Origin of the sequence: Mycobacterium timonense (genome assembly GCF_025821985.1) — a bacterium.
Taxonomy (GTDB): Bacteria; Actinomycetota; Actinomycetes; order Mycobacteriales; family Mycobacteriaceae; genus Mycobacterium; species Mycobacterium avium.
Map to the genome: position 1 here is coordinate 56,660 of NZ_JACKSY010000051.1, position 111,501 is coordinate 168,160.

The window sequence follows — 111,501 nt, forward strand, 5'->3', positions numbered from 1 at the left end:
CGATGATTCCCGCGCTGCAATTCCAGCACTGGCACTGGGCGGCGCTGGCCCTGACCGCGCCGGTGGTCGGGTGGTGCGGGCGCCCCTTCCACGCGGCCGCGTGGGCCAACCTCAAACACGGCGTCGCCACCATGGACACCCTGATCTCGATCGGCACGCTGGCGGCCTTCCTGTGGTCGCTGTACGCCCTGGTTCTCGGGGCGGCCGACCGGCCCGGCATGCGGCACGACTTCGAGCTGACCGTCGGGCACGGCGCCCACGTCTCCCACGTCGCGGCCCCGTGCCACGTCTACTTCGAGGTGGCGGCCGGGGTGACGCTGTTCGTGCTGGCCGGCCGGTACTTCGAGCGGCGGTCCAAGCGGACGGCCGGCGCCGCGCTGCGGGCGCTGCTGGCGCTGGGCGCCAAGGACGTCGCGGTGCTGCGGGCGGGCGCCGAAACCCGCATCCCGATCGAGCGGCTGGCCGTCGGCGACGAGTTCGTGGTGCGTCCCGGCGAACGGATCGCCACCGACGGGATCGTCGTCGCGGGCTCCTCGGCGGTGGACGCGGCCATGCTGACCGGTGAGTCCGTCCCGGTCGAGGTCGGCGTGGGCGACGGCGTGACCGGCGGCACCGTCAACGCCGGCGGCCGGCTGGTGGTGCGCGCCACCGGGATCGGCGACGACACCCAACTGGCCCGGATGGCCCAACTGGTCGAACGGGCCCAGTCCGGCAAGGCCGACGCGCAGCGGCTCGCCGACCGCGTCTCGGGGGTGTTCGTCCCCGTCGTGCTGCTGCTCGCGGTGGCCACCCTGGCCGGCTGGCTGGCGGCGGGCGGCACCCTGGCCACCGCCCTGACCGCGGCCGTCGCGGTGCTCATCATCGCCTGCCCGTGCGCGCTGGGACTGGCCACCCCGACCGCCCTGCTGGTCGGCACCGGCCGGGCCGCCCAGCTCGGAGTCCTGATCAAGGGGCCCGAAGTGCTCGAGACCACCCGCGCCGTCGACACCGTCGTGCTCGACAAGACCGGGACCGTCACCACCGGCGCCATGACCGTGCTCGACGTGGTCGCCGCCGACGGCACCGACCGCGCCACGCTGTTGCGCTACGCCGGGGCGCTGGAGGCCGCCTCCGAACACCCCCTCGCGCACGCCATCGCCCGGGACGCCAAGGCGGAACTCGGCCCGCTGCCCACCCCCACCGGCTTCCGCGCGGTCGGCGGCGGCGGCGTGCACGGCAGGGTCGACGGCCACGCCGTCGCGGTCGGGCGGCCGAGGTGGCTGGCCGAGCGCGGCCTGCGCCCGGACGCCGCCCTGGCGGCGGCCGCCGCGCGCGCCGAGCACGACGGCAAAACCGTGGTCGCCGTCGGCTGGGACGGCCGGACGCGCGGCATCCTGGCGCTGGCCGACACCGTCAAACCCTCCAGCGCCGCGGCGGTGCGGCAGTTCACCCGGCTGGGCCTGACGCCGATCCTGCTGACCGGCGACAACCACACCGTCGCCCGCCGCATCGCCGGCGAGCTCGGGATCGGCGAGGTCATCTCCGGCGCGCTGCCCGCCGACAAGGTCGAGGCCGTCAAGCGCCTGCAATCCGCGGGCCGGGTGGTGGCCATGGTCGGCGACGGCGTCAACGACGCCGCCGCGCTGGCCGCCGCCGACCTGGGCCTGGCCATGGGCACCGGCACCGACGTCGCGATCGAGGCCGCCGACGTCACCGTGGTCCGCGGCGACCTGCGCGCGGCCGTCGACGCGATCCGGCTCTCCCGGCGCACGCTGGCCACCATCAAGACCAACCTGGTGTGGGCCTTCGGCTACAACCTGGCCGCGATTCCCCTGGCGGCGCTCGGCATGCTCAACCCGATGCTGGCCGGCGCCGCCATGGCGCTGTCCAGCGTGCTCGTCGTCGGCAACAGCCTGCGGCTGCGCTCGTTCGCCAGCATCATCCCCGGCGCGTGAGCCGCGCAGCATCGGCCGGCCGGCGGCGCCGGTATGGGATAGTTGGTCGGGCCGCCGCTTTCGGTCATCCCGGCCGACCGGTCGACCGCCACCTCCCCCTCGCGCAGCGCTCGATCTAGCAAAAGGTCACGACCGTTGGAGCAGTTCTTCGGACAACTGTCGCTGCTGCACGGCTGGCTGCCGCCGACCGTGCAGGGCCTGGCGCTGCTGATGCTGGTCGCCGCGATCCACTGGCGGGCCCGCGGCTGGCTCAAGCGGGTGCTGCCGGCGGCGCTGGTCGCCGCGGTCGCGGTGACCGTGCTGGCGCGCTGGTACATCACCTCGCTCGGGGTGGCCGGGGATCCGGCGCCGACGGCGCTGTGGCTGTGGATCGCGCTGAGCGGTCTGGCCGCGGCCGTGTTCCTGGTGGGCTGGCGGGGCGTGCGCTGGTGGCGACGCGGGCTGGCGGTGCTGTCGATACCGCTGTGCGTGCTGTGCGCGGGCCTGGCGCTGAACGGCTGGGTGGGCTACTTCCCCACCGTGCTCGCGGCGTGGAACCAGCTGACCCAGGCGCCGCTGCCCGACCAGATCGACCGGCTGCGGGTCACCGAGATGCAGATCGCCGGCACCAGGCCGAGCAAGGGCGTGGTGGTGCCGGTGGACATCGACGGCAACGGCCCGTCGGGCTCCCACTTCGCGCACCGCCGCGAACTGGTCTATCTGCCCCCGGCGTGGTTCAACAGCAACCCCCCACCCCGATTGCCGGCGGTCATGATGATCAGCTCGGCCTTCAACACCCCGGCCGACTGGCTGGGCCCGGGTGGCGCCTTCACCGCCATCGACAACTTCGCCGCCGCCCACCACGGGTTCGCCCCGGTGCTGGTGTTCGTCGATCCCACCGGCTCGTTCGACAACGACACCGAGTGCGTCAACGGCAGCCGCGGCAACGCCGCCGACCACCTGACCAAGGACATCCAGCCGTTCATGGTGTCGAACTTCGGCGTCAGCGCCGACCGGGCCAACTGGGGCGTCGCCGGATGGTCGATGGGCGGCACCTGCGCCGTCGACCTGGCCGTCATGCACCCGGAGATGTTCCGCGCCTTCGTCGACATCGCGGGCGACCGCGGCCCCAACGTCGGCCCCAAGGACCAATCCGTGGCGCGGCTCTTCGGCGGCGATCAGGCCGCGTGGGCGGCCTTCGACCCGGTCACGGTGATGACCAGGCACGGTCGCTACGCCGACTTGTCCGGTTGGTTCGAGGTGCCCGGGGCCGACGTGGCGCGCACCGCGCAGCAGGGCAACGCCGATCCAGCACCCGCCCTGGTGGCGTCCAGCAGCGACCCGGCCGCCAACCCCGAGGGCCAGGACGCCGCCGCGCACTCGCTGTGCGCGGTCGGCGCCGCCAACGGCATCGCCTGTGCGGTGGTCACCCAGCCGGGCAAGCACGACTGGCCGTTCGCCGCCCAGGCGTTTGCCACCGCGCTGCCGTGGCTGGCCTGGACGATCGGCACGCCCGACACCGAACCGGTGCAGCTGCCGCAGCGGGCCGCCGCGCCGCCGCGGTGATTCGTGCAGCTGGGCCATCTCGGGGGAGATAGGCAACAAATTCCCCATAATTCACAGCTGACCCACCCGTAACGGAGCCGCCGGATCGGCGGCCCGAATGGTACGGTTCGCTGCTGTGGCCTCGATGTTTCGCCCCGGCAACGGTCCCGGCAGGGACGCGCTCGTCGGCCGGTGCGCCCCGGGGCCGAACCCGCCGTGGCCTTGCCGCCGGATGATCGCCGCCCCACCTGTCCAGCCATGAACCGCCGCCAGTTCCTCGGATCGCTCGCCGCCTCGGTCGTGGCCGGCGTCGGCGCCGCGCGGCTCATCGTCGATCCGCAACCGCGCACCTTCGCCCAGACGCCGGCGGCCGCCATACCGACGTCCGGCCCGACCGCCCCGCAGGCCCTGCTGCCGCCTCCCCCGCTGAGCGCCCGCATCCCGCTGCCCGGCGGCGGCGCGCTGATGAAGATCCCGGGCGAGGGCGACCTGCTGGCGCTGACCGTCGACGATGGCGTCAACAGCGAGGTGGTGCGCGCCTATACGCAGTTCGCCAAGGACACCGGCGTGCGGCTGACCTATTTCGTCAACGGGGTCTACGACTCGTGGACCGAGAACCTGCAGTTGCTGCGCCCGCTGGTCGACAGCGGCCAGATCCAGCTCGGCAACCACACCTGGTCGCACCCGGACCTGACGACGCTGACCAAAGAGCAAGTGGCCGAACAACTCTCGCGTAACGATGCGTTCCTGAAGAAGACGTACGGCATCGGCGCCAAGCCGTACTGGCGGCCGCCGTACGCCAAGCGCAACGCCGCCGTGGACGCCGTGGCCGCCGACCTGGGCTACCAGGTGCCGACGTTGTGGTCGGGCTCGCTGTCGGATTCGACGCTGATCACCGAGGACTACATCCTGCAGATGGCCGATCAGTACTTCACGCCGCAGGCCATCGTGATCGGGCACCTCAATCACCTGCCGGTCACCCACGTCTACCCGCAGCTGGTCGACATCATCCGGGAACGCAACCTGCGCACCGTCACCCTCAACGACGTCTTCCTCAAGACGCCGTAACGCGCACTACCCGCCGGGCTCCCGCTCGGCGGCCAGCAGCATCGTCAGCGTCTCGCGCAACTCGGTCAGCCGTCGCTCGCCGAGCACCTTGCGCCACCGCTTCTCCATGGCGATCGCGTTGGCGCGCATCACCTGCAGTGCCTGCCGACCCCGCGGCGTCAACTCGATCATCCGGGCGCGCGCGTCGGCCGGGTCGGGCGTGCGGGTGACATAGCCGTGCCGCTCCAGGGCCGCGACCGCCTGGGCCACCGCCTGCCGGCTCACCCGCAGCCGGTCGGCCAGATCGGAGGCGTGCAATCCGCCCGCGGCCAGCGGCACCAGGGCGAGCGACTGGGCGGGGCGGATCCCGTCGAGGGCGGCCTCGGCGAACGCGGCGCGCAGCCGCGGTGCGCCGGCGGCGGCGACCAGGTTCACCAGCGCCGGCACGGTCGGCTCCCCCCCGCCGCGCGCTCCCTCTCGCATGCCGATCAGTCTGCCACCCCGGGACGGATTGACAAGTTACTTGTCAAAATGCCCGCCGGCTGCCACCATGGCCCTATGCGATTCGGATGCGCCCGGGCGGTCAGCCTCGGCCTGCTGCCGGTTCTGGTCGTCGTGCTCGCCGGCTGCCTCGGCGGCGGGCATGCGTTAGGAACGCCTGACTCCCAATCGATTCCGGTCGGGCCATCCACCCACACCCTGCAGTGGGGCGGCACGTCCCGCACCTATCACCTGTACCGGCCGCAGGGGCTGAGCGAGGCGGCCCCGCTGGTGGTGATGCTGCACGGCGGCTTCGGCAACGGCGAGCAGGCCGAGCGCGCCTACCACTGGGACGCCGAGGCCGACGCCGGGCATTTCCTGGTCGCCTACCCCGACGGCCTGGGCCGCGCCTGGAACGCCGGAACCTGTTGCGGCGAGCCGGCACACGCCGGCACCGACGACGTCGGATTCGTCAACGCCGTGGTCGGCGCCATCGCGGCGCAGATCCCGGTGGATCGTGCCCGCGTCTACGTCACCGGCATGTCGAACGGCGCCATGATGGCGCTGCGGCTGGGCTGCCAGAGCGATACCTTCGCCGCGATCGCCCCGGTGGCCGGCACGCTGCTCACCGATTGCTCCGCGGCCCGGCCGGCCTCGGTGCTGCAGATCCACGGCACCGCCGACGACCGGGTGCCCTATGCCGGCGGACCCGGAAAGGCGTTCGCGCTCAACGGCTCCCCGCGGGTCGACGGGCCGTCGGTGGAATCGGTCAACGCCACCTGGCGCGCCATCGACGCCTGCGGGCCGCCCAGCTCGACCACCGCCGGCGATGTCACCACCCAGACCGCCGGCTGCGCGGACGGCCGCACGGTGGAGTTGATCTCGGTGGCCGGGGCCGGCCACCAATGGCCCGGCGGGGCGCCCAGCCCCCTGGCGGAAAAGGTGGCCGGAATTCCGGCGCCGTCGACGGCGCTGGACGCCACCGACACGATCTGGCAATTCTTCGCCCGTAATCACCGTTAGCGAGCGGCCAATCTCTAAAAAATTAGAGATTGGTCTTCCGCTGGTCGTGCGCGATTGTTACCGTTCCGTAATGCGCCGCGTCGCGGGAGTTTTCGCAGCACTGGTGTTGATGGCGGGCACCCTGACCGGACCCGCGATCGCGCGGGCCGACGGCGACGAGCCGCAATACGCCGACTTCTACACCCCGCCCGATCCGCTGCCGCCCGGGCGGCCGGGCGACCTGATCCGCACCGAGCCGTCGCGGCTGGTGCTGGAGCCCTCCGGCCAGCTCGGCGCCATCATGGCCACCGGGACCCGGATCATGTACCGCAGCACCGATACCCGCGGCAACCCGATCGCGGTCACCGGCACCTACTTCGAGCCCTACAACGATTGGCCGTACGGCGGGCCCAGGCCGTTGATCAGCTACGCGCCCGGCACCCAGGGCCAGGGCAATCAGTGCGCCCCGTCGCGAATGTTCAACCAGGGCATCCACTATTCGGGCGGCTGGGACATCATGTTCAACTACGAGGAGCTGTTCGTGGCCACCATGGTGGCCCGCGGCTTCGCCATCGTGATGACCGACTACCAGGGCCTGGGCACGCCGCCGATGCACACGTACGTGGGCCGGGTGGCCGAGGGGCAGGCCGTGCTCGATGCGGCCCGGGCCGCGATGCGACTGCCCGGCACCTCGCTGGATCCGCATGGGCCGGTGGCATTTTGGGGTTATTCACAAGGCGGCGGCGCCACCGCGTCGGCGGCCGAGCTGGCCGCGCAATACGCGCCCGACCTGCACATCGTGGGCACCTACGCCGGGGCGCCGCCGGCCGACCTCAAGGAGCTGTTGCCCTACGCGGACGGCAGCGCGCTGGTCGGCGTGGTCGGGTACGCGCTGAACAGCGTGATGGCCGCCTACCCGGAATTCGCCGACGCCATCCGTTCCAAGATGACGCCGCGCGGGCTGGCGATGCTGGAATCGGTGTCCCGCCAGTGCGTCGGACAAACCCTGCTGGACTTCATGTTTCGCCACATTCAGCCCTACTTCACCGAGGACATCAATCAACTTGTCAACGAGGAGCCTTTCAACAGCCTGTTCGAGGCGCAGCGGATCGGGCGCTACAAACCCAACGCGCCGGTGCTGATCAACAGCAACCGCTACGACCCGCTGGTGCCGTGGACGGCCGCCAACCAGCTGGGCCGCGACTGGTGCGCCCAGGGCGCCGACGTGGAGTTCCGCACCAACGAGGAGCCGCCCTTCCTCAACAAGCTCGTCATCAACCACGCGCTGCCGATGCTGGTCGACGGCGAGCCGGCCATGCAGTGGATCGCCGCCCGCTTCCGCGGAGAACCCACCGCGCCCAACTGCGGCCAGTTTTAGACTGGGGTGCATCGCTGCCCGCAGAAAGCACAACGCCGCGCAGCGGCGCCGCCAACTCGCCGACGCCGCAATCGAATTGCTGGGCGGCAACGGGCTGCACGGTGTCAGCCACCCGAAGGTCGACGACCGCGCCGGCGTCCCGGCCGGCACCACGTCGTTCTACTTCCGCACCCGCAAGGCGCTGGTGCACGCCATGGCCGGCCGGCTGGCCGAGCTCGACGTCGCCGACTTCTCGATGATGGCCGAGCTCGCCGAGGATCACGCCACCGAGTTCGCCGGCACCGCCGGGTTGGCCCGCATCGTCATGTACGTGAACAGCGAGCCGTGGCTGACCCGTGCCAAGGCGCGCTACGAACTCGCGCTGCTGGCCGGCCGGGACCCGGAACTGGCCGCCGCGCTCAGCGAGTCGGCGGACCGGCTCTACGCACTGGCCCGCAACGTCGTCACCCAGTGGCATCCGGCCGGCAGCGCGCCGGACCCGGCGCTGGTCGACGACCAGGCGACCGCCACCCTGGCGTTCATCAACGGGATCATGCTGACCTTCGTCGCCGGCCAGCCGGCCGTCGACGATGCCGGGCAACTCGACCGGCTCATCCAGGGCGTCATCGCCGGCGTCGCCCACGTCCGCGGTGCGTAAACGAAACCGCGTGTCCGACACGGCATTCGGCTCGCGCGCCGGTCAGCGTGCGTCGAACATCCCGTCGACCAGCCGCTGCAGCACCTGCCGGGTCTCCCGGCGGGCGCGGTCCGGATCGTCGGCGGTGGCGATCACCATGGCCGCCTCGTCGAGCGCGCCGATCAGCACGTGCGCCAGCGGACGCACCGGTTGCTCGGCCAACTCGCCGGCCCGGATCGCCTCGGTGAGCAGCTGCTCGGTCATGCCCAGGCTGTAGCGCTGCGCGACATCGCGGAATTCGGCCCAGCCCAGCACGCTCGGTGCGTCCAGCAGGATAAGTTGCCGCACTTCGGGATCGGCGGACACCTCCAGCCAGGCGTCGACCGCGGCGCGGATGGCGTCCGTGGGCGTGCTCGCCCCGGATTCGGCCACCACCACCGCCATCCGCGCCATCACATCCTGCTCGACGGCCTCGACCACCGCGCGGAAAAGCGCTGCCTTGTCGGCGAATTGGTGGTACATCGCGCCCCGGGTGACCCCGGCGGCCGCGGCGATCTCGGGGGTGCCGACCTCGGTGTAGCCGCGCAGCCCCCACAGCTTACGGGCAGCGGCGATCAGCGCGTCACGGGTCGCCGCGGAGCGCTCTTCCTGGGTCCGTCTCTTGCTTTCCATACAGTCTGTTGGTAACTTACGAACAGGCAGCCTGTTTGTAAGTGTACATTCCTCTGAGCTAGGAGTTCTCCATGTCGACGATCGACATTAGTGCCGGAACCATCCATTACGAAGCAACCGGACCCGCGGACGGCAGGCCCGTGGTGTTCGTGCACGGCTACCTGATGGGCGGCCAACTCTGGCGTCAGGTCAGCGACCGGCTGGCCGGCCGCGGGCTGCGCTGCATCGCCCCGACCTGGCCGATGGGCGCGCACCCGGAGCCGTTGCGCCCCGGCGCCGACCGGACCATCACCGGGGTGGCCGCCATGGTCGCCGAGCTGCTCTCCGCGCTGGACCTCGAGGACGTCGTGCTGGTCGGCAACGACACCGGCGGGGTGGTCAGCCAGCTGGTGGCCGTGCACCACCGCGAGCGGCTGGGCGCGCTGGTGCTCACGAGTTGCGATGCGTTCGAACACTTTCCACCCCCGGTCCTGCGGCCGGTGATCCTGGCCGCCAAGTCCAAGGCGACGTTCCGCGCGGTGGCCCAGGCCATGCGCGCACCCGCGGTGCGCAAGCGCGCGTTCGACGGCCTGGCGCACAGCAATATCGACGCGCTCACCGAGCTCTGGGTGCGCCCGGCGCTCTCGCTCCCCGCGGTCGCCGAGGACCTGCGCCGGTTCACCCTGTCGCTGCGCACCGAGGTGACCACGGCGGCGGCGTCGCGGCTGTACGACTTCGACAAGCCCACGCTGATCGCATGGTCGGCCGACGACGTGTTCTTCGCGCAGGAGGACGGGGCGCGGCTGGCCGCGACGATCCCGAACGCCCGCCACGAGGTCATCGCGGGGGCGCGGACCTTCTCGATGGTCGATCAGCCCGACCGGCTCGCCGATCTGTTGTCGACGGTTGCGGTGCGCACCTGAGGCATTGCGGTTCGCGACCGTAACCCCACGGCGAAATCTCGTCGGGATTTTCGCCGTGGGGTTACGCTCGCGGGCGTGACAGACGAGCTGCGGGGCCGGCGGATCCTGGTGACCGGCGCAGCCACCGGTATCGGCGCGGCCGCCGTCAGCGTCCTCACCGACGCGGGCGCCGACGTCGTCGCGACCTATCACACGACGCCACCGCCGCCGGATCTGACGGCGCACTGGTTGCAGTGCGACGCGCGCGACGCCGACGCCGTCTCGGCCCTGGTCCACCGGGCCGCCGAGCACCTGGGTGGGCTCGACGTGCTGGTGCACGCCGCGGGGCTGTGGCAGCCGGGGATACCCGGCTGCATCGGCGCCGATGACATCTCGTTTCTGTTGGACACCAACGTCAAGGCGACCATCCTGACCAATCAGGCCGCCCACGCCGCCATGAAGGCCCAAGACCCCCAGGGCGGCCGGATCATCAACTTCGGCTCCTCGGAAGCCGTTATGGGCAGCCCGATTTCGGCCGTCTACGCCGCGACCAAGGGCGCGGTGCAGGCCTGGACCCGCTCGGCGGCCAAGGCCTGGGCCGCCGACCACGTCACCGTCAACGCCCTTGCCCCGGCGGTGCAGACGCCGGGCGCCGACCGGCTCCGCGCGTTCCTCGGCCCGGACGCCGCCGCACTGATCGACCAGCAGATGCAGATGATGATCCCGCTGGGAGGCGCGCTGGACGAGCCCGCCCGCGACCTCGGGCCGATGCTGGTGTTCCTGGCCGGGGCGGGGTCGGGCTTCATCACCGGACAACTGCTGGCCGTCGACGGCGGCCTGATGATGGTGGGCGGATAGCGCGCCCGCCCGCCGCCGCTCGGCCGCTACTATAAGACGGACCGTCTCGTCTCGCAGGGCAGGCATAGTGAAGGTGGGGCCGACCGATGGCTGAGGACACGATCCAGGCGCTGCTGCGCAAGCGGTGGTCCGACCCCGGTGTCGCGGTGAAATACGGTGACACGCAGTGGAGTTGGGCCCAGTATCTGCGGGACGCCGCGGCCCGGGCCGCGGCCCTGCTGGACGCCGCCGACCCGGGACGGCCGATGCACGTCGGCACCCTGCTGGGCAACACCCCCGAGATGCTGAGCCAGATGGCGGCGGCCGGCCTCGGCGGCTACGTGCTGTGCGGGCTGAACACCACCCGGCGCGGCGAGGCGCTGGCCGCCGACGTTCGCCGGGCCGACTGCCAGTTCGTGGTGACCGACGCCGAGCACCGGCCGCTGCTGGACGGACTGGACCTTGCCGGCACGCAGATCCTGGACACCTCGACGCCGGACTGGGCGGGGTTCGTCGACGCCGCCGGGGAGCTGACCCCGCATCGGGAGGTCGCCGCGATGGACCCGTTCATGATGATCTTCACCTCGGGCACCAGCGGAAACCCCAAGGCGGTGCAGGTATCCCATTTGATGGCGGTGTTCGCGGGGAGCAATCTGGTGCAGCGCTTCGGGCTCACCGAACACGACACCTGCTACGTGTCGATGCCGCTGTTTCACTCCAACGCGGTGGTCGCGGGATGGGCGCCCGCGGTGTGCTCGGGGGCCGCGATCGTGCCGGCGAAATTCTCGGCGCGCAACTTCCTCGACGACATCCGCCGCTACGGCGCCACCTACATGAACTACGTCGGCAAACCGCTGGCCTACGTGCTGGCCACCCCGGAGCGCGCCGACGATGCCGACAACCCGCTGCGGGTGGCGTTCGGAAACGAGGCCAACGACAAGGACATCGAGGAGTTCGGCCGCCGGTTCGGTGTGCAGGTCGAGGACGGCTTCGGGTCGACCGAGAACGCCGTCATCGTGATCCGCGAACCCGGCACGCCGAGGGGCTCGATCGGCCGGGGCATCGACGGGGTGGCGATCTACAACAGCGATACCGTCACCGAATGCCCTGTCGCCCGGTTCGACGCCGACGGCGCGCTGATCAACGCCGACGAAGCGGTGGGCGAGTTGGTGAACACCGCCGGTTCCGGTTTCTTCACCGGCTACTACAACGACCCCGACGCCAACGCCGAGCGCATGCGGCACGGCATGTACTGGTCCGGCGACCTGGCCTACCGCGACGCCGACGGCTGGATCTACCTGGCCGGCCGCACCGCGGACTGGATGCGGGTGGACGGCGAGAACCTCGCGGCCGCTCCCATCGAACGAATCCTGTTGCGGCACACCGCGATCAACCGTGTCGCGGTGTACGCCGTGCCGGACGGGCATGTCGGCGATCAGGTGATGGCCGCCGTCGTCCTCAACGACGGGGAAACCCTGACCCCGGCCGCGTTCGAGGTGTTCCTGGACGCACAGCCCGACCTGTCCCCCAAGGCCCGGCCGCGCTATGTCCGCATCGCCGCCGACCTGCCCAGCACCGCCACCCACAAAGTGCTGAAACGCCAACTGATCTCGCAGGGCACCGCGGTAGCCGCCGGCGAGGTGCTCTGGGAGCGCGAGCCGCGCGGCACCGCCTACACGGTGGTGGCTAGCCCGGACTGCGGGGTGCCCGGCGACGGATCTGCCCCTTCGACCGTCGCACCCGTTTGACCGGGTCGCGGCTGGTGCCGCCGGCGATCTCGTCGCGCAGCTGGGAGATGTTGGAGATCTCGGCGTACAGCCCGCGGATCGCGTAGTCCAGCACGGCGAAGGAGAACCGCTGCTCCGGGTCCTCGGTGATGCCGAGTTCCTGCGACCGCCGCCGCGACCACAGCGCCTCGTCGAGCCGGGCCCGGGTGGCGTCCAGATGCCGTTCCAGGGTGTCGACGATGCGTTCGGGATCCTCGCCGCGGGCCAGCCAGGTCTTGAGGATGACGGGGTGTTTGATCACCACCTGGTCCTGCCCCGGGAAATGCTGCACCCAGCGGCGCAGCGCGTCGCGCCCGGCGTCGGTGGTCTCGTACAAGGTGATGGCCCGCTTGCCGGATTGCGCGCCGGTCTGGGCGACCATGCCGCGGGCCAGCAGCCGGGTCAGTTCGCGGCGCACGTGGCTGACCGACGGCGACCAGTAGAAGTGGCCGACCGACAGTTCGGCGCGCGTCTTGATCTCGCCGGCGGTGAGTCGCTCGTCGTTGGCCGCCAGCACGCCGAGCACCAGGTAGGCGGTGACCGGCAGCCCGTTGCTGGTTCGGGGGCTCACGAACCGTCCGTCTCGGCGGTGAAGTACGGCAGCGTCACGTCGGCCGCGACGGTGTGGAACTGCACCCGCACCCGCAGCCCGACGCGCAGGTCGCCCGGCGGCACGCCGACGACGTTGGTGAGCATTTGGTAGCCCTCGTCCAGGGTGATGATGGCCGGCGCGTAGGGCGGGGTGAACTCCGCGGTCACCGGCCGATGAACCACGGTCCAGCTGTAGATCTCGCCGCGGCCGCCGCTCTGCTGCCAGCCGATGTCGTCCGAAAGGCACTGGCGGCAATGCTCGGTCGGCGGGAAGTTGGCCAGATCGCAAGCGCGGCACCGCTGATAGCGCAGCTGCCGTGACCGGCAGCCCTCCCAGAACGGCACGCTCAGCGGGCTGCTGGCGTGCGGCACCGGCCCGGTCTGGGGCCGCAACGGCTCGGCGGTCACCGCGGCTCGTCCCCCAGGATCAGCACGGTGGTGAACAGTGCACCGGCTCCCCCGTTGCTGCACAAGGCGATATGGGCGTCGGGGACCTGCAGCTCGCCGGCCTGGCCGCGCAGCTGTTGCACGGCCCGGATCGCCCGCTGCATCATCTGCGGATTGGAGCCCGCGTGGCTGAACGACATGGTTCCTCCGTCGGTGGTGACCGGGTGGCTGCCGTCGAGGGCGATGTGCCCGTCGGCGACGAACGGCCCGCCTTCGCCGTCCCCGCAGAACCCGAATGCCTCGAGCTGGCGGATGATTTCGAAGGAGAACGGGTCGTAGAGTTCGAGCACGTCGACGTCGTCGCGGCGCAGCCCGGCGTGGGCGAAGGCGCAGTCGGCGGCCCGCCGGCCCACCACGCCGTTCACGTCGCCGCCGCGCCGGCCCGCCAGGTCGTAGGCCGGCGGGTGCTGGTAGGACGGGCCGTGGAAGTCCGCGCCGCTGCCCAGCACGTAGATGGGTTGGCTTGCGGTGTCGACCTTTTCGAGGTTGGCCAGCACCAGCGCGCAGCCGCCCTCGGAGGTGGTCGCGCAGTCCAGCAGGTGGAACGGGTCGGCGATGGGCCGCGACGCGGTGATGTCGGCCGGCGTGAACGGGCCCCGTCGGTAGTAGACGGCCTCGGGGTTGCGTGACCCGTTGTTGCGGATGGTGGCCGCCACCGTCGAGAGTTGTTCGCGGGTGGTGCCGTAGACGTGCATGTGCCGGCGCGCGATGAGCGCGAACTCGGCGGTGGTGAACATGCCCCAGGGGGCGACGAATTCGTTCTCCGGCCGGGTCCACGGCGCGGTGGCCTCGTGGTCGCGGTATTCACCGGCCTGGGCCGCGACCAGCACCACCACCTCGGCCATGCCGTGTTCGATGGCGGTGGCCGCCTCGGTGATCATGCCGACCCCGAACCCGAGCCCCTGCCACGCCGGGCCCAGTCGCAGGTCGTAGATCAGCGCGGTGGACAGCGGGCCGGCGCTGATCCCGTCGACGTCGTCGAGGCACAGCCCAGCGTCGTCGAGGGCGCCCCGAATGGCCTTGAGCGCCAGGCTGCGTGAGGTTTCCCCGTCCAGGCGCCGGCCTTGCCGGGTGTTGTGCACGCCGACGATCGCCGCGGTGCGCTTCGCCGGTCTAGTTTTCATCCGCCACCACTCCGAGATAGGTGCCAACGACGTCGAATCGTGTTCCGTCGCGGTCGATTTCGCCGATCAGTGTGCAGCGGGAATCCGCTCGGGGCGCGCCCTTGGCCAGGACGTCGATCCGCACGTCCACCGGTCGGGCCGTCTGCGGGTCGGTGATCTCGACGACCATCGCCACCGCCCGCTCATCGGGGTCCCACTCGACGCCGGTGATGCGGTGCCGGGCGGTCAGCTCGATCACCACCGAGTCCCGGCGCACCAGGAAGCGCACCGCTGCGCACAACTCGCCGGCGCGGGGCGGCACGCACAGGCTGACCGCCATGTCACAGGCCCGCCGGCCGGTCGCTGATGGTTCCCGACGCCCGCAGCTCGGCCAGGTCGGCGCCGCTGTGCCCCAGCAGCTCGGTGAGCACCTCGGCGGTGTGCTCGCCGTAGCGCGGCGGCACCCGGCGCAGCCAGCGCCGCGGTTTGCCGAGGAACGCGAAAGGCATTCCGGTACACAGGAAGGAGCCGGCGACGGGATGATCGACGGTCTCCCAGAAGCCGCGGGCGTGCAGCTGCGGGTCGGCCAGCAGCGCCGCGGCCGGTGTGACGGGCGCGGCGGCCACCCCGGCGGCGCGCAGCGCGTCCACCGCGTCGGCCACCGTACGGCCCGCGGCCCAGTCCGAGATGAGCTTGTCGACGTCGTCGGCGTGCTCGTCCCAGCCGGTGTCGCCCGGCTCCGCGCGGCCCAGCAGCCGGGCCAGCGACGCGCGGGCGGTGTCGTCCAGCGCCGCCAGCGCCACCCACGCGTCGTCACCGCGGCACCGGTACACGCCCTGCGGGCTGGCGCCCGGTCCTCGGTTTCCATTGCGGCGCAGCGCGATTCCGTTGCGCGAGTATTCGACCAGCATCTCGGCCGCCACGTTCAGCGCCGCCTCCACCATGGTCGCTTCCACCTGCATGCCGGTGCCCTCGCGGTCGCGGACGGTCAGCGCGGCCACTGCCGCGAAAGCGGCGTGCAGGCCGGCGATCGGGTCGCAGGCGCCGCGCGGGATCACCGGCGGGCCGTCGGGGTGTCCGGTCATCCAGGCCATGCCCGTCGCCTGCTCCATGGTCTGGGCGAATCCGACCCGATCGCGCCACGGGCCGTCCAGGCCGAAGGCGGGCATCCGGATCATGACGGCGCGCGGGTTGGCCGTGCGCACCGCGTCCCATTCCAGGCCGAAGTTCGCCATCACCCGGGGCGAGAAGTTCTCGACGACGAGATCGCTTGCGGCAATGAGCCCTAGCGCGATGCTGCGTCCCGCCTCGGTGCCCAGGTCGACGCTGATGCCCCGCTTGTTGTTGTTGCTGCACAGGAAGACCGGGCCCCACTCCCACCACTGGTCCCAGTCGGGCGGGCGGCCCGCGGAGAACCGCATGCCGTCCGGCCGGCGCACTCCCTCGATCTTGATCACGTCGGCGCCCAGGGCGCCCAGCAGTTGGGTGGCGACCGGGCCGGCCCAGAACGCGGTGAGGTCGGTGACCCGGATGCCGGACAGCGGAAGGGTGCCGGCGTCCTCGCCGCGGGCCGGCTCGGGCCGGGGCGGCCAGTGCACCCGCCCGTTGTCGGCGCCCAACGCCGGCGGCTCCGACGGCGGCCGGGTGGTGATGGCATCGCTGCGGTAGGGCACCCGCGGCGCCGGCACGCCGGCCGGTGATTCGACGAACACGCCGCGTTGCACGAAGTGGTCCAGCTTGGCCAGTGTCTCGGGAGTGGCGATGGGCGCCACCGGGATTCGGAACGCCACCGCCAGGTCGACGATCTCCTGGGTGGTGCGGGTGCGGGTCCACCCGGTGACCATGTCCAGGAATTCGTCGCGGCGCGCGACACGGCCGGCGAAGGATGCCAGCTCGGCGTCGTCGACGAGGTCGGCGCGGTCGATCATCACCAGAAAATCCTGGAACTGCTGGGCGGTGATGGTGCAGAAGCCGACCATGCCGTCGGCGGTGGGGACGATCGAGGGCAGCTCCAAACTGCGTTCGTGCAGCAGCGAATCGGCCCCCAGCACGCTCGCCGACATGGCGGACAGACCGCCCATGGCGATCACCATGGCCTCGTAAGTCGAGACGTCGATCACCTCGCCGCGGCCGGTGCGGGCCGCATGCCGGGCGGTCGCCGCCGCGGCCGCCGCGGCGAACGTGCCCGCCAGCCATTCGCCCAGCCGGCCGCCGGCCTGCACCGGCTCGTCGCCCGGCCAGCCCCGCCCGGCGATCGACCCGCACAGCGCCTGCAGAATGAACTCGTTGGCCACCACCTGCTGGTCGACGTAGGGGCCGGTGGTGCCGAACGGGGTGATCGCCACCACCACCGCCGAAGGCCCGGTGCGCCCGGTGATTTCGTCCAGCGTCCAGCCGTCGGTGAGGTCGGTGAGCACCAGGTCGGCGCCGGCCAGCAGCGCCGCGACCTCGGCCCGGCCGCGGCCGACCACCGACCTCTTGCCGGCAGCCAGATAGCCGAACAGCGCCCCGGGCGGCCCGCCCGCCGACCAGCGGCGCATCGAATCCCCTTGGGGGGACTCCACTTTCACCACGTCGGCGCCGGCGTCGGCGAACATCTTGCCGCAGTAGGAGACCGCCAGGCCGTTGCTGAACTCCAGCACGCGCCAGTGCGCGAACGGCGCCGGGCCCACCCTCAGTTGCCCAATGTGGTGACGCGGCCGGCGATCCCGGCCGCCTCGACCGTCACCGGCGCCTGGGCTGACGCCTGGGCCTGCAGGGCGAATTGCGTCATCCTCGTCCACGCGTCGCGGTCGCGCTGGCTGGCCCGGTGCCCGACGTGGGTGACCACGTCGACGTCGGTCGCCTGGGCGCGCAGGTGACCGGCCCGGGCCTGCTCCTTCGGGATGTGCCGAAACGGGTCGAATGAGTAGGCGGCCATGGCGTTTTCGTGGGTGAGCTTGTTGATCACCGCGTCGTCGAGGTGGCCCATGGTGTCGATGACGTCCTCCGGCGCGAACGGCCAGTTGCTGTCGGAGTGCGGGAAGTCGGACTCCCAGCACAGCATGTCCTCGTTGAACCAATCCATGTTGCGCACACCGACTTTGTCGCTGATGAAGCAGGTGTAGAAGTGTCGTTTGAACACGTCGGTGGGGCCGCTGTAGCCGGGCGGGAAGGTGGCCAGCGTCCAGCCCGAATGGCGGTTGTAGACGTGCTCGGCCCGCCACAGGAAGTACGGTATCCAGCCGACGTCGCCCTCGGTGAGGGAGAATTTCAGCTCCGGGAAGTCCGCCCAGAACTGCGCCCAGATCAGCTCGGTGAAGGTGAACATGCTCATCATCGACGAGGCGGTCATCTGCACGCTGGGCGGGGCGTCGGTCGACACCTGCGGGGACCGCGACGCCGAGCCCACGTGGGTGCACAGCACCGTCTTGTTCTCGCAGACCGCCTCGAACAACGGGTACCAATACCGGGTGTGAATGCTGGGCATCTGCAACGCTTCCGGGTTCTCCGAGAACGTCACCGCGTGACATCCCTTGGCGGCCAACCGGTTGACCTCCTTGGCGGCCTCGGCCACGTCGAACAGCGGCAGGATGCCGCACGGGATGAACCGGCCCGGGTACGCGGCACACCACTCGTCGATGTGCCAGTCGTTGTAGGCCTTGATCATCACCAGGTTGACCTCGCGGTCCGGGCCCTGGTTGAGCACCTGGCCGGAGAACCCGGTGAAGTTGGGGAAGTTCAGGCCCGCCAGCTGGCCGCCGGCGTTCATGTCGCGGACCCGCTCGTCGACGTTGAAGCAGCCCGGCCGCATCTCGTCGTAGCGGCTGGCGTCGATGTTGTACATCTCGCGCGGCTTGCCCGCCACGGCGTTCAGGCCCATGTTGCGTCCGCGGATGTCGCCGTAGTACCACTGCTGGATGCCGTCGGGCTCGACGACCACCCGCGGCGCGCGGTCCTTGTACTTGGCGGGGACGTGGGCGTCGAACATGTCGGCCGGCTCGGCGATGTGGTCGTCCACGCTGATCAGGATCAGATCGTCCTTGTTCATGCCGTGCTCCTCGGTCACCGACTAGTGACTAGTAGACAATGGCACCGCTCGCAGTGTCAACGGCGGCCGTCGCGTCACGCCTCCCAACTCGCCGCCGTATCGCCCGGCAGGGCCGGCGATTTCCGCCGGAACGGCGGCGCGCCCGCGGGTCGGCCGGGAGCGCACAGGCCCGTCGTCTTTGGGACTATTAGTCCCTATGCTGGCGGGGCGGTCGCGGCAGGCCGCGCCGCGCGGGCGCGCGGGCATGCCACCATGAGGCATGACCGGGCCGCAAGGTAACGGAAATTCGAGCAGCAACAAGGCGGCACGTCCGACCACCGCCGACGTGGCCCGGCTGGCCGGCGTGTCGACCGCCACCGTCAGTTACGTGCTGAACAACGCGCGGGGCCGCCGCATCTCGCCCGACACCCGCGACGCGGTGTACCGGGCCGCCAAACTGCTCGGCTACCGGCCCAACCTCGCCGCCCGCAACCTCGCGCGTGGCAAGAGCGGCGTGGTGCTCTACGTGGTCCCGCACGTGGCCGTGGGCGAGATGCCGATGCAGGCCGGCAGTCGCATGACCACCGCCCTGGCCCGCGAGGGTCTGCTGCAGGTGCAGGTTTTCGAGACCGACGACGACCAGCACGTGGTCGACGCCATCGCCAACCTGGACCCCGTCGCGGTCACCAGCCTGTTCCCCCTGAGCGCCGCGGCCCGCCGGGCGGTCACCGAAGCCGGCATCCCGCACATCGAGATCGGCACCCTGCCCGCGCTCAACGACCCGCACCTGTCGGTCGGCGAGATGCGGATTGCGCACCTCGTCGAGCGAGGGCATCGACGAATCGCGTTCGCCTACACCGGGATTGCCCGCTGGCGGCCGCTGGGCGACTACTGGTTCGAAGGCGTATCGCGGGCGGCGCGGTTGCGCGGCCTGCCGCCGGTGCGCGCCGACGAGGTCACCCTGGACACCGCCGCGTCGGTGGTCAGCGCCTGGGTGCGCGACGGGGTGACCGCCGTGTGCGCCCAAAGCGACGAGATCGCCTGCCTCGTCCTATACGGCATCCATCAGGCGGGGCTGCGCTGCCCGGGCGACCTGGCGGTGATGGGCGTCGACGCCAGCCCGATGGGCATGGTCAGCACGCCGCCGTTGACCACCGTGCAATTCGATCCCTGCGCGGTGGCCGACGCGGCGCTGGCGGCGGTCTTCGAGCGGCTGGGGCATGCCGCCCCGCCCTCGCCCGAGCTGACCGACATCGCGCGTCTGGTGGTGCGATCGTCGACCTGAAGCTCAGTCCGCGGGCTGGTAGCGCAGCAGCGTGACGTCGTGCTCTGGGTAGTCGCAAAACACCGGCTGCACCCGCATCCCGACCCGCAGCTGGGCCGGGTCAACGTTCACCATTTCGGTGGAAAACCTTGGGCCCTCGTCCCATTCGACGATGGCCAGCAGCTGCGGCACCGCGTCGGCGAAGTGCGGGCTGACCGGCCGGTGGGCCACCGTGTAGGAGTACAGCGTCCCCATCCCGGAGATCTCCCGCCATTCCAGGTCGTCGGCCAGGGTGCGGGGCGCGCGCACCCGCGGGTAGAACACGTAGGACTGCAGCGACGGCGAGTACTGGATGACGATGCGATGCTGCGCGAGCGCATCCCAAAACGGCGCGGTGGTGGGCGTTTTGACGGGCATCGGCCGCTCGAAGGTGGTCATTGCGATCAGTCTCCCTCGAGGATGAGTGTGGTCTGCTCGGACAGGATCCCCCCGTTGCCGGACACGAAGGCCCGGTTGCAGTCGGGGACCTGCGCCGCGCCGGCGCGGCCCATGATCTGGCGGGTGGCGTCGCAGACGTGGTGCATGCCCCCGGCCAAACCCGCTTGGCCGAAACCCAATTGGCCGCCGGCGGTGTTGAGTGGAAAGTCGCCGCGGAAGGTGAGGTCATGGTCGGCGACGAACTCCATGCCCCTGCCCTTCTCGCAGAAGCCGGCGTCTTCCAGCGACAGCAGCACCGTGATGGTGTAGCAGTCGTAGATCGACACCATGTCCATTTGGGCACGGCTCAGGCCGGTCATGGCGAACGCGGTGTCGGCGGCCGCGGCGATCGGGGTGCGCAGCAGGTCCTCGGCGTAGGTCGGGGTCTTGAACGGCACGTGTTCGCCGAATCCCTTGACCCACACCGGGCGATGACGCGCCCGCTTGGCCAGGTCCGCGTTGGCGACCACGACGGCGGCCCCGCCGACACAGGGCATGACGATCTCGAGCATGTGCAGCGGGTCGGCGATGACCGGGCTGGCCAGCACGTCCTCGACGGTCAGCGGCGTGTCCCGCCAGATCGCCCCGTCGGTGTGGTTGGCGTTGACCCGCTGGTCGACGACGATCTTGGCCATCGCCCGCTCGTCGTAGCCGTAGACCGCGGCGTAGCGCTGGGCCACCTGGCCGTACGGGCCGTTCTGGCCGAGGTTGCCGTACGGGATCTCGAATTCGGCTTGTGGAGAACCGTATTGGTTGCTCGACGAGCCGAAGAACATCGCGTCGACCATTGGCCGGGGCTTCTTCTTCGACGACGGCGTGATGTAGCGGGCGGGCAGTGCGCACAGCACGGCGTCGCAGATGCCGAGCTCGATCGCGGCGGCCGCGCGCCACACCATGGCCGCGGCGCTGGCCCCGCCCAGGTCGACGTGCTCGGCGAATCGTGCGCCCACGCCCAGGTATTCGGCGATGGTGGAGGGCACGAAGATCTCGGACTCGGCCAGGTGCGAGGCGACGATCCCGTTGACCACCTCGCCGGGCAGCCCGGCGTCCTGCAGTGCCGCCGCGCCCAGCTCGGCCCACTGCTCCAGCACGAACGGCGCCGGTGAGGCCTTGCTGAGCCGCTCCGGCGGCAGCTCGACATATCCGACGATCGCGGCTTCCCCGCGTAATCCCATGTGCACAACCTACTTTCGGGGTAGTCCGAGGATCATCTGCGCGATGATGTTGAGCTGGATCTCGCGGGTGCCCCCGCCGATCAGTTCGGCGGGCAGATGCAGATACGGCTCGACGACGGCGGGGTCGGAGTCGGCAGCCATCGCCAGTCGCCCGGTCAGCTGCAGCGTGGCCTCGAATGTCCGTCGCAGCAGCACATTCATCGCCACCTTGGCAATGCTGGACGCCGGCCCGGACGCCTGGCCGTCGAGCAGCCGGATGGTCTCGCGCACTCCCAGCGCCTTGATCGCGTTGGTGTAGGCGTCCAGCCTGCCGAGCTCGCGCAGCGCGTCGTCGCGGTCCGGCCCCGGTTGGGCCGCCAGCCGGCGCAGTGCGGCCGCGCGGTCGAACTTGACGTAACCGCTGATGGCCGAGCGTTCTTCGGCCATGGTGGCGATTGCGAGGTTCCAGCCCCCGGTCGGTTCGCCCAGCAGCATGTCGTCGGGCACGAAGACGTCGGTGAGGAACACCTCGTTGAAATGCGCGTCACCGGTGGCGGTTTTGATCGGCTGGACCTCGATCCCGGCGGAGCGCATGTCGACGACGAAATAGCCGATGCCGCGGTGCTTGCCGGCCTGCGGGTCGGTGCGGGCCAGCAGGGCGCCGTAGTCGGCCCGGTGGGCGGCCGACGTCCAGATCTTGTGGCCGTTGATGGTCCAGCCGCCGTCGACCTTGGTGGCCCGGGTGGACAGCGCGGCTAGGTCCGAGCCGGCGCCGGGTTCGCTGAACAGCTGGCACCACGCGACCTCGCCGCGCAGCGTCGGCGGTATCAGCTTCTCCTGCAGGTCTTTCGGCGCGGCGCGGATCACCGAGGGCAGGATCCATTCGGCGATGCCCAGCGACGGCCGAACCAGTGCGGGCCGCTTGGCGAACTCGTCGTCGATGATGAGCTGGCGCAGCGGGCCGGCGTCCAGACCCCAGGGCTTGGGCCAGTGCGGCGCGATCAGGCCGGCATCGGAGATCAGCGTGCGCTGCGGCCCCGTCTCGAATTCCGGGTAGTCGCCCTGGCGGCCGGGCTGGTCGTTGCGCAATTCCAATGCGGCATCGAGGGTTTCGGCTACCTTGGCGCGAAACTCCGATTCCGCGTCGCCCAGGTTGACCGCCATGTCGCGCTGCCGGGTGCAGGTCAGCTCGCCGAGCCGGCGGGCCCAGCGGTTGGCCGGCCCGATCGAGGCGGCCAGGCTGATGGCGCGCCGCCAGTACAGGTGCAGGTCGTGTTCCCAGGTGAAGCCGATGGCGCCGAACATCGTCAACGCGTCGAGCACCAGGTCCGGGGCGGGCGAGATCGCCATCACCGCCGCGCCGGCGGCGGCCATGCGGTGCTGGTCGAGCGATTCGTCGCCGGCGCGGACCGCGTCCCAGGCCGCCGCGGTGGCCAGCTCGCTGCTGACCAACAGCATCGCCGCGTTGTGCTGCAGGGCCTGGAAGGTTCCGATCACCTTGCCGAACTGCTCGCGGATCCGCAGGTGGGCGGTGACGGCCTGCACGCACCACTGGATCACCCCGGCGGTCGTGGCGGCGACCAGCCCGAGGACCACGCAGCGGGCGCGCTCGGGGTCGATGCCGGTGAGCACCTCGGAGTCCAGGACGCGGTGGTTGTCCAGCCGCAGCACCCCGGCGTCGGCGACGAGGTCGGTCCCGGAAATGGGTTCGACTGTGGCCGTGGGCTTTTCGGTGTCCACCGCCGCCCACACCAGCTCGCCGTCCCGGGTCCGCGCGCCGACCAGGACGATGCGCGCCGCGCACACCCCCGCGGTGACCTCCGAGGCGCCGCTGAGCAGCCAGTGCCCGTCGCCGGCCCCGGCATGCAGGTCACCGTCGCCGGGCAGCACGACGGCCGCGGGGACGCCGGCGGCGAGGTCGCGCAGCACCGACCGCGCGGCCGGTGCCGGGTCGGCCAGCAGCGCGACCGCGCCGGCGGCCACCGTCGGCAGCAGCGGACCGGGCAACAGCGACTTGCCGGCCGACTCCAGCACGCAGGCGGCGTCCATCAGCCGGCCGCCCTGACCGCCCAGCTCCTCGGGCAGGTGCACGGCGTGAAAACCATTGGCGACCAAGCTGTCCCACCATCGCGGCAGCCGGCCCGCGGCGAGCTCGGCGAAGCTGTCCCGGGTGGCGGCGATGGGAGCGTTGCGGGCGGCGAACTGCCCGACGGCGTCGCCGAGCTCCTGCTGCTCCGGACTCAACCCCAGGGTCATGAGGACGGCCGCACTGTCACTGGCGATGGCCGCACCGACCGATTCCTCTCGACTCCGCTGGCGGCGACCCGCCGCACCTTTCGCAAGACGGACCGTCTCGTCTTGTGGCAGACTACCGGGGCGGGTCAGGATATGTAAAGCGCGCCCGATCCCCGGCGAGCGGGCGCCGACTGCGGATCCGCAGAAGCGAGGACCACCAGATGCCAACCGATCCCAACGGGCCCGCCGCGCCGCGGAGACGCAGCGAGAAGTCGCGCACCGCGATCGTCACCGCGACCCGGGAACTGCTGCTGGAGCGGGGGTTCGACGGGCTGACCATCGAGGCGGTCGCCGCCCGCGCCGGGGTGGGCAAGCAGACCATCTACCGCTGGTGGCCCACCCGTCCCGCCCTGGTCGCCGACGTGATGCTGGAAGACGCCGACAGGCTGCTCGCGTCCGTCGAACACAGCGGCGATCTGGCCGCCGACCTGGTCGGCTGGGTGGGCAAGCTGGTCACCAGCCTCACGACGCCGCGCGGTTCGGCCATGCTGCGCACCCTGACCGTGGCGTGCATGGAGCACGAGGACACCGCGGTCAAACTGCGCGCCGGGTTCAGCGCGCCGCTGCACGACAGCGTGCGGGCTCGATTGCTGGCCGAGGGCGTGGACGCGGCCACCGCCGAATCGGCCGCGGACGCCATCGTCGGTGGTGTGGTGTATCCGATTCTGTCCGGCGCGCAACGCTATTCGCGCCGCCGGGCGGAACACACCACCCGGCTCATCGTGGCCGCCCTGACCGCAGGCTGACGCCCGGACGGCCTTGGCGGCGCTGCGGATTCGCCGATCCGACGTGCGCCGCAACCGAATGGTCCTAGCATGAGGCGGTGGTCCACACCCCCGGTTCGCCCGATCAGGCCGCTCCCAAGGCGCGCGACGCGTGGCAGTTCTTCCAGCGCATGCTCGCCGACGTCACCGCGATCGTGACCGAGGACGCCGAGACCGAACGGGAACTGGCCGAGGGGCTGCGCGTGGTGGCGCGGGTGTCGTCACTGTGTGCGCAGATGACGGTCGAGGCCGACCCGGAGCGGCCGTCGTTCTTCGATATGTGTTCCGACAACCGGATGGTCGGCGGCCCCAACCCGGACGGCAACTACTACCTGGCGATGATCCGCGGGGACCGCCGCTACCGGATCACCGGCACCCGGGGAACCAGCGCGTACCTGGGTTTTCAGATCCTGGCCGGCACCGGGCTCACCCCGCGGCGGATGGCCGGTTATCTCAGCGACGCCGACTTGGCCTCGGAGGCAGGGGAATTCGCGCTGCTGCTGTCGGCCGACGAGCCGTCGGATCCGGCCGGCGCCCAGTGGGTGAAGATCCCGCCGGATGCGTCGTCGGTGGTGGTCCGGGAATACATCGGCGATCGGGCCGCCGAGCAGTTGGCCGCCCTGCGCATCGAGGCGCTGGACCCCGGCCCGCTGACGCCGCTCACCGACGAGCAGCTCGCCGACCAGTTCACCGCGATGGCATGGTCGTTGATGAAGCTCGCGACGCTGCACCGCACCATCAAACCCGAACTGCTGCAATCCCCCAACATGTTGCTGACCGCCCAGGCCGCCGACCTGGGCGAGGCCGACACCACCCCGGACAACCTGTACATGATGGGCACCTTCCGGCTCGACCCCGGCCAGGCCCTGGTGCTCGACATCGCGCCGCCCGACACCCGGTATTGGAACGTCACGCTGGAAAGCATCTGGCACGAATGCCTGGAGCCGCGCCGCAAGCACAGCTCGGTGACGAACCGCGGCGTGCGGCCGGACGCGGACGGACGGGTGCGCATCGCGATCTCCGCGCGGGACTTCGGGTTTGGCCATTGGCTGGACACCGGCGGCCGGCATCGCGGCTTCGTCGTGCTGCGCTGGCTGGACAACCCGAGCCCGCCCGAGGTCGCGGTGTCGGTGCGCGAAGCGCGGGAGCGACCGTGAGCCTGCAGGACCGGTTCGCCCCGGAACGGCTGATCGCCGCCGCCTGTGAGGAGGCCGGCAGCGACGACTTCGGCGCCGAGGGCTGGCGGCCCGGGCTGCACCGCCTCACCGACGGGCTGATCAACGACGCGCGGCTGTCCGACATCGGCGTCGAGATCGCTCACCTGGACATCATGCGGGCGCTGAAGAACCGGCTCAACGTAATCGCTTGGCGCAAAGCACATCCCGAGGTGGCCGAGCAGAAGATCAGCGCCCCGATCTTCATCGTCGGCCAGCCGCGCACCGGGACGACGATCCTCTACGACCTGCTCGCCCAGGATCCCGCGCTGCGCGCGCCGCTCACCTGGGAGGTCGACGAGCCCTGTCCGGTGCCGCGGCCCGAGACCTATCACGACGATCCGCGCATCGCCCGGACACAGGCCGGCATCGACCTGTCCGAGCAGATCATGCCCGGGTTCCTGGCCTTTCACCCGATGGGCGCGCTGGTCGGGCAGGAGTGTGTGCGCATCACCGCGGCCGAGTTCGTCAGCATGATCTTCTCGGTGCAGTACCGGCTGCCGAACTACTACCGCTGGCTGCTGTACGAGGCGGACCACGCGGGCGCCTACCGCTTCCACCGAATCTTCTTGCAGCACTTGCAGTCCGGCGTGCCCGGGCAGTGGTTGCTGAAATCCCCGGCGCACCTGTGGCAGCTGGATGCGCTGCTGACCGAGTACCCGGACGCGCTGATCGTGCAGACCCACCGCGATCCGCTCAACGTCATCTCCTCCATCGCGGCGCTGACCCATCACCTGCGCGGGATGTGTAGCGACGAGTCCAGCATCACCGAGTGTGCGGCGCAGTCCTACGAGGAGATCGTCGTGGGCCTGGACCGCGAGATGGCCCTGCGCGACCGGGGCGCCGTGCCGCCCGGCCGCGTGATCGACGTGCAGTACGCCGATTTCATGAAGGACCCGTGGACCACGATCAAAGACATCTATGAGCGGCTGGACCGCGAGCTGCGGCCCGATGCCGAGCAGAGAATGCGCGAGTTCCTCGCGTCGCATCCCTCCGACGGTGGGCGCAGCCGCTACACCTGGTCGGACACCGGGCTGGACGCCGGTGCGGTGCGTGAGCGGGTGCGCGCCTATCAGGACCGCTACGGGGTACCCACCGAGGCGTTGCGCTGAAGCGACGGGAGCTGCGGTGGACGACGATTGCCTGAAACTCACCACCTACCTGGCCGAGCGGAGGCGGGCCGGGAACCGCTTCGTCTCCGACGTCCTGCTGGACCTGTACGCCCGCCACCGGGTGGAGTGCGCGGTGCTGCTCCGCGGCATCGGCGGGTTCGGCACCGGCCACCGGCTGCGCAGCGACGAGTCCCTCACTCTGTCGGAGGATCCCCCGGTAGCCATCGTCGCGACCGACACCAGGGCCAAGATCGAGGCGCTGCTCGATGAGGTGCTGGCCGTCAAACAACGCGGCCTGGTCACCCTGGAGCGGGCCCGGCTGCTGCACGCCGACGTCGCCGCGGCGCGGCCGCCCGAGGGTGACGCCGTCAAGTTGACCGTCTACCTCGGCCGCAAGCAGCGCGTCAACGGGGCGCCGGCCTACATCGGGGTCTGCGATCTGCTGCACCGACGCGGCCTGGCCGGCGCCACGGTGCTGCTGGGCGTCGACGGTGTCGCGCACGGAGAACGCCGCCGCGCCAGCTTCTTCGGCCGCAACGTCGACGTGCCGATGATGATCGTGGTGGTCGGATCCGGCGCGCACATCGGGCGGGTGCTGCCCGAGATCGCCGCGCTGCTGCGCCGGCCGCTGTTCACGCTGGAACGGGTCCGGGTATGCAAGCGCGACGGCCGATTGCTGGAGCCGCCGCACGCCCTGCCCGGCGTCGACGAGCGCGGGCTGCCGCTGTTCCAGCAGCTGACCGTGTACACCTCCGAATCCGCGCGGCACGGCGGCGTGCCGATTCACCGCGCGATCGTGGCGCGGCTGCGTCAGGCGACGGCGGCCGACGGCGCCACCGTGCTGCGCGGCGTCTGGGGTTTTCACGGCGACCACCCGCCGCACGGGGACGGGTTGTTCGCGCTGACCCGACGGGTGCCCGTGGTCACCATCGTCGTCGACACGCCGGCCCACATCGCCGAATCCTTCGCCGTCATCGACGAATTGACCGGCGCCGAGGGCCTGGTCACCAGCGAGATGGTGCCCGCGCTGGTGTCCGACGACGGCGGGCCCGGCGCCGGGCGGATGGCCCGGCACCGCTACTAACTCAGCCGGCGACCGAGGCGTCGTAAATCGACTGGATCGCCTTGTCCAGCGTCGCGTTGAACTGCTCGTCGGACTGGTCGACCGTGAGGCCCTCGGTGAGCGCCCGGCTGAAGCTGGCGATCAGGCCGGCGTTCTTGGCCAGCAGCTCATTGGCCTCCTCGCGGGAGTAGCCACCCGAGAGCGCCACCACCCGCATCACCTTGGGGTGTTCGATCAGCGGGCGGTAGAAGTTGGCCTCGGTGGGCAGGCTCAGCTTGAGCATCACCCGCTGCCCGTCGGGCACCGAGTCGAGTTGCTTGGTGATCTCGTCGCGCAGGATGCCCTCGGCCTTGGCCTTGTCGGCGATCGAGATGGTGACCTCGGGTTCGATGATCGGCACCAGCCCGTGGGAGAGCACCTGGTGGGCGAGCTCGAACTGCTGGGCGACCACCGCGGCGATGCCCGCCGGGTTGGCGCCGCCGATCACCGACCGTTCCTTGGTGCCGAACACGCCCTTGCTCACGGCCCGCTGCAGCAGCTCGTCGAGCCCGGGGATCGGCTTCATCAGCTGCACGTCATCGGACGCTTCGGCCAGACCCTTGTCGATCTTGAGGATGGGCACCACGCCCTTGGTCTCCCACAGGTAGGTGGTCGACGGCTTGCCCTCGATGTCGCGGTCCATGGTCTGCTCGAACAGGATCGCCGCCAGCACCCGGTCGCCGGTGAACGCCGGCGAGGTGATGATCCGCGACCGCATCTGGTGGATGAGGTCGAACATCTCCTTCTCGGAGGAGTACGCGCTGTCTTCGATGCCGTACAGGCGCAGCGCCTTGGGCGTCGAGCCGCCGCTCTGGTCGAGCGCGGCGATGAACCCTTTGCCCGATGTCATCCGCTCCGCTTGCTGTTGGTTCGACATTGAACTCTCCCACTTCCTCATGGCCCTCACGGGCACACCGCACATGGTCCGCGCCGGCGCGGCGCACCCGGCCTCCGACTTTTGAGATGCCCGCGCGCGCTCGAGCTTGGATCGTGCCGATCATATTCGCCGCATCCCGGACGAGCGTGCGGGAGGGTACCGCCGCCGCGGGTCCGGTAAACGTCGGCGCCGGCGGCCGGCGGACCCAGCATCGGGCGACGGCGCCCGCAAACCGTCCGGCATTTTGGGCGTGCTACACCGCGTGTCCTACCATTGACTAAACGCGTGTTAGCTGGATCTGCACTCGCAGCGCAGATCGACGGGGTGCGTCTCCCCCGCAGGCGAGCGAGTTCCCGTGGGGTTGAATCAACAGCCCCCGGATATGGCAGTGGCTGTTTTCGATAGCTAGCGGTGTCCCCCGCAGGGACCGAATGTGAGTGATGGACCATGGGCGAACAACCCGGCGATCTCGCCGACCCCACCCCCTTCGAGGTGGGCAAACACCAGGTAGATCAGGCGGTCGTGCTCACCGTCTCCGGCGAGGTGGACATGCTCAGCTCGCCGATGCTGGCCGAGGCCATTCAGACCGCCCTGGCCGCCAAACCGGCCGCGCTGATCGTCGACCTGTCCAAGGTCGGGTTTCTGGCGTCGGCCGGGATGACCGTGCTGGTGACCACGCAGGCCGAGCTGCAGCCACCGACAAAGTTCGCGGTGGTGGCCGACGGCTCGGCCACCAGCCGGCCGATCAAACTGATGGGAATCGACAGCGTGCTGTCGCTCTACCCGAGCCTGAACGACGCGCTGAGCGCCCTGTCCGGTGCGTGAGCCGCGCCGGGGCTGATCGATGACCGGTCCCGGTTCGCGCGGACGCGAATGCCTGATCACTGGGCGCGGGCCAGCACCTGCTGGATGCGTTCCTGCCGCGGCAGCACCGGGCCGTCGTCGAGGGGTTCGTCGATGCCCAGCTCGGCCAGTCCGGCCTTGGTCAGCAGCCCGGTGCCGTAGGCGGCCAGCACCAGCTTCTGGTCGTCGCTGTGGCCGTCCTCGACGAGCATCGCCCCGATGAGGCAGATGACCGCCATCTTGTAGGCGTTGAAGGCCCGATACCAGGGCCGGTTGACCGGCTCGATGCCGCTGGCCGACTGGTAGTGCGCCAGCAGGGCGTCGATGGGCAGCGCCGCGGGATGGCTGTTGATCCCGACCGGCTGCATCCACAGCATCTCCAGCCAGCCGATATCGGTGAGCGGGTCGCCGACGGTGGTCATCTCCCAATCGAAGACCGCGCTGACCTCGCCGCCGGTGAAGGCGAAGTTGCCCGGTTTGGCGTCGCCGTGCACCAGCGTGATGCGCGGGCACGGCGCAGGCTTACCGGCAAGCAGCGCCCGGTGCAGCCGCTCCAGGGCGGGCAGCGGCCCGCGTTTGACCCGGTTCATCTCGGCGGCCCAGTGGCCGAGTTCGCGATCCAGGTGGCCGGCGCCGTCGTCGAGGGTGGCCAGTCCGGTCCGGGTGAGGTCGACGGTGTGGATCGCGGCCAGTTGTTCGGCCAGGCTCTCGCACATCCTGGCCACGGTGTCATCGGACGCATCGGCGGGCGGCTGCATCTCGTAGACCTCGCCGGCGACCCGTTCCATCACGAAGAACGGCCGGCCGAGCACGTCGCCGGTGGGTTCCAGCCACAGCGCCCGCGGCGCCCGGACGTCGGTGTCGGCCAGGGCGCGCAGGATGCCGAACTGTCGCGCCAGGTCGTAGGGCTCCAGCAGCGCCGGCGGGCTGGGCCGCAGCCGCAACACCACGTCGCGCCGCTCGTCGCGGCCGCGCCGGGCCGCGATGACGCTCATCGTCATCATCTCGGCCGAGTGCCCGAAGCTGACCCGGTCGATGCCCTCGACCCGCACGTCGTCGGCGTCCGGGAGCAGGCCGCGCAGCCAGCCGGTCAGCCGTCGTTCCCGCTCGGCGCCCAGCGTCACCGGTCGGCCCCGTCGCCGTCGGCCGGCAGACGGTCCACCGGCGTCTTGTCCTGGGTGAACGCGGACATGTCCATGGCCCTCCAATTGGGGTAGCGACGATAGCCCTGCCCGCCGAGCAGCAATTCGAAGATGCCCCAACCGGTGTGGCCGTCGCGTTCGAAACGCATCAGCTGGTCGAGCGCCATCGATTTGTCCTCGGTCTCGGTCAGCTGCTCGGGATCGCCGCTGTCCCAAGCGAAATGGATGAAGTAGGCGCCGCCGCCCAGGTCTTCGTAGTGGCAGTGCGCCATCGGCAGCCCGTAGTAGGCGTTGACCTGCGGATGGGGCGCCTCGGCGACCACCCGGTGCGCCCGGCCGTCTTCGTCGGTGAACACGAGCACCGCGCGCACGGGCCGCTTGCGCTCGCCGTCGAATTCCACCTCGTGCTCGATCTTGACAAACCGTTTGGACAGCGTCCCGTCGGCATAGGTGATGCCGCCGTCGACGTAAAGGACTGTGCCGTCGCAGGATTCGATGACCCACGCTTCGATGGCGTGGTCGCCGAACCCGGCGTCCAGCCACAACCAGAAGTCGATCCGGTCGGAGACCCGCACCCCGAAGGTGCGGTCCCGGCCGCCGTGGAAGCCGTCGACGCTGACGCGTTGGCCGTCGATGCGCACCCAGCCGCTCCAGCGCCCCGGTTCTTTCATGTGGTACATGTCGGCCAGCAGCCGGCCGTCCGGGCCGGACACCTTCATCGGCAACAGCTCCCACATCGGGGCGGTGGGTTCGTAGTAGAGCTCCCATTCGATGCCGGAGTTGTTGGGCCCGACGTCGAGTCGCCACTTCTTCAGCGGCTCGACGCAGGTCCAGCGCATCGGCCCGGCGCGCAGCTCACCCCTGTCGTCGCCGGTGACCGGCCGCCCGGACAGCAGGTCCCAGTGCCGGCCGTCGGCGAGGCTGACCTTGACGTAGCCCAGCCCGCTGGCGGTGTTGGGGTTGTTGCCGTAGCCGCTGGCCAACAGCATGGTGCCGTCCGGTGCCGCGGCAAAGAAATAACAGCGATCCGACCAGGTCGGGTCGGCGTCGTGCACCTGGTCGAAGGTGGTCGGAAGCTGGTGGGTGAACGACTCGTCGGCGGCGGAATACCCCATCAATCGGCCTTTCTGGCTAGCAATACGGTTGCGCGGCAAGGTATTTCGTCAACAGGTCCGGCCCTGTCCACGCTGCTGCGGATCCGATAGTCAAGCCGCACAACGCATCCCGTAACATCGCCGCCATGGAACCGAGCCGGCGGTGGGGCGACGACCGCGCGATCCTCGACGACGAGGAGGCCCGCAGACGGATCCTGGAGGCCGCCGGCCGCTGCATCGTGCGGCGCGGCAACACCCAGTTCCGGATGGGCGAGGTCGCCGACGAGGCGGGCGTGTCACGGTCGACGGTCTACCGCTACTTCCCCGGACGCGACGACGTGCTGCTGGGCCTGATGCTGCGCCGAGTGGACCACGCCCTCGCGGAGTCGGTGCGCTCGCTGCCCGCCCCCGAGGACCCCGTTCGCTCGGTGCCGCGGATGGTGCTGGCGCGGGTGGAATCGGTGGACGGCAACCCGCTGAACGAAGCGTTGTTCGCCGCCGAGAGCACGGCGATGGCCAGCGCGCTGCAGAAGGGCTCCGAACCACTGGTCGAGCTGCTGCTGCGGCATTACGGCCCGCTGCTGGAGCGCTGGAAGGCGGCGGGGCTGCTCTACCCGGACGTCGATTTCCGGTCCGTCGTGCAGTGGTTGCACACCGCGACGCTGTTCCTGCTGGCGCCCTCCTGGCGATATCGGCCGCACGCCGACAAGCGCCGGTTCGTCGAGCAGTTCGTGGTGCGGGCCTTGGTGCCACAGATCAGACAATAATCGTATATTGTCTGATGTCCAGACGTTCGAGTGGTTTTCCTCCCGGACGCCGGTGTTCAGCACGCAGCACCGCAACCGGTCGGCGAACCAGGATGGTTGGACATGAAAAACCCTGTGGGACAAGCTTTCTCATTCCTGGGCCTGGCGGCTCACCTGGGTCGCGGCGCGGGCCGGGTGTCCGTCGACGCGGTGCTGGGCGGCCGGTTCGGCCTGCCGCGCACGGTCGACGAGATCGACCCGGCGGTGCTGTCCCGGGTGATGGGCACCACGGTGCGGACGGTGCGGGTGCTCAGCCGCGACGCCGGGACGTCCTCGCGGGCCCGGCTGGTGCTGACCGGCAAGGACGTCCCCGACTCGGTGTTCGTCAAGGTCGCGGCCCAGACCGCCGCCACCCGCCTGATGGGTGAGCTCGGCCGGCTCGGCTGCACCGAGGTGCGGTTCTACCGCCAGCTGGCGCCGCAGGTGGTCGGCGTCCCCTACTGCTACGGCGCCGCGTTCGACGCCTGGACGGGCCGCTACCTGCTGGTGCTGGAGGATCTGCCGGCCGAGGCGTGCGAGTTCCCGGACACCTTGCACCCGCTGTCCGCCGACCAGGCCGGCCTCGTCGTCGAGCTGCTGGCCGACCTGCACGCCACCTTCTGGAACCGGTTGCCCCGCGACGGCCGCGGCCCGCTGGGCTGGCTCTACACGCCGTCCGGCGACGTCACCTCCCTTCTGACCGGGTCGCTGATGCACAGCTCGATCAAGCGGCTGGCCGAGCGCACCAGCATCCCGGTGCGCGACGGCGTCTTCATCGCCGACAACTACCGCGCCGTCGCCGCCCTCATCGACACCGCCCCGCACACCGTGATGCACGGCGACGCCCATCCGGGCAACATGTACTTCCACGGCGGCAAGGCCGGGCTGCTGGACTGGCAGGCGGTGCGGCGCGGGCATCCGTCCCGGGAGCTGGCCTACACGCTGATCACCAGCCTGACGCCGGAGGATCGCCGGGCCACCCAGCGCGACCTGCTCGACGACTACCGCCGCGCGCTGGCCGCGGCCGGCGGCCCGCAGCTGGACCGCGACGAGCTGTGGCTGCGGTTTCGCCAGGCGGCGCTGTACGCCTACGCCGCCCCGCTGATCACCGCCGGCATGGGCGGCATGCAGGTCGAGGACATCGCCATGGAAGGGCTGCGGCGAGGCGTCGCCGCGCTCGAGGACCTGGAAACCGTCGCCGCCCTGAAGAGTTCGCTCTAGCTCTGGCGGCCCCGCCCGGCGGCACCGAAATTCCGCCGAAGCTCTTGCCTTCGCCGCGCCACGAGTTACGCTACCTACCGTAGCGAAATATGGCGCGTGCGGCGCCCAGCCCTCCGAGACAGCCCGCGGCGGCGAAGAGGAGTCTCATGTTCGACCTGAAAATCACCGGCGGAACCGTCGTCGACGGGACGGGCGCGCAACGCTATCGCGCCGACGTCGGCATCAGGGACGGCAAGATCGTCGACGTCGTCCGCGCCGACGGCTCCGAGGCCGGCGGCCTGGCGACCGCCGAGGCCGCCGAAACCATCGATGCCACAGGGAAAATCGTGGCTCCCGGCTTCGTCGACATCCACACCCACTACGACGGCCAGGTGAGCTGGGACAGCCTGCTCGAGCCGTCCAGCGGTCACGGCGTCACCACCGTGGTCACCGGCAACTGCGGGGTCGGCTTCGCCCCGGTGCGGCCGGGCACCGAGCAGTGGCTGATCGAGCTGATGGAGGGTGTCGAGGACATTCCCGGCACCGCGTTGACCGAGGGCATCACCTGGGGGTGGGAGACCTACCCCGAATACCTCGACGCGATCGGCAAGCAGAAGTTCGCCATCGACGTCGGCAGCCAGGTCGCGCACGGCGCCATCCGCGCCTACGCGATGGGCGAGCGCGGCGCCCGCAACGAGCCGGCCACCCCCGACGACATCGAGGCGATGGGCCGGCTGGTCCGCGAGGCGATCGAGGCCGGCGCGCTCGGCTTCTCCACGTCGCGCACGATGGGCCACCGCGCGATGGACGGCGAGCCCGTGCCCGGCACGTTCGCCGCCGAGGAGGAGCTGTTCGGTCTGGGCCGCGCCATGGCGGCCGGCGGTCAGGCGGTGTTCGAGCTGGCCCCGCAGGGGGCCGCGGGCGAGGACATCATCGGGCCCAAGAAGGAGCTGGACTGGATGCGCCGGCTCAGCGGCGAGATCGACCGGCCGGTGTCGTTCGCGCTGATCCAGGTGGACGCCGACCCGAACCTGTGGCGCGAGATGCTGGACCTGTCCGCCGATGCGCACGCGGCCGGCGCCCGCCTGTACCCGCAGATCGCGGCGCGCCCGTTCGGCATGATGATCGGGTTCCAGGGCCATCACGGTTTCAGCCACCGGCCCACCTACCGCCGGCTGGCCGCCGAGTGCAGCCGCGAGGAGCTCGCGCAACGCCTCGCCGACCCCGCGGTCAAGGCCGCGATCCTCGGCGAGGACGACCTGCCCGTCGACCCGACCCTGCTGTTCGACGGGATGTTCGCGCTGGTGCAGCACTCGCTGCACCGCCTCTACGCGCTGGGCGACCCGCCCGACTACGAGCCCACCCCGGACCGCACCGTCGCGGCCATCGCCGAGGCGCGCGGCGAGGACCCGCTGGCGACCCTGTACGACCTGATGCTCGATGCCGACGCGACCAACATGCTGATGCTGCCGCTGTTCAACTACGCCGACGGCAACTGCGACGCCATCCGCGAGATGCTGCTGCATCCCGCCGGGGTGCTGGGGCTCTCCGACGGCGGGGCGCACTGCGGCATGATCTGCGACGCCTCCTACCCGACGTTCCTGCTCACCCACTGGGCGCGCGACCGCAGCCGCGGCGACAAGCTGGCGTTGGAGTACGTGATCCGCAAGCAGTCCCGCGACACCGCCCACCTGTTCGGGCTCACCGACCGCGGCACGATCGAGCCCGGCAAGAAGGCCGACATCAACGTGATCGACATGGACGCGCTGCGCCTGCACCCCGCGGCGATGGCCTTCGACCTGCCGGCCGGCGGCAACCGGATCCTGCAGGGCGCCAGCGGTTATGCGGCGACCATCGTCAGCGGGACCGTGACCCGCCGCAACGACGTCGACACCGGGGCCCGGCCCGGCCGCCTGGTCCGCGGGGCGCGCTGAGGGGCGCCGCGGCGATGGCTGCGGCGGCCGGCAATCCGGCGCGCACCCGCGACGAGGATGCCATCGGCACCCCGCCGCCGGGCCCGACCCTGGTGCCCGCCGAACGCTACTACTCCCCCGCCTTCGCCGCGCTCGAGGTGGAGCGGATGTGGCCGCGGGTGTGGCAACTGGCCTGCATGGTCGATCACGTCGCGACCCCCGGCGACTACTTCGAATACCGTTGCGGGCCATACGGTGTGCTGATCGTCCGGGACGACGACGGCGCGCTGCGGGCGTTCCAGAACGTGTGCCGGCACCGCGGCAACTCGTTGTGCAGCGGCTCGGGTTCGGGCCTGCGGGAGCTCAAATGCGGCTATCACGGCTGGACCTGGGACCTGGCCGGCGCGCTCAAACGGGTGCCCGACCGCAAGGGCTTCGGCTCGCTGCGGCTGTCCGACTATCCGCTGATCCCGGCCCGGGTCGACACCTGGGCGGGCCTGGTCTTCGTCAACCTGGACCCCGACGCGATGCCGCTGCCCGAATACCTCGAGGCGATACCCGAGGACATCGCCTGGTGTCGGCTCGACGAATTCCGTTGCTACGCCACCCTCACCGTCGAGGTCGACGCCAACTGGAAGACCATCGCCGACGGCTACAGCGAGACCTACCACATCCAGACGTTGCATCCCGAGCTGTTGCGCTGCGTGGACGATATCCATGCGCCGCAACAGATTTGGCGGCATACCGGAAAGTCCGATCAGCCCTACGGCGTGCCGAGCCCACGTTTCGAGGGCGCGCTCAGCGACGAAGAGGTCTGGGACGCTTACGTTTCCACCCAGGGCGCGCTGATGGGTGCAGCCGAGGGCACGCCGTTTCCCGCCGCCGACCGCCGACCCGGGCAGACGGTGGCCGACCTGATCGCGGACCGCACCCGGGCCTTCGCCGCGACCCGCGGCGTCGATTTGGGCTGGGCCGACACTGATCGGATCACCCGGCTGCACCAGTACAACGTCTTTCCCAACATGACGTTTCTGACCAACGCCGACCACCTCACCGTCATGTGCTCGCGGCCCGCGCCCGACCCGGCCGCCGCGCCCGACAAGGGCGAGCTGGTGATGTTCCTGACCACCCGGATGCCGCCGGGCGCGCCGCGCACCAAGCCGACCGATGTCCGGATGAGCGCCGGGGAAGCCGAGCCCGGGCTGGTGCTTACCCAGGACATCGCGGTGCTCGCCGGCCTGCAGCGCGGCATGCACCAGCCCGGCTTCACGCATCTGGTGCTGTCCAGCGAGGAGCGGCGGGTGATCAACATGCACCGCAACCTGGAACGCTACCTGGACCTACCCGCCGCACAGCGGATGAGCGGCGGTGCCGGGACGTGACCGCCGGCCGCAGAATCCGTGTACACAACGCCAAAGCGGGCCCCGGCGATTTAGAATCCCGCTTGTGATGACCCCGTCTTACCCCTGGGGGGACGATCGAGGGCAACTTGCGCAGCAACTACGGCTGCGGTATCACACGCTCCGCCGGCGGCGCGCGCGGCGACTGTGCCACAGTTTCGAACGGGTGGGTGTTCGGACGGCGCCGGAGCGGCTGCGGGAAATGCTGGCGGGCGCGCCGCTGGCCGCTCATGAAGTGATCAACGTGAATTTCGCGTTGATCGCGATCCAGCTGAACCGGGAGGCCCGGGTCGCCCGGTACCGGCGGCTCAGGCAGCGCGGAGCCCGCTCGCTGATGTTCGCCGGGCTGATCATGGTGGTGATCAACTTCCTGATGTGCATGGCCTACCTGCTGCTCAATCTCGCGGAGCCGGCGGCGCCCCTGTAGGCCCCCGGTGGCTCGTCAGCGCGGGGCGACGATGCCGTTGTCGTAGGCGTAGACGATCGCGGCGGCCCGGTCGCGCAGATCGAGTTTGCCGAAGATCCGGCCGATGTGGCTTTTCACGGTGACCCCGGAGATGCACAGCTCGTCGGCGATCTCGCTGTTGGACAAGCCTTTTCCGATCAACGTCAACACGTCCCGCTCGCGGGTGGTCAGTTCGGCGATCGCGGCGCCGTGGGAGCCGGGCGCGGCCTTGCGGTAGGTGGTGAGCACCCGCGAGGTCACCGCGGGGTCGAGGTAGCCCTCGCCCCGGGCGACCGCCCGCACCGCGCGGATCAGTTCCTCGGCGGAGGAGTCTTTGAGCACGAAGCCCGCCGCGCCGGCGCGCAGCGCACCGGACAACAGCTCGTCCTCGTTGAAGGTGGTCAGCGCGAGCACCGGCGGTCTGCCGCCCAGCCGACGGGTCGCCTCGATGCCGTCGACGCGGCGCATCCGCAGGTCCATCACGACGACGTCGGGCCGGTGCGCGGCGACCGCGGCGGGCACCTCGTCGCCGTCGGCGCACTCGGCGACGATGACGAATCCGTCCTTGCGGCGCAGGATCCGGCGCAGCCCGGAACGCACCAGGTCCTGGTCGTCGACGAGCAGCACGGTGATCTCGGGGGCCGGGTCGGTCACGCCTTACCACACCACCACGGTCGCCAGGAGCCGTCGCTTTCCTGCAGAGGGATCTCGGCGCACACCGACCACCCGTCCCGGGTGGGGCCGACGTCGATGGCACCGCCTAGCAGCTCGACGCGCTGGCGCATGCCGCGCACGCCGCGCCCCTCCGGCGACCGCGCGGCCACCACCGCCGCCGGCAGTATGTTGGTGACCGCCAGCCGCGCCGACGCCGGGGAAATATCAAGCACCACACCGGCTTTCGACTCGGGCGCATGCTTGGCGATGTTGGCCAGCGACTCCTGCGTGATGCGGTACAGCGCCAGCCCCACCGCCGGCGAGACGTGATCGGTGGGTCCCTCGACGCACAGCGTGACGGCCAGGCCGGCGCGGCGGAAGCCGTCGACCAGGGACGCGACGTCGTCGAGGCCGGGTTCGGGGGTGGTCGGCGCGGCTTTGGTGGGCCAGTTGTCCAGCAGCCCGACGGTGCGGCGGATGTCGGCCATCGCCTGGCGGCCCAGCCGTTCGGCCTGCTCGAGCGCCTCCACCGCGTCGTCGACGTCGCGATCCTGCTGCAACGCCCGCCGCGCCCCCGTCACGTGCAACAGCGTGATGCTCAGCGAATGCGCGATGACGTCGTGCACCTCGCGGGCGATGCGCCGCCGCTCGTCGGCGGCGGCGTGCTCGGCCAGCATCTGCTGCGCCTCGATCTGTTCGGCCACCAGCAACCGTTGGGTGCGCATCAAGTAGCCCAGCAGCCAGGCCACCACGATGAACCCCAGGTACAACACGATCGCGTCGAGGCGGTGCAGCGCGGCCGCGGTGAGCAACAGCGCGGCCGCCGACGCGGCGGCCAGCAGGCCGCCCACCACCGAGGCCAGCGTCGCGACGACGAGGACCATCAGGACCAACAGGGCCGGCGCGAAATCGGCGCGAATGGGCGTGGACGTGCCGAACAGCGTCAGCGCGGTCGACGCCGTCCAGGTCGCCCACAACGGCCCCGGGGTCATTTTCATGTTGAAGACGAAGAACGCCACCGTGGGCGACAGCGCGATGGCGAACGCGGTCAGCGACACGGGCAGGTCGGCGGCGGGCCGCTGCAGCGTCCCGATGGTGCCGCCGAGCAGCAGGGCCGCATCGACGGCGATCAGCGACGCCCACGTAAGACCGACGGGAATCAGCTCGCCGCGGCGGCGAAGCTGTTCGCGCAGGTGACATATTGCGGCGCGCAACATCGTCCAATCCTAGAAGAGCCCCGCCGGCCGCCACATCATCCCGCGGTCGGCACCCGGCTCCGCCCGTGGTAGGAGGCAAAGACTGAACTTCGGCACGACGCGCGAGGGCTTGCACTTTCCTAGCGTCGAGTCATGACATGGGCACTGCTGCACGACCGGATGGCCTTCATGGCCGAAGTGATCAAGACCGCCGAGACCGACCCGTCCGCGGCGCTCGCGTTGATCGACAACTCCCCCAGGGTGCCCGAGCTGTTCGGCGACGCAGAGGGATTGATGTTGTCGCTCGGCCAGCGCTGGATCACCACGCTGGTGGCCAAGCTCGACCAGGCGGCCCACGAGGGCACGTCGGCCGAACAGGTGCGGGCCGATCTCGAGGCCGCCTCGCCCGGGCTGCACGCGCTGGTGACCATCGGCGCGCGTCGCTCACTGCGGATGCGGTCGATGGCGCGCGGTGAGCACGTCGCCGTCAGCCTGTTCGGCGGGCCCTCGGGCGATCGGCAGACCGTTGCCTGACCGGCCGGGCATCCTCGGGCGGCTGACCGGCCGGTACGCGCTGCTGGTGGTGGGGCTGTGGGTGCTGGCCGCGGCCGTCGCCAATGTGGCTGTGCCGCAACTGGAACGGGTGGTCGACAGCCACGCCCGGTCCTTCATGCCGCCCGGCGCCCCGAGCGCGGTGGCCGCCGCCCGGGCCGCCCAGTTGTTCGACCAGACGCCGAGCAACAACTTCGTTTACGTTGTGCTGGAACGCAATCAGCGGCTGGGCGCCGGCGATCGGCAGTTCTACGACGCGTTTACGGCGGCGCTGGGCTCCGACCACCGGCACGTGTACGCGGTGACCGACCTGTGGTCACAGCCCGCCACCGCGGCCGGCGCCCAGAGCACCGACGGCCAGGCCGTCAGCGTGATGGTCCGGCTGGCCGGCATGCTCGGCACTGCCCAGGCCCGCGATTCGGTGAACGCGGTGCGCGCCACCGCCCAGAAGCTCGGCCCGCCGGCCGGCCTGCAGGTCCATGTCACCGGCCCCGGCGCCACCATCGTCGACGAATTCTCCGCGATCGACCGGCAGATGCTGGGGATCACCGCCGCCACCATCGGCCTGATCCTGCTGTTGCTGCTGGTGGTGTACCGGTCGCCGGTCGCCGCGGCGATCCCGCTGATCTCGGTGGGGCTCGCCCTCGCGCTGGCCCGCGCCGTCGTCGCCGCCCTCGGGCAGGGCAATGTGGTTGAGGTGTCGCTGTTTTCGGTTGCGCTGATGGCCGCCATGACACTGGGCGCCGGCACCGATTACGCGATCTTCCTGGTGGGCCGCTACCACGAAGCGCGGCGCGGCGGCGTCGCGCCGGCCCAGGCGCTGACCGTGGCCTACCGTTCCATCGCGCCCGTGGTGATCGGGTCGGCGCTGACCGTGTCGGTGGCATTGGCCTGCCTGGTTTTCGCCCACGTGGGATCGTTCCGCAGCGCCGGATTACCTTGTGCCATCGGCATTCTGGCCACCATGGTGGCGGCGCTGACGTTGACTCCCGCGCTGATGAGCCTGGCGGTGCGGCGCGGATACCTGGAACCGCGGCCGTCGCGCACCGCGCGGCGCTGGCGCCGGGTGGGCACCACCGTGGCGCGCTGGCCCGGTCCGATCCTGGTCGCCGCGTTGGGGTTGACCCTGCTGGTCGCCCTGCCGCTGGCCGGCATGCGGATCGGCTTCAACGAACCCGCCGCCACGCCGTCGTCCACCGACTCCAACCGCGGATACGCAAGCGCCGGCCGGCATTTCCCGGAGAACGCGTTGCTGCCCGACGTCATCGCCATTCGGGCCGACCACGACCTGCGCAACCCGGCGGGCTTGATCGCCATCGAACGGATCACGCGGCACATCATGGCCGTCCCCGGCGTGCGTGCCGTGCAATCCGCCAGCCGCCCGGACGGCAAGGTGCCCGAACAGGCGACGTTGAGCTATCAGGCCGGGGTGCTGGGCCGCCAGTTCGGCGACACCGTGGATTCGCTGACCCAGCGCCTGGCGCGGGTCTCCGAGCTGGACGGCGCGCTGGCGCAGACCCAGCACGCGGTGGATGGCCTCGGCAACGGATTGCGCGGCGGCAGCGCGGGTTTGGCCGACATGTCGGGCGCGGCCGACGATATGCGGGCCGGGATGGACGGCCTGCAGCGCAACGTCACCACGGTGTCGGGCTACCTCGACCCGCTGCGCGACTTCGTCGGGCGGACCCCCGACTGCGCCGCCAACCCGATCTGCTCGACGGTGGACCGGGTGCTGGCGCCGGTCGACAGCCTGGTGCAGACGTCGGCGCAACTCGGCTCCGGAGCCGCGAAACTGACCACCGGCTCCAACACCGCCGCCACCGCGATGGCCGGGCTGCCGCAGAACGTTGACGCGATGAAAAGCGCCCTGACGCAGGCGCGTTCGGCGACGCGCGATCTGCTGGGACTATCCGACACGCTGGGGCCGCAGATGCGCCAGCTGACCGACTACCTCAACGAGATCAGCACCCAGTTCCAGGGCAGTGCCGCCGCGGATTTCTACCTGCCGCAGCGCGCGCTCACCGATCCGCGCTACACCGCCGTGCTGAACCACCTGATCTCGCAAAACGGCTGCGCCGCTTACCTGTTGGTGTACGGCGACGGCGCGGAGTGGGGCGCCGACGGTGCCGAGCGGGCCGAGCAGGTGCGCGCGGCCATCAAGGAGGCCACCAAGGAAGGCACCCTGACCCCCGTGGAGGTCGACCTCGCCGGGGTCGGCCCGGTCACCGCCGACCTGCAGCGCTTCGTGGCCGACGACACCCGGCTGCTGGTGGGCGCCGCGCTGGTGCTGATCTTCCTGATCGTCACCGCGATGCTGCGCAGCCCCGTGGCGGGCCTGGTGGTGGTCGGGACCGTCGTCACGTCATACGCCTCGGCGATCGGTGCCAGCGTGCTGGTCTGGCAGCACCTGCTGCATCAGGAGCTGCACTGGGCGGTCGCCCCGATCGCGTTCATCGCGTTGATCGCCGTCGGCGCGGACTACAACCTGCTGCTGGCGTTGCGCATCAAACAGGAAGCGGCGGCGGGACTTCGGACCGGGATCATCCGCGCCTTCGGCGGCACCGGCGGGGTGGTCACCGTCGCCGGCATCATCTTCGGGCTGACCATGCTGGCGCTGCTGACCAGCAGCGTGCTCAGCATCGCCCAGATCGGCACCACCATCGCCGTCGGTCTGCTGCTGGACACTCTGGTGGTGCGGGCGTTCATCGTCCCGTCCATCGTGGCGCTGTTGGGCCGCTGGTTCTGGTGGCCCAGTCCCCTGCCCCGCCGCGGCGTCGCACGCGTCGTGAAAACGGTTGAGCCGCAACCGGTCAGCGTCGCTACTGCGGTGTGATGACCGTGGACGGCAGCCCGACCAGCACGCCCTCGACGTCGCCGTCGGCGCTGAGCAGCAGGCCACGTCCCGGCGGCAGCGCCTGGGCGCGGACGTTGCGGTTGATCCGGTTCTGCGGGTCGTTATCCATATACAGCTGAGCGACTTTCGCGGAGTTCTGGAACCTGATCCACGGATCCATCTGCAGGGTGGCCCAGTTCGCGCTGTTGCGGGTGGTGAACACGTGCAGGCCGATCTGGCGGGCCCGCTCCATCAGCTTCCACAACGCCGCGCCCACCGGCGGCTTGGGCGGGTAGCTCTGATCGGGCCGCAGGTCGCCGATGTCGTCGATGAGCACGAAATGCCGTGGGCCTTCCCACGGTTTGAGGGCGCGCAGCTCCTCCTGGCTCAGGCCCTTGGGCGGCAGCCGGGGCAGCAGGATCTGTTGGGCCAGTGCGGTGATCACCTCGTCGATCTCGTCCTGGTCGTAGGCGTAGGCGCGCACATAGCCCGGGCCGTGCAGATCGCGCAGCCCGTGCGGAGCGGTCTTGGGGTCGATCAGCGTCAGCTGCGCTTCCTCCGGGCTGAACCGGCTCATGATCGCTTCCCCGATTGCCACCAGCGACAAGGTCTTTCCGCAGCCTTGCCGCCCCAGGATCATCAGCCCGGGGCTTTCCCGGAGGTTGATGGGCACCGGGCCCAGCTCGTGCCGCTCGCCGATGGCGAACGCGATCGACAGGTCGTCCCCGCTCGGGTGTGCAGCCTGGTACTCCAGGATCGTCTTGAGTTCCACCCGCTGCGGCAGCCGCTGCAGGGTGGCGTGCTTGGTGACGCCCGCGACGTCGGCGATGCGGGCACCCACGTCGACGATGCTGACCATCTGGCCGGTCGCTGGGTCGGTCAGCGCCGGCACCCCCACCCGCAGCTCGTGCAGGCTGTCGGTCAGCCCGAACCCGGGCCGGTTCAGCGTGCGCCGGGCCGCGTCGCGTGACTCCAGCGACGAGTGCCCCATCTGGCTTTCGCTCGGATCGGCCAGCCGCAATTGGATTCGCGCCGTGGCGTTTTGCAGCAGGCTCTGCCGCTGCCCGTGGATCCAGCCGCCCGCGCTGCACATCACGTGCACCCCGTACTCGGGGCCGCGGCTACTCAACGAGATGATGCGGTCACCCAGCACGGTGTCCTTGGAGTACAGGTCGTCGTAGTCGTCGACCACCACGAACACATCCCCGAACGGGTCGTTGGCGTCGGTGCCGCCCAGCCCGTCACTGCCCGGACCGAAGCGGCGCTCCCGGAACCCGTCGAGGTCGATCTTGAGTTGCCGGAACGAATTCTCGCGGGCGTCGATCAGCGCGTCCATGCTGCTCAAGATCCGCTCGATGCCCTCCGCGTCCTTCGGGGACACGATGTCGGTGACGTGCGGCAGCGAGGCGGCCTGGGCCAGCGTCGCCCCGCCGATGCAGAAGAACGTCACCCGCGCCGGGCTGTACATCGTTGCGGCCGAGCACATCAGCGTCATCAGCGTGGTGGTCTTGCCGCGCTGCTTGGCGCCGACCACGATCACGTTGCTGCGCAGCGCGTCGACGGCGTGGACCACCTGCTTGGACTCCTCGGGGATGTCCATGACACCCACCGGGAACATCAGGCCCGGGTTCTGCCCGTAGTCGACGTGCCAGGGCTTGCCCCGGTACCCGGCGACCAGGACGTCGATCGGTTCGGGATCCTCCAGCGGCTCCAGCCAGGGCCGCCGCGGCGAGCGGTGCGGCACGTTCTGCAGCGACTCGCGCAGCACGTCCACGATCTTCTTGCGCTTGAAACCGTCTTCGTAGTAAAGGAATTCGTCCGGCTCGGCGTCGACGGCGGCGGCCTGCTCCAGCGCGGTCGCATCGGCGGCGTCCAGCGGCTGGTACTGCCAGTTGTACAGCCGCGGCTTGGTCAACGTCATGTCGACGGTGGCGGCGACCTCCTTGGTCTTGGGAACCACGAACGGCGCGGACAGGTAGAAGCAGCGGAACGGCTCCAGGTCGCGCGGCCCCACCTTCAGCAGACCGAAGCCGTTCTCCTTCGACGGCAGGTGGTAGGCGGCGTCCGAGCCGATCACCTCGCGGCTGTCGTCCCCGGATTCGGCGCGCAGCGCGATGCGGAATGCGATGTTGGACTTGACCTTTTGCAGCGAGGACAGGTCCAGGCGCTGGCCTCCCAGCATGAAGAAGACGTTGGCGCCGCGGCCCTCCTGACCGATGTGGATGATGAGGTTGATCCACTTCTCGTGGTTGGCGAACAGTTCCAGGTACTCGTCGACGATCACCAGCAGGACCGGCACCGGGGGCAGATCGCGCCCGGCGAGCCGGATCTCCTCGTAGTCGTTGGCGTCACGTGCGCCCACCGAGGTGAACAGCTCGTACCGCTGTTTGATCTCGCCGTCGATGACCCGGCGCATCCGCTCGGCCAGGTGCCGTTCGTCCTTGCCCAGGTTGGACAGCGCGGCCACGACGTGCGGGATGCCCAGGATGTCCTGGGCCGCCGACTCGAACTTCATGTCGACGAAGATGACGTTGAACGTCTCCGGCGAGTGCGTCAGCGCGATGCCGTAGACCAGGGACAGGAAGAACTCCGACTTGCCCGAGCCGCTGGTGCCGATCACCACCGAGTGGAAACCGAAGCCGCCGAAGTCTTTTGCCCGGATGATGATGTTCTGCAGCTCGCCGTTGGGTTTCGCCCCCACCGGGACCTCGCACCAGCGTTCGTCGCCGCGGCCCCGCCGCTCGGCCCACAACCGGTCCACGTCCAACTCCCGGGGGTCGCTGATGCCCAGCGCCCGCAGCAGTTCGGTGGCGCCGCTGACCGAGTCGTCGATCTCGCTGCGGCTGGTCGGCGACCACCGCGCCATCGCCCGCGCGTACCGGTAGGCGCGGTGGATGGACAGCTGGTCGGCGTGGGCGAAGAACTTGTTGCGCACCCGCAGCAGCGGGGCCGGGCGGCCGTCCTCGCCGTCGGCGTCCGAGCCGTTGCGGCGCAACGCGATTTCGCCGTTGGTCGAGCCGTTGGGTGTGCTGTGCCGCTCGCTGAGCTCGAACACCTGGTCCTTGGCGAAGCCGACTCCGGTGCCCACCCGGGATGCGATGCGCAGCAGCGTGATTCCGGCCTTGCCGACCTGGCCGACCACGCTCTCCCAGGCATCGGGGCTGCCGGTGTTGTCGTCGACGATCACCAGGTGCGGGCCGAGATCGACGGTGTCGGTGGCGGTTTCCAGCGCCGAGCCCATGGCGGTGGGGCTGGCCGCCGCCAGCGGTGTCCAGGGACCGCGTTTGCCTTTCATGTGCAGCTCGGCGCCCAGGGTGGCCTCGAGTTCCTCCGGGGTGGCGAAGACCAGCCGCCGCCACCCGCAGGCGTCGAACAGCTCGTCGTGCAGGTTGTGCGGCAGCCACACGATCCACGACCACACCTCGGGATTGCGGGTCACCACCAGCAGCTTGACGTCGCGCGGGTTGTGGAACACCGCCAGCGAGCACAGCACCGAACGCATCAGCGACCGCAGCCGGTCCAGGTCCTCGCCGACGAAGCTGAATCCGGGTGCCGAGCGCAGGTTCACCACCTTGGCGATGTCGCGAATCTTGCGCTGCTCCAAGATGAAATCGCGCAGGGCCTGCCCGGTGACCGGCTCGAGCTCCTCGTCGGAGGCGATGTCGGGCCAGGTCACCGACAGCACCGAGTCCGGCGCATGCTGGACGCCGGTGCCCAGGCGCACCTCCAGGAAGTCGTCGTCGCCCCGGCCGCGTTCCCACATGCGCGGGCCGCCGATGATGGCGCCCAACCCGCGCGGGTCGGAGTGCACCGAGTTCTGCCATTCGCGTTGCGCGCACACGGCGCTTTGGATTTCGTCGCGGTTGCTGTCCAGGTCCCGGAGATAGCGGCGGCGGCCCTTTTCCATTTCGCCCCAGGTGATCTTGCGGGCCCGCCCGAAGCGACCGGAGAACGCGAGCATGCTGAAGGCGCCGATGCCCATCAACGGGAAGAAACCGGTGGACAGGCTGCGCACGCCGGAGACGTACAGCATGACGATGGTGCCGATCAGCGCGACGATCAGGGCCGGAACCCCGATCATCACCCAGATGTTGCGCGGTTCGCGTTCCGGCAGGGCGATGGGGGCGGCGGGTGCCACCCGAACCGGTTTCGGCGGCTCGATCTTGACGCGGTTGATGGGGAACGCTTTCTTGGACATTCTCTAGCCTCCCGGCTTCGCCGATGTGGTCACCACAGCCACCTTGCCCAACGCGGGCACCGTGTCGCGCGCCAAAAGCGCTGCCTCCCTTGACAGCGCGGGGCCGGCGGCGAAGGTTCGCAGCAGCGGCCAGGGCGCTTGCACCGCCGAGCCCGGATCGAGCCCGAGGGCGCGCAATGTCGATTCGTCGTTGGCGATCCCGAACCGGACGCCGTTGTCGGACACCCAGAACAGCGATTCCCGGGAATCGGAGGTGACCACGCCGCTGGTCGACGTCACGAAGTTCGCCGCGCCCGGCAGCACCAGCACCTGGTTGGCGACCACCGAGGCCGGGTCGCGGTCGTCGCGCACCAGATGCACGATCCGGTTGTCCAGGTACGACGGCGTCGGCAGCCCGCGGCCGTTGTACACGACGACCCGCGCCTGCGGATCCGTCGAGCCCTTCTCCCACCCGACGCAGGTGGTCGGATTGGCCGCGGTGTCAATGAAATTCAGCCGCTTGGTCGGGTAGTAGTCCACCGCCAGCGAGGTCACCTCGGGAATGTTGACCAGCACGTCGGGGGTGACCACCCGCGGCGCCGTCGATCCGTAGGAGTTGGCGCTGCGCAACAGGTCGGCGACGAAGCTGGTCACCTTTTGCACCCCGTCGGGCAGCAACACGTAGAACTGGGTGCCGCCGCTGGCGGTCTGGGCTTGCAGCACCGCACCGACCTGCGAACCCGACACCCACGTCGACGGGGTGCCCGCCAGCGGCACCGGGGGCACACCCAGCGGCTCGGTCGCGGGCAGCGCGTCGAAGAGCGCCCGCGAAATCTCCACCGGCAGCGTCACTCCCGGGTCCAGGCCCAGGCTCAGCGTGACCGCGCGGTTGACCGGGTCGATCTGCGAGCGCTTGCCTCCCCAGATCACGTAGGTGTTGCCCTCGAACGTCACCAGCAATCCGGCGTCGTCGCGCAGCGGTGCCGCGCGGTCGAATCCCTCGAGCGGACCGGCGATCGAGGTCACCACCGGCTTTTCCGGGCTGCGCGGGCGGCCCGCCGTGTCGCACACCGCCCAGGCTGAAATGGCGCCGCGGTGCACCGGCATCGCCGCCGGCGCCCCGGGGATGCCGACCAGCGGGCCCGTCGGATATTTTGCTATCTCAGCGGGTTTCACCCAGGTCGGCTGGTTCGCCGTCCCGGTGGCCAGCCGCGCGGAGGTCAGGTTCAGCGCCGGGTAGAGCCGCCCGTCGATCTTCGCGTAGAGCGCCCCGGAGTCACGGTCCCCGATGATCGTCGAATCACCCACGATGCCAGTGGGTTTCAGCACGTTCAGCAACATCATCCACCCGGAGGCGATGGCCACCAGCACCATGGACAGCACCAGCGCGGCGGTCTGCTTGCGGTCGTCGTGCTTCATGCGCACCGAGAAGCGGGTGGTCGCCGCCCGCAGCCGCCGGTTGTAGAACAGGTGCCCGGAGTTCTGGTCGCGGTTAGACAAACTCAGCGGCATCGTCAGTACCCCTTGGGTGATCGGCGAGGATCGGCCTGCTGAATCCGATCGGCGAGATTCGACGCGTCGGCGGCAACCCCGTAACGGCCCATCGCATAGTTGATGAACGCGCACGCCTGCGCGACCAGGTTGTGGATGTCGCGCGAGGTGCCGCGCTGGTGATAGGCGGCGAAGGTGGGTTCGATGAATTGCCAGGCGCCCTTGCTGGGGGTGCCCCGCGCGGCGTTGGCATCCCAGTCGTTGACCGCGCCGGCGTTGTAGTTCGATTCGCGACGGGCCACCAGGTCCATGCCGCGCTCCCAGCGGGCCCGCGCCGCCGGGTCGTGAATGCCCTTGATATCCAAGGCTTTACGGATGGCGGCCAGCACCGCGGGGCGTCCGCCGGGCTGGTTGGCGGACCCGGCGGCCGGACGGCGGTGGCGGTAGTGCAGGCGTCGCAGCCGCAGCGCGAGCAGCCGCGCGCGCCGCCGCGAGCGGCTGATGTGCCGATGCTGGGTGCGCAGCCGCGCCGCCATGCGGGCCATGGCCTCGCGCCGGCCCAGCGGGGTATCGGCGGCCGGTGCCGCGTCGGCCAGCGCGGCGTCCAGCACCGCGCCCGTCGCCGCCCGGCCGTGCGCGTGATCGGCCCGCGCCGCCGTCAGGCCGGTCCGCAGCGCCCGGTCGGCGTCGTCCGACTGCGCCAGCCGTTGCGTCAAGGCACCCGACCGGGCGACAACGGCGGCCGGAAGCGTGGACGGTGACGTGGTGCGGGGCCGGGCCGTCGGGGCACCGAGGGGGTCGCGGGTAGGGGCGCCGGCGAACAGTTCGTGGCCGCGCGACAACGCGGCGACCGCTTGCATTCTCAGGGGATCGGTCACCGGCTTCCCCACCCCGATCCACCTGCGCGCCGTGGCGGCGCCGCATCCTTACCGGACACTCGAGCTAGTACTCCCACACCCTCCTGGCCGCGAACGCCGCAGACCTACCAATAGCATGCACGTATCGACAGTTCTGCTGTCAATAACGGGCAATCCGGGCTGACCCGCGCATGGGGATCGTTGGGATCGGCCGGCCGCGATTACGTAGCGACCCTACTGCGGTGGGACCCACCCGACCACTCACCTCTGGTTTCGGGGTGGACTATTCCTTGGGCTCGTCGTCGGACGGCATGATCACGATCCGGCGGTTGGGCCGGTTGGTGACCACGGTCGGCTTGGCCTCGCCGGGCTTGCTGCCCGGAGCGCTGGGCGGGATCGTCAAGCGGCCCTTGACCGGCTGGCCGTTGGGCACGCCCGGGGCGGTGACCCGCTTCTCGACCGGCTTGTCCTTGTTGCCGCCTTCGCCGCCGGCGCCCATCGCGCCCGGCGGCATCATCGGCATGCCCGTCATGCCGGTTTGTCCGGGCATGGCGGGCATCCCGCCGGTCGGCGGCATCATCGCGGCTTTGGCGCCGGCCGGGGTGGTCGGCGGGGATGACGTCGGCACCGGCGGCGGGCCCAGCGAGCTGGTCGGAACCGTGCCGCCCCCGCCCAAGCCGGCGCCGCCGCCACCCGCGCCCGCACCGCCGCCCAGGCCGGATCCGGCGCCGCCGACGCTGTCGACCAGATGCGCGTTGTCGGCCAGCGACGCCGCGCCGTGGGCGCCCTGAACCGCGCTCATCAGCGGCTGCAGGGCGCTTTGGCCGGCCTGCATCGCCTGCTGGGGAAGCTGGGTGAGCGGTCCCATGACGCCGCCCATCGCCCCGCCGAGGGCGCCGGTGACGCTGGACAGCATCTGCTGCAGCATCTGCATCTCTTGCGAGCCGTTGGCCTCGTTGGCCGGGAACTTCGCGGCGGCGTCGGCGGCACGGGCCTTGCGGTCCGCGTCGGCGGCGGCGGCGTCGGCGGCGTCCTTGGGGACGTTGGCGTTGCCGGCCCCGCCGACCATGCCCTGCCCGGCGTCGGCGGGTGACGTACCGCCCGGCGGCACCGGAAACGGCCGCGGAATCGACGCCGGTGGTCCCCCGACTATCGCCGTAGTAGTCGGCAGATCATTTTTGATAATTCCCCCGGGACCACCCACGACCTCACCTCCACCCCGCTCGTTCGACGCTTATCCAAGCGCTGGCGATCATTCGTATCGCCATTTTGTCACAGCGCGCCGATAAAGGTATTCACCCGAGGAATGCGGGCTACGAGCCGGCGCGGTGGTTGATTGCCTGGAACCAGGCCAGGTGATAGTGCGCGAGGTACTCGTGGCCGTCGATCAACGCCTGGATGGCCGCCAAAAGCATCCAGTCCCCGACAGCCGCCGGGTCGTGATGGGGATATGCCGTTAATACCGCGTGCTGAATTTCGGCGGTGCATTCGCGCAGCATCCGGATTTCACTTTCCAGCACACCCGTCTTCCGCACCGCCGGTGCCGCGACCGCCTGGGCGATGCGCGGCAGGCCGTCGCGACGGCGGACGGCGTCCACCAGCGTGGGGCCCAGCTCGTCTATCTGCGGTGCGGCCGAGCGGGCCGGCCGATCGCCGCTGAGCGTCGGCTCGTCCGAACCCGGTTCGGCCACATAGGTATTGGCGTGATGGGCGGCCGCGACCGTGACCGCGCCGAGCAGGTCCACCACGTTGGCGTCGTGGCGGCGGGCGGCCGGCTCGAGCAGGGTGACGTGGGCGGGCAGCCGGACGTGCGGTGGAATCCACCCGCTCGCTAGGTCGGTGACCAGCAGCGTGGTGATGCCGTCGTCGCGCAGCCCCGCCGCCCAGGACAGGCGGGGTTCCTGCCGGGCTACCGCGTCGACGAGTCGCTGCAGCCGCTGCTGTTCGGCCGCCCGACTGGATGCGGCGCCGGCGGTCGCGCCCGCGGCCGCCGATACCGCCGATGCGTTCGCCAGCGTCGAGGAGCCCGCGCCGGCCTGGCCGGCCGCGGCCGACGCGGCGCTGCGCTCCACCGGGGAGACCAGCGTGCCGCCCGCCGATGGCGACGATGCCGGCGAGGGGGCCACCGGCGCGCCGGAGACCGGGCCGGTGGGCGCGGACGGCACCGATGGCGCCGCCAAGACCGGTGGGCGTAGATCGGAACCGTAGGCGGGCAACGACCCGGAGGGGACCGACGGCCCGCCGGTCGCCGCGGACGACCACGAGCCACCCGTCATGACCGCCGGTGCGACCGGAGCGGCGCCGCCTGCGGCCGACGGGGCCGGCGCGGCGGCCGGCGGCGCGTCGACGGGAGGCGTTGCCGCGATGAAGGCGCCGGCGCTGGGGACGGTCGGCGCTACCGGCGGTGTGCCCGCCGGGGTTTGCGGCGCCCCCGTCTCCATCGCTTGCAGCGCGTTCGCCGAAAAGGCTTGTCCGCCAGGCCCTGTCGCCTGGCCGGTCGCCAACCCAGAGGCGAACGATTGCGCCAGGTTGGGCTGCCCGCCCGGGCCGAGGCCCAGCCCCGACGGCGCCATCGCCGCAGGCGCGCCGTGTACGCCAGGGACGCCCGACGGGACAGTTCCCGAGGCGGCGGAGAACGACGGGGCAGGGGCAACGCCCGTAGCACCACCTCCTGGTACCTGGCCGCCAGGAACGGTGGCATTCCCGAATGCGGCTGGTGCCGCATTCGGGCTTCCGCCCGACGCTCCCTGCCCACCGTGAATTCCACTCTCTCCAAATCCTGATGGCTGCGCTGTCGGACCGATGTGACTGGGCGCTGACTTCGCATGAATACCACTGTCTCCCAGCTTTCCTGGACTTGTCAGCGCCATTCCGAGGTCGTCCTTACCTATCGCCGGGGGCGCCGCAGCATCATCAGTGTTAAAGCCGTTTGCTCGCGCCCAACTCCGAGCATCGCCACCGACACCGTCAGCATCAAGAATCTTCTGCGTGGCCGCCATCATCTTGTCGACCGCGTCGCGGCTAGCGTTCGCGGCATCGGCATTACAGCGCAACTGGACTGCTTGTATTTCAGCTAACTTCTCCGGAGGCAGCTTTTTCGACGCCAGAATCTGGTTGATCTCGTTGTTGCCTGTATTGGCTATCTCTGACAACCTGCTTCGCAAATAATCGGTGGCGTCCGCAGCGGAATTGAATGCCGATGCCTTAGCCTGATATTTCTCAGCGAGGTCTAGGTGAAATTTTTCACCCTGTTGGAACCGATCTATAAGATCGTCTGCCGTATGGCCTTGGTTGTGGGCAGCGAACAACGTCCACTGAGTCCGCAGGGTCTGCGAATAAGCCTGCTGCTCGACGCATGCTTCACTCCAATGTTGAGCGCCAGCCCGTAAGGCCGTCGACGGCGCCGGCCACCAGGGTCCGATTAGGGCCGCTGTCCAAGTTCCCGCCGGAAGGTCAACTCCCACCGCATACCTTTTTCGTTGCGACTTTTGTTGCGATGTTGTTGGCGTGCGGGTTGGCTTCTGCGCTCCGGCCTTCGGCGACAACTACCGACGCCGTTGCGAGAGCCGCAACTGCCATCAACAAACGCGAACGTGTCCATGCTCCCAACGGGTATTGGGAGGGCGTGATCCTTGCCGGACGATGGACGGCTGGGCGCCGATAAAGGCCTGGAGGCATTTCAGCCACGATGTGCCCTCCCTCAATCAGAACGTCCTGTCTAGTGCGTGACACGCCGGCTACTCCCGCTGCTCTAATAGTGGAGCAGGCCACGGGAAGACAGCAATTCACCGCTGACGAACCACTCTGGGGTCACAGCAAGCTCTGAACGGGACGGACCAGATCCGGCACTCATAACTTGGCAGGTGCACTCAAGCGCGCACCCCTACCGAAAGAAGCCTGCCAGGTCGCAGCGGTCCATCACATTCGAGGAACGTCTTACGCTCGGTGCGAGGATAGTGATTCGCCCAAACCCCTTCATCGCTGTCTAGCGGGCGGCGAAGTACGCGTGGCCGCAGCCTCAACCGCCGCAGACCCTTTTCATCTCAGAATCCTTGGCATTCACGTCGTTAGCCGCTGAGCGCCAAACGGGATCGTCGCGTGTCTGCACCAAGCTGGCAGTTGCTTGGGCGTGGCTATACGCCGCGGCCAATGCAAGTGCAGCAGCTCGATCGGCGGCTGATAGCTCGGGGCTAGTTCGCACTGCCTGTTCCAGTATGACCGCAGCATTTACAGTCGAGATTCCTGCAAAAGCAGGATTATCACCGTTGGTGTCAATCTGAACTGCGCGCGATGCAAGCTTGTAGCTGTCGCACAACTTCTGATGCGCAGCCGCCGTCTGCTCTGCCGTGTACGAGGGCGTCGTTGAGGTGGTCGAGGAAACCGTTGACGAACCACCGGTAGGCCGTGTCAGCGCGACCACCAGAGCCGCACCGCCCAGCAGAACAGCCACCGCGGCCAAGGCGACCGCCGGCCATGTCCTCGAACGAGACGGCTGAGGAGGAAAAGCTGGCGCCCACTGCGTCGGATTCGGCGGCCCCGTCATTGGCCCCTGCCCAGGGGCCGGCGGCAAATCCCCCACCATGCTTCCTCCTAAGTGTCTGCAATCGCCCTTCGAGACCGTATCCCGAATACTCGGCTCCAATAGTTGAACAGCTAACGGCGTAACGAGCAATCACCGCGACTCCGGGTGGTTGCGGTCCAGCAGCCGTGAAAGCGTCGCTGCCCCCGATTCTCGGCGAGAACGCAGTCCGTGGTTGACGGTGCATGGGTCCCCTGCGATCCCGATGGCACGACGAACAGACAAGCGTCGTAAGGCTTTTAGTGCCTCAGGGGCACAATGGTCGAGCCGATCCGATAAAGGATCGGCCTCCACCCCAACTTTCAAGCGTTCGATGGTGACGGGCTGGAACTGGGTCGCAGCGCGCGCATTTCGGTCGCGTTCTGCTGATCTATGTTGGTGAAACTGTTGGCCGCGTGGTGCGCCTTGGTGCCAACACCGGTCAGCGTCTCGCTGTGCGCCTGCAGGTTGTTGACGTGTTGTTCGTGCGCGACCGCGACGGCGCTATGGAATGCGTCGGCGGCGGCGAAGTCACCGAACATCCCGGACGCTACGGTCCCGCCCGCCAGTTGATCGGCCCCGTTCCGGGCGTGCCCGCCCGCGCGATGGGACTGGTTGCCTCCGGAGTGCAAAAGGTCGGTATCGACGAACATCAGCACTCCTTCCCTGCGTCGAACCTTTGCATTAAGCCTTGTGATCAGGCTAAACGCGGCGCACCGGGCGGTCAATTCACCCCAATGCCGGCCGGTCACCAGACACCCACACCCCGCCCAACGGCCAACGGCCGCTAGAACCCGTGCCCATTGGTGACCGAGCGTGCCGGCCGCTCCCATTCCGGATCGACCACCACCGGCATACGGATCTCCACCCGCGGCAGCGACAGCGTCCCCAACGGAGTGTGCACCCGGCCGAGAATGGACACCCGCGCCGCGTCTCGGTCGCGAGCCAGCATGCCCTCCGCCGCCAACTGGTCGCCGCGGCCGGTGACGATCTCGGTCATGTTGTGCAGCGCCTCGCTGCCCACGTCATAGTAGTGCGAGTGGTCGGTGAACCACGGCATGACGCTGTGCGAACCGGCAACTTCGGCGCGGAACCGCACGGCCTCGAAACCGGCATGCGCCGGGTCGGTGCCCAGCCCGGCCAGCGGACCCAGCGGACCGCCCAGCGTCTCGTTGAGCCCATTGGGCAGACCGCGACCCGACTCGCCGATCCAGCTGATCGCATCGGTTGACGCCGCACCCACATACAGCCTGCCGCCGTCGAGGTGAAAGTCCGCGGCGCCGTGCGCCAGATCCGTGCCCGGGCAACCGGTTAGCACCGCGTCGTTGGCGCGCATACCGCTGTTGGCGAACGCGTCGGCCACGGTCGTCGACCCGTAGGAATGGCCGATGACCGTCACATGAGCCCGGCTTCCCGCGTCGTGTGTGGCGGCCAGCCCATTGACGTCGCCTGCCAACAGCACACCGGCCTGCCGCGCCCTCCAGGGCGTGCCGACCTGTTCCAATTTCGCCGGGTCGGTCACGGCCTGCTCCCAGTGCGAATCGTCGAATTCCGGTGCGTCATAACCCATCCAGGCCAGCGCCGCGGTGGCGTGGTGGGGGTCGGCCCGCTGCGCTTGCGTGTAGAGGTTGATGGCGTCGTCGGCTCCGTCGGACATCCACCCGCCGCGCACGCTGCTGTTGGTGCCCGGCACGACGACTGCGGTGTTGCGGGACTTGTCCGGGTTGCCGATGGCGATGCCCGCCCTGCCCTTGCCCGCGAACGCCAGCGGGTCGTAGGCCCACAGCATCAGCGCCAACCCGGGGTCGCACGCTTTGTTGAGGCAGTCGTTGGTCTTCACCGCGTTCTGGTACCGGACGATGTCGGTGGCGCAGAGCCCGTAGGACGCCGGGTTGCTGAACATGTCGATATCCCTGTTGTGGAGCGCGTTGTCGCGCAGTGCCTCAACCGATACACCTCGCACTCGGGCGACGGCTTCGACCTTGCTCAGGTCGTCAGTCATCGTCGCCCGATTGACCGAGTCACGCGCCTCGGCGGGAATACCGTTGAGATTGCCCAACTCCTGCGGATGCTGATCGATCAACAAACGCTGTTGAGCGGCACTCAGCGAATCCCACCACCACTTGACCTGCTCAGGGCTGGTGTCGGCGGGCGGGATCGACAACTCGTCGACGCCCCTGACGTCCGCCGGGTCGACACCGTCGGCCTGCAGGCGTGCCAGCGCGCTGTGCAGGAGCCGGGAATAGCTCTCCCGAATCTGTCCGAGCACCAACGTGATTGCCTTGGTCTCGGTGACGGCGCTGTAGCGCAGCTCCTCGGCCGCGCAGTGATCGGCCTCCTCGAGGGCCTGGCCGATCTCGTCGTCGATGGCCGCGAGGTCATATTCCAGCGCTTCGATGTACCACGTGGACGTGCGTTGGGATTCGGCCAGCACCGCGGCGATGGTCTCCAAATCGGTTGCAATCCGCGGCAATTGCCGGCCCTCCACGGCTAACGCCCGGGTGACGCGCTGCACCTCGGCGGAGTCGTTGATCGGCAGCGCGCCGTTTCGGTGATTCCACGACGCCTCGAACCGACCTCGGGCCGCCGCAAACGCGACGTCGGCCTCCGCGGTGCTCATCCCCGCGTCATGGAACGCCCGGGCCAGGGAGGCGATCTGCGCCGGACGGCCAGCCTGCAGGCCCGAGTCGATCGACCACGGATCACCGCGGGCCTCGGTGACCAGAAACGGAATGCTCAAGTGGCGCAGCTGCATCGGCCGTATCCCCGGCGCGACGCCGCGTCAGATCACCACGCCGTACTCACAATGCGTTGGCGCCGTCGGCGAGACCGTCACCGTCGGTGTCAGTCAGCCGGACGTTCCATTTGCCATCACCGTCGGTGTCGACGTATCCGGTCACACCGGTCTCGTCGGTGCGCAGAACCCGGTCGGCCAGCCCGTTGCCGTCGGTATCGACGAGCCGGGCATCAAGGCGGCCGTGGCCGTCGAAGTCGACCATGGGCCCGCCGGTGTGCTCGATGCCGTCGAGGCCGAACCAACGCAGCTGGCCGTTGCGGTCCACGGCCACCGCCCACGTTCCCGAACCGTCGTCGGTGAAATAGGCCTCGGGCGTGCCGTCGTTGTCGAGATCCAGCACGGCGTGATCGACGAGGCCGTCCCCGTCCAGATCCGCCAGTGCATCGTCGCGCAGCCCGTCGTGGTCGAAATCCAGCCCGATCGATTCGAAACGGCCGTCGCCGTCAAGGTCGAGGTCGGGTTGACCGTGCCAGATCGCGGCCGCGCCGCCGTCGCCTGCCAAGCAATAGTCCACAAATTGTCGGACGCGCGGCCGCGGCTACCCGTTCCCGCGAGATCGCCACCAGGACAGCAGTTCTGCGGTCGCCTCGTCGGGATCCAACGGTCCCCGCTCCAGCCGCAGCTCCTTCAGGAACCGCCACGCCTCCCCGACCTGAGGGCCGGCCGGGATGCCCAGGATCTCCATGATCTGGTTGCCGTCCAAATCGGGGCGCACCCGCGCCAAGTCTTCTCGGGCGGCCAGCTCGGCGATGCGCGCCTCGAGCCTGTCATAGCTTGCCTGCAGCCGGGCGGCCCGGCGCTTGTTGCGGGTGGTGCAGTCGGCGCGCACGAGTTTGTGCAGCCGCGGCAGCAGCGGCCCGGCATCGGTGACGTAGCGGCGCACCGCCGAATCGGTCCACTTGCCGTCGCCGTAGCCGTGGAACCGCAGATGCAGGTACACCAGCTGCGAGACGTCGTCGACCATCTGCTTCGAATACTTCAAGGCGCGCAACCGTTTTCGGACCATCTTGGCGCCGACCACCTCGTGGTGGTGAAAACTCACGCCGCCGTTGGGCTCGTGGCGTCGGGTGGCGGGCTTGCCGATGTCGTGCAGCAGCGCGGCCCAGCGCAGCACCAGATCCGGGCCGTCGTCTTCGAGGGCGATCGCCTGACGCAACACGGTCAGCGAGTGCTGGTAGACGTCCTTGTGCTGGTGGTGTTCGTCGATGGCCATCTGCATGCCGCCGATCTCGGGCAGCACCACCTCACCCATTCCGCTGTGCACCAGCAGATCGATCCCGGCCACCGGATCGTCGCCGAGCACCAGCTTGTCCAGCTCGGCGGCCACCCGTTCCGCGCTGATCCGGGCCAGCTGCGGGGCCATCCGCTCGATCGCTTCGCGCACCCGGGGCGCGACGGTGAAGCCGAGTTGCGACACGAACCGGGCCGCGCGCAGCATCCGCAACGGATCGTCGCCGAACGACTCCTCCGGTGTGGCCGGGGTGTCCAGCACCCGCTGGCGCAGCGCCGCCAATCCGCCCAGGGGGTCCAGGAATTCGCCCGGCCCGTCGGGCGTGATCCGCACCGCCATGGCGTTGGCCGTGAAATCGCGGCGCCACAGGTCGTCCTCGAGGCGATTACCGAAGCGCACCTGGGGATTTCGGGACACCTGGTCATAGGTGTCGGCGCGAAAGGTGGTGATCTCCAGGCGGCGGTCGCCCTTGCCGACCCCGACGGTGCCGAACTCGATTCCGGTGTCCCACAGGTTGTCGGCCCACCGCCGCAGGATTTGCTGCACCTGCTCGGGGCGCGCGTCGGTGGTGAAGTCCAGGTCGGGGCTCAACCGGCCCAGCAGGGCATCGCGCACCGAACCGCCGACGAGGTAGAGCTGGTGGCCCGCGGCGTCGAACGCAGGACCCAGCTCGCGCAGCATCGGCGCATGCTTGTTGAGCGCGACCGCGGCGGCGGTCAGCAGCTCGGCATCCTGGGCGGCGTCAGGCACGTTCGACCAGCCTAGTCGGACCTGCACCAAAAGCCGGTGTGAGGAGCCTCGCACGGGATCAAAGGTGAATTGACCCGGCGCGGAGTCTCAGTAGCCTTACGCGCAGCGAGAAGGGTGAACGGCGGGACGTTGCGGTGCATCTCCGATACATAAGCAAGGCCGCACTGATTATGTTCGCGGGCGGAGACCCGTGGAAGATCAACGCCACACTGCAGAGCGGCCGGCCGGCCCAGATCTCAAACCTTGCAAAAGCGTTTCATGACGCCGGACGATCCACGGGAGAAGCCGAAGCCGCGTTCAACCTGGCGCGGGGTCGCTTCGAGCAGGCTTGGACACACGAGAACGGCGAGAATCCGATCAACGGCTCGGCCGAGGTTCAACGGACCACGACCTCACTCGGGGTACAAGCAGCTCAATTACCGGAAATCGGAGCCGATCTGGAGAAGGTCGCGGCCGCACTGGCCGAGGCCCAACGGTCGGGAAGGGGCGAGATTTCTTCGCTCGAAGGCGCGCTGCAAGATCTCGACGATCAAGTCGGTGAGGCGGTCGAGCTGGAGAAGAACCCTCAGTTGACGGCTTCGGAGAGGCAGTTGCTCAATCACTACATCGACGGACTCGAGAAGCATGCGATCGATGACACCAAGGCATCAGTAGCCAATCTGACGCGAATCCGCGATCAATATTCTCAGCAGCTGCACACTTCTATGGCCAACCTGCGTAAGCAGGACGGGTACGACCCGCCAATCCAGGCATTCGACGGCGACGTTCCGGAATCGCCCTCGCAGGACCAACGTCGTCACAACCAGATCGAGGCCTTCAAACAGGTCTTTGGCCGTGAACCATCTTCGGCCGCAGACTGGGAGACCGCTGCCGCGCTGGATTCGCAGACCTATGACTCCAAGTTCAACGGCGCCAAATCGGAGATCCGGGTGGTCAGGATCCGCCCGGTACCCGGGCAGGGAGTGGTCCGTGTCTCGCAGTGGATCGAACAACGCGATGTAAGAAGCTTTCCGCCTTGGAAGCGAGATCTTGGGAACAACCGCGGGGCCAATCCCAATTTCGACCCAGAGGATACCAAGGTAACCACATACATCGACTACGAAAATGGCATCGTTGTCTTGAGGCAGAATCCTTCCGTCGAAGAGAATTCGACAGGCGGGCCAGGCCCCGTGAAGGTCGGCATTCCGAAAGGCAGCGTGACGCAGCTTCCCGATGGATCGGTCCGGATTAAGTACGACGCCGGTAATCCTTTCGCGCCAGGCATCTCCGCCGATCCCAAGGGACCCCTTATGGACCACACGGTGACGGTCAACGGTGACCTGGTCTTCACCCCGGCGCCGGAAGGTGTGCAGGTGAATGGCACGCGCAGCAATTACCCCTCCTTGGAGGTGTATCAAGATCGGCCAGGCGGCACGACGCACACGGTGCTTACCGACCCGGCGCGATCCGGCAGCTCAGACGGACCCCTGTTGAATTTGCCCCGGCACCACGACGTAGGTCCGCTCGGCGGTAAGGCATTCGCGCCGTTCGACACCGGCCGATGGAATCCAAAGTACGATGTGCCGACTCCCCTACCTGCCACCGACTTTGGACCAGTCACCGACATCCCTTCTGTGCCCCCTCTGCCCACAGGCAGTGCAGTTCCCGCTTGATCACGAAGTCAGGACGACTAGTTATGCGCTCTTCGGCTCGCGAGCCATTCTTTGATGCTGAGGCGTGGCGTATAGCGACCGTATCTGCACCATTTGTCGTGCAAGGTGTCTTGGCGTTGCTGATGCTCACCTTATGGCTGTTGGGTGAGGGGCCGTTCAAAACGCATAGTGCGTACGCGGGCGAACGCGCCTGGATGGTGACTGCGTCGCTGATCGCCTCGGCGGTGTCTTTGTCGATCAGCGTCCCACTGGCGTGGACGCCGTCCTCACGACGTCGCGGTATCTCGCTCAGCCTCGCCGGCTGTTCCGCCCTTGTACTCGTCGGCGGCGTCCTTTACGCCTACCTGACCATGCGATGAAAGGGGTATGCCGGTGGATGGAGCGCCTTCTGCCCAATTGAATGGCCGTTACGGGCCGCTCAGTTTTCTAGTCACCCTTGCGCATATCCTCGTGATTGACTTTGCAACTTGGCTTTTCATGCCCTGGCTGATCTTGGTTCTTCTAGCGGTACCTGTATTGCTTGCGTATGCGGTAATTGGTGCCTTCGTTGCGCGAGGCCGCGGCAAGACCGGCCAGATCGGCCGCGGGATGCTTTGGGGTAGCGTCTCGGCGCCGTTGTCGGTATTAATCTTCGTTCCAGTCTGGCTCATTGCCCAAGCGATCGGCCCGATCTGACGAGACGCCTTCCGCCGGGTCCTCCCACGCCCACCCAGCGGCGAGTATGTCCAGGAGAACATGCCGTGCCAGCTACTATCGCTTGGGTGTCGGACGGCGAACAAGGCAAACCACGTCGGCGCCGGGGGCGGCGCCGCGGTCGTGGTGCTGCAACGTCGTCGGAGAAACAGACCAACGGTCAACTGACCGGCGACTCGACCGCCACCAAGCCCCGCCGATCCCGTGCCGCTCGCCGCGCCCCGGATCGGCTGCGCACCGTGCACGAAACCTCCGCCGGCGGCCTGGTCATCGACGGCCTGGACGGACCCCGAGAATCGCAGGTCGCCGCCCTGATCGGGCGCATCGACCGGCGCGGCCGGATGCTGTGGTCGCTGCCCAAAGGACACATCGAGCTCGGTGAGACCGCCGAACAGACCGCGATCAGAGAGGTAGCCGAAGAGACCGGCATCCGGGGCAGCGTGCTGGCCGCGCTGGGCCGCATCGACTACTGGTTCGTCACCGACGGCCGGCGCGTGCACAAGACCGTGCACCACTATCTAATGCGCTTCTCCGGCGGGGAACTCTCCGACGAGGACCTCGAGGTCGCCGAGGTCGCCTGGGTGCCGATGCGCGAGCTGCCGTCCCGGCTGGCCTACGCCGACGAACGCCGGCTGGCCCGGGTCGCCGACGAGCTGATCGACAAGCTGCAAAGCGACGGCCCGGCCGCGCTTCCGCCGCTGCCGCCCAGCTCCCCGCGCCGCCGCCCGCAGACGCATTCCCGGACAAGGCATTCGGAGACGCGGCATTCGGACAAACCGGCCACCGGCCGGAAGAACGGCCACGGACCGGGGCCGTGACGGCGCCGCGTTTGTGTTGGGCCGGCGGGTTGCGCATTGCCGCCGTGCTCGGCGTCCTGGCCGGGCTAGCGGTGCTCACCGGGCCGGTGACACCGCGCGCGGTCGCCGGCGAGCCGGGTGTGACGCCGTTCGTCCGGGTGCGCATCGACCAGGTCACCCCCGACGTCGTCACCACCACCAGCCCGCCCGTCGTCACGGTCAGCGGCATGGTGACCAACATCGGCGACCGGCCCGTCCGCGACGTCATGGTCCGCCTCGAGCACGCCGGCCCGGTCACCGCGTCGGCGGGTTTGCGCACCAGTCTGGACGGCGACACCGACCAGTACCAGGCCGCCGCCGACTTTCTCACCGTCGCACCCGAACTGCAGCGCGGGCAGGAGGTCGGCTTCACCCTGTCCGCGCCGCTGCGCGCGCTGACCAAGCAGTCGCTGGGCGTCGAGAAGCCCGGCATCTATCCCGTCCTGGTCAACGTCAACGGCACGCCCGACTACGGCGCGCCCGCGCGGCTGGACAACGCGCGCTTCCTGCTGCCCGTGGTGGGGGTGCCGCCGGACCGCGCCGACGACCTCGGCTCGGCCGTCGCACCCGACACCTCCAAACCGGTGGGGATCACCATGCTGTGGCCACTGGCCGACCGGCCCCGGCTGGCGCCCGGCGTGCCGGGCGGCACCATCCCCGTCCGCCTGGTCGACGACGACCTGGCCACCTCGCTGGCCAGCGGTGGCCGGCTCGACATCCTGCTGGCCGCGGCCGAGGTCGCCACCAGCCACGACGTCGACCCCGACGGCGCCGTCGGCCGCGCGCTGTGCCTGGCGGTCGACCCGGATCTGCTGGTCACCGTCAACGCCATGACCGCGGGCTACGTCGTCTCCGACTCCCCCGACGGGCCGGCCCAACTGCCCGGCACCCCCACCCACCCGGGCACCGGGCAGGCCACCGCGACCGAATGGCTCAACCGGCTGCGGGCGCTGGCGCACCGCACCTGCGTGGCCCCGCTGCCCTACGCGCAGGCCGACCTCGATGCCCTGCAGCGCGTCAATGACCCGGGCCTCAGCAACACCGCCCTCACCAGCGTCAACAGCATCGTCGACAAGATCCTGGACGTCCCCTCCACCCGCGGCGCCACGCTGATGCCCGACGGGCGGCTGACCGGCCGGGCGGTCAAACTGCTCGGCGCCAACCAGACCACCGTCGCGGTCACCGCCGCCGACCTGTCGGCCGGCGACGCCCAGGGCTCCTCGGAGACCAGCGTCGACACCGCGCCGCGGCGGGTGTCCCCGCAGGTCGTGGCGGCGCCGTTCGACCCGGCCGTCGGGGCCGCGCTGGCCGGCGCCGGCGTCAACCCCGAAGTGCCGACCTACCTCGACTCGTCGCTGACCGTTCGGCTGGCTCACGATTCGGTGACCGCCCGCCGCCAGGACGCGCTGGGCTCCATGTTCTGGCACGCGCTGCGCCACGACGACACCCCCCGCACCCAGCTCCTGGTCCCCCCGGCGACCTGGAATCTGCAGGCCGACGATGCGCAGGTGATCTTGACCGCGCTGACCACCAGCATCCGCTCCGGTCTGGCGGTGCCGCGCCCGCTGCCGGCGGTGATCGGCGAAGCCACCCAGGCCGCACAAACCGGCGGCCCACCGGCGAACCAGGTCAGCGCGGACGGCTCGACCCGCGGGCAGTTCAACGACGACGTCACCGGCGCGATCACCGGTCAGGTCGGCCGGCTGTGGGGGCTGACGTCGGCGCTGATGACCGACGACCGCACCGGGCTGACCGGCGTGCAGTACACCGCGCCGCTGCGCGAGGACATGCTGCGCGCGCTGAGCCAATCCGAACCGCCGGACAGCCGCAACGGGCTGGCCCAGCAGCGACTGGCGGTGGTCGGCAAGACGATCAACGACCTGTTCGGCGCCGTGACGATCGTCAACCCGGGCGGCTCCTACACCCTGGCCACCGAGCACAGTCCGCTGCCGCTGGCGCTGCACAACGGCCTGGCCGTGCCGATCCGGGTGCGGGTGCACGTGGACGCCCCGCCCGGCATGAACGTCACCGACGTCGGGGTGATCGAGCTGCCGCCGGGGTACCTGCCGCTGCGGATCCCTATCGAGGTTAACTTCACCCAGCGGGTCGCGGTCGACGTGACCTTGCGGACCGCCGACGGGATGCGGCTGGGCGAGCCGGTGCGGTTGTCGGTGCACTCCAACGCCTACGGCAAGGTGCTGTTCGCCATCACCCTGTCCGCCGCGGCGGTGCTGGTGCTGCTGGCGGGCCGGCGGCTGTGGCACCGCTTCCGCGGCCAGCCCGATCGCGCCGACCTGGACCGCCCCGATCCCCCCGATGCCCGGCACGCCGCCCAGCCCGACCTCGCCGACCCGCGCGTCGAACAAGAGCACCGCGTATGAACCCCGCCTACCGGCAGGCCGCACCGCACCACCGCCGCCTGCCCGAGCCGCCGCGGCGTCCCCGCATGTCGGGCTCCCCGCCGACCGGGCCGCTGCCGCCCGTCCCCGCCGGAATCGACCGGCGCCGCCCGGAGCTGTCGGACTCGGCGCTGGTGTCGCGGTCGTGGGCGATGGCGTTCGCGACGTTGGTCAGCCGTCTCACCGGCTTCGCCCGGGTGGTGCTGCTGGCCGCGATCCTGGGCGCGGCGCTGTCCAGCGCGTTCTCAGTGGCCAATCAGCTGCCCAACCTGGTGGCGGCCCTGGTGCTGGAGGCGACGTTCACCGCGATCTTCGTGCCGGTGCTGGCCCGCGCCGAGCAGAGCGACCCCGACGCCGGCGCCGCGTTCGTGCGGCGCCTGGTCACGCTGACGACCGCGCTGCTGATCGTCGCGACGGCGCTGTCGGTGGCGGCCGCCCCGCTGCTGGTACGGCTGATGCTGGGCCGCACCCCGCAGGTCAACGAGCCGCTCACCGTCGCCTTCGCCTACCTGCTGCTGCCCCAGGTGCTGGCCTACGGGCTCACTTCGGTGTTCATGGCAATCCTGAACACCCGCAACGTGTTTGGGCCGACGGCGTGGGCGCCGGTGGTCAACAACGTCGTCGCCCTCGCCACCCTGGCGGTGTACGCGCTGGTGCCCGGCGAGCTGTCGGTGGATCCGGTGCGGATGGGCAACGCCAAGCTGCTGGTGCTGGCGGTCGGCACCACGCTGGGCGTGTTCGCCCAGACCGGGGTGCTGCTGGTGGCGCTGCGCCGCCAGCACGTGGACCTGCGTCCACTGTGGGGAATCGACCAGCGGCTCAAGCGATTCGGCACCATGGCCGCCGCCATGGTGCTCTACGTGCTGATCAGCCAGCTCGGCCTGGTGGTCGGAAACCAGATCGCCAGCACCGCAGCCGCTTCCGGCCCGGCGATCTACAACTACACCTGGCTGGTGCTGATGCTGCCGTTCGGCATGATCGGCGTGACGGTGCTGACCGTGGTGATGCCGCGGCTAAGCCGCAACGCCGCCGCCGACGACACCCGGGCCGTGCTGGCCGACCTGTCGCTGGCCACCCGGCTGACCCTGATCACGCTGATCCCGATCGTGGCGTTCATGACCGTCGGCGGCCCCGCGATGGGCAGCGCGCTGTTCGCCTACGGCCACTTCGGCGACGTCGACGCCGGCTACCTGGGCGCCGCGATCGCCCTGTCCGCGTTCACCCTGATCCCCTACGGCCTGGTGCTGCTGCAGCTGCGGGTGTTCTACGCCCGCGAACAGCCCTGGACCCCGATCGTGATCATCCTGGTCATCACGGCGGTCAAGATCCTCGGTTCGGTGCTGGCGCCGCACCTCACCGGCGACCCCAAGCTGGTGGCCGGCTTCCTCGGTCTGGCCAACGGCGTCGGCTTCCTGGCCGGCGCGGTCATCGGCTACGTCCTGCTGCGCCGCACGCTGCTGCCGGGCGGCGGCCACCTGATCGGGGTCGGCGAGGTGCGCACCATCCTGGTCACGCTGACCGCCGCCATGCTGGCCGGACTGGTCGCGCACGTGGCCGACCGGCTGCTGGGGCTGGGTGCGCTGACGGCGCACGGCGGCGGCGCCGGCTCGCTGCTGCGCCTGCTGGTGCTGGCGCTCATCATGGTGCCGATCACGGCCGCGGTGATGCTGCGCGCGCAGGTTCCCGAAGCCCGGGCCGCCCTGGACGCCGTCCGCTTCCGCATCACGGGCCGGGGACCGCGGCCCCGCAAACCCGCTGCGCCGGATCGATCGTCTCACCGGCGCCCGGTCACGTACCCTGAGCAGAGGAATTCGTCCCCGCCTGGGGTAAATGCGGTCCAGGAGCCGATCCGGCGCAGGCCTCCGGAGCGGGCAAACCGAGCCCGGCTAGTGAAAGGACCGGAGGTGACCGACCGCCCGATGGAGAGCGCCGCATCCAGCGCCGGGCCCGGCACAGGGTCGGGTGCTCCGCGGCCGGTCGCCGACGACTTCCAGCCCGACATTCCCGCCGACCAGCCCGACCGCCCCCGCAAGGCCGACCCGCGGCCCGCCGACCAGAAAAACGGCGACGTCGGGACCCGCCGCGGCCCGTTCGACGTGCCCCGCGAGCGCACCGCCGACTCGTCGACCGACGACGTCCACCTGGTCCCCGGCGCCCGCATCGCCGGCGGCCGGTACCGGTTGCTGGTGTTCCACGGCGGCGCCCCGCCGCTGCAGTTCTGGCAGGCCCTCGACACCGCCCTGGACCGGCAGGTGGCGCTGACCTTCGTCGATCCCGACCGCGCCCTGCCCGACGAGGTGCTGCAGGAGATCCTGTCCCGCACGCTGCGGCTCAGCCGCATCGACAAGCCCGGCATCGCCCGGGTGCTCGACGTGGTGCACACCGGCTCCGGCGGCCTGGTGGTCTCCGAGTGGATCCGCGGCGGATCGCTGCAGGAGGTCGCCGACACCGCGCCGTCACCGGTGGGCGCGGTGCGGGCCATGCAGTCGCTGGCCGCCGCCGCCGACGCGGCGCACCGCGCCGGTGTCGCCCTGTCGATCGATCACCCGAGCCGGGTGCGGGTCAGCATCGAAGGCGACGTGGTGCTGGCCTACCCGGCGACCATGCCCGACGCCAACCCGCAGGACGACATCCGCGGCATCGGGGCCGCGCTGTATGCGCTGCTGGTCAATCGGTGGCCGCTGGCCGAGAGCGGGGTGCGCAGCGGGCTCGCACCGGCCGAACGCGACTCCTCGGGCAACCCGCTCGAACCGATGGCCATCGACCGCGACATCCCCTTCCAGATCTCCGCGGTCGCCGTCCGGGCGGTCCAGGATGACGGCGGAATCCGCAGTGCCTCAACGCTTTTGAACCTGCTTCAGCAGGCCACCGCGGTCGCCGACCGCACCGAGGTGCTCGGGCCGATCGACGATTCGCCCTCGCCGTCGACGGCGCTCATCTCGCCCGGGAACGATCCTGCGACCTTCGCGCGGCGGCGGCGCAACGTGCTCATCGGGGTGGGCGCCGGCCTGGCCGTCCTCGTCGCGGCGCTGCTGGTGCTGGCGTCGATCGTGAGCAAGATCTTCGGCAACGTCGGCGGCGGCCTCAACAAGGACGAGCTGGGCCTCAATGGGCCCTCGTCGTCCACGTCGGCGCCGCAGACCACCACGTCCGCGGCCGCCGGCAGCGTCGTCAAACCCACCCGGGCCAGCGTCTTCTCCCCCGACGGCGACGCCGACAACCCCGGCACCGCCGGCCAGGCGATCGACGGCGATCCCTCCACCGCCTGGGCGACCGAGGTCTACACCGACGCCGTGCCGTTCCCCAGTTTCAAACAGGGCGAGGGCCTGATCCTGCAGCTGCCCAGCCCGACCGTGGTCGGCCAGGTCAGCATCGACACCCCCAGCACCGGGACCAAGGTGGAGATCCGGGCCGCGTCGTCCCCGACACCGGCCGGCCTCAACGACACGACCGTGCTGGCCCCGGCCTTCACCCTCAAGCCGGGCCACAACGTCATCCCGGTGCGGGCCGGTTCGCCGACGTCGAATCTGCTGGTGTGGATCTCGACGCTGGGCACCACCAACGGCAAGAGCCAGGCCGGATTTTCCGAGATCACGGTCCAGGCCGCGTCCTGAATCCCGGCGCGTCGCAAGCACTCACATGAGCGCCGGCGAGTGAAGTGCCGCGGGATACCCGATTGGTTACTGTCCGGCCGTGGGCTTCGGAAGAAACGGCAACGGTGACCGCAGCGACGCCGAGCTGCTGGCAGCCCACGTGGCCGGCGACCGGTACGCCTTCGGCGAGCTGTTCGTCCGGCATCAGCGCCACCTGCACCGGCTGGCCCGGCTCACGACGCGCAGCCCCGAGGACGCCGAAGACGCGCTGCAGGACGCCATGCTCTCGGCACACCGCGGCGCGGGCGCGTTCCGGCATGACGCGGCCGTCGGCAGCTGGCTGCACCGCATCGTGGTGAACGCCTGCCTGGACCGGCTGCGCCGCACCAAGGCCCACCCGACGGTCCCGCTGGAAGACATCTATCCCGTCGCCGATCGCACGGCCCAGGTGGAGACGACGCTGGCGGTGCAGCGCGCCCTGATGCGGCTGCCGGTCGAACAACGCGCGGCGATCGTCGCCGTCGACATGCAGGGCTATTCGGTGGCCGACACCGCGCGGCTGCTCGGCGTTGCCGAGGGCACCGTCAAGAGCCGGTGCGCCCGCGCCCGGGTGCGGCTCGCCGAACTGCTGGGCTATCTCGATGCCGGGGCCCACGCCGCTGCCGAGGGCGCCGCCGGCCAGGCCTGACGGCGGCCCCGCACCGGCCGTCCGTGGCGATCACTGCGGCCATGACGGACACTGGGTCCGATGGCTACAGCGGGCAACGACGCGGCGGATCACCGCAACGCGGAATCCGACCCTCCGCTGACCGCCGAGCTGCTCGCCGACCTGCAGGCCGGCGTGCTCGACGACGCGGCCGCCGCCCGGGTCCGCCGACGAGTCCGCGCCGACCCGCACGCCGCCGACGTGCTCGACGCGTTGAACCGGGTTCGCCGCGAGGTCGCCGCCCTCGGCGCCGATCCGGCCTCGCCACCCGACCCTCCCCCGCAGGTCACCGCCCGCGTCGCCGCGGCGCTGCGCTCCGCCGAACCCGTCGGGGCCACCCCGCGGGCCGCTCATTCGGCCCGCCCGCCGCTGCGCACGGCCCGCGCCATTGCCGCGGTCGCCGGGTTGGGCGCGGCGCTGGCCGCGATCGGCGTCGGCACCGTGGCGTTGCTGCGCACGCCCGCACCCGCCCCCAGCACCCCTACCGACATCGAGCACATCACGGTGTCGACGCCGCCGATGCAGATCCCGCTCTCGCGCGCCGAGATCCTCGGCCTGCTCGACCGCAGCCCCGACTTCGGGCCGCTCAGCGACCCGGCCCGGCGCGCGTCGTGCCTGACCGGCCTGGGCTACCCGGCGTCCACGCCGGTGCTGGGGGCGCGTCCGGTCGCCATCAACGCCCGCCCCGGCGTGGTCCTGGTGATCCCCGGCGACAGCCCGCACGTCCTGACCGTCTACGCGGTCTCGGCGAACTGCAGCGCCGCCGACACCGGGCTGTTGGCCAACACCGAAGTGCCCCGCCCCTAATGTGGTGCAAGGGGTGCCGGCCGTGTTGTTCGCGACAGCGGGGAACAGCCATCCCTACCCTGGCGTTTATACCGATCCAGAGACCATCGCTCGAAAGGTTTTCATGACCGCCGACACTGTCCACGACGTGATCATCATTGGCTCGGGTCCCGCGGGCTACACCGCCGCGTTGTACACCGCGCGGGCGCAGCTGGCGCCGGTGGTGTTCGAGGGGACCTCGTTCGGTGGGGCGTTGATGACCACCACCGAGGTGGAGAACTACCCCGGTTTCCGCGACGGGATCACGGGCCCGGAGTTGATGGATCAGATGCGTGAGCAGGCGCTGCGGTTCGGCGCCGATCTGCGGATGGAAGACGTCGAGTCGGTGTCGCTGGCCGGTCCGGTCAAGTCGGTGACGACGGCCGAGGGTGAGACGGTGCGGGCGCGGGCGGTGATCCTGGCCATGGGCGCCGCCGCGCGGTATCTCGGTGTGCCCGGCGAGCAGGACCTGCTGGGCCGCGGTGTCAGTTCGTGTGCGACGTGCGACGGGTTCTTCTTCAAGGACCAGGACATCGCCGTCATCGGGGGCGGGGATTCGGCGATGGAGGAGGCCACGTTCTTGACGCGGTTCGCCCGCAGCGTCACGCTGCTGCACCGCCGCGAGGAGTTCCGGGCGTCCCGGATCATGCTGGAGCGGGCCCGCGCCAACGACAAGATCACCATCGTGACCAACAAGGCGGTCGAGGCGGTGGAGGGCTCGGAGACGGTGACGGGTTTGCGGTTGCGCGACACGGTCACCGGCGAGACGTCGACGTTGGCGGTCACCGGGGTGTTCGTGGCGATCGGTCACGACCCGCGTTCGGAGCTGGTGCGCGACGTGCTGGACACCGACCCCGACGGCTATGTGTTGGTGCAGGGCCGCACCACGGCCACCTCGATTCCGGGGGTGTTCGCCGCCGGGGACCTGGTGGACCGCACCTACCGTCAGGCCGTCACCGCCGCCGGCAGCGGTTGCGCGGCGGCCATCGACGCCGAACGCTGGCTCGCCGAACATGCCGAGTCCAGTGCGGCGGCGCAAGGCGATGCCACCGAATTCCCGGGCAGTACCGACACATTGATTGGAGCACCGCAATGACCGACGCCGAAAAGGCCATCGCCACAATAGAAGTCTCCGACGCATCGTTTTCCACCGATGTGTTGGCCAGCAATAAGCCTGTGCTGGTTGACTTTTGGGCGACATGGTGTGGTCCCTGCAAGATGGTTGCGCCGGTGCTCGAGGAAATCGCCAGCGAGCGCGGCGATCACCTCACCGTCGCCAAGCTCGACGTCGACGCCAACCCGGAAACCGCCCAAAACTTCCAGGTGGTCTCCATTCCCACCCTGATCCTGTTCAAGGACGGCCAGCCCGTGAAGCGGATCGTCGGCGCCAAGGGCAAGGCGGCGCTGCTGCGTGAGCTTTCCGACGCGGTTCCCAACCTCGGCTGATCTTCTTTTCATTTCGTCGCACCACGCCCCGCGGATGGCCTGGGGTTTTCCCGAATTCACGAAGCGTCTGCGACAATACGGTTAGCTGTTGCCGCTATGCGAGCCAGTCAGTTTGTCCCGGAGGGCCCTTGGTATGTCGAGTCCGCGCCGCGAATACGGCGACGCGCTGCGCTGTGGTGACCGCAGCGCTGCTGTGACCGAGATCCGGGCCACGCTCGCCTCGTTGGGGCTGCTGGCCAGCGCCGATGAGGATCTCAGCACCGGCCGGCACGTGGCCCTGGAACTCTTCGACGCCGAGCTCGACCAGGCCGTCCGCGCCTTTCAACAGCATCGCGGCCTGCTGGTGGACGGCATCGTCGGGGAAGCGACCTACCGGGCGCTCAAGGAGGCGTCCTACCGGCTCGGCGCCCGCACGCTGTATCACCAATTCGGCGCGCCGCTTTACGGCGACGACGTCGCGACGCTGCAGGCCCGGCTGCAGGATCTCGGTTTCTACACCGGCCTGGTCGACGGCTACTTCGGGTTGCAGACCCACAACGCTTTGATGTCGTATCAGCGTGAGTACGGGCTGTCCGCCGACGGCATCTGCGGCCCGGAAACGTTGCGCTCGTTGTACTTTCTGAGTTCGCGGGTCACCGGCGGATCGCCGCACGCGCTGCGCGAGGAGGAGCTGGTCCGCCGATCGGGCCCCAAACTGTCCGGCAAGCGAATCATCATCGACCCGGGCCGCGGCGGCGCCGACCACGGCATGATCATGCAGGGCCCGTCCGGCCCGATCAGCGAAGCAGATGTGTTGTGGGACTTGGCAAGCCGGCTCGAGGGCCGGATGACCGCGATCGGCATGGAGACCTTCCTGTCGCGGCCGGTCAACCGCAGCCCGCTGGATGCCGAACGCGCGGCCACCGCCAACAATGTCGGCGCCGACCTGATGATCAGCCTGCGCTGCGAAGCTCAAAAAAGCCCCGCCGCCAACGGGGTGGCATCCTTTCACTTCGGCAACTCGCACGGCTCGGTATCCACCATCGGGCGCAACCTCGCCGACTTCATCCAACGAGAAGTGGTGGCCCGCACCGGTTTACGGGACTGCCGAACGCACGGCCGGACGTGGGATCTGCTGCGGCTGACCCGCATGCCCACGGTTCAGGTCGACGTCGGCTACGTCACCAACCCGCACGACCGCGCGATGCTGGTGTCCACCCAGACCCGCGATGCGATCGCCGAGGGAATTCTCGCCGCGGTCAAGCGGCTCTACCTGTTGGGCAAAAATGACCGTCCCACAGGCACATTCACTTTCGCCGAGTTACTGGCCCACGAATTGTCGGTGGAGCGCACCAGCCAGATGGGCGGTTCCTGAACCGCACCGGCCGCTAGTCGGGCGGGGCGGTTTTCATGCGTTCGCCGGCGTGGACGCGGCCCCGACCGGCTGCTCGAGGCGGGCGCTCTCCAGCAGACGCTCCAGCGCCGCCTCGACTTCGGCCTTCCACCCGAGACCCTTGTCGAGCTCGAGCCGTAACCGCGGGAAGTACGTATGTGGCGCTACCACAACGAATCCCGCGTCTTTGAGGAACTCCGCGTCCATCACGCAGTGGTCCACCGAGCAATCACCGACGGCCTCCAACACCGGACGCAGATCGGGACCCACCAGGCGCGGATCCTGTAGCTCCGACGCGGCCGGGGTGCGGCCGAACGCCTCGAGGGCGCGCACCCCGCGACGGACCAGTTCGTCGATCACCCGGGCGAGCAAGGCGTGCGGCAGGTCGTCGGCGGCCGGCCCGGGTTCGATTCCCATGGACGTCAACAGCACCGCGTCCGCGGACACCGGTCCGGTCGGAAAACGTTGGGCCCGCGGCACCGCTCGCGGCGGGGCATAGAACACATAGCCCAGACACGGCGGCTCGGCCTGGCTTCGCTCGTCGGGGATCGCCGTCGCCACCTGACCGCAGCACCCCCACTCCAGCATCACCATCGACAGCCACGCTTCCTTTTCGAACTCGGCGTCGGCGAGGTGGTCGTGGTTACCGAGGACGGCGGGATCGACCTCCCAGAAGACGCACCGGCGGGCGTGTTTGGGAAGCTGCTCGAAGGCCTCGAGCCGCAGCGGCGTGATTCGGGCGGACACTAGCCTCCTGGCTCCTGTGCGGTACTGCAGCGATCTGCACCGGCAACCCCTCCAGGATAGGAGAGGTGGCGATGATCGGGCTAGCTTTGGCCCGGCCGCCCGGCCCGGCGCCGGCGGACCGCCGCCCGGGACGGATCAGCCCCTGTCGGATTTCGAAATTTGTTGGTGCACATGCGATTTCGCCGAGCCACCCGGCACCGGCCGGGCGGATTCGGGCCCGCACCGGTCGCGGCGTCACAGTGACGTAATTACACCGGGTCCTAGGTCACGGCTTCGGCGGGGCCATCACGTCGATGATTCGCTGTAGATCGTCCACGGACCCGAACTCGACCACGATCTTGCCCTTGCGTTTGCCCAGACTGACCGTGACCCGCGTGTCGAAGGCCGTGGAGAGCCGGTCAGCAACGTCTTGCAGGCCGGGCATCTGGATCGGCTTGCGCCGCGGCGGCGTCGGCGTCGTCGTGCCGGCCCGGTTGGCCAGGGTGACCGCCTCCTCGGTGGCGCGCACCGACAGACCCTCGGCGACGATCCGGGTGGCGAGCTCCTCCTGCGCCTCGGGGCCGGCTTCCAGCGACAGCAGCGCCCGGGCGTGACCGGCGGACAGCACCCCGGCGGCCACCCGCCGCTGCACCGCGATCGGCAGCTTGAGCAACCGGATCATGTTGGTGATCAGCGGCCGGGACCGGCCGATGCGGGCGGCGAGTTCGTCGTGGGTGACGCCGAATTCGTCGAGCAGCTGTTGGTAGGCGGCCGCCTCTTCCAAGGGGTTCAACTGCACCCGGTGGATGTTCTCCAACAACGCGTCGCGCAGCAGGTTGTCGTCACCCGTCTCGCGCACGATGGCGGGAATGGTGGCCAGCCCGGCCTCCTGGGCCGCACGCCAGCGCCGCTCCCCCATCACGATCTGGTAGCGGGCGCCGCTCGCCGACTCCTTGATCGCCCGCACCACGATCGGCTGCAAAAGGCCGAACTCGCGGATGGAGTGCACCAGTTCGGCGAGCGCCTCCTCGTCGAAGACCTGCCGCGGCTGTCGGGGGTTGCGTTCGATGTCGGCCGGCGAGATCTCGCGGTAGACCGCACCCACGGGCGACGCCTCCTGCGGCGCCGGTCCCCCGATCAAGACGTCCGCGGCGGCGTCGCCCATCCGCGGACCCAGCGTCGCCGGGCCGGCGTCGCCCTCGGCGGGGCCGGTGGGAATCAGCGAAGCCAGGCCCCGGCCGAGGCCGCCCTTCTTACGTAACGGCTGCGTCATGGTCGTCCCTTCACGGATGCCTTCACGGGTGGTGGTCAATCACGCTCGGCGAGTTCGCGGCTCGCATCGAGATAGCTCATCGCCCCGCGCGACCCGGGGTCGTAGTCGATGATGGTCATGCTGTAGCCGGGCGCCTCGGACACCTTGACGCTGCGCGGGATCACCGTCCGCAGCACCTTGCTGCCGAAGTAGCGGCGCACCTCTTCGGCCACCTGGTCCGCGAGCTTGGTGCGGCCGTCGTACATGGTCAGCACCACGGTGCTCACTTCGAGCTGCGGGTTGAGGTGCGCCTTCACCATCTCGATGTTGCGCATCAGCTGCGACACGCCCTCGAGGGCGTAGTACTCGCACTGGATCGGGATCATCACCTCCGGGGCGGCGACGAGCGCGTTGATGGTCAGCAGCCCCAGCGACGGTGGGCAGTCGATGAAGACGCAGTCGAAATCGAGGTTGTCCAGATCGGCCAGCGCGGTCCGCAGCCGGTTCTCCCGCGCCACCATGCTCACCAACTCGATCTCGGCGCCGGCCAGGTCGATGGTCGCCGGGATGCAGAACAGTCGCTCGTTGTGCGGGCTCTGCCGCAACGCGTCGTGCACCGACACCTCGCCGAGCAGGACCTCGTAGGACGACGGCGTACCCGACTGCCGGTCCGTGATCCCGAGCGCGGTGCTGGCGTTGCCCTGCGGGTCGAGGTCGATGACGAGGGTTTTGAGTCCCTGCAGGGCGAGCGCGGCGGCGAGGTTGACGGCGGTCGTCGTCTTGCCCACGCCGCCCTTCTGGTTCGCGACGGTGAAGACGCGGCGATGCTTGGGCCGGCGCAGCGGCGGATAGGTGGTGTGGAGGATCCGCATCGCGCGCTCGGCCGCCGCGCCGATCGGGGTGTCGAATTCGTCCGCTGTTTCACGTGAAACATTGGCCGGCGGCGGGGCGGGCGCGGCGGCGGATGACGGCGAAGCCGTGGCTGCGGTCGGGGTGTGCGTCGCGCTCGGTGCGCCCGGCGCGGGCGTCGCCGCGCCCTCCCGCGCCTCCGAAGAAGCCACCGGCCAATCTCCTGAAGAAGTCATCGGGTTCCGGCCTTCCCGGTCCGTGCCGACTTGGGGTGCGGCGGCTTTGCGCGTCGCGCTGAAACTACGGTTGCGGGGGGACGCAAATAGTTCGCGCCACATGTCACCACCCTGACATCAGCGGCGCCCGATGCTGTCATCACACGCCGGTATCGGTCAACTTCCTCCGCCGCCCGCTCCCCCTTGATGGCGAGCATCCGGCCGTCGTGGCGTAGCAACGGCATACTCCACTTCGTCAGCTTGTCCAACGCTGCAACCGCTCGCGACACCGCCGCGTCCCTGTCCCCGAACCGGTTCCGCACGGGCCGCTCTTCCGCGCGCCCGCGGACCACCTCGACGGCTAACCCTAGTTCGTCCACCACCTCGGTGAGAAACTCGCTGCGCCGCAAGAGCGGCTCCAGCAATACCACCTCGAGATCGGGTCGCGCGATGGCCAACGGGATGCCGGGCAGCCCCGCCCCGCTGCCGATGTCGATGATCCGATCACCGCGGCCCAGGAGTCCGGCGACCGCCGCGCTGTTGAGGATGTGGCGGTCCCAGATGCGGTCGACTTCCCGCGGGCCGAGCAGGCCACGCTCGACACCCGCGGTGCCGAGGACTTCCGCGTACCGCTGCGCGGTCGCGAGGCGGGGGCCGAACAGCGCCGCGGCGGACTCGGGTGCGGCACCGAGCGCCGCGACGGGTGGCACCTCCGGACCGCCCGCAGCCGGCTCGACCGGACCGACATGTTTCACGTGAAACATCCCCTAGTTGGCGCGTGCACCTTCAACGTTCGGACGGCCGCCACACGGCAGCGAACTACACTGCTGTAACTTCGGGCCGTCAGTCGTGCAGGACGACCACGCGTCGCGACGGCTCGACGCCCTCGCTTTCGCTGTGCACCCCGGGCACCGCCGCGACCGCGTCGTGCACGATCTTGCGCTCGAACGGGGTCATCGGCGCGAGCTCTTCGCGTTGCCCCGATTCGAGCACCCGCCGCGCCACCTTGTCGCCCAGCGCCGCAAGTTCCTCCCGGCGCCGCCGGCGCCAGCTCGCGATGTCGAGCATCAGCCGGCTCCGCACTCCGGTCTTCTGGTGCACGGCGAGCCGGGTGAGCTCCTGCAGCGCATCGAGAACCTCGCCGCCGCGGCCCACCAACTTGTTCAGGTCGTCGCTGCCGTCGATGCTCACCACAGCCCGGCTGCCCTCGACGTCCAAGTCGATGTCGCCGTCGAAGTCCAACAGGTCCAGCAGCTCCTCGAGGTAGTCGCCGGCGATCTCGCCCTCGGCGACCAACCGCTCCTCCAGGTCGTCGGCCTCGTCGCCGTCGGCCGGTTCCGGCTCGGCGGGCGCTGCGGTGTCGAGCTCGCGTTCGGTGGTGTCGGCGTCTGCCATGTCTTTATCTCCCTCATCCATGGGCCGCAGCCCAGTTAGGGTCGCCCTGCCGGGGCGGCCCCGATAGCTTGTCCGCCCCGATCAGCGTTTGCGCTTCTTCGGTCGCGCCCCGGGACGCGGGGTGCGGCTCGGCGCGTCGATGCCCCCGCCGGCTTGGCCCTCGGTGGCGCCGGCGTCCGACTGTGCCGCGTCTGCATCCACACCGTTGCCCGCGCCCGCCTTCAGGTTCCGCTTCGGCTTGGCGCCCGGCGCCGGGGCATTGGCCGCGCGGCGCTGAATCGCTTCCTGCTTCTTGGCTTCGTCTTCCTTTTCGATCATGCCGAACACGTAGTGCTGCTGGCCGAACGTCCAGATGTTGTTGGCGAACCAGTACAGGATGATGGCCAGCGGCAGGAACGGCCCACCGACCACCACGCCGAGCGGAAACACGTACAGCGCAAGCTTGTTCATCATCGCCGTCTGCGGGTTGGCGGCGGCCTCCGGGCTTTGGCGTGCCACCGACGCCCGGCTGTTGAAGTACGTTGCGACGCCAGCCAGGATCATCACCGGCAGGCCGACCGCGATCACCGCCGGGCGGCTGAAATACGTGAACGCGTCCAGCCCGGTGCGCTGGGTCATGAACGCGCCGATCGGTGCGCCGAACAAATTGGCGTCCAGGAAGTGCCCCACATCGGTCGGGGTGAAGACGTAGTTTCCGGTCAGCCGGTTCTGCACCACCGACAGGTGCGGTTGCCCGAACCCGCCGGTGGTTCGGTTGAACGACCGCAGCACGTGATACAGACCGAGGAACACCGGGATCTGGGCCAGCATCGGCAGGCAGCCCAGGATCGGATTGAACCCGTGCTCGCGCTGCAGCTTCTGCATCTCCAACGCCATGCGCTGCCGGTCCTTGCCGTACTTCTTCTGCAGCGCCTTGATCTGCGGTTGCAGCTCCTGCATCTGCCGGGTGGTGCGGATCTGCCGCACGAACGGCTTGTACAGCAGCGCCCGCAGGGTGAACACCAAGAACATCACCGACAGCGCCCAGGCGAAGAAGTTCGACGGCCCGAGCATGGCGGCGAACAACTTGTACCAGACCCACATGATCCACGACACCGGGTAGTAGACGAAGTCGAGGCTGAAGAAATCAAACAAGAGATCCACTCTCCCCTCGCGTCGCTCGGACCGCCCAAGCGTCGCTGGCATCTTGGCAATTCACCCGGCATCCGGGGCGCTCGGGGATCGGGTCCCAGCCGCCCTGGTGCCATGGTCCGCACTTGGTAAGTCTGGCCGCGGCCAGCCAGCTCCCCCGGATCAGGCCGTACTCGTCCAGCGCGTCCACCGCATACTGGCTGCAGGTCGGAACGAAGCGACAGGTCGCCGGACGTAGCGGCGACACCATATGCCGGTAGAGCTGAATCAGGAAAATCAGTCCGCGGGCGACGGTTCGGCCGGCGCCGCGAATGGCCGCGCCCGACCGCGCCGGTCCGGTCACGGCCCGGTTCCCGCCGGCATGCGCCGCAGGCACCGCTGCAGTTCCTGCGCCAGGCGCGCCGACGACGCGGTCCGGCTTCCGGGCAGCGCGCGAATCACCAGCCGGTCGGATGGTTCGAGTTCGCCGAGCAGGGCCCGGGCCACGTGACGCAGCCGGCGGGCCACGCGGTGTCGTTGCACCGCCGTCCCGACGGCCTTCCCGACGACCAGCCCGACCCGTGGGCCCGCGGATTCGTCGTCGGGTTCGGAGTCGCGCCGGAGGTGGACGACGATGTCGGGCTGCGCCATGCGGGTTCCGTGCTTCACCGTCGCGTCAAACTCGGTTGACCGCGTCATGCGGTTGCGTGCGGGAAGCACCGCGAAAGACCTGACGTGCGATCAGGCAGAGAGCGCGCGGCGACCCTTGCGGCGCCGACCGGACACGATCGCGCGCCCGGCGCGCGTGCGCATCCGCAACCGGAAGCCATGCACGCGGGCTCGGCGCCGGTTATTCGGCTGGAAGGTCCGCTTGCCCTTGGCCACGACGTTCTCCTCGTTGTTTGCCGTCCGGCCGCTCAGACGGTTCGCTTCGGGCTCGTCTGCGGTTCGACCGGAGGGTGGTCTTGCTGCTCCTGGCCGGCGCGGTCCCCAAGTGGTGCTGGGTCGCAGCCGTATCGCCGACTTTCGGGCGACTGTTTGAGGGTACTGACGAGCCTTCGCCTGGTCAAACCTGGCCTGCCGCAACGCAGCCGCGCCCGGCCGGTACCGAGATTTTGCATTCCGCTCCCGCCGGCCACTCGGGTCAACTAACCTACCGAGCCGAAGCAAGCCCCAGTCACCCTAAACGACCGGATTGGAGTACAGCGGAACGGTTGGCAGCCGCACGGAAAACTGTTAGCTTCTGCCAAGTCGTTTAGACTACGAACAGCGCTCGACAACGAAGCGAGGATGGTAGATCAACTAGCTGCCTAGACAACCTTTTTCGGGTTTTCTTCCAGCGCGGAGATCGCGGGCCGTCGCCGGTAGGTTGTGGCTCGCATACGATCATCCTGTCCACACCTGTGTATAACTATGTGGACAGTTGTTTTGTCGCCAAGCGTGAGTTGTACTTCGACCCGGGACGTTCGAGAACCAGGGAGATGCGTCGTTGGCCGATGACCCCGGTTCAAGCTTCACCACGGTGTGGAATGCGGTCGTTTCGGAGCTCAACGGCGAGCCCGTCGCCGACGGCGGAGCCGCCAACCGCACGACTCTGGTCACTCCCCTCACCCCTCAGCAAAGAGCGTGGCTCAATCTGGTCCGCCCGCTGACCATCGTCGAGGGGTTTGCTCTGCTGTCAGTGCCGAGCAGTTTCGTGCAGAACGAGATCGAACGGCACCTGCGCGCCCCGATCACCGACGCGCTCAGCCGCCGCCTGGGTCAGCAGATCCAGCTGGGGGTCCGCATCGCTCCCCCACCCGACGACGTCGAGGACGCGCTCATCCCGCCGGCCGAGCCGTTCCCCGACACCGACGCCGCCCTGTCCGCCGACGACGGCGCCGACGGCGAGCCGGTGGAGAACGGGGAGCCGGTCACCGACACCCAGCCCGGCTGGCCCAACTACTTCACCGAGCGGCCGCACGCCATCGATCCCGCCGTCGCCGCCGGAACGAGCCTCAACCGCCGCTACACCTTCGACACGTTCGTGATCGGGGCGTCCAACCGGTTCGCGCACGCCGCCGCCCTGGCCATCGCCGAAGCACCGGCCCGCGCCTACAACCCGTTGTTCATCTGGGGCGAGTCCGGTCTGGGCAAGACGCACCTGCTGCACGCCGCCGGCAATTACGCGCAGCGGCTCTTCCCCGGCATGCGGGTCAAGTACGTCTCCACCGAGGAATTCACCAACGACTTCATCAACTCGCTGCGCGACGACCGCAAGGTCGCCTTCAAGCGCAGCTATCGCGACGTCGACGTGCTGCTGGTCGATGACATCCAGTTCATCGAGGGCAAGGAAGGCATCCAGGAGGAGTTCTTCCACACCTTCAACACGCTGCACAACGCCAACAAGCAGATCGTCATCTCCTCCGACCGGCCGCCCAAACAGCTGGCCACCCTGGAAGACCGGCTGCGAACCCGGTTCGAGTGGGGCCTGATCACCGACGTGCAGCCCCCCGAACTCGAAACCCGCATCGCGATCCTGCGCAAGAAGGCACAGATGGAGCGCCTGGCGGTGCCCGACGACGTGCTGGAACTCATCGCCAGCAGCATCGAGCGCAACATCCGCGAACTCGAGGGCGCCCTGATCCGGGTCACCGCGTTCGCCTCGCTGAACAAGACTCCGATCGACAAGTCGCTGGCCGAGATCGTGCTGCGCGATTTGATCGCCGACGCCAGCACCATGCAGATCAGCGCGGCCACCATCATGGCCGCCACCGCCGAATACTTCGACACCACCGTCGAGGAACTGCGCGGGCCGGGCAAGACCCGGGCGCTGGCCCAGTCCCGTCAAATCGCGATGTACCTGTGCCGCGAGCTCACGGATCTGTCGCTGCCCAAGATCGGGCAGGCCTTCGGCCGCGACCACACCACGGTGATGTACGCCCAGCGCAAGATCCTGTCCGAGATGGCCGAGCGACGCGAGGTGTTCGATCACGTCAAGGAGCTCACCACTCGCATTCGTCAGCGCTCCAAGCGCTGAATCACGCCGCGGCCCCGGCCTTTCCGGCCCCCAGCCCGCAATTTTTCAATCCCGGCCCGGAATTTTTTCCGAGAAACTTCTCACCCGTTTGTCACACCGGTCACACCCAGGGCATGTGCGCAGAGCTGTGCACAACACCGGGAGGCAGCGGTGTAGTACCACCGCGTGCGTGCACAGCCCGCGTTCGTCCCCATCGGCTCAACATGTCACCCACAGCCGCCCCCACCGTGATCCACACCCCGGCGCACCGCGCTAGCTGCGGCGGGAGACCGCTGTCCCCAAAATGCACAGGCCTTATTACTGTTACTGAAATCTCTTCATCGGTTCTTCTTTGAAATACAGCCCTGGGGACGTTCGGTGCACACCCTGCGTCGCGGCCGTCGTCAGCCCGGTTTGTCGGCCTTTGCGATTAGCTTTCAAGATGGCCCCAGAGGATCTACGGTTGTTCTTCGACTGCCGTTGCGGTCGTCGTCGACGCCTCGCGTGTCGCCGGCGCCATGACGGGCCCCGTGCTAGCGGGGGGAGGCTAGCCAATGGATCCGACAACGCTGAGTAGGTGAAGGGACGCTATGGACGCGGCGACGACAACGGCTGGCCTCAGCGACTTGAAGTTTCGTTTAGTGCGGGAGTCTTTCGCCGACGCGGTGTCGTGGGTGGCCAAGAGCCTGCCGTCGCGACCCGCGGTGCCGGTGCTCTCCGGGGTGCTGCTGTCCGGCACCGATGAGGGGCTCACCATCTCCGGATTCGACTACGAGGTTTCCGCCGAAGCACAGGTGGCGGCCGAAATCGCTTCTCCGGGAAGTGTTTTGGTATCCGGGCGGTTGTTGTCTGACATCGTTCGGGCGCTGCCCAACAAGCCGATCGACTTCTACGTCGACGGCAATCGGGTGGCGTTGAACTGCGGAAGCGCCCGGTTCTCGCTGCCGACGATGGCCGTCGAGGATTACCCGACGCTGCCCACGCTGCCCGAGGAGACCGGGACGCTGCCGGCCGATCTGTTCGCCGAGGCGATCGGGCAGGTCGCGATCGCGGCCGGCCGCGACGACACCTTGCCCATGTTGACCGGAATCCGGGTTGAGATTTCCGGGGACACGGTGGTTTTGGCCGCCACCGACCGGTTCCGGTTGGCGGTTCGCGAGCTGACCTGGTCGGCGGCCTCCCCCGACATCGAAGCGGCGGTCCTGGTGCCGGCCAAGACGCTGGCCGAGGCGGCGCGGACCGGCATCGACGGCTCCGACGTGCGGCTGTCGCTGGGGGCGGGCGCAGGTGTCGGCAAGGACGGCCTGCTGGGCATCAGCGGCAACGGCAAGCGCAGCACCACCCGCCTGCTGGACGCGGAATTCCCGAAGTTCCGCCAGCTGTTGCCGGCCGAGCACACGGCGGTGGCCACCATCAACGTCGCCGAGCTGACCGAGGCCATCAAGCTGGTGGCGCTGGTGGCCGACCGGGGCGCGCAGGTGCGGATGGAATTCACCGAGGGGTCGCTGCGGCTGTCCGCCGGCGCCGACGATGTCGGCCGGGCCGAGGAGGATCTGGCCGTGGATTTCGCCGGCGAACCGCTGACGATCGCGTTCAACCCCACGTATCTGACCGACGGACTGGGATCGGTGCGCTCCGAACGGGTGTCGTTCGGCTTCACCACCCCGGGCAAGCCCGCACTGCTGCGCCCAGCGTCCGACGACGACAGCCCGCCGAGCGGCAGCGGGCCGTTCAGCGCGCTGCCCACCGATTACGTCTACCTGCTGATGCCCGTGCGGTTGCCAGGCTAGGTGTACGTCCGGCATTTAGGACTGCGCGACTTCCGGTCCTGGGCACACGCCGACCTCGAACTGCAGCCGGGTCGGACGGTCTTCATCGGGTCCAACGGCTTCGGGAAGACGAATCTGCTTGAGGCGCTGTGGTATTCGAGCACGCTGGGGTCACACCGGGTGGGCACGGACGCGCCGTTGATCCGCGCCGGCGCCGACCGGGCGGTGGTGTCGACCATCGTGGTCAACGACGGCCGGGAATGCGCGGTCGATCTGGAGATCGCCGCCGGCCGGGCGAACAAGGCGCGGCTGAACCGGTCACCCGTGCGCAGCACCCGCGAGGTGCTCGGCGTGCTGCGCGCGGTGCTGTTCGCCCCCGAGGACCTGGCCCTGGTGCGCGGGGATCCCTCCGAGCGGCGCCGTTACCTCGACGACCTGGCGACGCTGCGGCGCCCGGCGATCGCCGCGGTGCGCGCCGACTACGACAAGGTGTTGCGGCAGCGCACCGCGTTGCTCAAATCGCTGTCCGGTGCCCGCCACCGGGGCGACCGCGGCGCGCTGGACACCCTCGACGTGTGGGACAGCCGACTGGCCGAATACGGGGCCCAATTGATGGCTGCCCGAATCGATTTGGTGAACCAGCTGGCGCCGGAGGTGGAGAAGGCCTATCAGCTGCTGGCCCCGGGATCGCGGGCGGCATCGATCGGCTACCGGTCCAGCCTGGGCGCGGCGGCCTCGGCCGAGGTGAACGCCGGCGACCGCGACTATCTGGAGGCCGCGCTGCTGTCCGGGTTAGCGGCCCGCCGGGACGCCGAAATGGAACGGGGCATGTGCCTGGTCGGCCCGCACCGCGACGACCTGGAGCTGTGGCTCGGTGAGCGGGTGGCGAAAGGCTTTGCCAGCCATGGGGAATCGTGGTCGCTGGCGCTGTCCCTTCGGCTCGCCGCCTACGAGTTGTTGCGGGCCGACGAAAGCGATCCGGTGTTGCTGCTCGACGACGTGTTCGCCGAGCTCGACGCCGCCCGGCGCCGGGCACTGGCCGCGGTGGCCGAATCCGCCGAGCAGGTGTTGGTCACCGCGGCGGTGCTCGAAGACATCCCGACGGGCTGGCAGGCTCGGCGGCTCTTCGTCGAGTTGCGCGACACCGACGCGGGCGGGGTATCGGAGCTGCGCCCATGAGCGACGACCAGTCCCCCTCCCCCTCGGGAGAACCGACCGCGATGGACCTGGTGCGGCGGACCCTCGAGGAGGCCCGGGCCGCGGCCCGGGCACAGGGAAAAGACGCCGGCCGCGGGCGCGCCGCAGCACCCACGCCGCGCCGGGTGGCGGGCCAGCGGCGCAGCTGGTCGGGACCGGGACCCGACGCTCGCGACCCGCAACCGCTGGGCCGGCTGGCGCGGGACCTGGCCAGGAAGCGGGGATGGTCCGCCCAGGTCGCCGAGGGCACCGTGTTGGGGAACTGGACGGCGGTGGTCGGTCACCAGATCGCCGACCACGCGGTCCCCACCAGTCTGCGCGACGGTGTGCTGAGCGTGTCCGCCGAGTCGACGGCCTGGGCCACCCAGTTGCGGATGATGCAGGCGCAACTGTTGGCCAAGATTGCCGCCGCGGTCGGCAACGGCGTAGTGACCTCGCTGAAGATCACCGGTCCGGCTGCGCCGTCCTGGCGCAAAGGCCCGCGGCACATCGCCGGGCGCGGGCCGCGCGACACCTATGGTTAGGCCCGGTCGTTAGCCCGGCCCCATCCCCACCGGGGCCTTCCTCAACAGGGCGCTGAAAGCCGCCAGGACGACGCGTATCCCCTTGACGCACGTCGGGACGCGGCACAAACGAAGAAAATAAGCGCACGGCGCGGTTAGCTGGGTAGAAACGCGCCCAGAAAATCGGTGCGGACCGGTCGTCACGGTAGACTGGCAGGATGCGATTGTTGCGGTGATCAGGAACCGCCCGCATGAAACCCCAAGGAGAGCTTCCCGACCGTGGCTGCCCAGAAGAAGAAGGCGCAAGACGAATACGGTGCTTCAGCGATCACCGTCCTGGAAGGGCTGGAGGCGGTCCGCAAACGCCCCGGCATGTACATCGGCTCCACCGGCGAGCGAGGTCTGCACCACCTCATCTGGGAGGTGGTCGACAACTCGGTCGACGAAGCGATGGCCGGCTACGCCGACCGGGTCGACGTACGGATCCTGGACGACGGCAGCGTCGAGGTCGCCGACAATGGCCGCGGCATCCCCGTCGCGATGCACGCGACCGGCGCCCCCACCGTCGACGTGGTGATGACGCAGCTGCACGCCGGCGGCAAGTTCGGCGGCGAGAACAGCGGCTACAACGTCAGCGGCGGTCTGCACGGCGTCGGCGTCTCGGTGGTCAACGCGCTGTCCACTCGGCTCGAGGTCAACATCGCCCGCGACGGCTACGAGTGGTCGCAGTACTACGACCACGCCGTGCCCGGCACCCTCAAGCAGGGCGAGGCCACCAAGCGCACCGGCACCACCATCCGGTTCTGGGCCGACCCCGACATCTTCGAGACCACCGAGTACGACTTCGAAACGGTGGCCCGGCGGCTGCAGGAAATGGCGTTCCTCAACAAGGGCCTGACCATCAACCTCACCGACGAGCGGGTGACCAACGAAGAGGTCGTCGACGAGGTGGTCAGCGACACCGCCGACGCACCCAAGTCGGCGCAGGAGAAGGCGGCGGAATCGGCTGCGCCGCATAAGGTCAAGCACCGCACCTTCCACTACCCCGGCGGCCTGGTCGACTTCGTCAAACACATCAATCGCACCAAAAACCCCATCCACCAGAGCATCATCGATTTCGGTGGGAAGGGCCCCGGCCACGAGGTCGAGATCGCGATGCAGTGGAACGGCGGCTACTCCGAATCGGTGCACACCTTCGCCAACACCATCAACACGCACGAGGGCGGCACCCACGAGGAGGGCTTCCGCAGCGCGCTGACCTCCGTGGTCAACAAGTACGCCAAGGACAAGAAGCTGCTCAAGGACAAGGACCCCAACCTGACCGGTGACGACATCCGCGAGGGTTTGGCCGCGGTGATCTCGGTCAAGGTGAGCGAACCGCAGTTCGAGGGCCAGACCAAGACCAAACTGGGCAACACCGAGGTGAAGTCGTTCGTGCAGAAGGTGTGCAACGAACAGCTCACCCACTGGTTCGAAGCCAACCCCGCAGACGCCAAAGTCATTGTCAACAAGGCGGTTTCATCAGCGCAGGCGCGCATCGCCGCGCGCAAGGCGCGAGAGTTGGTGCGCCGCAAGAGCGCAACCGACCTGGGCGGGCTGCCCGGCAAGCTCGCCGACTGCCGGTCGACCGACCCGCGCAAGTCGGAATTGTATGTGGTCGAGGGTGACTCGGCCGGCGGCTCGGCGAAAAGCGGCCGGGACTCGATGTTCCAGGCCATCCTTCCGCTGCGCGGCAAGATCATCAACGTCGAAAAGGCCCGCATCGACCGGGTGCTGAAGAACACCGAGGTGCAGGCGATCATCACCGCGCTGGGCACCGGGATTCACGACGAGTTCGACATCACCAAGCTGCGCTACCACAAGATCGTGTTGATGGCCGACGCCGACGTGGACGGCCAGCACATCTCGACGCTGTTGTTGACGCTGCTGTTCCGGTTCATGCGGCCGCTGATCGAACACGGGCACGTGTTCTTGGCCCAGCCACCGCTGTACAAGCTGAAATGGCAGCGCAGCGATCCCGAGTTCGCCTACTCCGACCGCGAGCGGGACGGGCTGCTCGAGGCCGGCCTGAAGGCCGGCAAGAAGATCAACAAGGACGACGGCATCCAGCGCTACAAGGGGCTGGGCGAGATGGACGCCAAGGAATTGTGGGAAACCACAATGGATCCCACCGTGCGGGTGCTGCGCCAGGTCACGCTGGACGACGCCGCGGCCGCCGACGAGCTGTTCTCCATCCTGATGGGCGAGGACGTCGACGCGCGCCGCAGCTTCATCACCCGCAATGCCAAAGACGTTCGCTTCCTAGACGTTTAAACGAGGAATAGATGACTGACACCACGCTGCCACCCGGCGGTGACGCCGCCGACCGCGTCGAACCGGTCGACATCCAGCAGGAGATGCAGCGCAGCTACATCGATTACGCGATGAGCGTGATCGTCGGCCGCGCGCTGCCCGAGGTGCGCGACGGCCTCAAGCCGGTGCACCGCCGGGTGCTCTACGCCATGTACGACTCGGGTTTCCGCCCGGACCGCAGCCACGCCAAATCGGCGCGGTCGGTCGCCGAAACGATGGGCAACTACCACCCGCACGGCGACGCCTCGATCTACGACACCCTGGTGCGGATGGCCCAGCCGTGGTCGCTGCGCTATCCGTTGGTCGACGGGCAGGGCAATTTTGGTTCGCCGGGCAACGACCCGCCGGCCGCGATGCGGTACACCGAGGCGCGGCTGACCCCGCTGGCCATGGAGATGCTGCGCGAAATCGACGAGGAGACAGTCGATTTCATTCCCAACTACGACGGCCGGGTGCAAGAGCCGACGGTGCTGCCCAGCCGGTTCCCCAACCTGCTGGCCAACGGGTCGGGGGGCATCGCGGTCGGCATGGCCACCAACATCCCGCCGCACAACCTCGGCGAGCTCGCCGAGGCGGTGTTCTGGGCGCTGGACAATTACGAGGCCGACGAAGAGGCCACCCTGGCCGCCGTGATGGAACGGGTGAAAGGACCCGACTTCCCGACTTCGGGCCTGATCGTCGGCACGCAGGGCATCGCCGACGCCTACAAGACCGGCCGCGGCTCCATCCGGATGCGCGGAGTCGTTGAGGTGGAAGAGGATTCGCGCGGTCGCACCTCGCTGGTCATCACCGAGTTGCCGTATCAGGTCAACCACGACAACTTCATCACCTCGATCGCCGAGCAGGTGCGCGACGGCAAGCTGGCCGGCATCTCCAACATCGAGGACCAGTCCAGCGACCGGGTCGGGCTGCGCATCGTCATCGAGCTCAAGCGCGACGCCGTCGCCAAGGTGGTGCTGAACAACCTCTACAAGCACACCCAGCTGCAGACCAGCTTCGGCGCCAACATGCTGGCCATCGTCGATGGGGTGCCGCGCACCCTGCGGCTCGACCAGCTGATCCGCCACTACGTCGACCACCAACTCGACGTCATCGTCCGGCGCACCACCTACCGGTTGCGCAAGGCCAACGAGCGGGCCCACATCCTGCGCGGTCTGGTCAAGGCGCTCGATGCGCTCGACGAGGTCATCGCCCTGATCCGGGCGTCGGAAACCGTCGACATCGCGCGGCAGGGCTTGATCGAGCTGCTCGACATCGACGAGATCCAGGCCCAGGCGATCCTGGACATGCAGCTGCGCCGGCTGGCCGCCCTGGAGCGGCAGCGCATCATCGACGACCTGGCCAAGATCGAGGCCGAGATCGCCGACCTGGAGGACATCCTGGCCAAGCCGGAACGGCAACGCGGCATTGTGCGCGACGAGCTCGCCGAGATCGTCGAAAAGCACGGCGACGCGCGGCGCACCCGGATCGTGGCCGCCGACGGCGACGTCAGCGACGAGGATCTGATCGCCCGCGAGGACGTCGTCGTCACCATCACCGAGACCGGCTACGCCAAGCGCACCAAGACCGACCTGTACCGCAGCCAGAAGCGGGGCGGCAAGGGCGTGCAGGGCGCCGGCCTCAAACAGGACGACATCGTGCGGCACTTCTTCGTGTGCTCGACGCACGACTGGATCCTGTTCTTCACCACCCAGGGCCGGGTCTACCGCGCCAAGGCCTACGAACTGCCCGAGGCGTCTCGCACCGCCCGCGGTCAGCACGTGGCCAACCTGCTGGCGTTCCAGCCCGAGGAGCGGATCGCCCAGGTGATCCAGATCCGCAGCTATGAGGACGCCCCCTACCTGGTGCTGGCCACCCGCAACGGCCTGGTGAAGAAGACCAAGCTGACCGACTTCGACTCGAACCGTTCGGGCGGCATCGTGGCGATCAACCTGCGCGACAACGACGAACTCGTGGGCGCGGTGTTGTGCTCGGCCGAGGACGATCTGCTGCTGGTGTCGGCCAACGGCCAGTCCATCCGGTTCTCGGCGACCGACGAGGCGCTGCGCCCGATGGGCCGCGCCACCTCCGGTGTGCAGGGCATGCGCTTCAACGCCGACGACTACCTGCTGTCGCTCAACGTGGTCCGCGAGGGCACCTACCTGCTGGTGGCGACGTCCGGCGGGTACGCCAAGCGCACCGCGATCGAGGAGTATCCGGTGCAGGGCCGCGGCGGCAAGGGCGTGCTGACCGTGATGTATGACCGCCGCCGTGGCAGGCTGGTGGGTGCGCTGATTGTGGACGAGGACAGCGAGCTGTACGCGATCACCTCCGGCGGCGGTGTCATCCGCACCGCGGCGGGCCAGGTCCGTAAGGCGGGACGGCAGACCAAGGGCGTCCGGCTGATGAATCTGGGTGAGGGCGACACGCTGCTGGCCATCGCCCGCAACGCCGAGGAAGCCGCGGACGAGGCCGTCGAGGAGAGCGACGGTGCCGCGGGGTCGGACGGCTAGCCGGTACCGGGCCACCGGGTCCGGGCAATAGACTCAGCCGGACCACACATAACGCGACTGCCACTGCCCTGGGCGGCCGGCTAGGAGACTTAAGGAGTCGGGGTGAGTTCACCGAACGAGCCGGGCGCACCCAAGAAGGGGGAGACCCCCAACGGGGACGGTTCGGCAGAGCGGGCCGGGGTGCGGCGGGCGACGCCGCCGGCGCCGGGTGGCCGCGCCCCCGAGGCAGGCGACGGACCGCCGTGGCAGCGCGGCAGCACCCGGCCCCAGCAGCCCCCGCCGCGCCAGAACGAGCCGCCCACCGAGAAGCGGCCCGGCGGCGGGGCCGAGGCCCGGCTGAACCGCTTCATCTCGGGCACCGCGGCACCGGGCACGGCGTCGCACGCCAAGGAGCCGGAGCGCGGTGAGGGACCCCCCGCCGAGGCCTACGCCAGCGAACTGCCCGACCTGTCGGGGCCGGTGCCGCGCGGCCCGCACCGCAAGCCGGCCGCCGAGCGCGGTGCCGAGACGACCGGCGGGCAAGGCGGTGGTCGTCCAGTGAGCGGCGAGAGCCGCGAGGGCCGGGACAACCGGGACCGGGTGCAGGTGTCGCGGCGCACCCGCGGGCCAGTTCGCGCCAGCATGCAGATCCGCCGGATCGACCCGTGGAGCACCCTGAAGGTGTCGCTGCTGCTCTCGGTGGCGCTGTTCTTCGTCTGGATGATCGCCGTCGCGTTCCTCTACCTGGTGCTCGGTGGCATGGGCGTGTGGTCGAAGTTGAACAGCAACGTCGGGGACCTGCTGAACAACACCAGCGGCAGCAGCGGCGAATTGGTGTCCAGCGGCACCATTTTCGGCGGCGCCGTGCTGATCGGCCTGGTCAACATCGTGCTGTTGACCGCGATGGCGACCATCGCGGCGTTCATCTACAACCTGGCCACCGATCTGATCGGCGGCATCGAGGTCACCCTGGCCGATCGCGACTAGCGTGGATGCTGTGCTTTTGGGAGTCGGGCGGCCGGTGCGGTAATCTCGTCGCTCGGCCGTACGCCAGTACGGGCCTATAGCTCAGGCGGTTAGAGCGCTTCGCTGATAACGAAGAGGTCGGAGGTTCGAGTCCTCCTAGGCCCACCACCATGTGCCCGTCACGACGCTGCGTACGACTCGCGCTGCCACTGGGATTGTTCGCCGTGTTGGCGGCGGTGGCGTGGTCACGGCGCGGGGTGGAGGTCTGGCACGTGGCCGTGCAGGATTCCGGTCAGCCCCTGGGCCACAATGAGGGGTCACGGTAGCGGGGCCTTAGCTCAGTTGGTAGAGCACCGCCTTTGCAAGGCGGGTGTCAGGGGTTCGATTCCCCTAGGCTCCACAAATCGAATCCCTCTCCCCGCCCGGGCGGTACGACGCGCCGAGGAAGCGGTGCACCAGGGCGCGCTCGGCGGCCGGGTCCTTGAGCGGCCAGCCCCATAACGCCAGGAAGACGCGGATCAGCCACTGCGCCGCCAGCGGGTCGTCGTGGCCGGGCCCGAGCATCTCGGCGGCCAGGGCCGTCACCGTGGGCGAGTTGATCACCCAGTCGCTGACCGGGGCCGCGTGGATCGACCGCATCAGCTGAGCCAGCGGATCGGAGCGCAGCCGTTCCAGCGCCATGATCGTGGCGGTCACCACCCGCTCGGGGCCGCGCAGGTCTTTGATGGCCTCCCGCGTGGTGTCGACGATGCGGGCCGCCTGGATACCGACGACGGCGTCGCGGATGGTCGCCTTGCCGCCGGCGTGCCGGTAGATGGTCGCCGGTGAACAGTGCACCCGGGCCGCCAGCGCCTCGATCGTGAACCCGTCGTAGCCGCGGCGCGCGATGAGGTCGGCGGCCGCGGCGTAGATCCGCTCGGCGGCCGCGCTGCGCCGATCCCGGCCCACCAGCCAGTCGTCCCGCGCCATCCACCCATGCTCCACCACGCTGCACGACCCGCAAAGTGCTTTCGCACGGTGAGAATTTTGTGACGCAATCTCTCATCGGAACCGCCTGCTCGCGGCGGGTCACCCGCATCCAATGGCGCCGTCCCCGGCCGTAGCCGCTCCTCAACTTCGCCGCGGCCCGTTGACGCCGCGAGACGGCGCGTCGAGCCTGAAACCCATGGCGGTGTTGGACAGCGCGACCCGGTTCTTCGGCAGCGACGCGATACAGGATCCCTACCCGCTGTATGAGCGCATGCACGCCGAGGCGCCGGTGCACCGGATCGGCGACTCCGTCTTCTATGCCGTCTGCGGGTGGGACGCGGTGCACGAGGCCATCGAGCGGGTGGAGGACTTCTCCTCCAACCTCACCGCGACGATGGTCTTCCACGAGGACGGCACCGTCACCCCGTTCGACATGGGCGCACCGGGCGCCCCGATGCACGCGCTGGCCACCGCCGACGACCCGGTGCACGCGGTGCACCGCAAGATCCTGCTGCCGCACCTGTCGGCCAAGCGAATCCGGATCATCGAGGAGTTCGCCACCCGGACCGCCGACCGGCTGTGGGACGAGAACCTGTCCGACGGCCGGATCGAGTGGATGAGCGCCATCGCCAACCGGTTGCCCATGATGGTGGTCTGCCGGCTGCTGGGTCTGCCCGATGACGATGTCGACAAACTCATCCGGCTCGGCTACGCCACCACCACACTGCTGGATGGGATCGTCGCCCCCGAACAGCTCGAGCAGGCCGGCATGGCCGCCATCGAACTGTCCGGCTACGTGCTGGAGCATTTCGAAAAGGCAAGCGAGAAGCCGGAATCCAGCCTGATGGCCGATCTTGCGGCGCGCTGCGCCGCCGGCGAACTCGAGCAGCTGCCGGCGCTGGGAATCATGCTCACGCTGTTCAGCGCGGCCGGCGAATCGACCGCGTCGCTGCTGGGCAGCGCGGCCTGGATCCTGGCCGACCGGCCGGCGATCCAACGGCAGCTTCGCGAAAACCCGGAGTTGCTAAGCACTTTCATCGAAGAGACGCTGCGCTTCGAGGCGCCGTTTCGGGGTCACTACCGCCACGTGTGGCGCGACACCACGCTGGGCGGGATCGAGCTGCCCGAGGGCGCACACCTGCTGCTGATGTGGGGAGCGGCCAACCGCGACCCGACGCATTTCAAGGATCCCAACGAGTTTCGGCTCGACCGCGCGGCCGCCAAGAGCCACCTGAGCTTCGGCAAGGGCGTCCACTTCTGCGTCGGCGCCGCGCTGGCCCGGCTGGAAGCCCACATCGTGTTGCGCCGGCTGCTCGAGCGCACCAGCTGGATCGACGCGACCGACGTCGGGGATTGGCTGCCCAGCATCCTGGTCCGGCGCCGGGAACGGCTGGGGTTGGCCGTGCGGTGAGCTACGGCCGCGGTTGCACGTCGACGCTCGGCGGCCGCGACTGCGGCTCCTGCGGCTTCTCGCGCACCGAGCGCCGCACGATGCTGAACGCGGCGGCGCCCCCGGCGAGAACGGCGACGGCGACTCCGGCGATGATCCACGGGCGCTTGCCCCGTCGCTGCGCGCGCCGCGCGTCCTGCAGCGCCTGGGGCAGGCCGGTGACCACCTCCTGAGCGGCGGCCAGTTCCTGGGCGAGGGTCTCCTGGGCCGCGGCGAGGTCTCGGGCCAGGCGCCCCTCCCGATACCGGCGCCGCAGCTGCTCGGCCGTCGACCGCGCGGACTGCCCGCTCAGACCGGCGACTCCCCGGGTGAGGTCCAGCGGTCCCAGCGTCGAGTAGGTCAGGCCGCGGGCCAGTCGCTCTCGCGGGGTCAGCCGGTCTTCCGCCTTAGCGCGCATCGGTCGCCTTTCTGTCGAGCCCGCAGTTCACCGAACAGACTGCCAGCATAGGGACATCGGCGGAGCCGCGTGCGGGCACGCCGTGGCGTAGTGGCAGACTCTGATGCCGTGACTAACAGCCCCTTTCAGACTGCTACCGCCACGCTGCACACCAACCGCGGTGACATCAAGGTCGCCCTGTTCGGAAACCACGCGCCCAAGACCGTGGCCAACTTCGTCGGCCTGGCCCAGGGCACCAAGGAGTACTCGACCCAGAACGCGTCGGGCGGCTCCTCGGGCCCGTTCTACGACGGCGCGGTGTTCCACCGGGTGATCCGGGGCTTCATGATCCAGGGCGGCGACCCGACCGGCACCGGCCGCGGCGGTCCGGGGTACAAGTTCGCCGACGAGTTCCACCCCGAGCTGCAGTTCGACCGGCCCTACCTGCTGGCGATGGCCAACGCGGGGCCGGGCACCAACGGCTCGCAGTTCTTCATCACCGTGGACAAGACCCCGCACCTGAACCGGCGGCACACCATCTTCGGCGAGGTTGTCGACCCGGAGTCGCAGAAGGTCGTCGACGCGATCTCGACGACCAGCACCGACGGCAACGACCGTCCGTCCGAGCCGGTGGTGATCGAGTCGATCACCATCTCGTAGCACGCGGCCTCTCAGCGCTGTCGCGGGCCCGCGTAACCGGCGGCGGTGAGCGCGTCGAGCACCTGGAGCGGGTCCGCCCCGAGATCCCAGCGGGACAGCACCACCGGGTCTCCGTCGGCGCTTTCCACCTCGAGCAACCGCACCGTGCGCCCGTAGCGGCGGAACTCGATGATCCGGATGATCTTGATGTCGGGGCGTGGTAATACCTGCGTCCGATACCAGCCGCGGACGGCCAGCCCGTCGGGTGTGATTGCCAGCTTCGGGCGCGCGCGCCACGACATCCCCGCAAACACGAGCAGACCCGCCGCGGCAACGCCGGCCAGAACGCGCCCCGGCGGGTCTGTGACCACGGTCACAGCCGCGATAGCCATCAGGACGCCCGCAACTCCACAACCAGCGATTCCCGCCGGATGCGGCTCCCACCGTGTTTGCTGCATGCGCTGCTTAGCCCCTCCCACCACGGCCGATGCAGTTATCCACAATCTCTATCAACAGTGGGGATAAATCACACGCGTGTGATTGGGTGGTCGGGAAGTTGCTGGCGCGGGTGCGAATCATCCCGAAAATGAATTCATTTCGTACGCGGGCCGGCTCAGTGCCAGCGCATCGTGAGCAACAAACCGGTGATCATGAAAGCGAACGCGATTGCGTAGTTCCACGGCCCCAATTGCGCCATCCAATTGAGGGCGGTCGGCGCCTGGCTGCCGACCGCGGCCAGTTGGAAGACCATCAGCCACACCAATCCGATCAGCATCAGCCCGATGAACAGCGCGACGAACCACACACTGGACGGTCCCACCTTGACCTTCACCGGCGTGCGGCTGACCGCGCTGACGGTGAAGTCGTTCTTTTTGCGGACCTTGGACTTGGGCATGATTACCTCGCGGATTACCTCAACAACACGGTGAGCGGGACGGAGTGCGACGATGGACATCGCAGCCGCACCCAGAGCTTGGCTACGAGACTAACGCACCGGCCGCGGTGGCCAGGAAAACGGAGAGTCGATGGTCCAGACGCGCCAGTCGCCATGGCGCTTCGGCGTCCCGCTGGTGTGCCTGCTGGCCGGACTGCTGCTCGCGGCCACGCACGGCGTGTCCGGCGGCGCCGAGATACGCCGCAGCGACGCACCCCGGCTGGTGGACCTGGTGCGCGAGACGCAGGCGTCGGTGAACCGGCTCAGTGCCCAGCGTGAACAGCTCGCCGCCAAGATCGACGCCGCGCACGGCCGCTCGTCGGATGCCGCGCTGGCCGCGATGCTGCGCCGCTCCGCGCAGCTCGCCGGCGAGGCCGGGATGAGCCCGGTGCACGGGCCGGGCCTGGTGGTCACCCTGCAGGATGCGCAGCGCGACGCCAACGGCCGCTTCCCCCGCGACGCGTCGCCCGACGACCTGGTGGTGCACCAGCAGGACATCCAGGCCGTGCTCAACGCGCTGTGGAGCGCCGGCGCCGAGGCGATCCAGATGCAGGACCAGCGGATCATCGCCACGTCGGTGCCCCGCTGCGTCGGCAACACGCTGCTGCTCAACGGGCGCACCTACAGCCCGCCCTACACGATCACCGCGATCGGCAACGCCGCCGCCATGCAGGCCGCCCTGGCCGCGGCTCCCCTGGTGACGCTGTACAAGCAGTACGCGGTCCGGTTCGGCCTGGGCTATCAGGAAGAGGTCCGCTCCGATGTGCAGGTGGTCGGCCACTTCGAGCCCGACCGGCTGCATTTCGCCCAGCCCAACGGCCCGATCGGCTACTGACGCCGACTGACCTGCGGAGCGAGCGTCCGCGGGCGGTAACCTGGCACGATGCGGATCCTGGTTGTCGACAACTACGACAGCTTCGTGTTCAACCTGGTGCAGTACCTCGGGCAACTGGGTGTGGACGCCGACGTCTGGCGCAACGACGACAGCCGGCTCGCCGACCACAACGCCGTGGCCCGCCGGTTCGACGGGGTGCTGCTCAGTCCCGGGCCGGGCACCCCCGAGCGCGCGGGCGCTTCCATCGCGGTGGTGCGCGCCTGCGCCGCCGAGCACACCCCGCTGCTGGGGGTCTGCCTGGGTCACCAGGCCATCGGCGTGGCATTCGGCGCCACCGTGGACCGCGCTCCGGAACTGCTGCACGGCAAGACCAGCAGCGTGCACCACACGAATGCCGGTGTGCTGCAAGGGCTTCCGAACCCCTTCACGGCCACCCGGTACCACTCGCTGACCATCCTGCCCGAGTCGCTGCCGCCGGTGCTCGAGGTCACCGCCCACACCGACAGCGGTGTGATCATGGGCGTGCGCCACACGCAGTTACCGATCCACGGCGTCCAGTTCCACCCGGAGTCGATCCTGACCGAGGGTGGTCATCGCATGCTGGCGAACTGGCTCACCGAATGCGGCTGGGTGCGCGACGACACCCTGGTGCGCCGGCTGGAAAACGACGTCCACGCCGCGGTGCGACCGTATCTCCCGGCCGATCCGGCCGCTACTGACCGAACTTCAGCGTGATGATCCCGTCCCGGTTGACCCCGGCCCCGGCCGGCGGGTTCTGATACACCACCCGGTGGGACTGGGCGCCGCCGGCGTCGACGTCGGGACCCTTGTCCAGGATCCCCGTCCAGCCCAGCGCCCGTAGCCGCGGTTCGGCGTCGGTCCAAAACATCCCGGACAGGTCGGGCATGATGAACTGATTGCCCTTGGACACCTGCAGTTCGATCACCGAGTCCACCGGAACCGTTTGTCCCTTGGGCGGATTGGTGCCGATCACCTCGCCGGCCGGGCGGGGGCTGTCCACCTGTACCTGGGTGATCTTGGTGAAGCCGTAGACGGTCAGGTTCTTCTGCGCGATGTCGACGGTTTGCCCGGCGATGTCGGGCACCTGCTTGGTCTCCGGCCCCGAGCCGACGATGAGGGTGATGACGTTGGTGATCGCCGACGTCTGGTTGGCCGGCGGGTTGGTCCCGATCACCTTGCCCAACAACTCGGGTGTGGACGGCGAGTTCGCCTGCTTGAACTTGCTGAACCCGGCGGCCTTGAGCTTGGTGACCGCGTCGGAGTAGCTCAGCGACGAGACGTCGGGCACCTCGCGCTGCTCGGGCCCGGTGGAGACGTTGATGGTGATCTCGTCGCCCGCACTGACTGACGCGTTGGCGCCGGGGTCGGTGCCGATGACGTGGTCGGGCGGGATGGCCGAGTCCGGCTTCTGCAGGGTGCGGGTCTTGAAGCCGCGGTTCTGCAGCGCCGCAATGGCATCGGCGGACACCTGCCCGCGCACGTCGGGCACCTGGACGTCGCGGGCGCCGCCGCCGAAGGTGTTGAACGCGATGACGACGATGATGGTCAGGACCGCCAGCGCGGCCACCGCCACGATCCAACGGCCCACCGAACCCACCGTGCGGTCCTCGCCGCTGTCCGCGAGCACCTGGCGAGGCAGCGGATCGGTGCGTGACGGACCCGCGGCCCCGGCACCGGACGACAACAGCGAGCTGCGCTCGGCGTCGGTGAGAACCTTTGGCGCTTCCGGCTTTTCGCCGTTGTGCACCCGGACCAGATCGGCGCGCATTTCGGCCGCGGTCTGATAGCGGTTGTCCGGGTTTTTGGCCAGCGCCTTGAGCACGACGGCGTCGAGGTCGGCGGAGATGCCTTCGTGCCGCTGCGACGGCGGCACCGGGTCTTCGCGGACATGCTGGTAGGCCACCGCCACCGGCGAGTCGCCGGTGAAAGGCGGCTCGCCAGTGAGGATTTCGTACAGCACGCAGCCCAGCGAGTAGACGTCCGAGCGCGCGTCGACGGCGTCGCCGCGGGCCTGCTCGGGCGAGAGGTACTGCGCGGTTCCGATCACCGCCGCGGTCTGGGTGACGCTGTTGCCGCTGTCGGCGATCGCGCGGGCGATGCCGAAGTCCATCACCTTGACGGCATTGGTGGTGCTGATCATGATGTTCGCCGGCTTGACGTCGCGGTGGATGATGCCGTTCTGGTGGCTGAAGTTCAGCGCCTGGCAGGCGTCGGCGATGATCTCGATGGCCCGCCGCGGCGGCAACGGCCCGTCGGTGTGCACGATGTCGCGCAGCGTCACGCCGTCGACGTACTCCATGACGATGTAGGGCAGCGGCCCGGAGGGCGTCTCCGCCTCGCCGGTGTCGTAGACGGCGACGATGGACGGGTGGTTGAGCGCGGCGGCGTTTTGCGCCTCGCGCCGGAAGCGCAGGTAAAAGCTGGGATCGCGGGCCAGGTCCGCGCGCAGCACCTTGACCGCGACGTCGCGGTGCAGCCGGACGTCACGGGCCAGGTGAACCTCGGACATGCCGCCGAAGCCGAGGATCTCGCCGAGTTCGTAGCGGTCGGACAGGTGTTGCGGGGTGGTCATTGCGATGTCCAGTGTCGGGCGGGTCCGTCGCGGAATCCAGACGCCCCAATTGTGCCGTCATCCGGCCAGTCCAGCCGCAGGCCCGGGTGGGCCCCGGAGCCGCTCGGCGTCTTGGTCGGCGGCGGCGCCGAGGCGGGTGGGGTTCCGGTGTCGGTGACCGTAGGGGGCTGTTGCTGCTGGTCGGCGCGGGAGTTGATGACGATGAGCACCGCGATGATGATCGCCAGCGCGCCCAGCACCCCGGCGGCCCACAGCAGCGCGCGCTGGCCGGACGAGAAGGTGCGCCGGGCCGGGGGCGGGCGGTGGCCGCCGGTGGCCGGCCGGGTCCGCCGCGGCGCGGCGGTGCGCCCGGAGGACACGGCTGCTGCCCGGGTGGTGGGGCTGGACGGAATGGCCGCCGGTGACGCCCGCCCGGGCGGCGGGGACTGGCTCGGCCGCGGCGGCCGGCGACCGGCGCGCACCGCGGCGACGGCGTCGGCGAACGGCCCCCCGCTGCGGTAGCGCATCGCCGGGTTCTTCACCAGGGTGATCTCGATGAGCTCGCGCACGTTGGGCGGCAGCTCCGCGGGCAGCGGCGGCGGAGGCTCCTTGATGTGTTTCATCGCCACCGTCAGCGCCCCATCCCCGCTGAACGGCCGCTTGCCCGAAACCACCTCGTAGCCGACAACTCCCAGTGAGTACACGTCGCTGGCGGGGGTGGCGTCGTGACCCAGCGCCTGCTCGGGCGCGATGTATTGGGCGGTGCCCATCACCATTCCGGTCTGGGTCACCGGCGCGGCGTCGACGGCCTTGGCGATACCGAAGTCGGTGATCTTCACCTGCCCCGTCGGGGTGATCAGGATGTTGCCCGGTTTGACGTCGCGGTGCACCAGGCCGGCGGCGTGCGCGACCTGCAGGGCGCGGCCGGTCTGCTCGAGCATGTCCAGCGCGTGCCGCAGCGACAGCCGGCCGGTCCGCTTGAGCACCGAGTTCAGCGGCTCACCGTTGACCAGTTCCATCACCAGATAGGCGGTGCGGCCCTCGCCGTCCAGCTGGCTCTCGCCGTAGTCGTGCACGGCCGCGATGCCCGGGTGGTTGAGCATCGCCGTGGTGCGCGCCTCGGCGCGGAACCGCTCGATGAACTCGGGGTCCTGGGAGAACTCCTGTTTGAGCACCTTGACCGCGACGCGCCGGCCCAGCCGGTTGTCGACCGCCTCCCAGACCTGACCCATGCCGCCGGTGGCGATCAGGCGCTGCAGGCGGTACCTGCCAGACAGCGTCACACCAACTCGCGGGCTCATGGTCCTCCCTGTAGCGCGGCCTCGATCACAGCCCGTCCGATCGGCGCGGCGAGTGCACCCCCCGTCGCGGACAGGCGGTCGGCGCCATTCTCCACCAACACCGCCACGGCGACCTTGGGGGTCTGTGCGGGCGCGAAAGCGATGTACCACGCATGCGGCGGTGTGTGCCGCGGATCGCTGCCATGCTCTGCGGTACCCGTCTTGGATGCGATCTGCACGCCGGGAATGGCCCCTTTCTGCTGTGCGACCTTCTCGGCGCCGACCATCAGCTCTGTTAGCTTAGCGGCGACCTGCGGCGACACCGCGCGCCGCTGCTCATAAGGGGTGGTGGTGCTGATCGTGGTCAGGTCGGGGCCCTTGAGGCTGTCGACCAGATAGGGCTGCATGGTCACCCCGCCGTTGGCGATGGTCGCTGCGATCTCGGCGTTCTGCAACGGGGTCAGCGCGACATCCTTCTGACCGATGCTCGACATGCCCAGCGCCGCGGCGTCCGGGATGATGCCGATGGTCGATTCGGCCACCTGCAGCGGGATGACGCTGGGCGTGCTGTCCAGGCCGAACGAGCGCGCCATGCTGCGCAACGCGTCCGCGCCGGTGAGGATGCCGAGCTGGACGAACGCGGTGTTGCAGGACAGGGCGAAGGCCTGCTGCAACGACACGGTCGGGTCGTTGCCGCACGCCTGCCCACCGTAGTTCTCCAGCGTCGCGGTGCTGTTGGGCAGCGGTATCGACGGCGCGGCGGTCAGCTGCTCGGTGTCGCTGGCGCCGGCCTGCAGCGCGGCCGCCGTGGTGATCACCTTGAACGTCGAGCCGGGCGGGTAGGTCTCGGAGATGGCCCGGTTGGTCATCGGGTTGTCGGGATCGTCGCGCAGCCGCTGCCACGCCTGCGCCTGCACCTCGGGGTCGTGCGAGGACAGCAGGTTGGGGTCGTAGGACGGCGACGACACCATGGCCAGGATCTTGCCGGTGGACGGCTCGAGGGCGACCACCGCGCCCTTGCACGGCGGGCCGCCGCAGCCCTGCTGCATGCCGTCCCACGCCGCCTGCTGGACCCGCGGCCTGATGGTGGTGTCGACGTTGGCGCCGCGCGGGTCGCGGCCGGTGAAGAAGTCGGCCAGCCGGCGCCCGAACAGCCGCTCGTCGGAGCCGTTCAGCAGCGGGTCCTCGGCGCGTTCCAACCCGGTGCTCGAGTAGCGCAGCGAGTAGAACCCGGTCACCGGCGCGTACTGGGCGGGGTTGGGGTAGACCCGCAGGAAGCGGAACCGGTTGTCGGTGGCGACCGAGTAGGCCAGCAGCTGGCCGCCGGCCACGATCTGGCCGCGCTGGCGGGAGTACTCGTCGAGCAGCACCCGCTGGTTGCGCGGGTCGGCGCGCAGCGAGTCGGCCGCGAAGACCTGCGTCATCGTGGCGTTGAGCAGCAGCAGCACGATCAACGCCATCACGGTCACCGAGATCCGGCGCAGGGAGGCGTTCATACTTTCTCGATCACCTCGGTGCTGGCCGCCGCGATCGACGGCTCGGTGCGGGCGCGGGTGCGCAACGGACGGCGGGCGCTGTGCGAGATCCGCGCCAGGATGGCCAGCAGCACGTAGTTCGCCAGCAACGACGAACCCCCGTACGACATCCACGGGGTGGTCAGCCCGGTCAGCGGGATGAGCTGCGTGACCCCGCCGACGACGATGAACAGCTGGATGGCCAGCGTGGACGCCAGGCCGGCGGCCAGCAGCTTGCCGAAGCTGTCCCGGGTGGCGATCGCGGTGCGCAGACCACGCACGATGACGATGGTGTAGAGCATCAAGATGGCCGCCAGCCCCACCAGCCCCAGCTCTTCACCGAAGGCGGCGATGATGAAGTCGGTCGACGCGGCGGGCACGGTGTCGGGCTGACCGTTGCCCAGCCCGGTGCCGAAGATCCCGCCGGTGGCAAAGCTGAACAGCGACTGCACGATCTGGTAGCCGCTGCCGTCGGGGTCGGAGAACGGGTCCCACCACATCTGCACCCGCACCCGGACGTGCGCGAAAATGTAATACGCGACAACGCTTCCCGCGACGAACAACACCAGGCCGATGGCCACCCAGCTGAACCGCTGAGTCGCCAGATACACCACCACCAGAAACGAGGTGTAGAGCAAAAGCGAAGTGCCAAGGTCTTTTTCGAAGGCCATCACCCCGACCGAGATCACCCAGGCCGCCAGCAGCGGGGCGAGATCGCGCGGACGCGGCAGCGTCAAACCCATGAAATGCTTGCCGACGCTGGTGAACAGGCCCCGCTTGGCGATCAGCACCGCGGAGAAGAAGATCAGCAGCAAGATCTTGGAGAACTCGGCGGGCTGAATCGAGAACCCCGGGAAGCGAATCCAGATCTTGGCGCCGTTCTGTTCGGACAGCGAGGCCGGCAACAGAGCGGGAATCACCAGGAATACCAGGCCGACCAGTCCACAGATGTAGCCGTAGCGCGCGAGCTGTCGATGGTCTTTGAGGAAGGTGACCACCAGTGCGAAGGTCACCACACCGATCAGGGTCCACAGCATCTGCTGAGTGGCGCTCGGGTGGTGACGGCCGCTGAGCTGATTGGTCACCAGATCCAGCCGGTGAATCATGACCAGCCCAAGTCCGTTGAGCAATGCCACAATTGGCAACAGCAGGGGGTCGGTGTAGGGCGCAAATCGCCGGATGGCCATGTGCGCGGATCCGAAGACGACCAGGAACACCAGTCCGTAGCTGACCGCGTTCCAGCGCAGATCGTGTTGTTGGTTGGCTTCAACGATCAGCAGCGCGGCCACGGTGATGGTGGCGGCGAACCCCAGCAGCAACAACTCGGCGTTGCGCCGGGTGGGCAGCGGGGGCGTGACCGCGACCGGCGGCTGAAGTTGTGTGGTCATGCCACCGTCCGGCAGTCGATGCCCGGTTGAAGAGGGGGCCCGGGAAGCGCGGTCAACGTCTGCGACGTGGTGGTCGGGCCTGCCGGCGAAGAGCTCGCCGGGCCGGGGGCGGCGTTTGTGCTGGGAGTGGGGCTGGCGCTGGTGGTCGGTGGTGCGGGCGACGCGGGGCCGCCGGTTTCGGGTACAGGGCTGCGGGTGGCCTGCGCCCCGGGCGGTGAGGTGGCGCGCGGCGGCGGACAGAGCGGCAGCAGGTATTCGGCCAGCAGTTGACGCAGCTGCGATTCGGCCTGGTCAAGGCTGCCGCCGGGCAGCCCGGTTTGCACCTGGACCTGCCCGGGGCGGCGCAGGTCTTGCAGCGTCATCAGCTGGCAGTTGGAGCCGCCGGACTGCCCGTAGCTGATCAGCGACAGTTCGTTACGCGCGTTGAGGCAGCCCACCAGATAGGGCTGCTGCAGGGGCACCCCCAGCAGGCTGCCCTGAATCCCGCGGACGATGGAGATCCGGCCGTTGTATTCGGCGACGTAGTAGTTGCGCTGGATGACCCACCACCCCACGGTGAGGCCGGCCAACACCAGCATCACCGCCAGGGCGATGACGACGAACAGCCGTCGCCGCGACCACCGCGGCCGGCTGGGTGTTTCCGGTTGCGGCGCAACGCGTTTCGCGGACTCGTCGCGCGGCCGGATCGCCGAGGCGCGTCCCGCGGAGGTGTTGGGCAGGGTCAGCTGGTCCTCGTCGCCGGACACCGCGCCGGCCAGGATCGGCTGGGTTTGGCCGTAGTCGTAGTCGACCACGTCGGCGACCACGACGGTGACGTTGTCCGGGCCGCCGCCGCGCAACGCCAACTCGATGAGGCGGTAGGCGGCCTCGGCCACGTCTGGGATCTGCAGGGCCTCGAGGATGGTCTCGTCGCTGACCGGGTCGGACAACCCGTCCGAGCACAGCAGGTAGCGGTCGCCGGCGCGGGCTTCGCGCATGGTCAGCGTCGGCTCGACCTCGTGACCGGTGAGCGCGCGCATGATCAACGAGCGCTGCGGGTGGCTGTGCGCCTCCTCCCGGGTGATGCGGCCCTCGTCGACCAGGGTCTGGACGAACGTGTCGTCCTTGGTGATCTGGGTGAGCTCGCCGTCGCGCAGCAGGTAGCCGCGGGAGTCGCCGATGTGCACCAGCCCGATGCGGTCGCCGGCGAACAGGATCGCGGTGAGGGTGGTGCCCATCCCCTCCAGCTCGGGCTCCGCTTCCACCTGCGCGGCGATCGCGGCGTTGCCGGCGCGCACCGCCTCGTCGAGCTTGGCCAGCAGGTCGCCGCCGGGCTCGTCGTCGTCGAGGTGCGCCAGGGCGGCGATCACCAGCTGGGACGCCACCTCGCCGGCGGCGTGGCCGCCCATGCCGTCGGCCAGTGCGAGCAGCCGGGCGCCGGCATAGACGGAGTCTTCGTTGTTGGAGCGCACCAGGCCGCGATCACTGCGCGCGGCATACCGCAGGACCAGGGTCACGGGCGTTGCTCCTTGATCCCGGCGGGCGAACCCGCCGAGCCGGTGTCATCGCCGTAGGCGCGGGTCATGGGCGCAACTCGATCGCCGTTTTGCCGATTCGAATCGGCGTTCCGATCGGAACTCGTACCGCAGTGGTCACCTTTGCCCTGTCGAGGTAAGTGCCGTTGGTCGATCCTAGATCCTCGACGTACCACTCCGAGCCGCGCTGAGTCAGCCGGGCGTGCCGCGCCGAGGCGTAGTCGTCGGTGAGCACCAGGGTCGAGTCGTCAGCACGCCCGATCAACACCGGCTGCCCGCTGAGGGTGATGCGCCCGCCGGCCAGCGCGCCCTCGGTCACCACCAGATAGCGGGCGGCGTGGCGGCGCTGACGGGACGGCAGCAGGGTGCTGCGCAGCGCCAGGCCGCGACGCACCATGACGGCACCGGTGGGCGCATAGATGTCGGTCCGCAGGATTCGCAGCACGGACCAGATGAATACCCATAGCAACATTAAAAATCCGGCGCGCGCCAGCTGCAGTACCAGTCCCTGCATCTGGCGTCCTTTCCGTCCTAGCGTCGTGTCTCCGGCGCCCGTGACTCCGAGCACATCGGCTACGTCACGATACTTGGACGGTGGTCGACACGGGGCGAAGCACGGCAGCGGTGAGCCCAGTGGCCTAGTGGATCCGGACGATGATCTCCGAGTGGCCCAACCGGATGACGTCCCCGTCGGCCAACTGCCACTCCTGGACGGGTGCGTTGTTCACCGTGGTGCCGTTGGTGGAGTTCAGGTCCGACAGCAGCGCCACCTGTCCATCCCAGCGGATCTCCAGGTGCCGCCGTGAGACGCCGGTGTCGGGCAACCGGAACTGCGCGTCTTGGCCACGGCCGATGATGTTGGAGCCCTCGCGCAGCTGGTAGGTGCGGCCGCTGCCGTCGTCGAGCTGCAGGGTGACCGTGGTGCCGGTGGACCCGTAGCCGCCCTGGCCGTAACCGCCGTAGCCGCCGGCCTGTTGCCCGTAGTCGGCGGGCTGACCGTACTCGGCCGGCTGGGCGTACTCCGGCTGCTGGCCGTAGTCGGCGGGTTGGCCGTACTCGTACTCGGAGCCGGGCGCCTCGGGGTAGCCGCCGCCCGGTGGGGCGTAGGTAGCGCCCTGGGCGTGCTCGGCGTACTGCGTGTACTCGGCGGACCCGTAGTCCTGGCGGCCGTATCCCCCGCCCTGCGGGTAGCCCTGGTCGTAGCCGCCGCCCTGCTCCGGGTAGGCGGGCCGCTGCTCGGGCGGGGCGTAGCCGCCCTCGTCCGGGCGGGCCGGCCCGCGACCGTAGTCGCCGTAACCGCCGTAGCCCTGCGGGCCGCCGGCGGGCTGGCCGCCGGGCGGGGGGTAGCCGCCGCCGGGTGGCCGGTAGCCCTGGTCATAGCCCTGGCCGCCGTATCCCGGCGGCGCGGGCGGACGCTGTTCGTAGGACTGCGGGTAGCCGCCCTGCGCCGGCTCGGGGTAGCCGCGCTGGTCGGGATAGCCGTGCTGCTGGGGCGGGTAGCCGGCCTGGCCCGGCTCGGGGTAGCCGCCACGCTGGTCGGGATATCCGCCGTGCTCCTGGTAGCTCTGCGGCGGCGGGTAGCCGCCTTGCTCGGGGTAGCCGCCCTGCTCGGGGTGGCGGGGCGGCGGGTAGCCCTGCTGGGGTGGGTAGCCGCCCTGTTCAGGCGGGTAGCCGCCGCGCTGGTCCGGCGCACCCTGCGGCTCAGAGCCACCGCGCGCGTCGTCCTGGGGACGCCCGTAGCGCTCGTCGTAGTACTCGTCGCCGGGCCGTCCCGGCCCCTGAGCCCCGCGGTAGCTCGAATTGTCAGTCATTGGTGCTACTCCTCGTTCTTCGCCGAACGCGTTATTTGATTGTGGCCGGACGGGGTCGTCGACCGTCGGGCGGGGCTGGACATCAGGGTTGACAGCACCACAGGCGCGGTACTGGCCGGTGCGCAGGCTCGACGACTGCTCGAACCGAACGACCACCTCACCATACGTTTGCCACCCCTGTTCGTGGATGTAGTCAGCCAAGTACCTCGCGAAAGCGCTCGACGTGAGATCCGGATCGGCGCTGACCTTCTCGAAGTCGTGCATACCGAGGGTAATGATGTATTCGTTGGGGGCCAAAAGGCGATTTCCGTGCAGCTTCTGGACGCCGTCGCGGGCCTCGCGGCACAACAGGGCCTCGACCTCTTGCGGGACGATGGGCCCGCCGAACACGCGGGCGAACGCGTTGTCGACCGTCGCCTCGAGTTTGCGCTCGATCCGTGCAACCAGCCCCCGTTGGCTACTCATGTTCTACCGTTCGCCCGCACTTGCCCTCAGGTATTGCCGGTGCGCGGCAAACGAATCACCCGGGTGCTGGTTCACTCCCGCATGGTATCGGGACAGCACGACGCCGCGGCACTTCCGAAATCGCGAGAACCGCATCCACGCAGTTCAGGGGCGCGCCCGCGGGGTTGGGCATAATGGACGGCGGGCCACGGCCCCACTGCGGCGGTTCGGGAATCGGGCCATTACAGTGGTATGGTCCATCGGTTGTTTTCCGGGCGAGTGGCGGAATGGCAGACGCGCTGGCTTCAGGTGCCAGTGTCCTTCGGGACGTGGGGGTTCAAGTCCCCCTTCGCCCACACTGAGCGGTTCTACGAAAGGTCACGGCCTCGAAAGAGGTCGTGACCTTCGTGCTTTCCGGGGATCGGCGGTGCGGGCGTGCGCGCGGCCTACCGTCATAGTTGGCGACGGATGTCGAGCAGGTGGTGCTGGGCTTCGTGTGCGGTGTGCACCGCGACCCAGCGCAGCGACCGCTCGGCGGTCACCGGGTAGTGGTAGACGACGGTGCGGTCCCAGTCCGCCGTCGTCAACCGGGCCAGCACATTGCCGAACAGCAATGCGGCGTCGGCGAGTTGGCGAGCCACGGTGCCGGGTTCCTGCTCGTTGTATCCATCATGAACGGCGCGGTCCTCGCGGCCCATCGAGACGCAGTCGGCCCCATTCGTCCGCCGCGCCGCGAGCACCCGCTCGCGCTGCACCAGCAATACGTCCCGCAGGTGGCAACCGTACTCGAGCGGCGACCAGACACCATCACGTGGCCGAGAGCGAACGTCAATTGTGTTGTCGCACAAGATCGTGACGACCTCGGCCACTCGCGCGCGGACGTCATCGCCGGCGGTTGGGGCCTGCCGCAGGTCGTAAGCGAAACCGCATTCCCGGCACGGATCGGTCACCAGCACATGATGGCAGACCGGGTCGCCGGGCGTCCGAGCGCCGTGAGCAGCCGACCGCTTCCGAAGTGGTTGGCGCCGTGGGCAAGTCACGCCGGTCTGGGCAGGTCTTGGTCTTGGTTTGGTCTTGGCCTTGGGCGACGGCCGGCGCGCCGCGTCGTGGTTGGCGTGACGCACACCACACCCGTGTGCTGAGGGTAGCCTTACCTAAATCGTGTCGGTATGGTCCGGGTAATGACCTCCTCCAATCCACCACTGCCCCGCGCCGTCGATGATCGGTTGGTCAGCATCCTTCGCGACGACCTGGACCTCAAGTTCGAATCACTCAGTCCCACAACGCGTCTGATCGACGACCTGGGAATGGACTCGGTCGCGTTCGCCGTCAGCCTGGTCGCCATCGAAGAACGCTTCGGTACGCAGTTGAGCGAGGAAGACCTGCTGTATTGCACGACCGTCGGCGACCTGCAGTCCGCGATCGCCGCCAGGGTCAACGCATGAACGTCCTCGCCGCCGCGATGCGCGACGCGATGACCCGATCACCGCACGACCTGGTGGTCCTGGACAAAGACTTCGACACATGGCGGTCCTGCCCCTGGCCCGAGGTGCACGGCATGGCCGAAAGCATCGCCGCGCGTCTGCTTCAGCGGGACCGGCTGGGAGCCGTGGGCCTCGTCGGTGAGCCGACCGTCGAACTGATCGCCGCCATCCAGGGCGCGTGGTTGGCCGGCGTCGCGGTGTCCCTTCTCCCCCGGCCGCGGCGGGGCGCCGACCCGTCGGAATGGGCGCACAGCACCCTGCAGCGCTTCGGCGGGATCGGCGTCGACACGGTGCTGAGTCATGGCGGTGTGCTGCGCACCCTGGCCGCCGCCGACTCCGCCGTTTCCGTTTGCGACCTGGCCCAGGCGGCTCGCACCCCGTCGTCGACCGGCCTTGAGTACCAAGATGATTCGGGCGTTGCGATCCTGCAGGGCACGGCGGGCTCGACGGGGAACCCGCGCACGGCGGTGCTGTCGCCGGCCGCGGTGTTGAGCAATATGCGCGGCCTCATCGAGCGGCTGCGGCTCGACGGTGCTTCGGATCGGGCATGTTCGTGGCTGCCGCTCTACCACGACATGGGGTTGGCGTTCCTGCTCACCTCCGTGCTCAGCGGCATGCCACTGTGGCAGGCGCCGACGGGCGCCTTCTCGGCGGCGCCGCTGCGCTGGGCGGAGTGGCTGTCCGACAGCCAGGCAACGTTCACCGCCGGCCCCAATTTCGGCTACTCGATGATCGGCCGCTACTCGGGGAGGGTGCGCGACGTTGACCTCGGGGCGCTGCGGATTGCGATCAACGGGGGCGAGCCGGTGGATTGCGAGGGGTTCCAGCGGTTCGCAACGGCGATGGCGCCGTTCGGCTTTCGGGCAGCGGCCGCCACTCCGGCCTACGGGATGGCCGAGGCGACGTGTGCGGTGACGATGCCCGGCTGCGGAGAGGGATTGCAGATCGACGAGCGAACGGAATCCGGTGTGCGCCAACGGTATGCCCTGCTGGGCGGCGCCATCGCCGGGATGGAGCTACGCATAGCTGCGACCGACGAGCCGTCCGGCGAGGGCGTCGGGGAGGTCGAGATCCGCGGATCGTCGATGATGACCGGCTATTTGGGCGACACGACGGGCCGATCCGACGGTGATTGGTTCCCGACCGGGGACATCGGCTATCTGGTCGACGGCGCGCTGGTCATTTGCGGTAGGTCCAAAGAGGTCATCACCGTTGCCGGCCGCAACATCTTTCCCACCGAGATCGAACAGGTGGCCGCGCAAGTGGACGGCGTGCGGCACGGCGGCGTGGTCGCGGTGGGATCCAAATCCGGTGCGGCGCAATCCCGATTGCTGATCGCGGCCGAGTTCGTCGGAGCGGACCGTGATGTGACGCGCAGCGCCGTCATCAAGCGGGTCATCTCGGTCTGCGGGGTGACACCGGCGGACGTCGTGCTGATGCCGCCGGGGTCGCTGCCGCGCACGTCGTCGGGCAAACTCAGGCGACTCGAGGTGCGCCGCCAACTGCTGGGCTGAGCGGACGGTTTTCGGCCGACCCGGCGGTTGTTCGGCTGTAGTGAATTGACCGGTGCGCCCGCGCCAGTACCCTCATGAGCAGTTCGGGAGGGTTGCAGATGCGCGTCAGCACGCGGCGCCGGTGTGGCGATGAGCGCTCGGCCGCGAAGGTGCCATGGGACTCCCGTACATAGATAAGCAGGCGCTGATCGCCGAAGCCGGCGGTGACCCGTGGGCGATCAATGCGAGCCTGCAGGCGGGCAGCCCGTCACAGATATCCAACCTGGCCGGGGCCTTCCACCGCGCGGGCCGCTGCACGCAGGAAGCCGACAACGCGTTCCAGCAGGCGCGGTCACGATTCGACGCGGCCTGGAATCACCAGGACGGCGATCATCCCATCAACGACTCCGAGGAAGTGCAACGCGTCACGAAAGCCCTTGGGGCCCAGTCCTTGCAGCTGCCCAAGATCGGCGCCGACCTGGAAGGCATTGCCGCCGCGCTGGCCGAGGCGCAGAAAGCGGGTGCGGCGCGGATCGCCACTCTGGATGCCCAGTTGAAGAACATTTCCGACCTGGTGGTCGAGGCGGTCGCCCTATTGAACGACAAGAGCCTCAGTCCGGCTGACCGGGATGCGCTGCATGCCCTCATCAACACATGCGAGGACGACGCCCTGCGCGACACCAAGGCGGCCCTGGCTGATCTGCAAGCGATCCGCAACGGCTACGCCGATGGGCTGCAAAAGTCGTTGAACAGCCTGCACGCCGAAGGGTATGACGGCGCGCCCCTCCATGGTGTCGACGCCGACGGCGTCGCCCCGGCCTCTCCGGCCCAACAGGCCGCCTTGGATGACATTCGCCGGGCCACCAATCAGGCCGTCCTGGACCAGATGGCCAAGGTGCGTGCCGCGCAGCGGGCTCTGGACAAGGCGATAGCCGACGTCTATGCCCACGGGCCCGGCTCGCCGGAAGGCGAGGCCGCCAGCGCCCAGCTACCCAAGCTCAAGGCCGATCTCGCCCATGCGCTCGACGACCTGGGCAAGATTCCCGACTACACCGGCGTCGACCCCGCGTCGGTGAATGTCACGCCCGATGGCCACTTCATGTTCACCTACAACGTCAACGGGCAGCCCGTACAGGTTGTCGGCCAGCTCAAAAACGGGACGGGCGAATTCTTCGACCAGGCCACCGGCACGTACTACATCTTCAACGGCGGCAAGTTGACCGGAATGCGCACGCCCGATCCGGGGAAGGTGGAAGCCACCTCCGAGCCGTTGTGGACCGCCATCACGACCGCGGTAGGCGGATACGGACTCAAGGTGGGCGGTACTGCCGCTTGGCAAGGCCTGAAAACGCTATTCAGCCGGGAGATGTTGGAGGGATTGACGAGCGAGAACGTTATCTCCCGGGCGATGACGGGGGCTGAGGTGCGTGCGGCGCTCGCTGAGGCCGAGTACCCGCGCGGCATCGGCGGCGAGCCCGTTCCCAGTACCCATCCGCTTGAGCCTCCTCCCGTGGAGCACACTCCCCCGGCCGATGCACCCGTCGAACATGCGCCCGGTGGGCCGCACGTCGCCGTGCCCGACAGTCCGCCGCCTTTACCGCCGGAACAGCCGCCGCCACCCCCGCTTGCCTCGGACCATCCGCTCTTCGAGGGATACCATCCGATCGATCCCGGCCCGGAATTCACCAACGCCGACGGCAGCCTGCGATATCCCGACGACACGTTGCCGACCAAGCCGTACGCGGTACCCGGGACGGTCGTCCCGGATGCTCAGTTGTCGGCTGGGACAGTTCTGAGCCGATTCGGGTTTCCCGGTGGCGGATACCTGGCCCCCGAAGGAACACCGTTCGCCGAACTGGCCCTCCCACCAGGAAGCGCCGGCAAGCCGTACTTTCAATATGTGGTCGACGACCCGACCCGCCTTCCGCCCGGGTGGCACATTGAGCAGTCGGAGGTGGCGCCGTGGTTTCATCAGCCCGGCGGCGGTCAGCAGTACCGCATTATTAACGAAGAGGGAGCGACGGGCGATGTCGCGGAATTGGTCAGGTGGGGCTACTTGAGAAGGATTAACTAATGGTCGATTTCTCGCGCTTGTCAGTCAATTGGCATCGTTGGGGGCCCGCAATAGGTGGCGGTAATATCGGCGTCACCACAGACTGCGAAGACTGTGCAATTCGCTTCACAAGTACCGACTATTCTGTCCACGTCCGTGAAGAACAAACTTGGTGGGTAGTCGATACGGTTAATGACCGTGGGCAGCGCCGCAACGCGGCTGCCAAACTGTCGAATTTCGAGTTGGCCGAAAAGTATCTCATTTGGGACTGGGCCACGACGGCGCGTTCGGACCTCGCATCTGGCCGTCTGGGCGCCGACCTTGCCAAGCAAGGATTCGCCCCGAAAATCGAAGTATCCAAAATCGACACGAAATACAAAATCTGCTCAGGTAACGATTGCGCCATCTTGTCTGAGGTGAACGCCACCATCTTCAGCCATCTGATCGATAAATCGGTGGATCAGATCGAGCGGCTGATTACGGGTGAGCCCAGCTGATCGTGTGGTAAACGCCGATTCCGCGGCCCGCCGCGCGAGGGGGGCTACCAATGCCACCCACTGCGGGACTTCCGGCGTGACCGGATCTGTGACGTGGTCGAGGTCCGATGCGTCTCGAGCACACGTGGCGTTGCGCCGAGCAGATGGTCAGAGAAGGCATCGCATAATCGGTCGAAACTGGGCAGCCGAACACCCACTCAACTGCAGTGTCGAACCATCCCCGGGGCCGTTGAAACGTCCGCACGGGCCTGGTCGGACCGATGGTCCGCGCGAGAAACAGATCGCGAAACATGTTGTCACACTGAGTAATTGCGCCCCNGGTCAAGTCCAGTGACGTGGTGTACGACGTCGTCGTGTGATTCTTCGGGGTGATGGTTCAGGCGGTCAGTGCCGCGGGGGTGTCCTCCTGCTCTGTTGATGGGGTGTGGTCGGCGCGGGATTTGCTGAGGACGTCGAGCC

96 protein-coding genes and 3 tRNA genes (1 of these 99 running past the window's edge) are annotated in these 111,501 nt (G+C 69.3%); 52 read left to right on the plus strand and 47 right to left on the minus strand.

Going from position 1 to position 111,501, the window contains the following annotated elements:
- The 3 genes from H7I87_RS14340 to H7I87_RS14350 all read left to right on the plus strand — a co-directional run.
- A protein-coding gene (locus H7I87_RS14340; protein WP_033727424.1) for a heavy metal translocating P-type ATPase crosses the window boundary here: on the plus strand, nucleotides 1–1,934 show its 3' portion. It extends 355 nt beyond the left edge of the window; 1,934 of the gene's 2,289 nt are visible here — the last part of the coding sequence; its start codon lies beyond the left edge, outside the window; it ends in the stop codon at nucleotides 1,932–1,934.
- A 135-nt stretch (nucleotides 1,935–2,069) separates the two neighbouring features.
- On the plus strand, nucleotides 2,070–3,479 hold the full coding sequence (locus H7I87_RS14345; protein ID WP_024637582.1) for an alpha/beta hydrolase: 1,410 nt from the start codon (nucleotides 2,070–2,072) through the stop codon (nucleotides 3,477–3,479).
- A gap of 237 nt (nucleotides 3,480–3,716) precedes the next feature.
- On the plus strand, nucleotides 3,717–4,526 hold the full coding sequence (locus H7I87_RS14350) for a polysaccharide deacetylase family protein (protein WP_003874303.1): 810 nt from the start codon (nucleotides 3,717–3,719) through the stop codon (nucleotides 4,524–4,526).
- A 6-nt stretch (nucleotides 4,527–4,532) separates the two neighbouring features.
- Here H7I87_RS14350 and H7I87_RS14355 read toward each other — a convergent pair whose 3' ends face one another.
- Nucleotides 4,533–4,988, minus strand: a complete 456-nt coding sequence (locus tag H7I87_RS14355; protein ID WP_033722995.1) for a MarR family winged helix-turn-helix transcriptional regulator — start codon at nucleotides 4,986–4,988, stop codon at nucleotides 4,533–4,535.
- A gap of 75 nt (nucleotides 4,989–5,063) precedes the next feature.
- On the opposite strand from H7I87_RS14355, the gene H7I87_RS14360 reads away from it, so the two are divergent.
- The 3 genes from H7I87_RS14360 (at nucleotide 5,064) to H7I87_RS14370 (ending at nucleotide 8,002) form a co-directional block, all read left to right on the plus strand.
- On the plus strand, nucleotides 5,064–6,008 hold the full coding sequence (locus tag H7I87_RS14360) for an extracellular catalytic domain type 1 short-chain-length polyhydroxyalkanoate depolymerase (RefSeq protein ID WP_011726560.1): 945 nt from the start codon (nucleotides 5,064–5,066) through the stop codon (nucleotides 6,006–6,008).
- A 70-nt stretch (nucleotides 6,009–6,078) separates the two neighbouring features.
- The gene (locus H7I87_RS14365; RefSeq protein WP_009979917.1) at nucleotides 6,079–7,365 is read left to right on the plus strand and encodes a lipase family protein; all 1,287 of its coding nucleotides are present in this window, start codon (nucleotides 6,079–6,081) and stop codon (nucleotides 7,363–7,365) included.
- A 1-nt stretch (nucleotide 7,366) separates the two neighbouring features.
- On the plus strand, nucleotides 7,367–8,002 hold the full coding sequence (locus H7I87_RS14370; RefSeq protein WP_255250785.1) for a TetR/AcrR family transcriptional regulator: 636 nt from the start codon (nucleotides 7,367–7,369) through the stop codon (nucleotides 8,000–8,002).
- A gap of 42 nt (nucleotides 8,003–8,044) precedes the next feature.
- Here H7I87_RS14370 and H7I87_RS14375 read toward each other — a convergent pair whose 3' ends face one another.
- Nucleotides 8,045–8,653, minus strand: a complete 609-nt coding sequence (locus H7I87_RS14375) for a TetR/AcrR family transcriptional regulator (protein WP_003874308.1) — start codon at nucleotides 8,651–8,653, stop codon at nucleotides 8,045–8,047.
- A gap of 71 nt (nucleotides 8,654–8,724) precedes the next feature.
- Here H7I87_RS14375 and H7I87_RS14380 point away from each other — a divergent pair, with 71 nt between their 5' ends.
- From H7I87_RS14380 to fadD1, 3 genes are all read left to right on the plus strand, one after another.
- Nucleotides 8,725–9,555, plus strand: a complete 831-nt coding sequence (locus H7I87_RS14380; RefSeq protein WP_062886718.1) for an alpha/beta fold hydrolase — start codon at nucleotides 8,725–8,727, stop codon at nucleotides 9,553–9,555.
- A gap of 75 nt (nucleotides 9,556–9,630) precedes the next feature.
- Nucleotides 9,631–10,392, plus strand: coding sequence for an SDR family NAD(P)-dependent oxidoreductase (locus H7I87_RS14385; RefSeq protein WP_063967081.1), 762 nt, complete (start codon nucleotides 9,631–9,633; stop codon nucleotides 10,390–10,392).
- 86 nt (nucleotides 10,393–10,478) lie between these two features.
- The gene (gene fadD1, locus H7I87_RS14390) at nucleotides 10,479–12,119 is read left to right on the plus strand and encodes a fatty-acid--CoA ligase FadD1 (protein WP_063971772.1); all 1,641 of its coding nucleotides are present in this window, start codon (nucleotides 10,479–10,481) and stop codon (nucleotides 12,117–12,119) included.
- Here the strand turns inward: fadD1 and H7I87_RS14395 are convergent.
- Genes H7I87_RS14395 through H7I87_RS14420 form a run of 6 tightly spaced genes read right to left on the minus strand, consistent with a single transcriptional unit; the run spans nucleotide 12,058 to nucleotide 18,308 of the window.
- The gene (locus tag H7I87_RS14395; protein ID WP_009979921.1) at nucleotides 12,058–12,708 is read right to left on the minus strand and encodes a PadR family transcriptional regulator; all 651 of its coding nucleotides are present in this window, start codon (nucleotides 12,706–12,708) and stop codon (nucleotides 12,058–12,060) included. The genes fadD1 and H7I87_RS14395 overlap by 62 nt on opposite strands.
- Nucleotides 12,705–13,136, minus strand: a complete 432-nt coding sequence (locus H7I87_RS14400) for a Zn-ribbon domain-containing OB-fold protein (protein WP_009979923.1) — start codon at nucleotides 13,134–13,136, stop codon at nucleotides 12,705–12,707. The genes H7I87_RS14395 and H7I87_RS14400 overlap by 4 nt, the downstream gene beginning before the upstream one ends.
- Nucleotides 13,133–14,299 (minus strand): thiolase family protein, encoded by a 1,167-nt coding sequence (locus H7I87_RS14405; protein WP_011726564.1) that lies wholly within the window; start codon nucleotides 14,297–14,299, stop codon nucleotides 13,133–13,135. Before H7I87_RS14405 ends, H7I87_RS14400 begins: the two co-directional genes overlap by 4 nt.
- Nucleotides 14,289–14,618, minus strand: a complete 330-nt coding sequence (locus tag H7I87_RS14410) for a hypothetical protein (RefSeq protein ID WP_011726565.1) — start codon at nucleotides 14,616–14,618, stop codon at nucleotides 14,289–14,291. The genes H7I87_RS14405 and H7I87_RS14410 overlap by 11 nt, the downstream gene beginning before the upstream one ends.
- Nucleotide 14,619: 1 nt before the next feature.
- Complete coding sequence (locus tag H7I87_RS14415; RefSeq protein WP_044544283.1) at nucleotides 14,620–16,950, minus strand: CaiB/BaiF CoA-transferase family protein; 2,331 nt, start codon at nucleotides 16,948–16,950, stop codon at nucleotides 14,620–14,622.
- 2 nt (nucleotides 16,951–16,952) lie between these two features.
- Entirely contained in the window at nucleotides 16,953–18,308 is a 1,356-nt protein-coding gene (locus H7I87_RS14420; protein ID WP_063971774.1) for an amidohydrolase family protein, read from the minus strand.
- A 259-nt stretch (nucleotides 18,309–18,567) separates the two neighbouring features.
- On the opposite strand from H7I87_RS14420, the gene H7I87_RS14425 reads away from it, so the two are divergent.
- The gene (locus H7I87_RS14425) at nucleotides 18,568–19,572 is read left to right on the plus strand and encodes a LacI family DNA-binding transcriptional regulator (protein WP_023860860.1); all 1,005 of its coding nucleotides are present in this window, start codon (nucleotides 18,568–18,570) and stop codon (nucleotides 19,570–19,572) included.
- A 3-nt stretch (nucleotides 19,573–19,575) separates the two neighbouring features.
- On the opposite strand, the gene H7I87_RS14430 is transcribed toward H7I87_RS14425, so the two are convergent.
- From H7I87_RS14430 to H7I87_RS14440, 3 genes are read right to left on the minus strand one after another with little or no spacing between them, the layout of a single operon-like run.
- Nucleotides 19,576–19,989 (minus strand): Zn-ribbon domain-containing OB-fold protein, encoded by a 414-nt coding sequence (locus H7I87_RS14430; protein WP_009979933.1) that lies wholly within the window; start codon nucleotides 19,987–19,989, stop codon nucleotides 19,576–19,578.
- A 5-nt stretch (nucleotides 19,990–19,994) separates the two neighbouring features.
- A complete protein-coding gene (locus H7I87_RS14435) occupies nucleotides 19,995–21,203 on the minus strand; it encodes a thiolase family protein (protein ID WP_003874320.1) in 1,209 nt (402 codons plus the stop codon).
- Nucleotides 21,204–21,212: 9 nt separating this feature from the next.
- Nucleotides 21,213–23,438, minus strand: coding sequence for an acyl-CoA dehydrogenase family protein (locus tag H7I87_RS14440; RefSeq protein ID WP_033721311.1), 2,226 nt, complete (start codon nucleotides 23,436–23,438; stop codon nucleotides 21,213–21,215).
- A 200-nt stretch (nucleotides 23,439–23,638) separates the two neighbouring features.
- Here H7I87_RS14440 and H7I87_RS14445 point away from each other — a divergent pair, with 200 nt between their 5' ends.
- The 4 genes from H7I87_RS14445 (at nucleotide 23,639) to H7I87_RS14460 (ending at nucleotide 27,651) form a co-directional block, all read left to right on the plus strand.
- Nucleotides 23,639–24,223 (plus strand): TetR/AcrR family transcriptional regulator, encoded by a 585-nt coding sequence (locus H7I87_RS14445; protein WP_003874323.1) that lies wholly within the window; start codon nucleotides 23,639–23,641, stop codon nucleotides 24,221–24,223.
- A gap of 77 nt (nucleotides 24,224–24,300) precedes the next feature.
- Nucleotides 24,301–25,398: a DUF1214 domain-containing protein gene (locus H7I87_RS14450; RefSeq protein ID WP_033718823.1), complete on the plus strand. Its 1,098-nt coding sequence runs from the start codon at nucleotides 24,301–24,303 to the stop codon at nucleotides 25,396–25,398.
- Nucleotides 25,395–26,567 carry a sulfotransferase family protein gene (locus tag H7I87_RS14455; protein WP_023873440.1) on the plus strand — a complete coding sequence of 391 codons (1,173 nt, stop codon included), beginning with the start codon at nucleotides 25,395–25,397 and terminating at the stop codon, nucleotides 26,565–26,567. Before H7I87_RS14450 ends, H7I87_RS14455 begins: the two co-directional genes overlap by 4 nt.
- 16 nt (nucleotides 26,568–26,583) lie before the next feature.
- Complete coding sequence (locus H7I87_RS14460) at nucleotides 26,584–27,651, plus strand: DUF190 domain-containing protein (RefSeq protein ID WP_023860865.1); 1,068 nt, start codon at nucleotides 26,584–26,586, stop codon at nucleotides 27,649–27,651.
- Between the two features lies 1 nt (nucleotide 27,652).
- On the opposite strand, the gene H7I87_RS14465 is transcribed toward H7I87_RS14460, so the two are convergent.
- Nucleotides 27,653–28,546, minus strand: coding sequence for a fructose bisphosphate aldolase (locus H7I87_RS14465; RefSeq protein WP_011726574.1), 894 nt, complete (start codon nucleotides 28,544–28,546; stop codon nucleotides 27,653–27,655).
- Nucleotides 28,547–28,993: 447 nt separating this feature from the next.
- Between H7I87_RS14465 and H7I87_RS14470 the strand changes: the two genes are divergently transcribed.
- Nucleotides 28,994–29,371: an STAS domain-containing protein gene (locus H7I87_RS14470; protein ID WP_003874328.1), complete on the plus strand. Its 378-nt coding sequence runs from the start codon at nucleotides 28,994–28,996 to the stop codon at nucleotides 29,369–29,371.
- Nucleotides 29,372–29,427: 56 nt separating this feature from the next.
- Here the strand turns inward: H7I87_RS14470 and H7I87_RS14475 are convergent, their stop codons facing one another.
- Entirely contained in the window at nucleotides 29,428–30,513 is a 1,086-nt protein-coding gene (locus tag H7I87_RS14475; RefSeq protein ID WP_062886330.1) for a phosphotransferase family protein, read from the minus strand.
- Nucleotides 30,510–31,646, minus strand: a complete 1,137-nt coding sequence (locus H7I87_RS14480) for an Rv3169 family protein (RefSeq protein WP_031344928.1) — start codon at nucleotides 31,644–31,646, stop codon at nucleotides 30,510–30,512. Before H7I87_RS14480 ends, H7I87_RS14475 begins: the two co-directional genes overlap by 4 nt.
- A gap of 125 nt (nucleotides 31,647–31,771) precedes the next feature.
- Between H7I87_RS14480 and H7I87_RS14485 the strand changes: the two genes are divergently transcribed.
- From H7I87_RS14485 to H7I87_RS14505, 5 genes are all read left to right on the plus strand, one after another.
- Nucleotides 31,772–32,392, plus strand: coding sequence for a TetR/AcrR family transcriptional regulator (locus H7I87_RS14485; RefSeq protein WP_003874331.1), 621 nt, complete (start codon nucleotides 31,772–31,774; stop codon nucleotides 32,390–32,392).
- A 102-nt stretch (nucleotides 32,393–32,494) separates the two neighbouring features.
- Nucleotides 32,495–33,631: a phosphotransferase gene (locus tag H7I87_RS14490; RefSeq protein ID WP_011726578.1), complete on the plus strand. Its 1,137-nt coding sequence runs from the start codon at nucleotides 32,495–32,497 to the stop codon at nucleotides 33,629–33,631.
- 146 nt (nucleotides 33,632–33,777) lie between these two features.
- On the plus strand, nucleotides 33,778–35,544 hold the full coding sequence (locus tag H7I87_RS14495; protein ID WP_011726579.1) for an N-acyl-D-amino-acid deacylase family protein: 1,767 nt from the start codon (nucleotides 33,778–33,780) through the stop codon (nucleotides 35,542–35,544).
- A 14-nt stretch (nucleotides 35,545–35,558) separates the two neighbouring features.
- Nucleotides 35,559–36,905, plus strand: coding sequence for an aromatic ring-hydroxylating oxygenase subunit alpha (locus tag H7I87_RS14500; protein ID WP_011726580.1), 1,347 nt, complete (start codon nucleotides 35,559–35,561; stop codon nucleotides 36,903–36,905).
- 184 nt (nucleotides 36,906–37,089) lie between these two features.
- Complete coding sequence (locus tag H7I87_RS14505) at nucleotides 37,090–37,350, plus strand: hypothetical protein (protein ID WP_003878281.1); 261 nt, start codon at nucleotides 37,090–37,092, stop codon at nucleotides 37,348–37,350.
- A 15-nt stretch (nucleotides 37,351–37,365) separates the two neighbouring features.
- Here the strand turns inward: H7I87_RS14505 and H7I87_RS14510 are convergent, their stop codons facing one another.
- Together H7I87_RS14510 and H7I87_RS14515 are read right to left on the minus strand one after the other, a co-directional pair.
- On the minus strand, nucleotides 37,366–38,022 hold the full coding sequence (locus tag H7I87_RS14510) for a response regulator (RefSeq protein WP_063967075.1): 657 nt from the start codon (nucleotides 38,020–38,022) through the stop codon (nucleotides 37,366–37,368).
- On the minus strand, nucleotides 38,019–39,239 hold the full coding sequence (locus tag H7I87_RS14515; protein ID WP_023880692.1) for a sensor histidine kinase: 1,221 nt from the start codon (nucleotides 39,237–39,239) through the stop codon (nucleotides 38,019–38,021). The genes H7I87_RS14510 and H7I87_RS14515 overlap by 4 nt, the downstream gene beginning before the upstream one ends.
- 132 nt (nucleotides 39,240–39,371) lie before the next feature.
- Between H7I87_RS14515 and H7I87_RS14520 the strand changes: the two genes are divergently transcribed.
- Both H7I87_RS14520 and H7I87_RS14525 read left to right on the plus strand, forming a co-directional pair.
- Entirely contained in the window at nucleotides 39,372–39,752 is a 381-nt protein-coding gene (locus H7I87_RS14520) for a hypothetical protein (protein ID WP_003874340.1), read from the plus strand.
- Nucleotides 39,745–42,603 carry an MMPL/RND family transporter gene (locus H7I87_RS14525; RefSeq protein WP_062891087.1) on the plus strand — a complete coding sequence of 953 codons (2,859 nt, stop codon included), beginning with the start codon at nucleotides 39,745–39,747 and terminating at the stop codon, nucleotides 42,601–42,603. Before H7I87_RS14520 ends, H7I87_RS14525 begins: the two co-directional genes overlap by 8 nt.
- On the opposite strand, the gene H7I87_RS14530 is transcribed toward H7I87_RS14525, so the two are convergent.
- The 5 genes from H7I87_RS14530 to H7I87_RS14550 form a co-directional block, all read right to left on the minus strand.
- Entirely contained in the window at nucleotides 42,590–46,801 is a 4,212-nt protein-coding gene (locus H7I87_RS14530; protein WP_023867179.1) for a type VII secretion protein EccC, read from the minus strand. The genes H7I87_RS14525 and H7I87_RS14530 overlap by 14 nt on opposite strands.
- Nucleotides 46,802–46,804: 3 nt before the next feature.
- Nucleotides 46,805–48,292 (minus strand): type VII secretion protein EccB, encoded by a 1,488-nt coding sequence (gene eccB / locus H7I87_RS14535; protein ID WP_009979957.1) that lies wholly within the window; start codon nucleotides 48,290–48,292, stop codon nucleotides 46,805–46,807.
- A gap of 2 nt (nucleotides 48,293–48,294) precedes the next feature.
- Nucleotides 48,295–49,131, minus strand: coding sequence for a transglycosylase SLT domain-containing protein (locus H7I87_RS14540; protein WP_033724977.1), 837 nt, complete (start codon nucleotides 49,129–49,131; stop codon nucleotides 48,295–48,297).
- Between the two features lie 280 nt (nucleotides 49,132–49,411).
- Nucleotides 49,412–50,197, minus strand: a complete 786-nt coding sequence (locus H7I87_RS14545; protein ID WP_029412241.1) for a hypothetical protein — start codon at nucleotides 50,195–50,197, stop codon at nucleotides 49,412–49,414.
- 244 nt (nucleotides 50,198–50,441) lie between these two features.
- Nucleotides 50,442–51,701: a DUF5631 domain-containing protein gene (locus H7I87_RS14550; RefSeq protein ID WP_011726585.1), complete on the minus strand. Its 1,260-nt coding sequence runs from the start codon at nucleotides 51,699–51,701 to the stop codon at nucleotides 50,442–50,444.
- Between the two features lie 415 nt (nucleotides 51,702–52,116).
- Between H7I87_RS14550 and H7I87_RS14555 the strand changes: the two genes are divergently transcribed.
- Complete coding sequence (locus H7I87_RS14555; RefSeq protein ID WP_011726586.1) at nucleotides 52,117–52,296, plus strand: hypothetical protein; 180 nt, start codon at nucleotides 52,117–52,119, stop codon at nucleotides 52,294–52,296.
- An 850-nt stretch (nucleotides 52,297–53,146) separates the two neighbouring features.
- Here the strand turns inward: H7I87_RS14555 and H7I87_RS14560 are convergent.
- From H7I87_RS14560 to H7I87_RS14580, 5 genes are all read right to left on the minus strand, one after another.
- Nucleotides 53,147–53,800: a hypothetical protein gene (locus H7I87_RS14560; RefSeq protein WP_080708794.1), complete on the minus strand. Its 654-nt coding sequence runs from the start codon at nucleotides 53,798–53,800 to the stop codon at nucleotides 53,147–53,149.
- Between the two features lie 209 nt (nucleotides 53,801–54,009).
- Complete coding sequence (locus tag H7I87_RS14565; RefSeq protein WP_033727445.1) at nucleotides 54,010–54,339, minus strand: DUF2563 family protein; 330 nt, start codon at nucleotides 54,337–54,339, stop codon at nucleotides 54,010–54,012.
- 134 nt (nucleotides 54,340–54,473) lie between these two features.
- A complete protein-coding gene (locus tag H7I87_RS14570; RefSeq protein WP_033727433.1) occupies nucleotides 54,474–56,441 on the minus strand; it encodes a putative alpha/beta hydrolase in 1,968 nt (655 codons plus the stop codon).
- A 46-nt stretch (nucleotides 56,442–56,487) separates the two neighbouring features.
- A complete protein-coding gene (locus H7I87_RS14575) occupies nucleotides 56,488–56,997 on the minus strand; it encodes a hypothetical protein (protein ID WP_023862109.1) in 510 nt (169 codons plus the stop codon).
- 24 nt (nucleotides 56,998–57,021) lie between these two features.
- Nucleotides 57,022–58,464, minus strand: coding sequence for a CCA tRNA nucleotidyltransferase (locus H7I87_RS14580; protein WP_033727434.1), 1,443 nt, complete (start codon nucleotides 58,462–58,464; stop codon nucleotides 57,022–57,024).
- 170 nt (nucleotides 58,465–58,634) lie between these two features.
- On the opposite strand from H7I87_RS14580, the gene H7I87_RS14590 reads away from it, so the two are divergent.
- The 11 genes from H7I87_RS14590 (at nucleotide 58,635) to H7I87_RS14640 (ending at nucleotide 71,968) form a co-directional block, all read left to right on the plus strand.
- Nucleotides 58,635–60,116 carry a putative alpha/beta hydrolase gene (locus tag H7I87_RS14590; RefSeq protein WP_263424462.1) on the plus strand — a complete coding sequence of 494 codons (1,482 nt, stop codon included), beginning with the start codon at nucleotides 58,635–58,637 and terminating at the stop codon, nucleotides 60,114–60,116.
- 110 nt (nucleotides 60,117–60,226) lie between these two features.
- Complete coding sequence (locus H7I87_RS14595; protein ID WP_224111707.1) at nucleotides 60,227–60,475, plus strand: hypothetical protein; 249 nt, start codon at nucleotides 60,227–60,229, stop codon at nucleotides 60,473–60,475.
- A 13-nt stretch (nucleotides 60,476–60,488) separates the two neighbouring features.
- Complete coding sequence (locus H7I87_RS14600; protein ID WP_224164012.1) at nucleotides 60,489–60,791, plus strand: hypothetical protein; 303 nt, start codon at nucleotides 60,489–60,491, stop codon at nucleotides 60,789–60,791.
- Between the two features lie 86 nt (nucleotides 60,792–60,877).
- The gene (locus H7I87_RS14605; RefSeq protein ID WP_003878297.1) at nucleotides 60,878–61,627 is read left to right on the plus strand and encodes an NUDIX hydrolase; all 750 of its coding nucleotides are present in this window, start codon (nucleotides 60,878–60,880) and stop codon (nucleotides 61,625–61,627) included.
- Nucleotides 61,624–64,026 (plus strand): hypothetical protein, encoded by a 2,403-nt coding sequence (locus tag H7I87_RS14610; protein ID WP_033718843.1) that lies wholly within the window; start codon nucleotides 61,624–61,626, stop codon nucleotides 64,024–64,026. The genes H7I87_RS14605 and H7I87_RS14610 overlap by 4 nt, the downstream gene beginning before the upstream one ends.
- A gap of 65 nt (nucleotides 64,027–64,091) precedes the next feature.
- Nucleotides 64,092–67,658 carry a murein biosynthesis integral membrane protein MurJ gene (locus H7I87_RS14615; RefSeq protein WP_031348221.1) on the plus strand — a complete coding sequence of 1,189 codons (3,567 nt, stop codon included), beginning with the start codon at nucleotides 64,092–64,094 and terminating at the stop codon, nucleotides 67,656–67,658.
- 79 nt (nucleotides 67,659–67,737) lie between these two features.
- Nucleotides 67,738–68,325, plus strand: coding sequence for an RNA polymerase sigma factor SigM (gene sigM / locus H7I87_RS14620; RefSeq protein WP_003874356.1), 588 nt, complete (start codon nucleotides 67,738–67,740; stop codon nucleotides 68,323–68,325).
- A 60-nt stretch (nucleotides 68,326–68,385) separates the two neighbouring features.
- Nucleotides 68,386–69,150 (plus strand): RsmA family anti-sigma factor, encoded by a 765-nt coding sequence (locus tag H7I87_RS14625; RefSeq protein ID WP_011726594.1) that lies wholly within the window; start codon nucleotides 68,386–68,388, stop codon nucleotides 69,148–69,150.
- A gap of 103 nt (nucleotides 69,151–69,253) precedes the next feature.
- Nucleotides 69,254–70,264: a thioredoxin-disulfide reductase gene (gene trxB, locus H7I87_RS14630; protein WP_031344939.1), complete on the plus strand. Its 1,011-nt coding sequence runs from the start codon at nucleotides 69,254–69,256 to the stop codon at nucleotides 70,262–70,264.
- Nucleotides 70,261–70,614 carry a thioredoxin gene (gene trxA, locus H7I87_RS14635; protein ID WP_011726596.1) on the plus strand — a complete coding sequence of 118 codons (354 nt, stop codon included), beginning with the start codon at nucleotides 70,261–70,263 and terminating at the stop codon, nucleotides 70,612–70,614. The genes trxB and trxA overlap by 4 nt, the downstream gene beginning before the upstream one ends.
- A gap of 133 nt (nucleotides 70,615–70,747) precedes the next feature.
- Nucleotides 70,748–71,968, plus strand: a complete 1,221-nt coding sequence (locus tag H7I87_RS14640) for an N-acetylmuramoyl-L-alanine amidase (RefSeq protein ID WP_003874360.1) — start codon at nucleotides 70,748–70,750, stop codon at nucleotides 71,966–71,968.
- Nucleotides 71,969–72,001: 33 nt separating this feature from the next.
- Here H7I87_RS14640 and H7I87_RS14645 read toward each other — a convergent pair whose 3' ends face one another.
- From H7I87_RS14645 to rpmH, 9 genes are all read right to left on the minus strand, one after another.
- The gene (locus H7I87_RS14645) at nucleotides 72,002–72,733 is read right to left on the minus strand and encodes a hypothetical protein (protein ID WP_011726597.1); all 732 of its coding nucleotides are present in this window, start codon (nucleotides 72,731–72,733) and stop codon (nucleotides 72,002–72,004) included.
- 265 nt (nucleotides 72,734–72,998) lie between these two features.
- Nucleotides 72,999–73,985, minus strand: a complete 987-nt coding sequence (locus H7I87_RS14650) for a ParB/RepB/Spo0J family partition protein (protein ID WP_003874362.1) — start codon at nucleotides 73,983–73,985, stop codon at nucleotides 72,999–73,001.
- 35 nt (nucleotides 73,986–74,020) lie between these two features.
- Nucleotides 74,021–75,049 (minus strand): ParA family protein, encoded by a 1,029-nt coding sequence (locus H7I87_RS14655; protein WP_224110943.1) that lies wholly within the window; start codon nucleotides 75,047–75,049, stop codon nucleotides 74,021–74,023.
- A complete protein-coding gene (gene rsmG / locus H7I87_RS14660) occupies nucleotides 75,046–75,792 on the minus strand; it encodes a 16S rRNA (guanine(527)-N(7))-methyltransferase RsmG (protein ID WP_033723007.1) in 747 nt (248 codons plus the stop codon). Before rsmG ends, H7I87_RS14655 begins: the two co-directional genes overlap by 4 nt.
- Nucleotides 75,793–75,871: 79 nt before the next feature.
- Nucleotides 75,872–76,423, minus strand: coding sequence for a Jag family protein (locus H7I87_RS14665; protein WP_003876775.1), 552 nt, complete (start codon nucleotides 76,421–76,423; stop codon nucleotides 75,872–75,874).
- Between the two features lie 81 nt (nucleotides 76,424–76,504).
- Nucleotides 76,505–77,566 carry a membrane protein insertase YidC gene (gene yidC / locus H7I87_RS14670; RefSeq protein WP_033727435.1) on the minus strand — a complete coding sequence of 354 codons (1,062 nt, stop codon included), beginning with the start codon at nucleotides 77,564–77,566 and terminating at the stop codon, nucleotides 76,505–76,507.
- Nucleotides 77,550–77,897: a membrane protein insertion efficiency factor YidD gene (yidD, locus tag H7I87_RS14675; RefSeq protein WP_009979988.1), complete on the minus strand. Its 348-nt coding sequence runs from the start codon at nucleotides 77,895–77,897 to the stop codon at nucleotides 77,550–77,552. Before yidD ends, yidC begins: the two co-directional genes overlap by 17 nt.
- On the minus strand, nucleotides 77,894–78,253 hold the full coding sequence (gene rnpA / locus H7I87_RS14680; RefSeq protein WP_009979989.1) for a ribonuclease P protein component: 360 nt from the start codon (nucleotides 78,251–78,253) through the stop codon (nucleotides 77,894–77,896). Before rnpA ends, yidD begins: the two co-directional genes overlap by 4 nt.
- A 21-nt stretch (nucleotides 78,254–78,274) precedes the next feature.
- Nucleotides 78,275–78,418, minus strand: a complete 144-nt coding sequence (rpmH, locus tag H7I87_RS14685) for a 50S ribosomal protein L34 (protein ID WP_003874369.1) — start codon at nucleotides 78,416–78,418, stop codon at nucleotides 78,275–78,277.
- Nucleotides 78,419–79,022: 604 nt separating this feature from the next.
- Here rpmH and dnaA point away from each other — a divergent pair.
- The 9 genes from dnaA to H7I87_RS14730 all read left to right on the plus strand — a co-directional run bounded on the left by dnaA (nucleotide 79,023) and on the right by H7I87_RS14730 (nucleotide 90,189).
- Nucleotides 79,023–80,552, plus strand: coding sequence for a chromosomal replication initiator protein DnaA (gene dnaA, locus H7I87_RS14690; RefSeq protein ID WP_003874370.1), 1,530 nt, complete (start codon nucleotides 79,023–79,025; stop codon nucleotides 80,550–80,552).
- 569 nt (nucleotides 80,553–81,121) lie between these two features.
- A complete protein-coding gene (gene dnaN / locus H7I87_RS14695; RefSeq protein WP_009974147.1) occupies nucleotides 81,122–82,321 on the plus strand; it encodes a DNA polymerase III subunit beta in 1,200 nt (399 codons plus the stop codon).
- Entirely contained in the window at nucleotides 82,322–83,479 is a 1,158-nt protein-coding gene (gene recF / locus H7I87_RS14700; protein WP_019733260.1) for a DNA replication/repair protein RecF, read from the plus strand.
- A complete protein-coding gene (locus H7I87_RS14705) occupies nucleotides 83,476–84,021 on the plus strand; it encodes a DUF721 family protein (protein ID WP_029248331.1) in 546 nt (181 codons plus the stop codon). The genes recF and H7I87_RS14705 overlap by 4 nt, the downstream gene beginning before the upstream one ends.
- A gap of 258 nt (nucleotides 84,022–84,279) precedes the next feature.
- A complete protein-coding gene (gene gyrB / locus H7I87_RS14710; protein ID WP_009974152.1) occupies nucleotides 84,280–86,313 on the plus strand; it encodes a DNA topoisomerase (ATP-hydrolyzing) subunit B in 2,034 nt (677 codons plus the stop codon).
- 11 nt (nucleotides 86,314–86,324) lie between these two features.
- Nucleotides 86,325–88,844, plus strand: coding sequence for a DNA gyrase subunit A (gene gyrA / locus H7I87_RS14715; RefSeq protein WP_011723278.1), 2,520 nt, complete (start codon nucleotides 86,325–86,327; stop codon nucleotides 88,842–88,844).
- A 102-nt stretch (nucleotides 88,845–88,946) separates the two neighbouring features.
- Nucleotides 88,947–89,810 (plus strand): DUF3566 domain-containing protein, encoded by an 864-nt coding sequence (locus H7I87_RS14720; protein ID WP_011723279.1) that lies wholly within the window; start codon nucleotides 88,947–88,949, stop codon nucleotides 89,808–89,810.
- Nucleotides 89,811–89,880: 70 nt separating this feature from the next.
- Nucleotides 89,881–89,957 (plus strand) — tRNA-Ile (locus H7I87_RS14725).
- A 159-nt stretch (nucleotides 89,958–90,116) separates the two neighbouring features.
- Nucleotides 90,117–90,189, plus strand: a tRNA-Ala gene (locus tag H7I87_RS14730).
- Here H7I87_RS14730 and H7I87_RS14735 read toward each other — a convergent pair.
- Nucleotides 90,180–90,758, minus strand: a complete 579-nt coding sequence (locus H7I87_RS14735; protein ID WP_010948692.1) for a TetR/AcrR family transcriptional regulator — start codon at nucleotides 90,756–90,758, stop codon at nucleotides 90,180–90,182. The two genes, H7I87_RS14730 and H7I87_RS14735, sit on opposite strands and share 10 nt — an antisense overlap.
- A 196-nt stretch (nucleotides 90,759–90,954) precedes the next feature.
- Between H7I87_RS14735 and H7I87_RS14740 the strand changes: the two genes are divergently transcribed.
- On the plus strand, nucleotides 90,955–92,169 hold the full coding sequence (locus H7I87_RS14740) for a cytochrome P450 (RefSeq protein ID WP_031348218.1): 1,215 nt from the start codon (nucleotides 90,955–90,957) through the stop codon (nucleotides 92,167–92,169).
- 1 nt (nucleotide 92,170) lies between these two features.
- Here the strand turns inward: H7I87_RS14740 and cwsA are convergent, their stop codons facing one another.
- Nucleotides 92,171–92,605, minus strand: coding sequence for a cell wall synthesis protein CwsA (cwsA, locus tag H7I87_RS14745; RefSeq protein ID WP_011723281.1), 435 nt, complete (start codon nucleotides 92,603–92,605; stop codon nucleotides 92,171–92,173).
- A 90-nt stretch (nucleotides 92,606–92,695) separates the two neighbouring features.
- Between cwsA and H7I87_RS14750 the strand changes: the two genes are divergently transcribed.
- Nucleotides 92,696–93,244 (plus strand): peptidylprolyl isomerase, encoded by a 549-nt coding sequence (locus tag H7I87_RS14750; RefSeq protein WP_009974159.1) that lies wholly within the window; start codon nucleotides 92,696–92,698, stop codon nucleotides 93,242–93,244.
- 11 nt (nucleotides 93,245–93,255) lie between these two features.
- Here the strand turns inward: H7I87_RS14750 and H7I87_RS14755 are convergent, their stop codons facing one another.
- Nucleotides 93,256–93,681 carry a PH domain-containing protein gene (locus H7I87_RS14755; protein ID WP_031348217.1) on the minus strand — a complete coding sequence of 142 codons (426 nt, stop codon included), beginning with the start codon at nucleotides 93,679–93,681 and terminating at the stop codon, nucleotides 93,256–93,258.
- A gap of 155 nt (nucleotides 93,682–93,836) precedes the next feature.
- Nucleotides 93,837–94,118, minus strand: a complete 282-nt coding sequence (crgA, locus tag H7I87_RS14760; protein ID WP_003872098.1) for a cell division protein CrgA — start codon at nucleotides 94,116–94,118, stop codon at nucleotides 93,837–93,839.
- A gap of 130 nt (nucleotides 94,119–94,248) precedes the next feature.
- Here crgA and H7I87_RS14765 point away from each other — a divergent pair, with 130 nt between their 5' ends.
- Together H7I87_RS14765 and H7I87_RS14770 are read left to right on the plus strand one after the other, a co-directional pair.
- Nucleotides 94,249–94,992, plus strand: coding sequence for a DUF881 domain-containing protein (locus tag H7I87_RS14765; RefSeq protein WP_003876787.1), 744 nt, complete (start codon nucleotides 94,249–94,251; stop codon nucleotides 94,990–94,992).
- A gap of 48 nt (nucleotides 94,993–95,040) precedes the next feature.
- Nucleotides 95,041–95,727, plus strand: a complete 687-nt coding sequence (locus tag H7I87_RS14770; protein ID WP_011723284.1) for an aminodeoxychorismate/anthranilate synthase component II — start codon at nucleotides 95,041–95,043, stop codon at nucleotides 95,725–95,727.
- Here the strand turns inward: H7I87_RS14770 and pknB are convergent.
- The 7 genes from pknB to H7I87_RS14805 form a co-directional block, all read right to left on the minus strand.
- Nucleotides 95,705–97,585, minus strand: a complete 1,881-nt coding sequence (gene pknB, locus H7I87_RS14775; protein ID WP_003872101.1) for a Stk1 family PASTA domain-containing Ser/Thr kinase — start codon at nucleotides 97,583–97,585, stop codon at nucleotides 95,705–95,707. The genes H7I87_RS14770 and pknB overlap by 23 nt on opposite strands.
- A complete protein-coding gene (locus tag H7I87_RS14780; RefSeq protein WP_003872102.1) occupies nucleotides 97,582–98,865 on the minus strand; it encodes a serine/threonine-protein kinase in 1,284 nt (427 codons plus the stop codon). Before H7I87_RS14780 ends, pknB begins: the two co-directional genes overlap by 4 nt.
- Nucleotides 98,862–100,340 (minus strand): D,D-transpeptidase PbpA, encoded by a 1,479-nt coding sequence (gene pbpA, locus H7I87_RS14785; protein WP_003876791.1) that lies wholly within the window; start codon nucleotides 100,338–100,340, stop codon nucleotides 98,862–98,864. The genes H7I87_RS14780 and pbpA overlap by 4 nt, the downstream gene beginning before the upstream one ends.
- Nucleotides 100,337–101,746, minus strand: a complete 1,410-nt coding sequence (locus H7I87_RS14790) for an FtsW/RodA/SpoVE family cell cycle protein (protein WP_003872104.1) — start codon at nucleotides 101,744–101,746, stop codon at nucleotides 100,337–100,339. Before H7I87_RS14790 ends, pbpA begins: the two co-directional genes overlap by 4 nt.
- Entirely contained in the window at nucleotides 101,743–103,242 is a 1,500-nt protein-coding gene (locus H7I87_RS14795) for a protein phosphatase 2C domain-containing protein (protein WP_023862094.1), read from the minus strand. The genes H7I87_RS14790 and H7I87_RS14795 overlap by 4 nt, the downstream gene beginning before the upstream one ends.
- A 64-nt stretch (nucleotides 103,243–103,306) precedes the next feature.
- On the minus strand, nucleotides 103,307–103,774 hold the full coding sequence (locus tag H7I87_RS14800) for an FHA domain-containing protein FhaB/FipA (RefSeq protein ID WP_023862093.1): 468 nt from the start codon (nucleotides 103,772–103,774) through the stop codon (nucleotides 103,307–103,309).
- A 124-nt stretch (nucleotides 103,775–103,898) separates the two neighbouring features.
- A complete protein-coding gene (locus tag H7I87_RS14805) occupies nucleotides 103,899–105,536 on the minus strand; it encodes an FHA domain-containing protein (protein WP_033718855.1) in 1,638 nt (545 codons plus the stop codon).
- 252 nt (nucleotides 105,537–105,788) lie between these two features.
- On the opposite strand from H7I87_RS14805, the gene H7I87_RS14810 reads away from it, so the two are divergent.
- A tRNA-Leu gene (locus H7I87_RS14810) sits at nucleotides 105,789–105,871 on the plus strand.
- A 96-nt stretch (nucleotides 105,872–105,967) separates the two neighbouring features.
- Here H7I87_RS14810 and H7I87_RS14815 read toward each other — a convergent pair.
- On the minus strand, nucleotides 105,968–106,471 hold the full coding sequence (locus H7I87_RS14815) for a DinB family protein (RefSeq protein ID WP_023882264.1): 504 nt from the start codon (nucleotides 106,469–106,471) through the stop codon (nucleotides 105,968–105,970).
- Between the two features lie 225 nt (nucleotides 106,472–106,696).
- On the opposite strand from H7I87_RS14815, the gene H7I87_RS14820 reads away from it, so the two are divergent.
- The 4 genes from H7I87_RS14820 (at nucleotide 106,697) to H7I87_RS29360 (ending at nucleotide 111,042) form a co-directional block, all read left to right on the plus strand.
- The gene (locus H7I87_RS14820; RefSeq protein WP_003872109.1) at nucleotides 106,697–106,960 is read left to right on the plus strand and encodes an acyl carrier protein; all 264 of its coding nucleotides are present in this window, start codon (nucleotides 106,697–106,699) and stop codon (nucleotides 106,958–106,960) included.
- Nucleotides 106,957–108,513, plus strand: coding sequence for a long-chain-fatty acid--ACP ligase MbtM (mbtM, locus tag H7I87_RS14825; RefSeq protein WP_023882263.1), 1,557 nt, complete (start codon nucleotides 106,957–106,959; stop codon nucleotides 108,511–108,513). Before H7I87_RS14820 ends, mbtM begins: the two co-directional genes overlap by 4 nt.
- 154 nt (nucleotides 108,514–108,667) lie before the next feature.
- Nucleotides 108,668–110,566, plus strand: a complete 1,899-nt coding sequence (locus H7I87_RS14830; RefSeq protein ID WP_023882262.1) for a TNT domain-containing protein — start codon at nucleotides 108,668–108,670, stop codon at nucleotides 110,564–110,566.
- Nucleotides 110,566–111,042 (plus strand): Imm61 family immunity protein, encoded by a 477-nt coding sequence (locus H7I87_RS29360; protein WP_224110941.1) that lies wholly within the window; start codon nucleotides 110,566–110,568, stop codon nucleotides 111,040–111,042. The genes H7I87_RS14830 and H7I87_RS29360 overlap by 1 nt, the downstream gene beginning before the upstream one ends.
- Nucleotides 111,043–111,501 lie beyond the last annotated feature (459 nt).

What these genes read in the sequence shown, in the direction of transcription:
- H7I87_RS14350 (WP_003874303.1), top strand. Translation starts at nt 3,717, where the DNA reads ATGAACCGCCGCCAGTTCCTCGGATCGCTCGCCGCCTCGGTCGTGGCC.
- H7I87_RS14355 (WP_033722995.1), bottom strand. Translation starts at nt 4,988, where the DNA reads ATGCGAGAGGGAGCGCGCGGCGGGGGGGAGCCGACCGTGCCGGCGCTG.
- H7I87_RS14360 (WP_011726560.1), top strand. Translation starts at nt 5,064, where the DNA reads ATGCGATTCGGATGCGCCCGGGCGGTCAGCCTCGGCCTGCTGCCGGTT.
- H7I87_RS14365 (WP_009979917.1), top strand. Translation starts at nt 6,079, where the DNA reads ATGCGCCGCGTCGCGGGAGTTTTCGCAGCACTGGTGTTGATGGCGGGC.
- H7I87_RS14375 (WP_003874308.1), bottom strand. Translation starts at nt 8,653, where the DNA reads ATGGAAAGCAAGAGACGGACCCAGGAAGAGCGCTCCGCGGCGACCCGT.
- H7I87_RS14380 (WP_062886718.1), top strand. Translation starts at nt 8,725, where the DNA reads ATGTCGACGATCGACATTAGTGCCGGAACCATCCATTACGAAGCAACC.
- fadD1 (WP_063971772.1), top strand. Translation starts at nt 10,479, where the DNA reads ATGGCTGAGGACACGATCCAGGCGCTGCTGCGCAAGCGGTGGTCCGAC.
- H7I87_RS14405 (WP_011726564.1), bottom strand. Translation starts at nt 14,299, where the DNA reads ATGAAAACTAGACCGGCGAAGCGCACCGCGGCGATCGTCGGCGTGCAC.
- H7I87_RS14410 (WP_011726565.1), bottom strand. Translation starts at nt 14,618, where the DNA reads ATGGCGGTCAGCCTGTGCGTGCCGCCCCGCGCCGGCGAGTTGTGCGCA.
- H7I87_RS14420 (WP_063971774.1), bottom strand. Translation starts at nt 18,308, where the DNA reads ATGAACAAGGACGATCTGATCCTGATCAGCGTGGACGACCACATCGCC.
- H7I87_RS14425 (WP_023860860.1), top strand. Translation starts at nt 18,568, where the DNA reads ATGACCGGGCCGCAAGGTAACGGAAATTCGAGCAGCAACAAGGCGGCA.
- H7I87_RS14430 (WP_009979933.1), bottom strand. Translation starts at nt 19,989, where the DNA reads ATGACCACCTTCGAGCGGCCGATGCCCGTCAAAACGCCCACCACCGCG.
- H7I87_RS14435 (WP_003874320.1), bottom strand. Translation starts at nt 21,203, where the DNA reads ATGGGATTACGCGGGGAAGCCGCGATCGTCGGATATGTCGAGCTGCCG.
- H7I87_RS14440 (WP_033721311.1), bottom strand. Translation starts at nt 23,438, where the DNA reads ATGACCCTGGGGTTGAGTCCGGAGCAGCAGGAGCTCGGCGACGCCGTC.
- H7I87_RS14445 (WP_003874323.1), top strand. Translation starts at nt 23,639, where the DNA reads ATGCCAACCGATCCCAACGGGCCCGCCGCGCCGCGGAGACGCAGCGAG.
- H7I87_RS14465 (WP_011726574.1), bottom strand. Translation starts at nt 28,546, where the DNA reads ATGTCGAACCAACAGCAAGCGGAGCGGATGACATCGGGCAAAGGGTTC.
- H7I87_RS14470 (WP_003874328.1), top strand. Translation starts at nt 28,994, where the DNA reads ATGGGCGAACAACCCGGCGATCTCGCCGACCCCACCCCCTTCGAGGTG.
- H7I87_RS14480 (WP_031344928.1), bottom strand. Translation starts at nt 31,646, where the DNA reads ATGGGGTATTCCGCCGCCGACGAGTCGTTCACCCACCAGCTTCCGACC.
- H7I87_RS14485 (WP_003874331.1), top strand. Translation starts at nt 31,772, where the DNA reads ATGGAACCGAGCCGGCGGTGGGGCGACGACCGCGCGATCCTCGACGAC.
- H7I87_RS14490 (WP_011726578.1), top strand. Translation starts at nt 32,495, where the DNA reads ATGAAAAACCCTGTGGGACAAGCTTTCTCATTCCTGGGCCTGGCGGCT.
- H7I87_RS14495 (WP_011726579.1), top strand. Translation starts at nt 33,778, where the DNA reads ATGTTCGACCTGAAAATCACCGGCGGAACCGTCGTCGACGGGACGGGC.
- H7I87_RS14500 (WP_011726580.1), top strand. Translation starts at nt 35,559, where the DNA reads ATGGCTGCGGCGGCCGGCAATCCGGCGCGCACCCGCGACGAGGATGCC.
- H7I87_RS14515 (WP_023880692.1), bottom strand. Translation starts at nt 39,239, where the DNA reads ATGTTGCGCGCCGCAATATGTCACCTGCGCGAACAGCTTCGCCGCCGC.
- H7I87_RS14520 (WP_003874340.1), top strand. Translation starts at nt 39,372, where the DNA reads ATGACATGGGCACTGCTGCACGACCGGATGGCCTTCATGGCCGAAGTG.
- H7I87_RS14530 (WP_023867179.1), bottom strand. Translation starts at nt 46,801, where the DNA reads ATGTCCAAGAAAGCGTTCCCCATCAACCGCGTCAAGATCGAGCCGCCG.
- eccB (WP_009979957.1), bottom strand. Translation starts at nt 48,292, where the DNA reads ATGCCGCTGAGTTTGTCTAACCGCGACCAGAACTCCGGGCACCTGTTC.
- H7I87_RS14540 (WP_033724977.1), bottom strand. Translation starts at nt 49,131, where the DNA reads ATGCAAGCGGTCGCCGCGTTGTCGCGCGGCCACGAACTGTTCGCCGGC.
- H7I87_RS14545 (WP_029412241.1), bottom strand. Translation starts at nt 50,197, where the DNA reads ATGGTCGGCGGGGCCGGCAACGCCAACGTCCCCAAGGACGCCGCCGAC.
- H7I87_RS14550 (WP_011726585.1), bottom strand. Translation starts at nt 51,701, where the DNA reads ATGGCGCCGTCGGGGCTGGGCCTCGGCCCGGGCGGGCAGCCCAACCTG.
- H7I87_RS14565 (WP_033727445.1), bottom strand. Translation starts at nt 54,339, where the DNA reads ATGTTCGTCGATACCGACCTTTTGCACTCCGGAGGCAACCAGTCCCAT.
- H7I87_RS14570 (WP_033727433.1), bottom strand. Translation starts at nt 56,441, where the DNA reads ATGCAGCTGCGCCACTTGAGCATTCCGTTTCTGGTCACCGAGGCCCGC.
- H7I87_RS14590 (WP_263424462.1), top strand. Translation starts at nt 58,635, where the DNA reads ATGTTCGCGGGCGGAGACCCGTGGAAGATCAACGCCACACTGCAGAGC.
- H7I87_RS14615 (WP_031348221.1), top strand. Translation starts at nt 64,092, where the DNA reads ATGTCGGGCTCCCCGCCGACCGGGCCGCTGCCGCCCGTCCCCGCCGGA.
- H7I87_RS14625 (WP_011726594.1), top strand. Translation starts at nt 68,386, where the DNA reads ATGGCTACAGCGGGCAACGACGCGGCGGATCACCGCAACGCGGAATCC.
- trxB (WP_031344939.1), top strand. Translation starts at nt 69,254, where the DNA reads ATGACCGCCGACACTGTCCACGACGTGATCATCATTGGCTCGGGTCCC.
- trxA (WP_011726596.1), top strand. Translation starts at nt 70,261, where the DNA reads ATGACCGACGCCGAAAAGGCCATCGCCACAATAGAAGTCTCCGACGCA.
- H7I87_RS14640 (WP_003874360.1), top strand. Translation starts at nt 70,748, where the DNA reads ATGTCGAGTCCGCGCCGCGAATACGGCGACGCGCTGCGCTGTGGTGAC.
- H7I87_RS14650 (WP_003874362.1), bottom strand. Translation starts at nt 73,985, where the DNA reads ATGACGCAGCCGTTACGTAAGAAGGGCGGCCTCGGCCGGGGCCTGGCT.
- H7I87_RS14655 (WP_224110943.1), bottom strand. Translation starts at nt 75,049, where the DNA reads ATGACTTCTTCAGGAGATTGGCCGGTGGCTTCTTCGGAGGCGCGGGAG.
- rsmG (WP_033723007.1), bottom strand. Translation starts at nt 75,792, where the DNA reads ATGTTTCACGTGAAACATGTCGGTCCGGTCGAGCCGGCTGCGGGCGGT.
- H7I87_RS14665 (WP_003876775.1), bottom strand. Translation starts at nt 76,423, where the DNA reads ATGGCAGACGCCGACACCACCGAACGCGAGCTCGACACCGCAGCGCCC.
- dnaN (WP_009974147.1), top strand. Translation starts at nt 81,122, where the DNA reads ATGGACGCGGCGACGACAACGGCTGGCCTCAGCGACTTGAAGTTTCGT.
- H7I87_RS14705 (WP_029248331.1), top strand. Translation starts at nt 83,476, where the DNA reads ATGAGCGACGACCAGTCCCCCTCCCCCTCGGGAGAACCGACCGCGATG.
- gyrA (WP_011723278.1), top strand. Translation starts at nt 86,325, where the DNA reads ATGACTGACACCACGCTGCCACCCGGCGGTGACGCCGCCGACCGCGTC.
- H7I87_RS14735 (WP_010948692.1), bottom strand. Translation starts at nt 90,758, where the DNA reads ATGGCGCGGGACGACTGGCTGGTGGGCCGGGATCGGCGCAGCGCGGCC.
- H7I87_RS14740 (WP_031348218.1), top strand. Translation starts at nt 90,955, where the DNA reads ATGGCGGTGTTGGACAGCGCGACCCGGTTCTTCGGCAGCGACGCGATA.
- cwsA (WP_011723281.1), bottom strand. Translation starts at nt 92,605, where the DNA reads ATGCGCGCTAAGGCGGAAGACCGGCTGACCCCGCGAGAGCGACTGGCC.
- H7I87_RS14755 (WP_031348217.1), bottom strand. Translation starts at nt 93,681, where the DNA reads ATGCAGCAAACACGGTGGGAGCCGCATCCGGCGGGAATCGCTGGTTGT.
- crgA (WP_003872098.1), bottom strand. Translation starts at nt 94,118, where the DNA reads ATGCCCAAGTCCAAGGTCCGCAAAAAGAACGACTTCACCGTCAGCGCG.
- H7I87_RS14765 (WP_003876787.1), top strand. Translation starts at nt 94,249, where the DNA reads ATGGTCCAGACGCGCCAGTCGCCATGGCGCTTCGGCGTCCCGCTGGTG.
- H7I87_RS14770 (WP_011723284.1), top strand. Translation starts at nt 95,041, where the DNA reads ATGCGGATCCTGGTTGTCGACAACTACGACAGCTTCGTGTTCAACCTG.
- pknB (WP_003872101.1), bottom strand. Translation starts at nt 97,585, where the DNA reads ATGACCACCCCGCAACACCTGTCCGACCGCTACGAACTCGGCGAGATC.
- H7I87_RS14780 (WP_003872102.1), bottom strand. Translation starts at nt 98,865, where the DNA reads ATGAGCCCGCGAGTTGGTGTGACGCTGTCTGGCAGGTACCGCCTGCAG.
- pbpA (WP_003876791.1), bottom strand. Translation starts at nt 100,340, where the DNA reads ATGAACGCCTCCCTGCGCCGGATCTCGGTGACCGTGATGGCGTTGATC.
- H7I87_RS14790 (WP_003872104.1), bottom strand. Translation starts at nt 101,746, where the DNA reads ATGACCACACAACTTCAGCCGCCGGTCGCGGTCACGCCCCCGCTGCCC.
- H7I87_RS14800 (WP_023862093.1), bottom strand. Translation starts at nt 103,774, where the DNA reads ATGCAGGGACTGGTACTGCAGCTGGCGCGCGCCGGATTTTTAATGTTG.
- H7I87_RS14805 (WP_033718855.1), bottom strand. Translation starts at nt 105,536, where the DNA reads ATGAGTAGCCAACGGGGGCTGGTTGCACGGATCGAGCGCAAACTCGAG.
- H7I87_RS14820 (WP_003872109.1), top strand. Translation starts at nt 106,697, where the DNA reads ATGACCTCCTCCAATCCACCACTGCCCCGCGCCGTCGATGATCGGTTG.
- mbtM (WP_023882263.1), top strand. Translation starts at nt 106,957, where the DNA reads ATGAACGTCCTCGCCGCCGCGATGCGCGACGCGATGACCCGATCACCG.
- H7I87_RS14830 (WP_023882262.1), top strand. Translation starts at nt 108,668, where the DNA reads ATGGGACTCCCGTACATAGATAAGCAGGCGCTGATCGCCGAAGCCGGC.
- H7I87_RS29360 (WP_224110941.1), top strand. Translation starts at nt 110,566, where the DNA reads ATGGTCGATTTCTCGCGCTTGTCAGTCAATTGGCATCGTTGGGGGCCC.